Raw genomic sequence first — 115,343 nt, 5'->3', positions numbered from 1 at the left:
CGGTGGCGGTCTCGAGGCCGGTGGCGCCGACTACGAGACGATCATGTACGAGGGCTACGGGCCGAACGGTGTCGCGGTGCTCATCGAGTGCCTCACCGACAACCGCAACCGCGCCGCCTCCGACGTCCGCGTCGCCATGACCCGCAACGGCGGCTCGATGGCCGACCCGGGCTCCGTCTCGTACCTCTTCAACCGCAAGGGCGTCGTGATCGTCCCCAAGGGCGAGCTGACCGAGGACGACGTCCTGGAGGTCGTGCTCGACGCGGGCGCCGAGGAGGTCAACGACCTGGGTGAGTCCTTCGAGGTGCTCAGCGAGGCCACCGACCTGGTCGCGGTCCGCAGCTCCCTCCAGGAGGCCGGCATCGACTACGACTCCGCCGAGGCCAACTTCGTCCCGACCATGCAGGTCGAGCTGGACGAGGAGGGCGCCAAGAAGATCTTCAAGCTGATCGACGCCCTCGAGGACAGCGACGACGTCCAGAACGTCTTCGCCAACTTCGACGTCAGCGACGACGTGATGGCCAAGGTCGACGCGTAGCGCTCCGCGGGCACAGTGGTTTCGGCGGGCCGGTGGGACACGCGTCCCACCGGCCCGCCGCTGTTGTCAGTGGCTGCGGATAGCCTGGCGGCAGTCAGTGATCACCGTCCACGGACCGCAACCATCAATTGAGGAACCCCGACGGTGCTCAGCCAGGTCGGCGAGAGCGGCGGCGGTTTGGCCGCAAAAAGGGGAGAGGCGCGTGCGCGTACTGGGGGTGGACCCGGGGCTGACGCGGTGCGGTGTCGGTGTGGTCGAGGGGGTCGCGGGCCGACCGCTCACCATGCTCGGCGTCGGAGTCGTCCGTACGCCCACGGACGCCGAGTTGGGCCACCGCCTCGTCGCCGTCGAGCAGGGCATCGAGCAGTGGCTCGACGCATACCGCCCCGAATACGTCGCTGTGGAGCGGGTGTTCAGCCAGCACAACGTCCGGACGGTCATGGGCACCGCCCAGGCCAGCGCCGTCGCCATGCTGTGCGCCGCCCGCCGCGGCATCCCGGTCGCCCTGCACACCCCCAGCGAGGTCAAGGCCGCCGTCACCGGCAGCGGTCGCGCCGACAAGGCCCAGGTCGGCGCCATGGTCACCCGGCTGCTGCGGCTCGACGCACCCCCGAAGCCGGCAGACGCGGCCGACGCCCTCGCGCTCGCCATCTGCCACATCTGGCGCGCCCCCGCCCAGAACCGCCTCCAACAGGCCGTCGCCCTGCACACAGCCAAAGCAACGAAAGGCCGTACGGCATGATCGCCTTCGTCAGCGGCACGGTCGCCGCACTCGCTCCCGACGCCGCCGTCGTCGAGGTGGGCGGGGTCGGCATGGCCGTCCAGTGCACGCCGAACACGCTGTCCACCCTCCGGATCGGCCAGCCCGCCAAACTCGCCACCTCCCTCGTCGTACGGGAGGACTCGCTCACCCTGTACGGCTTCGTGGACGACGACGAACGCCAGGTCTTCGAACTGCTTCAGACCGCCAGCGGCGTGGGCCCCCGGCTGGCCCAGGCGATGCTTGCCGTACACACACCGGACGCGCTGCGCCGCGCGGTCGCCACCGGAGACGAGAAAGCCCTGATCGCCGTCCCCGGCATCGGCAAGAAGGGCGCCCAGAAGCTGCTCCTGGAACTGAAGGACCGGCTGGGCGAACCCATTGGCGCGCCCGCCGTGGGTACGGCGATCACCAGCGGCTGGCGCGACCAGCTCCACGCTGCCCTGATCGGCCTCGGCTACGCGACCCGAGAGGCCGACGAGGCCGTGTCCGCCGTAGCCCCGCAGGCCGAGGCCGCCGAAGGCACGCCCCAGGTGGGTCAGTTGCTGAAGGCCGCCCTCCAGACCCTCAACAGAGCCCGCTGACCCACCTGTTGAAGCACGCCGTACGAACCCACCCACACCGACCGAGACCCGCGAGGCACAGCAGTGCTGTGTCCATCCGGGGGACAACCCCCGGACCCCCGGCCGAGTCAGGCGAACCCGGCACCCCGCCCACAAGGAGAGTTTCAGTGAACTGGGACGACACGACCGACGACACCGCCCCCGAGCGGCTGGTGGGTTCTGTCGCCGACCGTGAGGACCAGGCCGTCGAGGCGGCCCTGCGCCCCAAGGACCTGGACGAGTTCATCGGTCAGGAGAAGGTCCGCGAGCAACTCGACCTGGTTCTGCGGGCGGCACGCGCGCGTGGGGCGACAGCCGACCACGTCCTGCTCTCGGGCGCCCCGGGCCTCGGCAAGACAACCCTGTCGATGATCATCGCGGCCGAGATGGACGCCCCGATCCGCATCACCTCCGGCCCGGCCATCCAGCACGCCGGGGACCTGGCCGCGATCCTCTCCTCCCTCCAGGAGGGAGAGGTCCTCTTCCTCGACGAGATCCACCGCATGTCCCGGCCCGCCGAGGAGATGCTCTACATGGCCATGGAGGATTTCCGGGTCGACGTCATCGTCGGCAAGGGCCCGGGCGCCACCGCCATCCCGCTCGAACTGCCGCCGTTCACGCTGGTCGGCGCCACCACCCGGGCGGGTCTGCTGCCGCCCCCGCTGCGCGACCGCTTCGGCTTCACCGCGCACATGGAGTTCTACGAGCCCGCCGAACTGGAGCGCGTCATCCACCGCTCGGCGAACCTGCTCGACGTCGAGATCAACCCGGACGGCGCCGCCGAGATCGCCGGTCGCTCCCGGGGCACCCCCCGCATCGCCAACCGCCTCCTGCGCCGCGTACGGGACTACGCGCAGGTCAAGGCCGACGGGATCATCACGCGCGACATCGCCTCGGCCGCCCTCGCCGTCTACGAGGTCGACGCCCGCGGGCTCGACCGCCTCGACCGCGGTGTCCTCGAAGCCCTGCTCAAGCTCTTCGGCGGCGGCCCGGTCGGTCTCTCCACACTCGCCGTCGCCGTGGGGGAGGAGCGCGAGACCGTCGAAGAGGTCGCCGAGCCCTTCCTCGTCCGCGAGGGACTGCTCGCCCGCACCCCCCGTGGCCGTGTGGCGACCCCCGCCGCCTGGGCGCACCTCGGCCTCACCCCGCCACGCGGCACGACCGGCGGAAACGGACAACAGGACCTGTTCGGGGCGTGACCCTCTCGTGACGGTGCGGGACTCGCCTGGTGAGGAACCACGGTGACATGCTGTGCGTTGTTCCATCATGGTGGACTCGCTTAGACTCCGCCGATGCCGCCCTTGTCGGCGGCGTATAAAACCCCACCACCCATCAGGCCGCTCGCCATCGCGGTCGTGTGAAGGAAGTTCCGACCCGTGAGTCTCGCAGCCCTCCTCCCGTTCATCGTGCTCATCGGGGCGATGATCCTCATGACCCGATCGGCCAAGAAGAAGCAGCAGCAGGCCGCCGACATGCGGAACCAGATGCAACCCGGTTCCGGCGTCCGCACGATCGGGGGCATGTACGCCACGGTCAAGGAGGTCAACGACGACACGGTCCTTCTCGACGCCGGACCGGGCGTCGAGCTGCTGTTCGCGAAGAACGCCATCGGTGCCGTCCTGACCGACGACGAGTACAACCGCATCGTCCACGGCATCGAGCACGACCTGAAGTCCGACGTCGTCCCGGACGACGCCTCCTCCCTCACCGAGACCGACGAGCCCTCCGACGACGCTTCCGCCGCTTCCGACGACAAGCCCCTCGACCTCGGCAAGAAGGACGCGGCGGACGACGCGACCGACGAGCCGGCCAAGGTGAAGGCCGACGAAGCAGAGCCGAAGAAGACCGACGGCGAGTCCGACGCGAAGTAGTCACGTCCCCGGATGCGCGGCGAGAACCGTCCGCGCCCCGGGCACGTGCCGTTTTCGCCCGGATTCCCGACCACGTCATGGCCGCCTGCGCGCTGACCCCGCGCGCGGCGGCCCGAGAGGGAGTACGAGAAGGTGGCAGCACCGAAGAAGGGCCGGAGCGCGGGCGCCCAGAGCAAGCCTGGGCGCGCGCTGGCCCTCATCCTGATCGCCATCGTGGCGCTCACCGGGGGAATGTTTGCCTCCGGACACACCACTCCGCGTCTCGGCATCGACCTCGCCGGTGGTACGAGCATCACGCTCGAGGCGAGGAGCGGCCAGGAGTCGGCGATCAACAAGGCCAACATGGACACCGCGGTCGAGATCATGAACCGCCGTGTCAACGGTCTTGGTGTCTCCGAAGCCGAGGTTCAGACCCAGGGCCGGGAAAACATCATCGTCAACATTCCCAAGGGCACGAACTCCGAGGAGGCCCGGGACCAGGTCGGCACCACCGCGAAGCTGTACTTCCGTCCGGTCCTGCAGAGCCAGGCCGGATCCGGTGCGACGGCCACTCCGAGTGCCACCCCGAGCGGCAGCGCCTCGCCGAGCCCGACGAGCTCCGCCTCGGCCTCCGACTCCGGCGACAAGGACAAGGCGACCTCGTCCGGCTCCCCCAGCCCCTCGACCTCCGCCACCTCCCAGGGCCGTGCGGTGACCGACGCGCTCAAGGCCGACCCCACGCCTTCCACGAGCGGCTCCGAGTCGCCCAAGGTCACCGACAGCGCCTCACCGTCGGCGAGCGCCAGTGCGGACGCCGACACTCAGGCGCTCCAGCAGAAGTTCGTCGCCCTCGACTGCGCCGACGAGAAGCAGCGCGCCGCCGCCGGCAAGGGCAAGAGCACCGAGCCGGTCGTCGCCTGTGGTCAGGAGAGCGACAAGAGGTGGACCAAGTTCGTGCTCGGCCCGGTTGGGGTCGACGGCACCGACGTGACGAAGGCCCAGGCCATCCTCGACCAGCGGACGGCCCAGTGGAAGGTCGTCATGGACTTCAACTCCGGCGGTGGCGACAAGTTCGCGAAGATCACCGGTCAGCTGGCGGGCCAGTCGTCCCCGATGAACGAGTTCGCGATCGTCCTCGACGACGCGGTCGTCTCGCACCCGTACGTCACCAGCGCGGTGACCGGCGGCAAGGCCGAGATCTCCGGCAGCTTCACCCAGGAAGAGGCCGAGAACCTCTCCAACATGCTGTCGTACGGCGCGCTCCCGCTGACCTTCAGGGAGGCGAGCGTCACCACCGTCAGCCCCGCGCTCGGCGATGAGCAGCTGGAGGCCGGTCTGATCGCCGGTGCGATCGGTCTGGCCCTGGTCGTGATCTACCTGCTCGCCTACTACCGCGGTCTGTCGCTCATCGCCATCGCCTCGCTGCTGGTCTCCGCGGCCCTGACCTACCTGATCATGTCGCTGCTCGGCCCGGCTATCGGCTTCGCCCTGAACCTGCCGGCCGTCTGCGGTGCGATCGTCGCGATCGGCATCACGGCGGACTCGTTCATCGTGTACTTCGAACGCGTGCGGGACGAGATCCGTGAGGGCCGCACCCTGCGCCCCGCGGTCGAGCGTGCCTGGCCGCGTGCCCGGCGCACCATCCTGGTCTCCGACTTCGTGTCGTTCCTCGCCGCCGCTGTGCTGTTCATCGTCACCGTGGGCAAGGTGCAGGGCTTCGCGTTCACGCTGGGCCTCACCACCCTGCTTGACGTGGTGGTCGTCTTCCTCTTCACGAAGCCACTGCTGACGCTCCTCGCCCGCACGAAGTTCTTCGGAAGCGGCCACAGCTGGTCCGGCCTCGACCCGAAGCGTCTGGGTGCCCGGCCCCCGCTGCGCCGCACCCGCCGTCCCGCCGCCCCTGCCGACCCGAAGGAGGCCTGAGATGTCGAAGCTCGGCGACCTCGGAGCCCGACTCCACCGCGGCGAGGTCGGTTACGACTTCGTCGGCAACCGCAAGATCTGGTACGGCGTCTCCATCCTGATCACCATCATCGCCATCGTCGGCCTCGCGGTCCGCGGCCTGAACATGGGCATCGAATTCCAGGGCGGTGCCGTCTTCACGACGCCGAAGACGAGCGTCTCGGTCTCCCAGGCGGAGGAGTACGCCAGGGAGGCATCCGGCCACCAGGCGGTCGTCCAGAAGCTCGGCAACGACACCTTGCGCATCCAGATCTCCGGCGTCGACACCGGCAAGTCCGACGAGATCAAGCAGTCGCTCGCCGAAGAGCTCAAGATGGACCCGGAGCGGATCAACGCCGACCTGGTCGGCCCCAGCTGGGGTGATCAGATCGCCAATAAGGCCTGGCAGGGCCTTGGGATCTTCATGGTCCTCGTGGTGATCTATCTGGCGATCGCCTTCGAGTGGCGCATGGCGGTCGCCGCGTTCGTCGCCCTCGTCCACGACATCACCATCACGGTCGGTATCTACGCCCTCGTCGGTTTCGAGGTGACGCCGGGTACCGTGATCGGTCTGCTCACGATCCTCGGTTACTCGCTCTACGACACGGTCGTCGTCTTCGACAGCCTCAAGGAGCAGACGAAGGACATCACCAAGCAGAACCGCTGGACGTACAGCGACATCGCCAACCGCTCGATCAACAGCACCCTGGTGCGTTCCATCAACACCACGGTGGTCGCGCTGCTCCCGGTCGCCGGTCTGCTGTTCATCGGTGGCGGTGTCCTCGGCGCGGGCATGCTCAACGACATCTCGCTGTCGCTGTTCGTCGGCCTCGCGGCCGGTGCGTACTCCTCGATCTTCATCGCCACGCCGCTCGTCGCCGACCTCAAGGAGCGCGAGCCGCAGCTGAAGGCACTCAAGAAGCGCGTACTGGCCAAGCGTGCCCAGACCGAGCACGTAGAGCTGGCCGCCGACGGGCCTTTGGACGACGAGGCCGAGGACGCCACCCCCGCGGTGGTCGGCCCGCGTGCCCAGTCCGGGGCACGCAGCCGTGGCCGGGGTGGTAAGCGGCGATGACGGAGCTCGCGGAAATCACGACGCTGCTGCTCAGCCGCATCCGTGACGTCGCGGACTACCCGGAACCGGGCGTGATGTTCAAGGACATCACCCCGTTGCTGGCCGACCCGGTGGCGTTCACCGCGCTGACGGACGCGCTGGCGGAGGTGACCGTCCGGCACGGCGCCACGAAGATCGTCGGCCTGGAGGCCCGCGGGTTCATCCTGGGCGCCCCGGTCGCCGTCCGGGCCGGCGTCGGCTTCATCCCCGTACGCAAGGCGGGCAAGCTCCCCGGAGCCACGCTCAGCCAGGCGTACGACCTGGAGTACGGCTCCGCCGAGATCGAGGTGCACGCCGAGGACCTGGTCGCGGGCGACCGCGTCATGGTCATCGACGACGTCCTCGCGACTGGCGGCACGGCCGAGGCGTCGCTGCAGCTCATCCGGCGGGCGGGAGCCGAGGTCGCCGGTGTGGCGGTCCTCATGGAGCTGGGCTTCCTCGCGGGCCGGGCGCGACTGGAGCCCGCGTTGGCCGGCGCTCCGCTGGAGTCGCTGATCCTGGTCTGAGCTGATCCTGGTCTGAACAGTCTTCAGGGCACGTATCGGTGCCTCTGCGGTGCACATTCCGTGGAGGCACCGTTCTTTTTTCGTTGACATGCGCGGAACACTCGGCTTGGATGATCAAGCGCCGTTTCGACCAACTGACCACTGGTCCGGGCGCGGGGGAGATCCGCGAACTCGACGTACACCTCCATGAGGTGTCCTTTCGCGATGCCCCAAGGACTGTGGTGAACGATTCCAAGGGGGAATTCGACATGCGTCTGAGAGCGCTTCCGGTTGTCACGGCCATCGCCGCCGCAACCTTCCTCGGTGTGGCCGCGAGCCCCGCACAGGCGGGCACGGGTCTGCTCCTCGGGGTGCACCCCACCGGCTCCGACGACTGGGGCAACTTCAACCAGGACCCGGTGGACCACCCTGGCAACAACCAGGACGTGCCCGGGGACGCCATCCGGGCCTGTGACGTCACGGGGGACACGTGGGCAGTCACGGCCTGGCTGGACGTCAACCGCAACGGAACCTGGGACCGCACCGTCACGACCAGCGGTCACGTCTCGGACTACTGCAGCCCCTGGAAGACCGGTAACCTCGCGGAGAACACCAAGGTGACCCTCAAGGTCTGCCACACGAAGGCCGGTCACCGGCCGAAGAACTGCGAGGAGGGCGACAGCGTCGCCTGACCAGGGCGGTTCCTGAAGTGACACCCCTGGAGGCGGGCCCGGAGGAATCCGGCGCCCGCCTCTGGCGTTTCATGGGTAGACGGCCTTCACATTGGCCTGAAGGCGATCCCGGGGCGATGGATCGCTACCATGGGGTCTCCGGAGCCTGACCGGGGGACCCGGATCGCGCACGAGGAGCCCTCTTGGCAGACGAGGCCCAGCACCTGACCGCCGCCAAGCCCGAATCCGCCTCGGGCCCCGCGGCCAAGCCCGCGCAAGCCGCGCCGAAGGCGATGAACCCCGCGTCCGCCGCCGCGACCGCGAACTCCGCGAAGGGCTCGGTGGAGCACGCCCAGTCCGCGCCCGCTGACAGGGCCGCCGAGCAGCCTCGCCCCAAGCCCGCCCCTCCCGAGCGCCCCGCCCCCGCTGCTCCGGCGCCGACGCCTCCGGCACGCCCCGCGGCCACGGGCCAGCCCGCCCGCTCCGGCTCCTCCAACCGCGTCCGCGCCCGCCTCGCCCGGCTCGGCGTGCAGCGCTCCAACCCGTACAACCCGGTCCTGGAGCCGCTGCTGCGGATCGTGCGCAGCAACGACGCGAAGATCGAGACGTCGACGCTCCGCCAGATCGAGAAGGCCTACCAGGTCGCCGAGCGCTGGCACCGGGGCCAGAAGCGCAAGAGCGGCGACCCCTACATCACCCACCCCCTCGCGGTGACCACCATCCTCGCCGAGCTGGGCATGGATCCGGCCACCTTGATGGCGGGCCTGCTGCACGACACGGTCGAGGACACCGAGTACGGCCTCGACCAGCTCCGCCGTGACTTCGGTGACTCCGTCGCCCTCCTCGTCGACGGCGTCACCAAGCTGGACAAGGTCAAGTTCGGCGAGGCCGCCCAGGCCGAGACCGTACGCAAGATGGTCGTCGCCATGGCCAAGGACCCCCGTGTCCTGGTCATCAAGCTCGCCGACCGCCTGCACAACATGCGCACCATGCGCTACCTCAAGCGTGAGAAGCAGGAGAAGAAGGCGCGCGAGACCCTGGAGATCTACGCGCCCCTCGCCCATCGCCTGGGCATGAACACGATCAAGTGGGAGTTGGAGGACCTCGCCTTCGCGATTCTCTACCCCAAGATGTACGACGAGATCGTCCGGCTGGTGGCCGAGAGGGCACCGAAGCGTGACGAGTATCTGGCCATAGTGACCGACGAGGTCCAGCAGGACCTGCGCGCCGCCCGCATCAAGGCGACCGTCACCGGCCGCCCGAAGCACTACTACAGCGTCTACCAGAAGATGATCGTCCGCGGCCGTGACTTCGCGGAGATCTACGACCTGGTCGGCATCCGCGTCCTGGTGGACACCGTCCGTGACTGCTACGCGGCCCTGGGCACCGTCCACGCCCGCTGGAACCCGGTTCCGGGGCGGTTCAAGGACTACATCGCGATGCCCAAGTTCAACATGTACCAGTCGCTGCACACGACGGTCATCGGACCCAACGGCAAGCCGGTCGAACTCCAGATCCGTACGTTCGACATGCACCGCCGCGCCGAGTACGGCATCGCCGCGCACTGGAAGTACAAGCAGGAGGCCGTCGCCGGCGCCTCCAAGGTCCGCACCGACGCTCCCCGGAGCACCGGCAAGGACGACCACCTCAACGACATGGCCTGGCTGCGGCAGCTGCTGGACTGGCAGAAGGAGACCGAGGACCCCGGCGAGTTCCTGGAGTCCCTGCGCTTCGACCTGTCCCGCAACGAGGTCTTCGTCTTCACGCCCAAGGGCGATGTGATAGCGCTGCCGGCCAGCGCGACCCCCGTCGACTTCGCGTACGCGGTCCACACCGAGGTCGGCCACCGCACCATAGGCGCGAGGGTCAATGGCCGCCTGGTGCCCCTCGAATCCACCCTGGACAACGGCGACCTGGTGGAGGTCTTCACCTCCAAGGCCGCCGGCGCGGGCCCCTCCCGCGACTGGCTCGGCTTCGTGAAGTCCCCCCGGGCCCGCAACAAGATCCGTGCCTGGTTCTCCAAGGAGCGGCGAGACGAGGCCATCGAGCAGGGCAAGGACGCCATCGTCCGTGCGATGCGCAAGCAGAACCTGCCGATCCAGCGCATCCTCACCGGCGACTCCCTGGTCACCCTCGCCCACGAGATGCGCTACCCGGACATCTCCGCGCTGTACGCGGCCATAGGCGAAGGCCATGTCTCCGCGCAGAGCGTGGTGCAGAAACTCGTCCAGGCCCTCGGCGGCGAGGAGGCCGCCACCGAGGAGATCGACGAGTCCGTACCGCCCACCCGCAGCCGGAGCCGCAAGCGGCGCGGCAGCAACGACCCCGGTGTCGTGGTCAAGGGCGTCGAGGATGTGTGGGTCAAGCTGGCCCGCTGTTGTACGCCCGTCCCCGGCGACCCGATCATCGGCTTCGTCACCCGCGGCAGTGGCGTATCGGTTCACCGCAACGACTGCGTCAACGTCGAGTCGCTGTCCCGCGAGCCCGAGCGCATCCTCGACGTCGAGTGGGCCCCCACCCAGTCCTCGGTCTTCCTCGTCGCCATACAGGTCGAGGCCCTGGACCGCTCCCGCCTGCTCTCGGACGTCACCCGCGTCCTGTCCGACCAGCACGTCAACATCCTGTCGGCCGCCGTCCAGACCTCCCGCGACCGCGTCGCGACCTCCCGCTTCACCTTCGAGATGGGCGACCCGAAACACCTGGGCCACGTCCTGAAGGCCGTACGGGGCGTGGAGGGCGTGTACGACGTGTACCGCGTGACGTCGGCGCGCAGGCCGTAGCAGGGGCCGACGGAGAACCGGCAGAAGGCCGGCTGAACGAGTGAGGGGCTCCCGTACGAACCGTACGGGAGCCCCTCACTCGTGAGCAGGTGGCAGCGTCAGCCGCCGAACTCCTGCAGACCCTTCAGCGCCTGGTCGAGCAGGGCCTGGCGGCCGTCGAGCTCCTTCTGGAGCTTGTCGGCCTTGGCGTTGTTGCCCTGGGCGCGGGCCTGCTCGATCTGGCCCTTGAGCTTGTCCACGGCGGCCTGGAGCTGGCCCGTGAGGCCGGCCGCGCGGGCGCGGGCCTCCGGGTTGGTGCGGCGCCACTCCGCTTCCTCGGCCTCCTGGATCGCGCGCTCGACCGCGTGCATCCGGCCCTCGACCTTCGGGCGGGCGTCGCGCGGCACGTGGCCGATGGCCTCCCAGCGCTCGTTGACCGAGCGGAAGGCCGCGCGGGCCGCCTTGAGGTCCGTGACCGGAAGGATCTTCTCCGCCTCCTCGGCCAGCTCCTCCTTGAGTTTGAGGTTCTCCGTCTGCTCCGCGTCGCGCTCGGCGAACACCGAGCTACGGGCGGCGAAGAACACGTCCTGGGCGCCGCGGAAACGGTTCCACAGGTCGTCCTCGTGCTCCCGCTGGGCGCGGCCCGCGGCCTTCCAGTCGGCCATCAGCTCGCGGTAGCGCGCCGCCGTGGGACCCCAGTCCGTGGAGCCCGACAGCGCCTCGGCCTCCGCGACCAGCTTCTCCTTGGTCTTGCGGGCCTCCTCACGCTGCGCGTCGAGCTGCGCGAAGTGGGCCTTGCGACGCTTGGAGAACGCCGAGCGGGCGTGCGAGAAGCGGTGCCACAACTCGTCGTCGGACTTCCGGTCGAGCCGCGGCAGACCCTTCCAGGTGTCCACCAGGGCACGCAGCCGCTCACCGGCGGCCCGCCACTGGTCGGACTGGGCCAGCTCCTCCGCCTCGGCGACCAGCGCCTCCTTGGCGTGCCGGGCCTCGTCGGACTGCTTCGCCCGCTGCTGCTTGCGCTCCTCACGGCGCGCCTCGACGGTCTCGACGAGCTTGTCCAGCCGCACCTTGAGCGCTTCCAGGTCACCGACCGCATGATGCGCGTCGACCTGCTCCCGAATGTGGTCGATCGCGGCCTGGGCGTCCTTCGCCGACAGGTCGGTGGTCTTCACACGCTTCTCGAGGAGGCCGATCTCGACAACCAGGCCCTCGTACTTGCGCTCGAAGTAGGCCAACGCCTCCTCGGGGGAGCCGGCCTGCCAGGAACCGACGACCTGCTCGCCGTCGGCCGTACGCACGTACACGGTCCCCGTCTCGTCGACGCGGCCCCACGGGTCGCTGCTCACAGCGCCTCCTCCACATGATGCCTGCGGGGGGCCTCAGCTCCCCCGGGCATCGTCCACAGTTTCGTCACGGCCAACATAGGCGACCGGCGGGTTGCCTGTCCGCATCCCGCGCGACCGAAATTTCGCTGTTCGCGGTCAGGACTTCTTGACAGTCGCCTTGTTGATCACCACGGTCGCGTTGGGCGTCCCATCACCCATGCCCGTGTTCTCACCCGCGTCGGCGATCTTCTTCAGGACCTTCATGCCGTCCTCGGAGACCGTGCCGAACGGGGTGTAGTTGGCCGGCAACTGGCTGTCCTGGAAGACCAGGAAGAACTGGCTGCCGCCGCTGTTCTTGCCCTGGCCGGTCTGCGCGTTGAACTGGTTCGCCATCGCGACCGTGCCCGCCGGGTACACATTGCCCTTCAGGCGCGAGTCCTTCAGGTTCTCATCCGGGATGGTGTAGCCCGGACCGCCCGTGCCGGTGCCCTGCGGGTCACCGCACTGGAGCACGTAGATGCCCTGCGTGGTGAGCCGGTGGCACTTGGTGTGGTCCAAGTACCCCTTGTTCACAAGGAAGTTGAACGAGTTCACGGTGTGCGGGGCCTTTGCCGCGTCCATCGTTATACCGATGTCACCGCAGGTCGTCCGCAGATCCATCATGTACTTCGCGGTCTTGTCGATGGTGATCGCGGGCTCCTTCTTGAAGGTGAGCTTCTTGACCTTGCCCGCGGCCGCCTTCTCGCACGGGTCCGGCGCCTTGCTCGGCGAGGCGCTCGGCGTCACCTCCGCGCTCGCGTTGTCCTTCTTGTCGTCGCCCTTGAGGATGTCCGTCGTGTACAGCGCGACGCTGCCCACCAGGATCACGCCGAGAACCGAGGCGATCACGGCGTTGCGGACATGTGCCTTGCGCCTGGCCTGGGTGCGCCGCTGCTGCTGCCGCAAGAACTTCTCCCGGGCGAGCTGACGCCGCCGCTGCTCCTGGCTGACCACCGGTTCTCTCCTCATACGTCTCATACGTCGACGGGTGCGTCGCACGTCTCGTGAGTCGACTGCTTGTGTGTGACCCGTACCGTATATGGGTTCGCTGAGGAAACGGCAGCGCCGGTAGGCTCTGATCCACAGCAACCCACCCTCGTACGACGAATCGAAGGACGATCGTGCTCATTGCCGGGTTCCCCGCCGGGGCCTGGGGGACCAACTGTTATCTGGTCGCCCCCGCCGCCGGTGAGGAGTGCGTGATCATCGACCCGGGCCATCAGGCCACCCAGGGAGTCGAGGAGACGCTCAGGAAGCATCGGCTCAAGCCCGTCGCCGTCGTCCTCACCCACGGCCACCTCGACCACGTGGCCTCGGTCGTCCCCGTGTGCGGCGCGCACGACGTACCGGCGTGGATCCACCCCGAGGACCGGTACATGATGAGCGACCCCGAGAAGGCGCTCGGCCGTTCCATCGGCATGCCGCTGCTCGGCGAGCTGACCATCGGGGAGCCCGGTGACGTCAAGGAGCTCACCGACGGTGCCAAGCTGGAGCTGGCCGGTCTGGAGCTGTCCGTGGCGCACGCGCCCGGCCATACCAAGGGGTCGGTGACCTTCCGGATGCCCGAGACGACCGAGATCCCCTCGGTCTTCTTCTCCGGGGATCTGCTCTTCGCCGGCTCCATCGGACGCACCGACCTGCCCGGCGGTGACATGGCCGAGATGCTCGACTCGCTGGCCCGCGTGTGCCTGCCGCTCGACGACTCGACCGTGGTGCTGTCCGGCCACGGCCCCCAGACGACCATCGGCCAGGAGCGCGCCACCAACCCGTACCTGCGGGAAGTGGCGGCGGGCCGCCAAGAACACGGCGCCCCCGGGGCTCCCCGACGAGGAATGTGACGAGAGACCTTCCGTGAGCACCTTTCAGGCCCCCAAGGGCACGTACGACCTGCTGCCGCCCAGCTCGGCGAGGTTCCTCGCGGTGCGTGAGGCGATCGCCGCGCCGCTCAGGAACTCCGGCTACGGCTATATCGAGACGCCCGGCTTCGAGAACGTGGAGCTCTTCGCGCGCGGTGTGGGCGAGTCGACCGACATCGTGACCAAGGAGATGTACGCCTTCGAGACCAAGGGCGGCGACAGGCTGGCCCTGCGCCCCGAGGGCACCGCCTCCGTGCTGCGCGCCACCCTGGAGGCGAACCTGCACAGGCAGGGCAACCTCCCCGTCAAGCTCTGGTACTCGGGCTCGTACTACCGGTACGAGCAGCCGCAGGCGGGCCGCTACCGCCACTTCTCCCAGGTCGGCGCCGAGGCCATCGGTGCCGAGGACCCGGCCCTGGACGCCGAGTTGATCATCCTGGCCGACCAGGCGTACCGCTCGCTGGGGCTGCGGAACTTCCGGATCCTCCTCAACAGCCTGGGCGACAAGGAGTGCCGCCCCGTCTACCGGGCCGCCCTGCAGGACTTCCTGCGCGGCCTGGACCTGGACGAGGACACCCTCCGCCGCGCCGAGATCAACCCCCTGCGCGTCCTGGACGACAAGCGGGAGTCGGTCCAGAAGCAACTGTCGGGAGCCCCCCTTCTGCGTGACTACCTCTGCGACGCCTGCAAGGCGTACCACGAGGAGGTACGCGAGCTGATCACGGCGGCGGGCGTCTCCTTCGAGGACGACCCGAAGCTGGTCCGTGGCCTGGACTACTACACCCGTACGACCTTCGAGTTCGTGCACGACGGTCTCGGTTCCCAGTCCGCGGTGGGCGGCGGCGGTCGCTACGACGGCCTCTCCGAGATGATCGGCGGCCCGGCGTTGCCGTCGGTCGGATGGGCGTTGGGCGTCGACCGTACGGTCCTGGCCCTGGAAGCGGAGGGCGTCGAGCTCGAACTCCCCGCCTCCACCAGTGTCTTCGCCGTCCCGCTCGGCGAAGAGGCCCGCCGAGTCCTCTTCGCCAAGGTCACGGAGCTGCGCAAGGTGGGCATCGCGGCCGACTTCTCGTACGGTGGGAAGGGCCTCAAGGGCGCGATGAAGAACGCCAACCGGAGCGGCGCGCGCTACGCGATCGTCGCCGGGGAGCGGGACCTCGCCGAGGGTGTCGTCCAGCTCAAGGACATGGAGTCCGGCGAGCAGGTGGCCATCGGCGTGAACGAGATCGTGGCCGAGCTGGAGGCCCGACTGGGCTGAGTCAAGCCGTTGCCGCCCCTACCGCCCTTTACGGGTGGTAGGGGCGACTTTTATGCCCAGCGAACGGTGCCCGCGCGAGGGTGTACGGCACAATGACCGTGCCCCAGAGTCCCCTTCGAAGCTGGAAACGACGTGATGAGCAAGACGACAGTCAAGGACGTCTCCTCCACGGAGCGGGCACACACCGAGGCCCCTCGCACGGTGGGCGGCAGTCGCGCCTTCGCGATCCTGCTGCTGATCACCGGCGCGGCAGGACTGCTCGCCTCCTGGGTCATCACGCTCGACAAGTTCAAGCTGCTCGAAGACCCGAACTTCACACCGGGTTGCAGCCTCAACCCGGTGGTCTCCTGCGGCAACATCATGAAGAGCGACCAGGCCTCCGTCTTCGGGTTCCCCAACCCGATGCTCGGCCTCGTCGCCTACGGCATCGTCATCGGCGTCGGCATGAGCCTGCTGGCCCGGGCGACCTTCCCCCGCTGGTACTGGCTGACCTTCAACGCAGGCACCCTCTTCGGCGTCGGCTTCGTGACCTGGCTGCAGTACCAGTCGCTGTACACCATCAACTCGCTCTGCCTGTGGTGCTGCCTCGCCTGGGTCGCCACGATCCTGATGTTCTGGTACGTGACGTCGTTCAACATCCGCAACGGCCTCCTGCCCGCGCCCGCCTGGGTGAAGGGATTCTTCGGCGAGTTCACCTGGGTCCTGCCCGTCATGCACATCGGCATCATCGGCATGCTGATCCTGACCCGCTGGTGGGACTTCTGGACCAGCTGACGGCCCGCCCTCCGACCCGGCAGGCGGTCCCGACCGGACTGTCAGTGGCGTGACATAGGGTTTTCAGCGTGGAGCCCGATCTGTTCACCGCCGCAGCAGAAGAACGCCAGGGGAAGGACCCGGCCGCCAGCCCTCTGGCCGTGCGGATGCGCCCGCGCACCCTCGACGAGGTCGTGGGCCAGCAGCACCTGCTCAAGCCCGGTTCGCCACTGCGCAGACTGGTCGGTGAATCGGGGGGCGGCCCGGCCGGCCCCTCCTCCGTCATCCTGTGGGGACCGCCCGGCACCGGCAAGACCACCCTCGCGTACGTCGTCTCCAAGGCCACCAACAAGCGCTTCGTGGAGCTTTCCGCGATCACCGCCGGCGTCAAGGAGGTCCGCGCGGTCATCGACGGTGCCCGCCGAGCCACCGGCGGCTTCGGCAAGGAGACCGTCCTCTTCCTGGACGAGATCCACCGCTTCAGCAAGGCCCAGCAGGACTCGCTGCTCCCGGCCGTCGAGAACCGCTGGGTCACCCTGATCGCGGCGACGACGGAGAACCCGTACTTCTCGGTGATCTCCCCCCTGCTGTCCCGCTCTCTGCTCCTCACCCTCGAACCGCTCACCGATGACGACCTGCGCGGCCTCCTCAAGCGCGCGCTGACCGACGAGCGCGGCCTCAAGGGCGCCGTCACCCTCCCCGAGGACACCGAGGCCCACCTCCTGCGCATCGCCGGCGGCGACGCCCGCCGCGCCCTGACCGCCCTGGAGGCCGCCGCCGGAGCCGCCCTCGACAAGGGTGAGCGGGAGATCGGCCTGACGACCCTCGAAGAAACCGTCGACCGGGCCGCCGTGAAGTACGACCGCGACGGCGACCAGCACTACGACGTGGCCAGCGCCCTCATCAAGTCCATCCGCGGCTCCGACGTCGACGCCGCGCTGCACTATCTGGCCCGCATGATCGAGGCCGGCGAGGACCCCCGCTTCATCGCCCGCCGACTGATGATCTCCGCCAGCGAGGACATCGGCCTCGCCGATCCGAACGCGCTGCCGATAGCCGTCGCCGCCGCCCAGGCCGTCGCCATGATCGGCTTCCCCGAGGCCGCCCTCACCCTCAGCCACGCCACCATCGCCCTGGCCCTCGCCCCCAAGTCGAACGCCGCGACGACGGCCATCGGCGCCGCCATGGAGGACGTACGGAAAGGCCTGGCCGGGCCCGTGCCGCCGCATCTGCGGGACGGCCACTACAAGGGCGCGGCCAAACTCGGGCACGCCCAGGGATACGTCTACCCGCACGACCTGCCGGAGGGCATCGCCACCCAGCAGTACGCCCCGGACGCCCTGAAGGACCGCGCGTACTACACCCCCACCAGGCACGGCGCCGAGGCGCGCTACGCGGACGCTGTCGAGTGGACCCGGAAGCACCTCGGGCGCAAGCAGTCCTGAACCCCCTGTAGACTTCTTCACAGCGCTGCGTCCCGTGTCCGGCTCCGGTCGGCGCCTCAGGCGGGACATCCAGCCGGATCTTTTGATCCAGGAGCGTCGCGCACCGTCGTAGGTGTCGCGGGCAGCCCACTACCACCCGGATCCCGGGAGCGGTCGGTGGGCCGTTCGTGTGCTGCATGTATGTGCCCAGACCAGGGGAGCGGCTACCCGACACGTCCCTCGTGGACCTGACGGGATTCCCCGGCTGCGGATGCGACCTCCCGTAACCCTGAGGCAGCCGAATCAAGGAAAAGAAGGAAAAAGTGGCGAACCAGTCCCGCCCCAAGGTCAAGAAGTCGCGTGCCCTCGGCATCGCGCTGACCCCGAAGGCCGTCAAGTACTTCGAGGCCCGCCCCTACCCGCCGGGTGAGCACGGCCGTGGCCGCAAGCAGAACTCGGACTACAAGGTCCGTCTGCTCGAGAAGCAGCGTCTGCGTGCGCAGTACGACGTGTCCGAGCGTCAGCTCGTCCGCGCCTACGAGCGTGCCTCCAAGGTTCAGGGCAAGACCGGTGAGGCCCTGATCATCGAGCTCGAGCGTCGTCTCGACGCCCTGGTCCTGCGTTCGGGCATCGCCCGCACCATCTACCAGGCCCGTCAGATGGTCGTTCACGGCCACATCGAGGTCAACGGCCACAAGGTCGACAGGCCGTCCTTCCGCGTCAAGCCGGACGACGTCGTCATGGTCCGTGAGCGCAGCCGTCAGAAGCCGCTGTTCGAGATCGCCCGCGAGGGTGGCTTCGCGGCCGACGGTGAGACCCCGCGCTACCTCCAGGTGAACCTCAAGGCCCTGGCGTTCCGCCTCGACCGCGAGCCGAACCGCAAGGAAGTCCCGGTCATCTGCGACGAGCAGCTCGTCGTCGAGTACTACGCCCGTTGATCCTTTTTCGACGGACGTAGTACGCACGCAGCAAGCGTCAGCCCGTCGTCTCCCCGCCTTCCGAGGCGGGCGGGACGGCGGGCTCTCGCCTTGCTGCGGTACGCCTTAATGCGGTACGGAGTGGCAGTCGTGGCGCGATAGGCTCGGGACACGACTTTCGACGTTCAGGAATGTTCCAGGGAGCGGGTGGCACACAGTGTCCGGTGGAGAGGTGGCCGGGATCCTGGTGGCCGTCTTCTGGGCGATCCTGGTCTCCTTCCTCGCCGTCGCGCTGGCGAGGCTGGCCCAGACGCTCAAGGCGACCACCAAACTCGTCGCGGACGTGACCGACCAGGCCGTCCCCCTCCTCGCCGACGCGTCCAGTGCCGTCCGCTCCGCGCAGACGCAGATCGACCGGGTCGACGCCATCGCGTCCGACGTCCAGGAGGTCACGTCGAACGCCTCGGCGCTCTCCACGACCGTCGCGTCCACCTTCGGCGGCCCCCTCGTCAAGGTCGCCGCCTTCGGCTACGGCGTACGCCGGGCCATGGGCGGCCGCCGCGAGGGCGAGCCGGCCAAGGAGCAGCGGCGTACCGTGATCGTGGGCCGAACGGTTCCGGGCGCGCGCCGGAGCAGGCGAAACACCCGTGGAAAGAAGGACTGACCGAGCGATGTTCCGCCGTACGTTCTGGTTCACCACAGGTGTTGCCGCCGGAGTGTGGGCCACCACCAAGGTCAACCGCAAGCTCAAGCAGCTCACCCCCGAGCACCTCGCCACCCAGGCTGCGAACAAGGCGATCGAGGCGGGCAGCAGGCTCAAGGACCGGGCGGTCGGGTTCGCGCTCGACGTCCGCGACAACATGGCCCAGCGGGAGGCCGAACTGGGCGAGGCACTCGGCATCGAGGCCAACCCCGACCAGCTGCCGGAGCTTCCGGCCCCCCGGCGCGTCATCGCCATCGAGAACAGCAACACCCCGAAGTACAGCAGGAATCCGAGGTACGTCGAGAGCTCGTCGTACCCGTACAACCGGAATGAGGACCACTGATGGAGTCGGCTGAAATCCGCCGCCGCTGGTTGAGCTTCTTCGAGGAGCGCGGTCACACCGTCGTCCCTTCGGCGTCGCTCATCGCGGACGACCCGACTCTGCTCCTGGTCAACGCGGGCATGGTCCCGTTCAAGCCGTACTTCCTGGGCGAGGTCAAGCCCTCCTTCACCCGCGCCACCAGCGTCCAGAAGTGCGTCCGCACGCCGGACATCGAAGAGGTCGGCAAGACCACCCGGCACGGCACGTTCTTCCAGATGTGCGGCAACTTCTCCTTCGGCGACTACTTCAAGGAAGGCGCCATCAAGCACGCCTGGGAGCTGCTCACCAGCCCCCAGGACAAGGGTGGTTACGGCCTGGAGCCGGAGAAGCTCTGGATCACCGTCTACAAGGACGACGACGAGGCCGAGCGCATCTGGCACGAGCAGATCGGCGTGCCCAAGGAGCGCATCCAGCGCCTCGGCATGAAGGACAACTACTGGTCCATGGGCGTCCCCGGACCGTGCGGCCCGTGCTCCGAGATCAACTACGACCGCGGCCCCGAGTTCGGCGTCGAGGGCGGTCCGGCCGTCAACGACGAGCGGTACGTGGAGATCTGGAACCTGGTCTTCATGCAGTACGAGCGCGGCGAGGGCACCTCGAAGGAGGACTTCGAGATCCTCGGCGAGCTGCCCAGCAAGAACATCGACACGGGCCTCGGCCTGGAGCGCCTCGCCATGATTCTGCAGGGCGTGCAGAACATGTACGAGATCGACACCTCCATGGCCGTCATCAACAAGGCCACCGAGCTGACTGGTGTCCGGTACGGCGATGCCAAGGTCTCCGACGTCTCCCTGCGCGTGGTCACCGACCACATCCGCACCGCCGTGATGCTCATCGGCGACGGCGTCACCCCCGGCAACGAGGGCCGTGGCTATGTCCTGCGCCGCATCATGCGCCGCGCCATCCGCAACATGCGGCTCCTCGGCGCCACCGGCCCGGTCGTCAAGGACCTCATCGACGTCGTCATCGGCATGATGGGCCAGCAGTACCCGGAGCTGATCACCGACCGCGAGCGCATCGAGAAGGTCGCCCTCGCCGAGGAGAACGCCTTCCTCAAGACGCTGAAGGCCGGCACGAACATCCTCGACACGGCCATCACCGATACCAAGGCCGCCGGTGGCAAGCAGCTGCCCGGCGACAAGGCGTTCCTGCTCCACGACACCTGGGGCTTCCCGATCGACCTCACCCTGGAGATGGCCGCCGAGCAGGGCCTCTCCGTGGACGAGGACGGCTTCCGCCGTCTGATGAAGGAGCAGCGGGACAAGGCCAAGGCCGACGCCCGCGCCAAGAAGACCGGCCACGCCGACCTCGGCGCCTACCGTGAGATCGCCGACACCGCCGGCGAGACCGAGTTCATCGGCTACTCGGACACCGAGGGCGAGTCGACGGTCGTCGGTATCCTCGTCGACGGTCTCTCCTCGCCCGCCGCCACCGAGGGCGACGAGGTCGAGATCGTCCTCGACCGCACACCGTTCTACGCCGAGGGCGGCGGCCAGATCGGCGACACCGGCCGGATCAAGGTCGACTCCGGTGCCGTCATCGAGATCCGCGACTGCCAGAAGCCGGTCCCGGGCGTGTACGTCCACAAGGGCACCGTCCAGGTCGGCGAGGTCACCGTCGGCGCCAAGGCCCACGCCTCGATCGACGGCCGTCGCCGCACCGCCATCGCCCGCGCCCACTCGGCCACGCACCTGACCCACCAGGCCCTGCGTGACGCCCTCGGCCCGACGGCCGCCCAGGCTGGTTCCGAGAACCAGCCCGGCCGTTTCCGCTTCGACTTCGGTTCCCCGTCCGCCGTTCCGACGGCAGTGATGACCGACGTCGAGCAGAAGATCAACGAGGTACTCGCCCGCGAACTCGATGTCCGCGCCGACATCATGGGCATCGACGAGGCCAGGAAGCAGGGCGCCATCGCCGAGTTCGGCGAGAAGTACGGCGAGCGCGTCCGCGTTGTCACCATCGGCGACTTCTCCAAGGAGCTGTGTGGCGGTACGCATGTCCACAACACCGCCCAGCTGGGTCTGGTGAAGCTCCTCGGTGAGTCCTCGATCGGCTCGGGTGTGCGCCGTATCGAGGCCCTGGTCGGTGTCGACGCCTACAACTTCCTCGCCCGTGAGCACACGGTCGTCGCCCAGCTCCAGGAGTTGATCAAGGGCCGCCCGGAGGAGCTCCCGGAGAAGGTCTCCGCCATGCTCGGCAAGCTGAAGGACGCCGAGAAGGAGATCGAGAAGTTCCGCGCGGAGAAGGTTCTGCAGGCAGCCGCCGGTCTCGCCGAGTCCGCCAAGGACGTCCGCGGCGTTGCTCTCGTGACCGGTCAGGTCCCGGACGGCACGACCGCCGACGACCTGCGCAAGCTGGTCCTCGACGTGCGCGGACGCATCCAGGGCGGCCGGGCCGCCGTGGTCGCCCTGTTCACCACGGCGAACGGCAAGCCGCTGACGGTCATCGCCACCAACGAGGCCGCCCGCGAGCGCGGTCTGAAGGCCGGCGACCTGGTCCGTACGGCCGCCAAGACCCTCGGCGGTGGCGGTGGCGGCAAGCCCGACGTCGCCCAGGGCGGTGGCCAGAACCCGGCCGCCATCGGCGAAGCCGTGGACGCGGTCGAGCGCCTGGTCGCCGAGACGGCCAAGTGAGCACGACCCCTCACACGAGCGAAGACGACGGCCCGGTCATGCGCCGCGGCCGTCGGCTCGCGATCGACGTCGGGGACGCCCGTATCGGGGTCGCCTCGTGCGACCCCGACGGGATCCTCGCCACCCCGGTCGAGACGGTCCCCGGACGCGATGTTCCGGCAGCTCAACGCCGGTTGAAGCAACTTGTCGAGGAGTACGAACCGATCGAGGTCGTGGTCGGACTCCCTCGCTCGCTCAAAGGGGGCGAGGGCCCGGCCGCGGTCAAGGTCCGTGGTTTCGCCCAGGAGCTGGCCCGCCTGATCGTGCCTGTTCCGGTGAGACTCATCGACGAGAGGATGACCACAGTGACGGCCGGCCAAGGCCTCCGCGCCTCAGGGGTGAAATCGAAAAAGGGCAGGTCGGTCATTGACCAGGCAGCAGCCGTGATCATCCTGCAACAGGCGCTGGAATCCGAACGGGTGTCAGGTAAAGCTCCCGGCGAAGGCGTCGAAGTAGCCAACTGATCGCGATACGGTAACGTTCCGCGCGATGTGGGGGCCTTCGAACAGCCTCCGCACCAAAAGAGGCGGGGACGATAGCCGAGCCACAAGCCCCGCGTGACCGCCGCCTCGCGGCTCTAGGGGATCGATGACTGAGTATGGCCGGGGCCCAGGCTCCGAACCGTGGCATCCGGACGACCCGTTGTATGGGGACGGCGGATGGGGCGGACAGCAGGCCCAGGCGGGCCAGCAGTCCCCCTACGGCGGCCAGCCGCAGCAGTACCCGGAGCAGCAGCACCAGCAGTCGTACGACCAGGGCAACGGTGGCTGGGGCACCGGTCATCAGGATGTCTACGCGCATCAGCAGTACCAGCAGGAATACGGCGACCCCGGGCAGCAGCAGTACCCAGGCCACCACCAGCAGCACCAGCAGTACGCCGGTCATGACCAGCAGCAGTACGGCCATGGCAACGGCGGCTGGGGCGACGGGACGCACCAGCACACCGCCCAGGGTCCCTACGGCGTTGATCCGGCCGACCCCTACGGGCAGCAGCAGGCCATGGCGTACGGCGGTGGGCAGCCCGACTTCTACGGCACGCCCGACGCGTATCCGCCACCGGAGCCGCCCTCGCGCCGTCGCGCCGAGCCCGAGCCGGATCCGGAGCCGACCCCCGAGCCTCAGCCCGCCGCCGAGCGGACCGACTGGGATCCCGGTCCGGATCAGGGCGAGATCGCGTTCTTCGCGGGCGGCGCCGATGACGACGATGACGACGAGGCGGGGGAACGCGGCGGCCGCGGCGACCGGAAGGGACGGGGCGGTAAGTCGGGCAAGCCGCCCAAGGACGGCAGGAAGCGCCGTAACGGTGCGGCCTGCCTGGTGGTCGTGCTCGTTTTCGGTGGCGGTATCGGTGGTGCCGGATATTTCGGCTACCAGTTTTATCAGAGCCGTTTCGGTGAGGCCCCTGATTATGTGGGGGATGGTACGAACGAGACCGTTACGGTCACCATTTCAAAGGGTGACTTCGGTTCTGTGATCGGTCAGAAGCTGAAAGCGGCAGGGGTCGTCAAGAGCGTTGATGCCTTTACGGCTGCGCAGGCGAAACAGCCTGAAAAGCTGGTTCAAGCGGGCGTCTATCTACTCAAGAAGGAGATGTCCGCTGAAAGCGCTCTCGCCCTGATGCTCGATCCGAAGAGCCAGAACAACTTCACTGTCGTGGAGGGCGAGCGGAACAATGCGGTCTACGCCAAGATCGACAAGGAGCTCGGGCTCAAGGCGGGCACGACCAAGGGCGTTGCCAAAAAGGAATGGCCGACCCTGGGCCTTCCCGACTGGGCGAACGACAACGAGGACATCAAGGATCCATTGGAAGGATTCCTCTACCCCTCCACCTATCCGGTCGCCAAGGGGATGAAGCCCAAGGACGTCCTGAAGGAAATGGTCGCCCTCGCCAAGGCGAATTACGAGGAATTCGACCTGGAGAGCAAGGCGGAGGATCTGAAGCTGGAGAATCCGCTTCAGGTGCTCACCGTGGCGAGTCTGGTCCAGGCAGAGGGAAACAACAAGAAGGACTTCAAGAAGATGGCGCGGGTCGTCTACAACCGGCTTGAGCCCAACAATCGGGAAACAGCCGGCCTGCTCGACTTCGACTCCACGGTGAATTACCTGCGTGGTGAGTCCAAGTTGGCGACCGGTTCGGTCGACTCGCTGCGGCAGATCGACGATCCGTACAACACTTACAAGGTTTACGGTCTGCCGCCCGGACCGATCGACAACCCGGGTGCGGTCGCGATCGAGGCCGCTCTCAACCCGGCCAAGGGCGACTGGTACTACTTCGTGTCGATCAGCGAGGACGAGACCCTCTTCGCCGTGACCAACGAGGAGCACAACCGGAACCGCGAGAAGTACCAGGAAGCGCAGAACGGATCATGAGCCGCACCGTGAGCAAGAACCGGGCCGCCGTACTCGGTTCCCCGATCGCCCACTCACTCTCTCCTGTCCTCCACAGGGCCGCATATGAGGAGTTGGGGCTCGTCGACTGGTCGTACGACCGGTTCGAGATCGACGAGGAGGCGTTGCCGGGGTTCGTCGAGAAACTCGGGCCGGAGTGGGCGGGGTTGTCGCTGACGATGCCGCTCAAGCGGGCCGTCATTCCGCTGCTGGACGAGATCAGTGAGACGGCGGCCTCGGTCGAGGCGGTCAACACGCTGGTGTTCACTGAGGACGGGCGGCGGGTCGGCGACAACACCGACATCCCCGGGATGGTCGCCGCGCTGTGGGAGCGGGGCGTTGAGCAGGTGGATTCCGCCGCGATCCTCGGCGCCGGTGCCACCGCGTCGTCCGCGCTGGCCGCGCTCGCCCGGATCTGCACCGGTGAGGTCGTGGCGTACGTGCGGAGTGAGAGCCGGGCGGCCGAGATGCGGCAGTGGGGCGAGCGGCTGAGTGTCGAGGTGCGTACGGAGGACTGGGCGGAGGCGGAGCGAGGGCTGAGGGCTCCCCTCGTCATCGCGACGACGCCGTCCGGGGCCACGGACGCGCTGTCCTCCGCCGTACCGGAGCGGCCGGCGACCCTGTTCGATGTGCTGTACGAGCCGTGGCCGACGGAGCTGGCGGCGCGCTGGTCGGCGTATGGCGGGGCGGTGGTGAGCGGGCTCGATCTGCTGGTGCACCAGGCGGTGTTGCAGGTCGAGCAGATGACCGGGTGCAAGCCGGCGCCTGTGGGGGCGATGCGGCGGGCGGGAGAGCGGGCGTTGGCCGGGCGAGGCTAGTTGCTCGGGCGCCGGGCGGTTGCTGCTGGGCGGGGGTGGGTTTCGCTCACCGGCGCTTGCCGGCCGGAGCACCTCGCGGCGCTGTTCGATGTAGCGATCTCGTGAAGACGCTGTACCGCGCGGTAACCGGGGTCGATCATCACGGGACGGCTCGGCGGCGTAGGCGGGTCGTCGAACGGAGTCCCCATGTCACGTCACTCCCGGCGAAGGTTTCTCACCTATCTGGTGGCGGCGCCGACCCTCGCGGTCGCGACCAAGATCGGTCTGGACGCCTATGCCCCCGGTAGCGCCGACGCGGCGATACCCACGCCGCCCGCCCCGGCGGATCTGGTCGACCTCGGTGATCTGCTGATCCTGGCGGGGGCGCCCACCGCGAACATGCTGGTGCTGAACGTCGACGAGGAAGGCATCGTCCACTTCCGGCTGCCTCGGGAGGAGGTCGGCCAGGGGCTGACCACGGCGGTGGCGATGCTCGTCGCGGAGGAGTTGGACACACCGCTCGACCGCGTTCGGGTTCAACTGGACGACGCCCGGCCAGAGTTGCTGTTCAACCAGCTCACCGGCAGCTCGAACTCCGTCCGCTCCCTGTACGACCCGGTGCGTCACACCGCCGCAGCGGCGCGGGCACGGATGGTCGGGGCCGCGGCGAAGCAATGGCGGCTTGCCGCCGACGACTTGACGGTGCGCCAAGGCATCGTGGTGGCGCCCGACGGCCGTACCGCCTCCTACGGTTCGCTGTCGGCGGCCGCCGCCTCCCTCGACCTGGGATCACTGGTCGTCACGCCCAAGAAGGCGGCGCAGCACACCCTCGTCGGCACTCCCACCTCGCGCATCGACGCCCGTGCCCTGGTCACCGGCAAGCAGGCCTACACCCTCGACCTGGACGTGCCCGGTGCCAAGCCGTGCATGGTGCGGCGGCCTCCGACGATCAACGGCACCGTGAAGGCGGTGAACAACGAGGCCGTCGTGAGAGCCATGCCGGGTGTGCTGGACGTGGTCACCCTCGACACGGGTGTCGCCGTGGTCGCCGAAACGTTCGGGCAGGCGCTGGACGGCAAGGAAGCGCTCGACGTCACCTGGGGCCCCGGGACCGTCGACGCACTGTCGGACGACGGTATCAAGGCGAGGCTGAAGGCGGCGACGCCGTCGCTCGACGTGCTCGGGCTGCTGGTCAAGAAGGTGGAGGGCGAGTTCGACTTCGCGTTCGCGAGCCATGCGCCGCTGGAGACCAACTCCGCTGTGGCAGATGTGAGGAGCGACGGCGCCGAGGTCTGGTCGGGGCTCAAGTCGCCGATCATCGCTCAGGCCGCCATCGCCAAGGCCGTCGGCGTGCCGGTGTCCAAGGTGAAGGTGCACGTCGTGCAGTCGGGCGGGTCCTTCGGACGCCGGCTGTTCTACGACGCGGCGCTGGAGGCCGCCGTCGTGTCCAAGAAGAGCGGGCGGCCCATCCGGCTGATGTGGTCCCGCATCGACGACATGCGGCACGGGCGAATGCGGCCCGCCACGCACCACCGGGTCCGCGCCACCTACGCGGCCGGGCAGGTGCTCACCTTCCAGCACCGGGTGGCCGCCGTGGAGACCGACTTCCGGCACGGGCTCGGCGACGCGATCACCGCGGCGGCCGCCAGTCTGCCCAGCGGTATCGGCAACGCGACCTTCGCGCAGACGCTGTTCCTGACCACGGTGAAGTCCCCGTACAACTTCGGTCTCACCACACAGACGCTCACCGAGGTGCCGCTCACGATGCACACCGGGTCGTGGCGCTCGGTGTACTCGGCCAACACACGGGGGGCCGAGGAGATCATCGTCGACGAACTGGCGGCGAAGCTCGGCAAGGACCCCGTCACCTTCCGGCGGGAGTTCCTCAAGACGGCTCGGCAGCGGGCCGTTCTCGCCAAGGTCGCGGAGGAGGGCGACTGGGGGAGGGAGCTGCCCGCGGGCTGGGCCCAGGGCGTCGGTTTCCACGACGAGTACAAGTCGTGCACGGCCTGCCTGGTCGAGATCGACGCCACCGATCCGAAGAAGCCGCGGGTGACGAAGGCGGTCATCGCGGCCGACGTGGGCCGGGTGATCAACCCGCGCGGTCTCGAGGCCCAGTTGCTCGGCGGGCTCACGGACGCCATCTCCACCACCCTGCACGCCGGGCTGCACATCGACGAGGGGCTCCCGCTGGAGGGCAGCTACTCGCAGTTCCACTACGCCCGTCAGAAGGACTCCCCGAAGGACGTGAAGATCTACGTCATCGAGGGCGCCGACGAACCCGGCGGCGCGGGCGAACTCGGTGTCCCCGCGGCCGTCGGCGCCGTCGCCAACGCCTACGCGCGGGCCACCGGCACCAGACCGCGCAGCTTCCCGATCAACTTCGACGTGGACTTCACGCCGTTCCCGCGCTGATTCACACCAGGCTCCAGGAGCACAGCCATGCCCTCCCACACCTTCACCGTCAACGGGGAGACCGTCACCGTCGAAGCCCCCGACGACCTGCCCCTGCTGTGGGTGCTGCGCGACCTGCTCGGCATCCGCGGCCCCAAGTACGGCTGCGGCATCGACGTCTGCAAGGCCTGCACCAGCCACCTCGACGGCGAGGCGGTCCGGCCGTGTGTGGTGCCGGTGTCCGAGGCCGCGGGCCGCGAGGTCACCACCATCGAAGGGCTCGCGGACGGCGATGAACTGCACCCCGTCCAGGAGGCCTGGCTGGAGCAGGACGTCGCCCAGTGCGGCTACTGCCAGCCCGGCCAGATCATGGCCGCCGTCGCCCTGCTCAAGCGCACCGACAACCCCACCGACGCCGACATCGACGAGATCGCGAACGTCTGCCGCTGCGGGACGTACTTCCGCATACGCCAGGCGATCAAGAGCGCGGCGGCGAAGACGGGGTGACACACACGGGCCCGCGTTCTGTTCCGCCCCGTCCGTCTGATGGACCTGCGACCGGCCGACGGGCCCGGACGTGGGAGGATCAGAGGTGGCGGGCCGGGGCCGCGCACCCGGCAGCCGTCGCCGTACGCGAGGACGCGCGTACACCAAGGCAGGACGCAGTACCAGGGCGCGAGCACTGAGGAGCACCGTTGAGCAGGTTGCGCTGGCTGACCGCGGGGGAGTCCCACGGTCCCGCACTTGTCGCGACGCTGGAGGGCCTTCCCGCCGGCGTGCCGATCACCACGGAGATGGTGGCGGACCACCTGGCCCGGCGCCGGCTCGGCTATGGCCGCGGTGCGCGGATGAAGTTCGAGCGTGACGAGGTCACCTTCATCGGCGGTGTCCGGCACGGCCTGACCATGGGCTCCCCGGTCGCGATCATGGTCGGCAACACCGAGTGGCCGAAGTGGGAACAGGTCATGGCCGCCGACCCGGTCGACCCGGAGATCCTGGCCGGGCTGGCACGTAATGCCCCGCTGACCCGCCCCCGGCCCGGCCACGCCGACCTGGCCGGGATGCAGAAGTACGGCTTCGACGAGGCCCGGCCCGTCCTGGAGCGCGCCTCCGCCCGCGAGACCGCGGCCCGTGTCGCCCTCGGTGCTGTCGCCCGGTCGTACCTGAAGGAGACGACCGGGATCGAGATCGTCTCGCACGTCGTCGAACTGGCGGCCGCGAAGGCCCCGCAGGGTGTGTACCCGACGCCCGCCGATGTGGAGAAGCTGGACGCGGACCCGGTGCGCTGTCTGGACGCGGACGCCTCGAAGGCGATGGTCGCGGAGATCGACCAGGCCCACAAGGACGGTGACACGCTCGGCGGAGTCGTCGAGATCCTGGCGTACGGCGTCCCGGTGGGCCTCGGCTCGCATGTGCACTGGGACCGCAAGCTGGACGCCCGCCTCGCCGGGGCGCTGATGGGCATCCAGGCGATCAAGGGCGTCGAGATCGGCGACGGCTTCGAGCTGGCGCGGGTGCCCGGTTCCCAGGCGCACGACGAGATCGTGAAGACGGACGAGGGCATCCGGCGTACCTCGGGTCGCTCCGGCGGCACCGAGGGCGGGCTGTCCACGGGCGAACTGCTGCGCGTGCGGGCGGCGATGAAGCCGATCGCGACCGTGCCGCGCGCGCTGCAGACCGTCGACGTGACCACGGGCGAGGCCGCGCAGGCACACCATCAGCGCTCCGACGTCTCCGCGGTGCCGGCGGCAGGCATCGTCGCCGAGGCCATGGTCGCGCTGGTGCTCGCGGACGCCGTGGCGGAGAAGTTCGGCGGCGACAGCGTCACCGAGACCCGCCGCAACGTCCGGTCCTACCTCGACAACCTCGCGATCCGGTGAGCCCCGTGCCTGTGGTCGTTCTGGTCGGCCCCATGGGTGTCGGCAAGTCCACCGTGGGGCGGATGCTCGCCGAGCGGCTCGGGGTCGGCTACCGGGACACCGATGACGACATCGTGGCGGAGCAGGGCCGGGCCATCGCCGAGATCTTCGTCGACGAGGGCGAGGCCGCCTTCCGCGCGATCGAGAAGCGGGCCGTGCGCACCGCGCTGACCGGCCACGACGGCGTCCTCGCCCTCGGCGGCGGCGCGATCCTCGACGCGGACACGCGCGGCCTGCTCGCCGGGCAGCGTGTCGCCTACCTCTCGATGGACGTCGAGGAAGCGGTCAAGCGCACCGGCCTGAACGCCGCCCGCCCGCTGCTGGCCGTCAACCCCCGCAAGCAGTGGCGGGAGCTGATGGAGGCCAGGCGACACCTGTACGAGGAGGTCGCCACGGCCGTCGTGCCCACGGACGGCCGTACGCCTGAAGAAGTCACCCAAGCGGCCTTGGATGCACTGGAGTTGAAGGAAGCATGAGCGAGACAGTGACTCGTATCCAGGTCGGCGGTTCGGCGGGCACCGAGCCGTACGAGGTCCTGGTGGGGCGTCAACTCCTCGGCGAGCTGGGCGGATTGGTCGGCAGCAGGGCCAAGCGGGTGGCGGTGATCCATCCCGAGGCGCTGGACGGCACCGGAGAGGCGCTCCGCGCCGATCTGGCCGAGCAGGGCTACGAGGCCGTCGCCATCCAGGTGCCGAACGCGGAGGAGGCGAAGACCGCGGAGGTCGCCGCGTACTGCTGGAAGGCGTTGGGGCAGTCCGGGTTCACCCGCAGCGATGTCATCGTCGGCGTGGGTGGCGGTGCCACCACGGACCTGGCGGGGTTCGTGGCGGCGACGTGGCTGCGCGGCGTGCGCTGGATCGCGATCCCCACCACCGTGCTGGCGATGGTGGACGCGGCGGTGGGTGGCAAGACCGGCATCAACACCGCCGAGGGCAAGAACCTGGTGGGTTCCTTCCATCCGCCGGCGGGTGTGCTGTGTGACCTGGCGGCGCTGGAGTCGCTGCCGGTCAACGACTACGTCTCCGGCCTGGCGGAGATCATCAAGGCCGGTTTCATCGCCGATCCGGTGATCCTGGACCTGATCGAGGCCGACCCGCAGGCCGCCCGCACCCCCGCCGGGCCGCACACCGCGGAACTGATCGAGCGGTCTATCCGGGTCAAGGCCGAGGTGGTCTCGGGGGACCTGAAGGAGTCCGGGCGCCGGGAGATCCTCAACTACGGCCACACCCTGGCCCACGCGATCGAGAAGAACGAGCGCTATAAGTGGCGTCACGGCGCGGCGGTGTCGGTGGGTATGCACTTCGCGGCCGAACTGGGCCGTCTGGCGGGCCGGTTGGACGACGCGACGGCCGACCGGCACCGTACGGTGCTGGAGTCGGTGGGGCTGCCGTTGTACTACCGCTACGACCAGTGGCCCAAGCTGCTGGAGACGATGAAGGTCGACAAGAAGTCCCGCGGTGATCTGCTGCGCTTCATCGTCCTCGACGGTCTGGCAAAGCCCACTGTCCTGGAGGGCCCCGACCCGGCCGTACTCCTCGCGGCTTACGGCGAAGTGGGCCAGTAACACCCACTCGGGCACGGCTTGCCTGATTCGCCTTGTGTTCATGGCCACTTGGGCACTTCGGGCTGCCCCCGGCCGTTCACCAAACGGCGGCCGGGGACGGTACCGTTCGGTAAGGGCGGGGTCGAAAGGCCCTGCCTGCCAGTGTCGATGTGACTGTACGAGACGGAGTGGCACCGGATGCAGCACGCAGTGGGAGCTCCGCTGCCGCCGCCCCATCGGCCGGGGCAGGACCCGGCGACCCCGTGGTCGCCGACCGCGAACCACCAGGGACACCCGGCCTCCGTCCCTCCGGGCGCGCACCCGGGCCCCGCGCCGGCGAACCCGCCCGTGCCCGTGGCTCCGCCGACTCCGCCCGCGCCTCCCGGCTCGGTGCCCCCGCCCACCTCGGGTTTCGTCGGCGCCCCCGGGCATCCGCACCCTTCGACCCCGCAGCACGCCGGCATGCCGAGGGACACGACCGGGCACATCCAGCTGCCGCCGGGCGGCCCGGTCACCATGCCGAGCCCGCCGCCCGCTGTGGGCGCGCCGGACGTCACGACCACCACGCTCGCGGTCCTGCTCATCGGGCCCGCCGGGGCGGGCAAGACGAGCGTCGCCAAGTACTGGGCGGACCACCGCCGGGTGCCCACCGCGCACATCAGCCTGGACGACGTACGTGAGTGGGTGCGTTCCGGTTTCGCGGACCCCCAGTCCGGATGGAACGACAACTCCGAGGCGCAGTATCGTCTCGCCCGCCGCACTTGCGGCTTCGCGGCACGGAACTTCCTCGCCAACGGCATCTCCTGCATCCTCGACGACGCCGTCTTCCCCGACCGCCCCGTTGTCGGCCTCGGCGGCTGGAAACGCCACGTCGGCCCCGGGCTGCTGCCCGTGGTCCTCCTCCCGGGCCTCGAGATCGTTCTCGAACGAAACGCCGAGCGCACAGGCAACCGCCGCCTCACCGACGAAGAGGTCGCCCGCATCCACGGCCGAATGGCAGGCTGGTACGGCTCCGGCCTCCCCATCATCGACAACTCCCAGCTGGATGTCCCGGCCACGGCACGGGTCCTGGACGAGGTCCTGGCAAGGTCGATAGCAAGCCCGCCGAAGTGGTGAACGCGGGGGAGCGGGCGGCCGACACAAGCGGGCCCTACCCCTAAATGCGGCGCACTGCGTCAACCCAATAGGGGGCGCGGGGCTGTATCGATATGCGGCTCCGCCGCGTGGGCGCGACAAGCCCCCATCGGCGCGCACACGGCACACAACCCATGCCCGCACCCCCGTACCCCGCACGGCGACCCCCCACTCGGCCCCACTGAACCGGCGCCCAACCTGCGGAGCTCATACGCTCGGCTCATGTCAGAGGTCTACGCCGCCCGCCGAGAGCGGCTGAGGGAGCGCTGCCATGCGAGCGGCAGCGCGACGGCGCTCGTGACGCGCCCGGCCAATGTGCGGTACCTCGCGGGCACCGCACCCCACGACGCCGTTCTGCTGCTCGGCCGGGGCGAGGACGTACTCGTCTGCGGTGCCCAGCCGAGTGGCGAGGCCGCCCAGGGCCGCCCCGACGAGGCGGTACGCGTACAGGTGCTGCCGGGCCCCGGCGGTGACCCGGCGGTCGCCGCCGCCGACCTCGTCACGGCTCACGGAGCCGAAACCCTCGCCGTCGAGGAACACCACCTCACCGTGGCCCGGCACCGCGCGATCCGCTCGATCGCGCCCCGACTGCGCCTGGCCGACCTCGGCGGCGCGGTCGAGCAACTGCGCGTGGTCAAGGACGAGGAGGAGATCTCCTGTCTGCGGATCGGCGCCGAGATCGCCGACCAGGCCCTGGGCGAGCTGCTCGAATCGATCCTCGTCGGCCGCACCGAACGCCACCTCGCCCTGGAACTGGAGCGCCGCCTCGTCGACCACGGCGCCGACGGCCCGGCCTTCCCCACCTCCGTCGCCACCGGCCCGAACTCCGGCCGTCCCGGTCACCTCCCCACCGACCGGCGGGTCGAGGAGGGCGACTTCCTCTCCGTGTGCCTGGGCGCGACCTACCGCGGCTACCGCTGCGAGATCGGCCGTACCTTCGTCATCGGGACCTCGCCCGCCGACTGGCAGATCGAGCTGTACGACCTCGTCTTCGCAGCCCAGCGCACCGGACGGGAGGCCCTGGCACCCGGCGTCGTGTACCGCGCCGTCTACCGCGCGGCCCGCCAGGTGCTGGACTCCGCGGGGTACGGTGAGGGCCTTCCGCCGCTGATGGGGCACGGTGTCGGACTCGAAATCGACGAGGACCCGCAGTTGGCCCCCGCGGCCATGGGTAAACTGGACGCTTGCGTGCCGGTCACCGTCGAACCGGGGGTCCACCTCCCGGGCCGGGGCGGCGTCCGGATCGATGACACGCTCGTCGTACGCCCCGAGGCGGACGGCGGACCCGAGCTACTCACCATCACGACCAAGGAGCTGCTCGCGCTCTAGCCTTCGAGCTGTGCGCGTGCGCCGGGGTCGTCCACGTCAGTCCAGGAGATTCCGCAACCGTGGCTTCCACGAACGACCTCAAGAACGGCATGGTGCTCAAGCTCGATGGCGGCCAGCTGTGGTCCGTCGTCGAGTTCCAGCACGTCAAGCCCGGCAAGGGCCCGGCCTTCGTGCGCACCAAGCTCAAGAACGTGCTCTCCGGGAAGGTCGTCGACAAGACCTTCAACGCCGGTGTCAAGGTCGAGACGGCCACTGTCGACAAGCGCGACATGCAGTTCTCCTACATGGACGGCGAGTACTTCGTCTTCATGGACATGGAGACCTACGACCAGCTCATGGTCGACCGCAAGGCCGTCGGCGACGCCGCCAACTTCCTGATCGAGGGCTTCACCGCCACCGTCGCGCAGCACGAGGGCGAGGTGCTCTTCGTCGAGCTGCCGGCCGCCGTCGAGCTCGTCGTCCAGGAGACCGAGCCGGGCGTCCAGGGCGACCGCTCCACCGGTGGCACCAAGCCCGCCACCCTGGAGACCGGCCACCAGATCCAGGTCCCGCTCTTCATCACCACCGGCGAGAAGATCAAGGTCGACACCCGCACGAGCGACTACCTCGGCCGGGTGAACAGCTAACCGTGGCTGCCCGTAACACGGCCCGCAAGCGCGCCTTCCAGATCCTCTTCGAGGGCGACCAGCGCGGGGTCGACGTCCTGACCGTGCTCGCGGACTGGATCCGGCACTCCCGGAGCGACACGCGACAGCCACCGGTCAGCGAGTACACGATGCAGCTGGTCGAGGGCTACGCGGTGCACGCGGTGCGGATCGACGAGTTGATCGCGCAGTACTCGGTGGGCTGGACCCTGGACCGGATGCCGGTGGTCGACCGGAACATCCTGCGGCTCGGTGCGTACGAGCTGATCTGGGTGGATGAGACGCCCGATGCGGTTGTGCTGGACGAGATGGTGCAGCTGGCGAAGGAGTTCTCCACGGATGACTCGCCGTCGTTCGTGAATGGGCTTCTGGGGCGGCTCAAGGACTTGAAGCCTTCGCTGCGTCGGGAAGCGCAGTAGGGGCGCCCGACACGGCCCCGCGCCCCTTAAGGCGAACCCGCGCCCCTTAAGGCGAAAACGTCGGTGGGCCCGCAGCTGCAACGCTGCGGGCCCACCGACGTTCCGTACAAAAACCGCCGGGGTGTCCGAACCGTCAGGTTCCGGCCACCCCGGCGGCACGTTTCTGCTGGGCCCCGTCCGAGGCGTCAGGCCTCCTCGTGGCTGACCGCGCGGCGGGCGTCCGCGTCGAGGACACCCCAGCTGATCAGCTGCTCGGTGAGAACCGAAGGGGACTGGTCGTAGATGACGGCGAGTGTGCGCAGGTCGTCCTGGCGAATCGAGAGCACCTTGCCGTTGTAGTCACCACGCTGGGACTGGATCGTCGCCGCGTAACGCTGCAACGGACCCGCCTTCTCGGCCGGCACATGGGCCAGGCGCTCAAGGTCGAGCACGAGCTTCGGCGGCGGCTCGGCGGCGCCACCAGGGGTCGTACCGGGAAGCAGCTCCTGCACCGGAACCCCGTAGAAGTCCGCCAGCTCCGCGAGGCGCTGCACGGTGACGGCGCGGTCGCCGCGCTCGTACGAACCGACCACGACCGCCTTCCAGCGTCCCTGGGACTTCTCCTCGACACCGTGGAGGGAAAGGCCCTGCTGGGTGCGGATGGCCCGGAGCTTGGCCCCGAGCTGTTTGGCGTATTCGCTGGACATATAGCTCCCCGGACGAAGGCTGGTGACTCACTGTGAGGTTACGCAGCGTGACTCTGCCCCGTCAAGCCGAATGGTCCGGACCGACTCTTCCGTGGTAACCGTTGTCGGTTGCGCCGGACGGGTGATCAGGGGTGTTGCGGGGGCCTGCTAACGTTGATGGCGCAAATCCGACGTCCTTTAAGGTCCGTCCCGTGAGGCGGAGAAGGAGGTCCGTTTCGTATGGACACGCAGGAAAATCCGCAACCGGATCAGCCGTCGTCCGATGCGAGGCCCGTTCTCGAAGGCCCCGACATCGCGCGCGTACTGACCCGCATCGCCCACGAGATCGTCGAACGCGCCAAGGGCGCCGACGACGTGGTGCTCCTCGGCATTCCGACCCGAGGCGTCTTCCTCGCCCAGCGGCTCGCCGCCAAGCTGGCGGAGATCACCGACCGCAAGATCCCGGTCGGCTCGCTCGACATCACCATGTACCGCGACGACCTGCGCATGCACCCGCCGCGTGCGCTGGCCCGCACGGAGATCCCCGGTGACGGCATCGACGGCCGCCTCGTCGTCCTCGTCGACGACGTGCTCTTCTCCGGCCGTACGATCCGCGCCGCGCTCGACGCGCTGAACGACATCGGCCGCCCGCGCGCCGTACAGCTCGCGGTCCTCGTCGACCGCGGCCACCGCGAACTGCCCATCCGCGCCGACTACGTCGGCAAGAACCTCCCCACGTCGCTGCGGGAGACGGTCAAGGTCCAGCTCGCCGAGGAGGACGGTCGGGACACCGTGCTGCTCGGTGCGAAGCGGACCGCCCGGGGCGCGAAGCACTAGCGATCGCCCGGCGTACGGCGCTGCCGTGTGCCCCAGGATCGCCCCAGCGCGCCCGCCTGCCCGGCTGAGCCCGCCGGTCGGGTCCTCGCCTCCCACTCTGAATCGCCTTACGGAGCCTGAAAGATGCAGCGCCATCTCATCTCGGCCGCCGACCTCACCCGTGACGACGCCGTCCTGATCCTCGACACCGCAGAGGAGATGGCCCGGGTCGCCGACCGGCCGATCAAGAAACTGCCTACCCTGCGCGGCCGTACCGTCGTCAACCTCTTCTTCGAGGACTCCACCCGCACCCGGATCTCCTTCGAGGCCGCCGAGAAGCGCCTGTCCGCGGACGTCATCAACTTCTCCGCCAAAGGCTCGTCGGTGTCGAAGGGCGAGTCCCTCAAGGACACCGCCCAGACCCTCGAAGCCATGGGTGTCGACGCCGTCGTCATCCGGCACGGCGCCTCCGGAGCCCCGTACCGGCTGGCGACCTCCGGCTGGATCGACGCCGCCGTGATCAACGCCGGTGACGGCACCCACCAGCACCCCACCCAGGCCCTGCTCGACGCCTTCACCATGCGCCGCCGCCTTGTCGGCCGGGACGCCGGGCTCGGCCAGGACCTGTCCGGCAGGCGCATCACGATCGTCGGCGACGTCCTGCACAGCCGCGTCGCCCGCTCCAACGTCGACCTGCTGCACACCCTCGGCGCCGAGGTCACCCTCGTCGCCCCGCCCACCCTGGTCCCCGTCGGCGTCGAGACCTGGCCCTGCGAGGTCTCGTACGACCTCGACAGCACGCTCGCCAAGTCCGACGCGGTGATGATGCTGCGGGTACAGCGCGAGCGGATGAACGCCGCGTTCTTCCCGACCGAGCGCGAGTACTCGCGGCGCTACGGCCTCGACGGCGACCGCATGGCGCGGATGCCCGAGCACGCCATCGTGATGCACCCCGGTCCGATGGTCCGCGGTATGGAGATCACCGCCGAGGTCGCCGACTCCGACCGCTGCACCGTCGTCGAGCAGGTCGCGAACGGCGTCTCCATCCGTATGGCCGTGCTGTACCTGCTCCTGGGCGGCAACGAACCCGCCGTCGCCCACCCGTCGCCCACCACCACCCTTGCATCGAGGCGCTTCGCGCCCACCTCTGAATTCCGCGCCACCGAGGAGAAGTAAGACGATGAGCAAGACCCTGATCCGTGGTGCGAAGGTGCTCGGCGGCGAGCCGCAGGACGTGCTGATCGACGGTGCGGTGATCGAGGCGGTGGGCAGCGGGCTCTCCGACGAGGGCGCCGAGGTGGTCGAGGCCGGCGGCAAGGTGCTCCTGCCCGGCCTCGTCGACCTGCACACCCATCTGCGCGAGCCCGGCCGTGAGGACTCCGAGACCGTACTCACGGGTACGCGCGCGGCGGCCTCCGGTGGCTACACGGCCGTCTTCGCCATGGCCAACACCTTCCCCGTCGCCGACACCGCCGGTGTGGTCGAGCAGGTCTACCGGCTCGGCCAGGAGCACGGCTACTGCGACGTCCAGCCCATCGGCGCCGTCACCGTCGGCCTGGAGGGCAAGAAGCTCGCCGAGCTGGGCGCGATGCACGAGTCGGCCGCCGGGGTCACCGTCTTCTCCGACGACGGCAAGTGCGTCGACGACGCCGTGATCATGCGCCGGGCCCTGGAGTACGTGAAGGCCTTCGGCGGTGTCGTCGCCCAGCATGCGCAGGAGCCGCGGCTGACCGAGGGCGCCCAGATGAACGAGGGCGTCGTCTCCGCCGAGCTGGGCCTCGGCGGCTGGCCCGCGGTGGCCGAGGAGTCGATCATCGCCCGGGACGTCCTGCTCGCCGAGCACGTGGGGTCCCGCGTGCACATCTGCCACCTCTCGACCGCGGGCTCGGTGGAGATCGTCCGCTGGGCCAAGTCGCGCGGCATCGACGTCACCGCCGAGGTCACGCCGCACCACCTGCTCCTCACCGACGAGCTCGTGCGGACGTACAACCCGGTCTACAAGGTCAACCCGCCGCTGCGCACCGAGCGCGATGTGCTGGCCCTGCGCGAGGCGCTCGCCGACGGCACGATCGACATCGTCGCCACCGACCACGCCCCGCACCCGCACGAGGACAAGGACTGCGAGTGGGCCGCGGCCGCCATGGGCATGGTGGGACTGGAGACCGCGTTGTCCGTGGTCCAGGAGACGATGGTCGACACCGGGCTGCTCGACTGGGCGGGTGTCGCGGACCGGATGTCCTTCAAGCCGGCCAGGATCGGGCAGGCGAAGGGCCACGGCCGCCCCGTCTCGGCAGGTGAGCCCGCCAACCTCACGCTCGTCGACACGGCATACCGTGGGTCGGTGGATCCCGCGGGCTTCGCCTCGCGCAGCCGCAACACCCCCTACGAGGGCCGCGAGCTGCCGGGCCGTGTCACGCACACGTGGCTGCGGGGCAGGGCCACGCTCGTCGACGGGAAGCTCACGTGACACCTGTAATGCTGCTGGCCGCCGAGAAGGAATCGGCCGAGGTCACCGACTGGGCCGCGCGTATCGGCTGGCTCGTCGGACTCGCGCTCTTCGTGGCGCTCGTCTACTGGCTGATGCGCGAGGGCTGGAAATGGCGCGGCACGCTCCAGAGCGACCTGCCCGCCCTCCCCGACGCGCCGGATGAGCCCGGTCCCGTGAGACTGAGCATGAGCGGCCGCTACCACGGCTCCACCACCGCCGGGCAGTGGCTCGACCGCATCGTGGCGCATGGCCTGGGCACTCGCAGCCGGGTCGAGCTCACGCTGACGGACGCGGGCCTGGACGTCGTACGCCCGGGAGCGACGGACTTCTTCGTCCCGGCCCCGGCCCTGCGCGAGGCCCGGCTCGACAAGGGCATCGCCGGCAAGGTCCTCACCGAGGGCGGGCTGCTGGTCGTCACCTGGGAGCACGGCGACAGGCTGCTCGACTCAGGCTTCCGCTCCGACCGCGCGGCCGAGCACAACGAGTGGGTCGAGGCACTGAACAACATGATCAACAAGACGGAAACGGAAGGCGCACGATGACGACCTCCACCCGGGGAGCCACCAAGGCTCCCGCCGTACTCGTCCTGGAGGACGGCCGGGTCTTCCGCGGCCGCGCCTACGGGGCCGTGGGGGTGACCTTCGGCGAGGCCGTGTTCTCCACCGGGATGACCGGCTACCAGGAGACCCTCACCGACCCGTCGTACCACCGCCAGGTCGTCGTGATGACCGCCCCGCACGTCGGCAACACCGGCGTCAACGACGAGGACCCCGAGTCGAAGCGGATCTGGGTCGCGGGCTATGTCGTACGCGACCCCGCGCGCGTGCCCTCCAACTGGCGCTCCCGGCGCTCGCTGGACGAGGAACTGGCCGAGCAGGGCGTCGTCGGCATCAGCGGCATCGACACCCGGGCGCTCACCCGCCACCTGCGCGAGCGCGGCGCCATGCGCGTCGGCATCTTCTCCGGTAACGCGCTGCCCGACGAGGGCACCATGCTCACCGAGGTGCGCCAGGCCCCGGAGATGAAGGGCGCCGACCTCTCCGCCGAGGTCGCCACCCAGGAGCCATACGTCGTCCCCGCGATCGGCGAGAAGAAGTTCACCGTCGCTGCCGTCGACCTCGGCATCAAGGGCATGACCCCGCACCGCATGGCCGAGCGCGGCATCGAGGTGCACGTGCTGCCCGCCACGGCGACGGTCGAGGACGTGTACGCGGTCCGGCCCGACGGAGTCTTCTTCTCCAACGGTCCCGGTGACCCGGCCACCGCCGACCACCCGGTCTCCGTCATGCAGGCGGTCCTGGAGCGCGGCACCCCGCTCTTCGGTATCTGCTTCGGCAACCAGATCCTCGGGCGCGCGCTCGGCTTCGGCACGTACAAGCTGAAGTACGGCCACCGCGGCATCAACCAGCCGGTGCAGGACCGTACGACCGGCAAGGTCGAGGTCACCGCGCACAACCACGGCTTCGCCGTCGACGCCCCGCTCGACAAGGTCTCGGAGACCCCCTACGGCCGCGTCGAGGTCTCCCACGTCTGCCTCAACGACAACGTGGTGGAGGGGCTCCGGCTCCTCGACCGGCCGGCCTTCAGCGTCCAGTACCACCCCGAAGCGGCAGCGGGCCCGCACGACGCCGCCTACCTGTTCGACCGCTTCACGTCTTTGATGAACACAGTCCTGATGGAGGGCCAGCGTGCCTAAGCGCACCGATATCCAGTCCGTCCTGGTCATCGGCTCCGGCCCGATCGTCATCGGCCAGGCCGCCGAGTTCGACTACTCCGGCACCCAGGCGTGCCGTGTCCTGCGCGCCGAGGGCCTGCGGGTCATCCTGGTCAACTCCAACCCGGCGACGATCATGACCGACCCGGAGATCGCCGACGCCACGTACGTCGAGCCGATCACCCCCGAGTTCGTCGAGAAGATCATCGCCAAGGAGCGGCCGGACGCCCTGCTGCCGACCCTCGGCGGGCAGACGGCGCTCAACACGGCCATCTCGCTGCACGAGGCGGGAACCCTGGAGAAGTACGGCGTCGAGCTGATCGGCGCCAACGTCGAGGCCATCAACAAGGGCGAGGACCGCGACCTCTTCAAGGAGGTCGTCGAGGCCGTCCGTGCGAAGATCGGGCACGGCGAGTCCGCCCGCTCGGTCATCTGCCACTCCATGGACGACGTCCTCCAGGGCGTCGAGACCCTCGGCGGTTACCCGGTCGTCGTCCGCCCGTCCTTCACCATGGGCGGCGCCGGCTCCGGCTTCGCGCACGACGAGGAGGAACTGCGCCGCATCGCCGGCCAGGGACTCACGCTCTCCCCTACCACCGAGGTGCTCCTGGAGGAGTCCATCCTCGGCTGGAAGGAGTACGAGCTGGAGTTGATGCGCGACAAGCACGACAACGTCGTGGTCGTCTGCTCCATCGAGAACTTCGACCCCATGGGTGTGCACACGGGTGACTCGATCACGGTCGCGCCCGCGATGACGCTCACGGACCGCGAGTACCAGATCCTCCGTGACATCGGCATCGCCGTCATCCGCGAGGTCGGCGTGGACACCGGCGGCTGCAACATCCAGTTCGCTGTGAACCCCGTTGACGGCCGTGTCATCGTCATCGAGATGAACCCGCGTGTATCGCGGTCGTCCGCGCTCGCCTCCAAGGCGACCGGCTTCCCGATCGCCAAGATCGCCGCCAAGCTGGCCGTCGGCTACACGCTGGACGAGATCCCGAACGACATCACCGAGCAGACCCCGGCCTCCTTCGAGCCGACGCTCGACTATGTGGTCGTCAAGGCCCCGCGTTTCGCCTTCGAGAAGTTCCCGTCCGCCGACTCCTCGCTCACCACGACCATGAAGTCGGTGGGCGAGGCCATGGCGATCGGCCGCAACTTCACCGAGGCCCTCCAGAAGGCGCTGCGGTCGCTGGAGAAGAAGGGCAGCCAGTTCACGTTCGTCGGCGAGCCCGGTGAAAAGGGTCACCTTCTGGCGGAGGCGGTGCGGCCCACCGACGGCCGCATCAACACCGTCATGCAGGCCATCCGCGCGGGCGCTACGCCCGAGGAGGTCTTCGAGGCCACGAAGATCGACCCGTGGTTCGTCGACCAGCTCTTCCTCATCAAGGAGATCGCGGACGAGCTGGCCGCCGCCGACAAGCTGGATCCCGACCTGCTCGCCGAGGCCAAGCGGCACGGCTTCTCCGACCAGCAGATCGGTGAGATCCGCGGTCTGCGCGAGGACGTCGTGCGCGAGGTCCGACACGCGCTGGGCGTGCGCCCGGTGTACAAGACGGTCGACACCTGCGCCGCCGAGTTCGCCGCGAAGACGCCGTACTTCTACTCGTCCTACGACGAGGAGACGGAGGTCGCGCCGCGCGAGAAGCCGGCCGTGATCATCCTCGGCTCCGGCCCTAACCGCATCGGCCAGGGCATCGAGTTCGACTACTCGTGCGTCCACGCCTCCTTCGCGCTCAGCGACGCGGGCTACGAGACCGTGATGGTCAACTGCAACCCGGAGACCGTCTCCACGGACTACGACACCTCCGACCGCCTGTACTTCGAGCCGCTGACGCTGGAAGACGTGCTGGAGATCGTCCACGCCGAGTCGCTGGCCGGCCCGATCGCAGGCGTCGTCGTCCAGCTCGGCGGCCAGACCCCGCTGGGCCTGTCGCAGGCGCTCAAGGACAACGGCGTACCGGTCGTCGGCACCTCCCCGGAGGCCATCCACGCCGCCGAGGACCGCGGCGCCTTCGGCCGGGTGCTCGCCGAGGCCGGTCTCCCGGCGCCCAAGCACGGTACGGCGACCACCTTCGCCGGCGCCAAGGCCATCGCCGACGAGATCGGCTACCCGGTACTCGTCCGCCCGTCGTACGTCCTCGGCGGACGCGGCATGGAGATCGTCTACGACGAGGCCCGGCTGGAGGCGTACATCGCCGAATCGACCGAGATCAGCCCCTCCCGGCCCGTCCTCGTCGACCGCTTCCTCGACGACGCGATCGAGATCGACGTCGACGCGCTCTACGACGGCGAGGAGCTGTACCTCGGCGGCGTCATGGAGCACATCGAGGAGGCCGGCATCCACTCCGGCGACTCGGCGTGCGCCCTGCCCCCGATCACCCTCGGCGGCTTCGACATCAAGCGCCTGCGGGCCTCGACGGAGGCCATCGCCAAGGGCGTGGGCGTGCGCGGCCTGATCAACATCCAGTTCGCGATGGCCGGTGACATCCTCTACGTCCTCGAAGCCAACCCGCGTGCCTCGCGCACCGTCCCCTTCACCTCGAAGGCGACCGCGGTGCCGCTGGCCAAGGCCGCCGCCCGGATCTCGCTCGGCGCGACCATCGCCGAACTGCGCGCGGAGGGCCTGCTTCCGGCGAACGGCGACGGCGGCGAACTGCCGCTCGACGCGCCGATCTCCGTCAAGGAAGCCGTCATGCCGTGGTCGCGCTTCCGCGACATCCACGGGCGCGGCGTCGACACGGTCCTTGGCCCGGAGATGCGCTCCACCGGCGAGGTCATGGGCATCGACTCGGTCTTCGGCACGGCGTACGCCAAGTCGCAGGCCGGCGCGTACGGGCCGCTGCCCACCAAGGGCCGCGCGTTCATCTCGGTCGCCAACCGCGACAAGCGCTCGATGATCTTCCCGGCGCGTGAGCTCGTCGCCCACGGCTTCGAACTGCTCGCCACATCCGGCACGGCCGAGGTGCTCAAGCGCAACGGCATCAACGCCACCGTCGTCCGCAAGCAGTCGGAGGGCACCGGCCCGAACGGCGAGAAGACCATCGTCCAGCTCATCCACGACGGCGAGGTCGACCTGATCGTCAACACCCCGTACGGCACTGGCGGCCGCCTCGACGGTTACGACATCCGTACGGCCGCCGTGGCGCGGTCCGTGCCGTGCCTGACGACGGTTCAGGCGCTCGCCGCCGCCGTCCAGGGCATCGACGCGCTCAACCACGGTGACGTGGGCGTCCGTTCGCTCCAGGAACACGCGGAACACCTGACCGCGGCCCGCGACTAGCAGCCCTGAGGGGGACACCGGAAACGGTGTCCCCCTCTTCGTGAGGCTCATGAGGCTTCAAGAGGACACTGACTATGTACAAGCTTTTCTTCCGTCTGGTTTTCAAACGGATGGACCCTGAAGAGGCCCACTACCTGGCCTTCCGCTGGATCCGACTCGCTGCCCGCATTCCCGTACTGCGCACCTTCGTCGCGGCCGCGCTGGCGCCCCGCTACGAGGAACTGCGCACCGAGGCCTTCGGGCTGCGCATGCACGGCCCGTTCGGGCTGGCCGCCGGCTTCGACAAGAACGCCGTCGCGATCGACGGGATGTCGATGCTCGGCTTCGACCACGTCGAGATCGGCACGGTGACGGGCGAGGCACAGCCCGGCAATCCCAAGAAGCGGCTGTTCCGTCTGGTCGCCGACCGGGCGCTGATCAACCGCATGGGCTTCAACAACGAGGGCTCGCTGGCCGTCGCCGCGCGTCTGGCCTCGCGGACGCCCGTCTTCAAGACGGTGGTGGGCGTCAACATCGGCAAGACCAAGGTCGTCCCGGAGGATGAAGCCGCCGGGGACTACGTGAAGTCGACCGAGCGTCTCGCCCCGTACGCCGACTACCTGGTCGTGAACGTCTCCTCGCCCAACACGCCCGGTCTGCGCAACCTCCAGGCCACCGAGGCGCTGCGTCCGCTGCTGACCGCCGTGCGCGAGGCCGCCGACCGCACGGTGCGCACGCGCCGCGTCCCGCTGCTGGTCAAGATCGCGCCGGACCTCGCCGACGAGGACATCGACGCCGTCGCCGACCTCGCCGTGGAACTGGGCCTGGACGGGATCATCGCCACGAACACCACCATCGCGCGCGAGGGCCTCGGTCTGACATCCGAACCGTTCCTCGTGAAGGAGACGGGTGGTCTCTCCGGCGCCCCCGTCAAGGCCCGCTCCCTCGCGGTCCTGCGCCGCCTCTACGCGCGCGTGGGCGACCGGATCACCCTGGTGGGCGTCGGCGGCATCGAGAACGCCGACGACGCCTGGCAGCGCATCCTCGCCGGTGCCACCCTGGTCCAGGGCTACAGCGCCTTCGTCTACGAGGGTCCCTTCTGGGCGTGCGCCATCCACAAGGGCCTCGCCGCACGCCTTCGGACCAGCCCGTACGCCACTCTCGCCGACGCGGTCGGCGCCGACGTAAGGAAGAAGACGGCATGACTGAGCCCTTCGGTGCGCGACTGCGCCATGCCATGGACGAGCGTGGCCCGCTGTGCGTCGGTATCGACCCGCACTCCTCCCTGCTCGCCGGCTGGGGCCTGAACGACGATGTCGCCGGCCTGGAGCGCTTCAGCCGAACGGTCGTCGAGGCGCTGGCGGACCGGGTCGCCGTCTTCAAGCCGCAGAGCGCGTTCTTCGAGCGGTTCGGGTCGCGCGGCATCGCCGTCCTGGAGAAGTCGGTCCAGGAGGCGCGGGCGGCCGGCGCGCTGGTCGTCATGGACGCCAAGCGCGGCGACATCGGCTCCACCATGGCGGCGTACGCCGAGACCTTCCTGCGCAAGGACGCGCCCCTGTTCTCGGACGCGCTGACCGTCTCGCCCTACCTGGGTTACGGCTCCCTGAAGCCCGCGGTGGACCTCGCGCGCGAGAGCGGGGCCGGGCTGTTCGTGCTGGCGCTGACCTCCAACCCGGAGGGCGGTGAGGTACAGCACGCGGTCCGTGACGACGGGCGGACCGTCGGGGCGACGATGCTGGCGCACCTGGCGGCCGAGAACGCGGGGGAGGAGCCCATGGGTTCCTTCGGTGCCGTCGTCGGTGCCACGCTGGGCGACCTGTCGTCGTACGACCTGGACATCAACGGACCTCTCCTCGCGCCCGGAATCGGCGCCCAGGGAGCCACACCGTCCGACCTTCCGGGGGTCTTCGGGGCAGCCGTGCGCAATGTGGTCCCGAACGTCAGCCGGGGTGTTCTTCGTCACGGTCCCGACGTCGTTGCGCTGCGTGACGCGTCGGATCGTTTCGCGGACGAGATCCGGGCCGCGGTGGCCACCGCCTGAGACCTCCGATGAGTGCCTCTCGGACGACTTGAGTCTGAATACATTCTCAAATCCGGGGCATTATGCCGGTTATGTCCGGCTCCAGGGAGGCTGACCAGGACTTTTCCGCTGTTCTCGCTGACTCCGGCGGAGTTGGCCGCTAGTCTCCGAGCAGTGGGGCACCCCCCCACACCCTCAAGGTAGTGGGGGAGAACGGGCAAGCGTGTTGCTCGTAGCTCCCCAGGTGTGGGGCGACTAGGTTCCTCACCGGTCCGTATCCGACAGTTCGACATCCGAGGTGACGTAGGCGTGGCTCTTCCGCCCCTTACCCCTGAACAGCGCGCAGCCGCGCTCGAAAAGGCCGCCGCGGCTCGCCGGGAGCGGGCCGAGGTCAAGAATCGACTCAAGCACTCCGGCGCCTCCCTGCACGAGGTCATCAAGCAGGGCCAGGAGAACGACGTCATCGGCAAGATGAAGGTCTCCGCCCTGCTCGAGTCCCTGCCGGGCGTGGGCAAGGTCCGCGCCAAGCAGATCATGGAGCGACTCGGCATCTCCGAGAGCCGCCGTGTACGCGGCCTCGGTTCCAACCAGATCGCTTCCCTGGAGCGTGAGTTCGGCAGCACCGGTTCCTGATCCCGGGTACTGACGGGAAGGAGTCCCGGGCACTCCGGGATTGCTGGAATAATCGCTGCATGGCTGCAACATTCCGGGGGACGTCCCCCGAGCCCCCGGACGTACGTCCGCGGCTGACCGTGCTCTCCGGCCCCTCCGGGGTCGGCAAGAGCACGGTCGTCGCCCATATGCGCAAGGCACACCCCGAGGTCTGGCTCTCGGTGTCGGCGACGACCCGCAAGCCGCGCCCCGGTGAGCAGCACGGAGTCCACTACTTCTTCGTCACCGACGACGAGATGGACAAGCTGATCGCCAACGGCGAGCTGCTGGAGTGGGCCGAGTTCGCCGGCAACCGCTACGGCACTCCGCGGGCCGCCGTGATCGAGCGCCTGGAGCGGGGCGAGCCGGTTTTGCTGGAGATCGACCTCCAGGGCGCACGGCAGGTCCGCGAGACCATGCCCGACGCCCAGCTGGTGTTCCTGGCGCCTCCCTCCTGGGAGGAGCTGGTGCGCAGACTCATCGGGCGGGGCACCGAGGCGCCCGAGGTGATCGAACGCCGCCTGGACGCGGCGAAGGTCGAGCTGGCGGCTGAGCCGGAGTTCGACGTGACCTTGGTCAACACCTCCGTCGAGGATGTGGCGCGCGAGCTGCTAGCCTTGATGGATGTTGTGTGATCGCGGGTTCTCCGGGATCTCCGGGATCTCCAGGAACTCCGGGACCCTGACGGGTTCAGTGATCACGACCGATCTTTTCCCATCCATCGGAAGGTAGAGCGTGTCCTCTTCCATCTCCGCGCCCGAGGGCATCATCAACCCGCCGATCGACGAGCTCCTCGAGGCCACCGACTCGAAGTACAGCCTCGTGATCTACGCGGCCAAGCGTGCCCGCCAGATCAACGCGTACTACTCGCAGCTCGGCGAGGGCCTCCTCGAGTACGTCGGTCCCCTCGTCGACACGCACGTCCACGAGAAGCCGCTCTCGATCGCCCTGCGTGAGATCAACGCGGGTCTGCTGACGTCCGAGGCCGTCGAGGGCCCCGCGTAAGTCGTATTTGTAGACCGCAGTAGGTTTTTCCACAGGCCCGGCAGTGCGACTGTCGGGCCTGTGGTGTGGGATGGACGCGTACGCCGATGAGCCGCGATGTGCGGACATCAGGGCGGACATCAGGTTCGGGTTCGAGTGCGGGGAGGCCCGGTGGGCAAGCCGAAGGTCGTTCTGGGGGTCAGCGGTGGGATCGCCGCTTACAAGGCGTGCGAGCTGCTGCGCCGGCTGACCGAGTCCGGACATGACGTGCGGGTCGTACCGACCGAGTCCGCGCTGCATTTCGTCGGCGCCGCCACCTGGTCCGCGCTCTCGGGCCACCCGGTCTCGACCGAGGTGTGGGACGGCGTCCACGAGGTGCCGCACGTCCGCATCGGTCAGGAGGCCGACCTGGTCGTCGTGGCCCCGGCGACCGCCGACATGCTGGCCAAGGCGGCCCACGGCCTGGCCGACGACCTCCTCACGAACACCCTGCTCACCGCCCGCTGCCCGGTCGTCTTCGCCCCCGCCATGCACACCGAGATGTGGGAGCACCCGGCCACCCAGGAGAACGTGGCGACGCTGCGCCGCCGTGGCGCCCTCGTCATCGACCCCGCCGTGGGCCGGCTGACCGGCGTCGACACCGGCAAGGGGCGCCTGCCCGACCCCGTGGAGATCTTCGAGATCTGTCGCCGGGTGCTGGCCAGGGGCGTCACGCAACCGGACCTCGTCGGCCGTCACGTCGTCGTGAGCGCCGGCGGCACCCGCGAGCCCCTCGACCCGGTCCGCTTCCTCGGCAACCGCTCCTCGGGCAAGCAGGGATACGCCCTGGCGCGTACGGCCGCCGCGCGGGGCGCCCGGGTCACGCTGATCGAGGCGAACACCGGGCTGCCGGACCCGGCCGGTGTGGACATCGTCCGAGTCGGCACGGCGGTGCAGTTGCGCGAGGCGGTGCTCAAGGCCGCCCCGGACGCCGACGTCGTGGTGATGGCGGCCGCGGTGGCCGACTTCCGCCCGGAGAACTACGCCACCGGAAAGATCAAGAAGAGGGACGGCCAAGAACCCGAGCCGATCGTCCTGGTGCGAAATCCGGACATCCTCGCGGAGATATCGACCGACCGTTCCCACCCCGGCCAGGTGATCGTCGGCTTCGCCGCCGAGACCGACGACGTCCTCGCCAACGGCCGCGCCAAACTGCGACGCAAGGGCTGCGATCTTCTCGTGGTGAACGAGGTGGGGGAGCGCAAAACCTTCGGCTCCGAGGAGAACGAGGCCGTGGTGCTGGGAGCCGACGGGAGCGAGACCCTCGTACCGTACGGACCCAAGGAGGCGCTGGCCGAAACGGTGTGGGACCTGGTCGCGAGCCGACTCGGCTGACTGATCCAATCGCGCCACCGTTCCCTGGAACCGCGCACATTGAGGCGTGGCGACCCTGGCGAACACGGACGGCCATTGGGCAGAATGCACGTGCCGCAGGTCACAGTGCTCCCGAGAGGCGAGACAGGTGGGCCGGTGGCCGAGCCCGACCGATAAACTGTTCTCGGACGACGCCGGGCGCAGCCCCCGGTCCCGTCCGCCAATGATCAGCCAGCAGCCGCTGCAACCACAGGGAGCGTTGTGTCCCGTCGCCTGTTCACCTCGGAGTCCGTGACCGAGGGTCACCCCGACAAGATCGCTGATCAGATCAGCGATGCCATTCTCGATGCGCTGCTGCGCGAGGACCCCACGTCCCGTGTCGCGGTGGAGACGCTCATCACGACCGGCCTGGTGCATGTGGCCGGCGAGGTCACGACCAAGGCGTACGCGCCGATCGCCCAGCTGGTCCGGGACACGATCCTGGCGATCGGCTACGACTCCTCGAAGAAGGGCTTCGACGGCGCTTCCTGCGGTGTGTCGGTGTCGATCGGCGCGCAGTCCCCGGACATCGCGCAGGGCGTCGACACGGCGTACGAGACCCGGGTCGAGGGCGACGAGGACGAGCTGGACCGGCAGGGCGCCGGTGACCAGGGTCTGATGTTCGGTTACGCGACGGACGAGACGCCGACGCTGATGCCGCTGCCGATCTTCCTGGCGCACCGTCTGTCGAGCCGTCTGTCCGAGGTCCGCAAGAACGGCACCATCCCCTACCTGCGCCCCGACGGCAAGACCCAGGTCACCATCGAGTACGACGGTGACAAGGCGGTCCGCCTGGACACGGTGGTGGTCTCCTCGCAGCACGCCAGCGACATCGACCTGGAGTCCCTCCTCGCCCCGGACATCCGCGAGTTCGTGGTGGAGCCGGAGCTGAAGGCGCTGCTGGACGACGGCATCAAGCTGGACACCGAGGGCTACCGGCTGCTGGTCAACCCGACCGGGCGCTTCGAGATCGGCGGCCCGATGGGCGACGCCGGTCTGACCGGCCGCAAGATCATCATCGACACCTACGGCGGCATGGCCCGCCACGGCGGCGGCGCCTTCTCCGGCAAGGACCCGTCCAAGGTGGACCGTTCCGCCGCGTACGCGATGCGGTGGGTGGCGAAGAACGTGGTCGCGGCGGGTCTGGCCTCCCGCTGCGAGGTCCAGGTCGCCTACGCCATCGGCAAGGCCGAGCCCGTCGGCCTGTTCGTCGAGACCTTCGGTACCGCCAAGGTCGACGCCGAGCGCATCGAGAAGGCGATCGAAGAGGTCTTCGACCTCCGCCCGGCCGCGATCATCCGCGACCTCGACCTCCTCCGCCCCATCTACGGCCAGACCGCCGCGTACGGCCACTTCGGCCGCGAACTCCCCGACTTCACCTGGGAGCGCACGGACCGCGTGGACGCCCTGCGCGAGGCTGCGGGGCTGTAGAGCCAGCGGTTTCCGGTTCTTTTCACGAGGCCCGGTGTCCCTTTCGGGACGCCGGGCCTCGGCGCGTTTGGCGCGGGTCCGCATGCGCCGGTGGGGAACTCGGGCGGCGTCGGTTGTCAGTGGGGTTTGGTAAGAATGCAGGCGTGAGCAGCGAGGATGGGAAGAGGGGCGGCGGCGCGGAGGGCGCGGTGCCGGAGCAGCTCGCGCTCATTCGGGATGCCGTACGGAAGAACAAGGCGCCGAAGGCGAAGCCGCGGACCTGGCGGGGGGCCGCGCTGGCGAAGGAGTTGCCGGTCGCGCGGGTCGTGGTCGACAAGGGGGTGCTGCATCTTGACCGGTACTTCGACTATGCCGTGCCGGAGGAGTTGGATGCCGTCGCTCAGCCGGGGGTTCGGGTGCGGGTGCGGTTCGGGGCCGGGGGGCGGAATGTCAGGGAAGGGCGGCGGGAAGGGGGCTCGCTGATCGACGGGTTTCTCGTCGAGCGGGTCGCCGAGTCCGACTATGCGGGGCCGTTGGCCGCGCTCGCGCAGGTCGTGTCGCCGGAGCCGGTGCTGGGGCCTGAGCTGCTGGGGCTGGCGCGGGCGGTGGCGGATCGGTATGCCGGGAGTCTCGCGGATGTGCTGCAGTTGGCCGTTCCACCTCGGCATGGCAAGGCTGAGGCCGTGGAGATGGGTGGGCCGCCGGCTCCTCCGGTTCCGCCCGACCCCGGGTCCTGGCGGCGGTACGGGCGGGGGGAGGAGTTTCTGCGGGCGCTGGCCGACGGGGGGTCCCCTCGGGCCGTGTGGACCGCGTTGCCCGGGCCGGACTGGGCCGAGGAGATCGGGCGGGCCGTGCAGGCGACACTCGCGTCGGGGCGTGGGGCGCTGGTCGTCGTACCGGCCGGGCGGCCCGCCGCGCGGGTGGACGATGCGCTCAGGAGATTGCTGGGGGAGGGGCAGCACGCGCTGCTGACCGCCGAGGCGGGGCAGGAGCGGCGGTATCGGGAGTGGCTGGCCGTGCGGCGAGGGGCCGTGCGGGCTGTCGTCGGGACGCGGGCGGCCATGTTCGCGCCTGTGCGGAATCTCGGGCTCGTTGTCGTCTGGGACGACGGCGATGCCAGCCACAGCGATGACAACGCTCCCTTTCCGCATGTGCGGGAGGTGCTGGAGCTGCGGGCCTCACGGGACAAGTGCGGGTTTCTGCTGGGGAGTTGGAGCTGTACGGTCGAGGCCGCTCAGCTCGTCGAGAGCGGGTGGGCCGCGCCGCTCGTCGCCGGGCGGGAGCAGGTGCGGGCCGCCGCGCCGGTGGTGCGGACCGTGGGGGACGGGGAGCTGGCGCGCGACGAGGCGGCTCGGGCCGCGCGGTTGCCGAGCCTTGCCTGGCAGGTCGCCAGGGACGGGTTGCGCAGCGGGCCCGTACTCGTACAGGTGCCTCGCCGGGGGTACGTCCCGCGCATGGCCTGTGCGCGGTGCCGGGAGCCCGCGCGATGTCGGCACTGTGCGGGGCCGTTGGAGGCGCAGGAGAGCGCCGGTGCCCTGACCTGCGGATGGTGCGGGCGTGCGGAGGCGGGCTGGCACTGCCCCGAGTGCGGGGGCCACCGGCTGCGGGCGCAGGTCGTGGGGGCGCGACGGACCGCCGAGGAGCTGGGGCGGGCCTTTCCCGCAGTGCCCGTGCGGACCTCCGGGCGGGAGCAGGTGTTGGACACCGTGCCGGGGACGCCGGCGCTCGTGGTGAGCACGCCGGGAGCCGAACCGGTCGCCGAGGGCGGGTACGCGGCTGCCCTGCTGCTCGACGGGTGGGCCATGCTCGGGCGGCCCGATCTGCGGGCCGGGGAGGAAGCGCTGCGGCGTTGGATCGGTGCCGCCGCGCTGGTACGAGACCAGGGAGCCGGCGGCACGGTCGTCGTGGTCGCCGAGCCCACGCTGCGACCCGTGCAGGCGCTTGTGCGGTGGGACCCGGTGGGACACGCGGTGCGGGAGCTCGCCGAGCGGGCCGAGCTGGGGTTTCCACCCGTGTCACGCATGGCTGCCGTGTCCGGGACGGCTCAAGCCGTGGTCGATTTTCTGGGTGCGGTCGAACTGCCCTCGGAAGCCGAGGTGTTGGGGCCTGTACCGGTGCCCGTCATGGAGGCGGGGAGGGCACGGCGGGTGGGGGCACCGCCGCCGGGCGAGGTGTGGGAGCGGGCGCTGATCCGGGTGCCGCCCGGGAGGGGCGCGGCGCTGGCCGCCGCGTTGAAGAGTGCGCAGGCGGCGCGGATGGCACGCGGGGGGAGTGAGGGGGTGCGGATTCGGGTTGATCCCCTCGACATTGGGTGAGGGGCACTGGGCGAGTGGGCCGCGGGATATGAGACTGCCTCCCGGTCGGGGACCGGGAGGCAGTCAGGGAGGGATCAGCCGTTGCGCGGGCCGGGGAAGGCCGTGGGCCTTGCCTCGTCGCGGAGGGTGGGGCTACCGGCTGTCGGCTGGGTCGGCATTTGCGTGGGCATCGGGGCCGGCACGCTGCGGGCCGCTGGCACCGTGGGCAGGCCCGAGCCGACATTGACCGTGCGGGTGCCCTGGGGTTCTCCCGTGCGCTCGGCCTCCGCGGCGGCCTGGGCGGCGGCGCGGCGGGCGCCGTAACGGCGGTGTACCGCTTGTTTGGTCACCCCGAGGGCCGAGCCCACCGCGTCCCACGAGAAGCCGAGTGAGCGGTCGAAGTCCACGGCGGCCGTGACCAGGGTCTCGACACTGTCCCTCAACTCCTGGGCGAGGCGGACGGTCGGGGCGGGGGCGCGTCCGTAGACGACGAAGCCCGTGGAGGGGCCGGAGCGGCGCGGGCGGTAGACGTTGCCCAACTGGGCGGTGAGGGTGCGCAGTGCGTCCACCTGCCGGCGGACCCGCTCGATGTCCCGCACCAGCAAGTGCAGGCTGGCCCGAGCCTGGGCGTCGTGGGTTGCGTGGTCGGCCATGAACAAGCCTCTCGAACCGGCGTTGAAAAAGGATGTGCCGCTGATTGCGGCCGGTATTGGTCAACTCTTTCTTGACCAACGCGGATTCGCTCCGCTGGTAACGGGGTGGGGGCGTGGGGGCATATGTGCGGGGCGCGTGGGGGAAGGTGCGCGCCCGCTGCCGCTGGGCTTTTGCAGGGTCTCCCACCCACGCACCGCCCGTTACTCCCAGGTGGAGAAGTACGGGTCTGCCGTGAGGGCCTGTCGCCATTGGCGGCTGCGGGCTGCGGGCTGCGGGGTCATAGACTGGTGTGCTGTCCCGCGTCGTGTGCGTGGGGGTGTGCGAACTTCCGTGCGAGAGGCCGATAGTCACCCATGAAGCTTGTCTTCGCTGGTACCCCAGAGGTCGCCGTTCCCGCTCTGGACGCTCTGCTCGCGTCGGGGCGGCATGAGGTGGCCGCTGTCGTCACGCGCCCGGACGCGCCGGCGGGGCGGGGGCGGCGGCTCGTCGCGAGTCCTGTGGCGCAGCGGGCGGAGGAGGCGGGCATCGAGGTGCTGAAGCCCAACAGGCCGCGGGACGAGGAGTTTCTGGCGCGGTTGAGGGAGATCGGGCCCGACTGCTGTCCGGTGGTGGCCTACGGGGCGTTGTTGCCGCGGGTCGCGCTCGATGTGCCCGTCCATGGGTGGGTCAATCTGCACTTCTCGTTGCTGCCGGCCTGGCGGGGTGCCGCGCCCGTGCAGCACTCGATCATGGCGGGGGACGAGATCACGGGGGCGTCGACGTTCCTGATCGAGGAGGGGCTCGACTCCGGGCCGGTGTACGGGACCGTCACCGAGGAGATTCGGCCGACCGACACGAGCGGGGATCTGTTGACCCGGCTGGCCTTCGCCGGGGCCGGCCTGCTCGCCGCCACCATGGACGGGATCGAGGACGGGACGCTGAAGGCGGTGCCGCAGCCCACCGAGGGGATCACCCTGGCGCCGAAGATCACGGTCGAGGACGCGCAGATCGACTGGGCGACGCCCGCCCTGCGGGTCGACCGGGTCGTGCGGGGATGCACGCCCGCACCGGGCGCGTGGACGACGTTCCGGGGGGAGCGGCTGAAGCTCATCCAGGTCGTGCCGGTACCCGAGCGGACCGACCTCGCACCGGGCGCCCTGGACGTCGGCAAGAACAACGTGTACGTCGGGACCGGCTCGTACGCCGTGGAGCTGCACTGGGTGCAGGCGCAGGGAAAGAAGCCGATGCGTGCCGCCGACTGGGCTCGTGGGGTGCGGATCACGTCCGGCGAGTCCGTCGGAAGCTAGCCGGCCACAGGGGCTGGGGTCCGCTTCTCGGATCAGGTCCGGGCGCGGTCCCGGGCGGCCCGAACCGGCGGCGTACGCTGGTCATGGCATCGCATCCCCCTATCCGGAGCACCTTTTTCGTGAGTGAGCAGTCCCGCCGTCCGCGTAAGCCGGGCACGTCGTATCGCCGTCCCCAGAAGGACCCCGTCCGTATGCTCGCCTTCGAGGCGTTGCGGGCCGTGGACGAACGGGACGCGTACGCGAACCTTGTCCTGCCGCCGCTGCTGCGCCGGGCGCGGGAGAAGGCGGGGCCCGACAAGTTCGACGGGCGGGACGCGGCGCTGGCGACCGAGCTGGTGTACGGGACGCTGCGGTGGCAGGGGACCTACGACGCCGTGATCGCCGAGTGCGTGGACCGGCCGTTGCGCGAGGTCGATCCGCCGGTGCTCGATGTGCTGAGCCTCGGGGTGCACCAGCTGCTGGGGACGCGTATCCCGACGCACGCGGCCGTGTCCGCCTCTGTCGATCTCGCCCGGGTCGTGCTCGGCGACGGGCGGGCCAAGTTTGTGAACGCCGTGCTGCGGAAGGTCGCGCAGGACGATCTGGACGGCTGGCTGCGGCGGGTCGCGCCCCCCTACGACGACGATCCGGAGGAGCATCTCGCCGTCGTGCACTCGCATCCCCGATGGGTCGTCTCGGCGCTCTGGGATTCGCTCGGCGGCGGGCGGGCCGGGATCGAGGACCTGCTCGAAGCCGACAACGAGCGGCCCGAGGTGACGCTGGTAGCCCGGCCCGGGCGGGCCACCACCGAGGAACTCCTCCGGGAGGAGTCCGCGGTGCCGGGGCGCTGGTCGCCGTACGCCGTGCGGCTCGCCGAGGGCGGGGAGCCGGGTGCCGTGGACGCCGTACGGGAAAACCGTGCGGGTGTGCAGGACGAGGGCAGTCAGCTCGTGGCGCTCGCCCTCGCGAACGCGCCGCTCGACGGGCCCGACAAGGCGTGGCTGGACGGTTGCGCCGGGCCCGGCGGCAAGGCCGCGCTGCTCGCCGCGCTCGCCGCCGAGCGGGGGGCCGTACTGCTCGCCTCCGAGAAGCAGCCGCACCGGGCGGGGCTGGTCGCCAAGGCGCTCGCCGGAAACCCCGGGCCGTATCAGGTGATCGCGGCCGACGGGACGCGTCCGCCGTGGCGGCCGGGTTCCTTCGACCGGGTGCTGATGGATGTGCCCTGCACCGGGCTGGGGGCGCTGCGGCGGCGACCGGAGGCCCGTTGGCGGCGGCGGCCCGAGGACCTGGAGGGCTTCGCTCCGCTGCAACGGGCGCTGCTGCGGACCGCGTTGGAGTCCGTGCGGGTCGGGGGAGTCGTCGGGTACGCGACCTGTTCCCCGCATCTCGCCGAGACCCGCGCGGTCGTCCAGGACGTGCTCAAGCAGTACGGCGACGCGGTCGACGTCGTCGACGCCAGGCCGTTGCTCGCTGGCGTGACCGAGTTGGGCGAGGGGCCCGATGTTCAGTTGTGGCCGCATCTGCATGGGACGGACGCGATGTATCTGGCGCTGATCCGCCGTACTGCTTGAGCCTCGCTCCGGGCTGGTCCGGACAGCGTCTACTCCTGTTCCGTGGTCTCCTCGGAGGTCTTGTGCGTCGATGCCTTCTCGGGGGCCTCGTTCTCCAGCGGATAGTCCTCGGCGAGTTCACGTACGTCGACGTCCGGTGAGGCGCTGACCGCCCGGCGCCACTCGTCCAGGAGGGCGGTGTCGCCGATGTCGTCCAGGAGCATGCCCAGGCCGTTCATCGAGAAGACGTCCTCCACCTCGTCCTCGTCGCTCAGGGTCTCCCTGACCAACGGGGCGAGTTCGTCGTGGAAGTCGGTCGTCCGGCTGAGGGTGCGCAGGATCTCGCGGCCCCAGATGTTGCCCTTGCTGACGCCCAGGCAGCAGTCGTAGAGCTCCGGGAGGAGGGCGAGGACCAGGCGTGGGTGGTCCGTGCCGACGTCGCGCAGGAGGTTCAGCACGCTCAGGACGTTCCTGTTCCTGCGGAACTCCTTCCGGAGCACCGGCGCCAGATCCGCCGCCAGGGCCCGGTCCTTGATGGCCGTACGTCTCTCCTGCGCCTCCTGGAGTGCCTCTTCGGCGAGGGATACCTCGTGGCTCGCCACCCGGTAGTGGGCCCACAGCCGGTCCGGATCGCCCTTCTCCAGGAGCTCTTCAAATGTGTCCACGATGTCGTCCAGCCAGCTCACCAGGCCTCCCCCTGTCGACGTCTCAGACCGTTGAGCCGACGTGATGGTTGTCCTCCTCGCGCGCCAACCGGTGCGGCCACCACACGTTCGGGCCCACGTCCAGGAACAGGGCCGTGACCAGGACGGACCGTACGACGAAGGTGTCAAGGAGGACGCCCAGGGCGACCGCGAAGCCGATCTCGGCGAAGGCGACCATGGGAAGGGTGCCGAGGGCGGCGAAGGTGCCGGCGAGGACGAGTCCCGCCGAAGTGATCACCGCACCCGTCGCCGCGAGGCCCGTCACCACGCCCTTGCGGGTGCCCTGATGGGCGGCCTCCTCGCGGATGCGGGTGGTCAGGAAGATGTTGTAGTCGATGCCCAGCGCCACCAGGAACACGAAGACGAAGAGCGGGAAGTCCGTCGACTCGCCCGCGTAGTCGAAGAGGTACCGGAAGGCGAGCGCGCTGATGCCCAGCGCGGCGGTGAACGACAGGATCACCGTCCCGATCAGCAGCAGAGGGGCGATCAGGGCGCGGAGCAGGACACAGAGGATCAGCAGGACCACGACCAGCACCAGCGGGATGATCAGTACGTTGTCGTGGGTCGTCGCCTCGTCCATGTCCAGCAGGGCCGCCGTACCGCCGCCGACCTGCGCGTCGGCCTCCGGCACCGCGTGGACGGCGTCCCGGACCCGCTCGACGGTGTCCTTCGCGGCCTCGCTGTCGGCGGGGTCGGACATGGTGGCCTCGAAGAGGACCTGGCCTTCGTGGGCGGGCTTGGTGCCCGGTGGCAGGCCCAGGGAGTCCGGTACGACCCCGGGGGTGTCGGCGACCACCTGGCCCACCTCGCGGGCCTGTGCCTGGTTGCTGATGATCACGAGGGGGTCGCCGCTGCCCGCCGGGAAGTAGCGCTCGGAGACCTCCTGGCCCACGATCGAGTCCGGTTTGCCGGTGAAGGCGTCCGCGTTGCTGATGCCCTCGGCGCGCAGTTGGATCAGGCCCAGCGAGCACAGGACCAGCGCGGCCGCCGTCGCGACCCAGACCATGCGCGGGCGATGGGTGATACGTCGGCCCATACGGGCCCACAGGCCGAGCTCGGTCGGGTCGGCCGTGCCGAAGTGCGGGATCACCGGCCAGAAGACCCAGCGGCCGAAGATCACCAGCAGGGCGGGGAAGAGCGTCATCATCGCGAGCAGGGCGACCGCGACGCCGATCGCCGCGACCGGGCCCAGGCCGCGCGTCGAGTTCATCTCGGCGACCAGCAGCACCAGCATGCTCAGGACGACGGTGGCACCCGAGGCCAGCACCGCCGGGCCCGCCCGGTGCAGGGCGAGGGCCATCGCCTCGTGGCGGTCCTCGTGGCGGCGCAACTCCTCGCGGTAGCGGGCGACCAGCAGGAGGGCGTAGTCGGTGCCCGCGCCGAAGACGAGGACGGTGAGGATGCCCGCGCTCTGGCCGTTGACGGTCAGTCCGGCGTGCTCGGCGAGCAGGTAGATCAGGGCCTGGGCCGTGAACAGGGCGGCGATCACCGAGAGCAGGGGGACCAGCAGGAGGGACGGACTGCGATAGGTGAGCAGGAGCATGACGATGACGACAGCCATCGCCGACATCAGCAGCGTGGAGTCGATGCCCTCGAAGGCCTCGGAGAAGTCGGCGCTCGTACCGCCCGGACCCGTGATGTGCACGGCGAGCCCGCCGCCCCCCTCAGCGCTGCTTCTCCCACCCTCCTCCCCGATGTCCTCCCGGATCGAGTCGACCGCGGGCGCGATCCGCTCCCAGCCCTTCTCGTCCATCGTGATCGGCACGTAGATCTGCGCGGCCCTGGGGCCGGTCTCGCGGTCGTAGACCGGTCCTCGGGTCCGGTCGCCGATGATCCCGTGATCGCGCAGCTGTTTGAGCTCGCGTACGTCCTCCTCGATCCGCGACCGGTCCCCGGCGGTGAGGCCGCTCTCGCGGGCGTAGACGACGACCGCGGGGATCTGCTGGGGCCGGAAGTCCTCGGAGAGCTCCAGGACCTGGGTGGACTCGGCCGAGCCGGGCAGCCAGGACGTCGCCTCGTTGTCCTGGGCGTCGGTGAGCTTCGACGCGAACGGTGCCACGATGAACAGCACCACCAGCCACAGCACCAGCACGACCCACTTGGCGCGCCGCCCGCAGACCAGATGCCCGATGCCCCGGCCGCCCGTCCCGAGCTCCGTCATGGCCGCCCCAGCAGCCGTGGGTATGGCCACCCCCGCGGCCGTAGGTACGGACCGGTGCCCGCGAACACCCGCTGCCATGGGAGGCTTGGTGTATGGCCGCGCAGATCAACCCAAGCATCCTGTCCGCCGACTTCGCCCGTCTCGCCGACGAGGCGAAGGCGGTCGAAGGGGCCGACTGGCTCCATGTAGACGTGATGGACAACCATTTCGTCCCGAACCTCACGCTCGGTGTGCCGGTCGTGGAGTCCCTGGCCCGTGCGACCGAAACGCCGCTGGACTGCCATCTGATGATCGAGGCCCCCGATCGGTGGGCGCCCCAGTACGTGGAGGCGGGTGCCGGTTCCGTCACCTTCCATGTCGAGGCGGCCGCCGCACCGGTGCGGCTCGCCCGCGAGATCCGGGCCAAGGGAGCCAGGGCCTCCATGGCGCTCAGGCCGGCGACGCCGATCGAGCCGTTCGAGGACCTGCTGCCCGAGCTCGACATGGTGCTGATCATGACGGTCGAGCCGGGCTTCGGAGGCCAGGCCTTCCTCGACATCATGCTGCCCAAGATCCGCCGGACCCGCGAGTTGATCAGCAAGCACGGCCTCGACCTGTGGCTCCAGGTCGACGGAGGTGTCTCCACCTCCACCATCGAGCGCTGCGCCGAGGCGGGCGCCGACGTCTTCGTCGCCGGTTCCGCGGTGTACGGGGCCGACGACCCGGCCGAGGCGGTCCGCGCACTGCGTGCCCAGGCGGATGCCACGACGGCCACCGCCGCCTGGGCCTGCGGACACTGAGAACAGCGAGAAAAAGAGGCACGACCGTGCGACTGCTGAGCCCAAGGGGCAGGTCATGCGACCAGCGAGCCAAGGGAACGTGAACGGCGCTCTTTCGGGCTGATCGAAAATGCCGGATCTGCAAGGATGAACGGCGTATCCATGTGTGAAGAGCAGTGAGGAGATGGCCGTGTCGGGTATGTCGGCGGGCCGGTCAGCCATGCGGATGGGACCCGCTGAGCTGGTTCAGGCGGCAGCCATGGCGCGCCGCTTCTACCTCGAGGGCAAGTCCAAGATCCAGATCGCCGAGGAGTTCGGCGTGAGCCGCTTCAAGGTGGCCCGTGTCCTGGAGACCGCCCTCGAACGGGATCTCGTACGCATCGAGATCCGCGTCCCCGCCGAGCTGGACGCCGAGCGCTCCGACGCCCTGCGCGCCCGCTACGGCCTCAGGCACGCCGTGGTCGTCGAATCCCCGGCCGAGGCCGAGGAGTCACCCGACCCCGAGAACCTCGGCGAGGTCGCCGCGGACCTGCTCGGCGAACTCGTCAACGAGGGTGATGTCCTGGGCCTCGCCTGGGGACGCTCCACCATCCACATGGCGGCCGCCCTGGACCGGCTGCCGCCCTGCACGGTGGTGCAGCTGACGGGCGTGTACGACGCCGGGACCGCCGAGCGCGGCTCGGTGGAGGCGGTACGGCGGGCCGCGCAGGTGTCGGGGGGCGACGCTCACCCCATCTACGCGCCGATGCTGCTGCCGGACGCGGCCACCGCGGCCGCGCTGCGCAACCAGACCGGGATCGCCCGAGCCTTCGAGTACTTCGACAAGGTCACGGTCGCCTGCGTCTCCATCGGCTCCTGGGAGCCCGGCATCTCCACGGTGCACGACATGCTCAGCGACGAGGAGCGGGGCCACTACGCCTCTCTCGGTGTCGCCGCCGAGATGTCCGCACACCTCTTCGACGCCGACGGCCGCAGGATCGGGCGCGACCTCGGTGAGCGGTGCATCACGGTCAAGGCCGACCAGCTTCGCAGGATCCCTGAGGTCGTCGCGATCGCCGGCGGACAGCGCAAGGGCACCGCCATCGACGCGGTACTGCGCTCGGGCCTGGTCACCAGCCTCGTCACCGACACCTCGGCGGCGGACTACCTGCTGACGGCCGGTCAGGCCCCGCGCCCCGCGCTCAACCGGGCCGATCCGGACGGGCCCTGACGGAAGGTGCGCAGCACGGCACCGACGATCACCACGACCTGTTCAGCGCGGTCCTGACACGAAGGCGGTTTTGAGATGAGCGACGGCACGCTCGCCGAGGTACTGGGCGAGGGCGGCTGGGTCCACATCGAGCTGGATCTGAGCGGAGTTGTGGCCAAGCCCGGTTTCATGGACCGCTGCGCCCGTGCCCTGACCCTGCCCGACTACTTCGGCCGCAACTGGGACGCCCTCGCCGACTGCCTCACCGACCTGTCCTGGGCGCCGCCCGTGCGGGGACGGCTGGTCGTGATCACCGGCTGGCAGGAGTTCGCGCGGTCGGTGCCGCACGACTGGGGCATGGCACAGGACGTGTTCGCGGAGGCCGTCGACCATTGGCGCGGCACCGAGACGGAGTTCCAGGTGGTGCTCGCACTCGGAGGATCCTCCTAGGCCACCGACCGGCCCTCTGGATGATCCGTCGGGGCCGCTCGTACCCGCCGACATGGGACAATGAAGTACGTGCTCTTCCCCCTGGCGGTCCTGTCAGGGGGTCACCTCTGAACGACTGGGATGTGCGGCACGTGCGTTTCCTCAATGACATCCAGCCCGCGTACGACCTGACGTACGACGACGTCTTCATGGTCCCGAGCCGTAGCGCGGTCGGATCGCGGCAGGGCGTCGACCTGGCCTCCCCGGACGGCACGGGCACCACCATCCCGCTCGTCGTCGCCAACATGACCGCCATCGCCGGCCGCCGTATGGCGGAGACGGTCGCCCGGCGCGGTGGCCTCGTGGTCATCCCGCAGGACATCCCGATCGAGGTCGTCACCGAGGTCATCTCCTGGGTGAAGAGCCGCCACCTCGTCCTCGACACCCCGATCGTGCTGAACCCGCACCAGACGGTCGCCGACGCGTTGTCCCTGCTGCCGAAGCGGGCGCACAACGCGGGCGTCGTCGTCGACGAGGAGCTCCGGCCGGTCGGTGTCGTCACGGACCGGGACCTCACGGGTGTCGACCGCTTCACCCAGCTCGAAGTGGTCATGTCCAAGGACCTGTTGCTCCTCGACGCGGACATCGACCCCCGCGAGGCCTTCAACCGCCTCGACCACGCGAACCGTCGCTACGCGCCCGCGGTCGACAAGGACGGCCGCCTCGCCGGCATCCTCACCCGCAAGGGCGCCCTGCGCGCCACGCTCTACACCCCGGCCGTCGACGCGAACGGCAAGCTGCGCATCGCCGCCGCCGTCGGCATCAACGGCGACTTCGCGGGCAAGGCCGAGCAACTGCTCGACGCGGGCGTCGACACGCTCGTCATCGACACCGCGCACGGTCACCAGGAGTCGATGATCAACGCGATCAAGCTGGTGCGCGACCTCGGTCCCCAGGTGCCGATCGCCGCGGGCAACATCGTCGCCGCGGAGGGTGTGCGCGACCTCGTCGAGGCGGGCGCCGACATCGTCAAGGTCGGGGTCGGACCCGGTGCCATGTGCACGACCCGGATGATGACCGGGGTCGGGCGGCCGCAGTTCTCGGCGGTGCTGGAGTGTGCGGCCGAGGCGAAGAAGTACGGCAAGCATGTGTGGGCCGATGGTGGCGTGCGGCACCCGCGTGATGTCGCCATGGCGCTGGCCGCGGGTGCGTCGAACGTCATGATCGGGTCGTGGTTCGCCGGGACGTACGAGTCGCCGGGGGACCTTCAGCAGGACGCCAGTGGGCGGCTGTACAAGGAATCGTTCGGGATGGCGTCGGCGCGGGCGGTTCGTAACCGCACGAGCGAGGAGTCCGCGTACGACCGGGCGCGCAAGGCGCTGTTCGAGGAGGGCATCTCCACGTCGCGGATGTTCCTGGATCCGGCTCGGCCGGGGGTCGAGGATCTGATCGACTCGGTGATCGCGGGGGTTCGGTCGTCCTGCACGTATGCGGGCGCCGGGTCTCTCGAGGAGTTCGCGGAGCGGGCCGTGGTGGGGATTCAGAGTGCGGCGGGGTATGCGGAGGGTAAGCCTCTGCACGCCAGCTGGAGTTAGGGGCGCCTGGATGGCCCTCGGGCTCGTGTTCTACTTCGGTTGCGGCTATCGCCGTTCCCGTCTCGCAGACCCCCTTCCCCACTCCGTCGCGACTCCAGAGAAGTGATCCACCCGCAGTGCTGAACGAGCTCGACGAACGCATCGTGCACGCCCTCGCCGAGGACGCCCGCCGCTCTTTCTCCGACATCGGCCAACTCGTCGGCCTGTCCGCGCCGGCGGTGAAGCGCCGCGTGGACCGGCTGCGGGCGTCCGGGGCCATCAGGGGATTCACCGTTCGTGTGGACCCCGTCGCGCTCGGGTGGGAGACCGAGGGGTTCGTCGAGATCTACTGCCGGCGGAACACGTCGCCGGAGACCATTCAGCGGGGGCTGGAGCGGTATCAGGAGGTTGTCGCCGCGTCGACCGTCACCGGGGAGGCCGACGCGGTGGTGCAGGTTTTCGCCTCCGACATGCGGCACTTCGAGCGGGTGCTCGAGCGGATCGCCGGGGAGCCGTTCGTCGAGCGGACGAAGTCGGTTCTTGTGCTGTCGCCTTTGCTGCGGCGGTTTTCTTCTGGATCGCCCGCGTGAGAGCTCGGGGTCGGACGCCTCGGTCGGACGCTTCATCCCACACCTAATACGTAGCGGCGGTTGAAGAGTTGCTCCTACCATCGGGTCTATGACCTGGCGACATTGATCCACCAGTCGTGCCTCCCGAGGGCCGCCTGGGACGTCGTGCATCCGACGTCCTCATCGCCCCTTCGGGAAGGCCTCATGACACTCTCACCTGCGCGTTTGTCCGGCGCCGAGAACACCGGGACCAGCGGTGTCCGGCGGCTGACGGTCACGCTGTACGGTTACGCGTTCCTCGACGACTTCGTGCTGCTCTACCCGGTGTACGCGCTGCTGTTCAGCGACGCCGGTCTGTCGATCTGGGAGATCTCCTCCCTGTTCGCCCTGTGGTCGATCACGGGGATTCTGCTGGAGGTTCCCTCCGGTGCCTGGGCCGACGCCGTGTCCCGGCGGATGTTGCTCTGGCTGGGGCCATTGCTCACCGGCGTCGGCTTCGCGCTCTGGGTGATCGTGCCGTCGTACTGGGCCTTCGCTCTCGGCTTCGTGCTCTGGGGAGTGCGTGGAGCGCTCGGTTCCGGTGCGTTGGAGGCACTGGTGTACGACGAGCTGGACCGGCTCGGCGCGGCCGATCGGTACGCGCGTGTCATCGGTCGGGCCCAGGCGGCCGGGATGGTCGCCGTGATGGCGGCGATGGGACTGGCCGGCCCGGTGCTCGACCTCGGCGGCTATCCGGCCGTGGGCGCGGCGAGCGTGCTGGTCTCTGTGCTGACCTCGGTGGTCGCCACCAGGTTCCCCGAGCACAGGGAAGCGGTGTCGCCCGGCGGCGACCCGGTCTCCACCCTCGCCACCCTGCGGACCGGGCTCTCCGAAGCCCGCCGGGATCGTTCCGTACGCGGGGCCCTGCTGCTCGTTCCGGCCGTCGGGGCGGTCTGGGGTGCCCTCGACGAGTACACGCCTCTGCTGGTCCGGGACACCTCAGTGGCCGTGCAGACGGTTCCGTATCTGCTTCTGCTGATCTGGGTCGGCCCCACGATCGGGAGCCTCCTGACCGGCGTGGGTGAGCGGCTCGGCACGACCGGGCTCGCGGGGGTGCTCACGGGCTCGGCGGTCGCGTTGTCGGTGGGCGCGTTGATGGGCACACCGGCGGGCATCGGTCTCGTGGCCGTCGCCTTCGGCGGTTTCCAACTGGTCAACGTCCTGGCCGACGCCCGGCTGCAGAGCCGTATCGAGGGCGCCCGCCGGGCCACCCTCACCTCGGTGGCGAGCATGGGCACCGAGCTCGCCACGGTCGCGGTGTTCGCCGCGTACGCCACGATCGGCCGGTCCCACGCGCACAGCACCGCCTTCGCCGTGCTCGCGGTGCCCTATCTGGTGACGGCGCTGGTGTTGCGGGCCGTCTCCGGAAGACGGGCCTGACCCGTGCCCTCGGCCGGGGGCTCCCGTTCCCGACCGAGGGCACGCAACGAATCGCCGTCGGCCCCGTCGTGGACGCAACGAACCGCTCACCGGCGCGCAACGGCTCCTTCTTGTCCGCCCCGCCGTGCCGCCCGTACCGTCTACGTGGCCCCAGAATCCCCCTCCGCCCCCGGTGAGGAACACGCATGCGCATCGCCCTGCTCCAGAGCTCCGGCCGCCCCGGCTCGGTCGCCGAGAACCTCAAGGTGCTCGACGAGGCCGCGGGCCGTGCCGCGGCCGCGGGGGCCGGGCTGTTGGTCGCGCCGGAGATGTTCCTGACCGGGTACGCGATCGGCGACGACATCGGGCGGCTCGCCGAGCCCGCCGACGGGGACTCGGCCGACGCGATCGCCGAGACCGCCGGACGGCACGGGCTCGCCATCGCGTACGGCTACCCCGAGCGCGCCGGCGAGGCGGTCTTCAACTCGGTGCAGCTCATCTCGGCCGACGGCACCCGTCTCGCCGGTTACCGCAAGACCCACCTCTTCGGCTGCTTCGAGCGCGACCACTTCACCCCGGGCGAGCAGCCCGTCGTCCAGGCCGAACTGGGCGGCCTCCGCGTCGGGATCATGATCTGCTACGACGTCGAGTTCCCGGAGAACGTCCGCGCCCACGCCCTCGCCGGCACCGACCTGCTGATCGTGCCCACGGCCCAGATGCACCCGTTCCAGTTCGTCGCCGAGTCGATGATCCCGGTGCGCGCCTTCGAGAACCAGCTGTACGTCGCCTACGTCAACCGGGTCGGCCAGGAAGGGGAGTTCGACTTCGTCGGGCTCTCCACGCTCGCCGGTCCCGACGGGGTCGCGCGTACCCGCGCCGGACGGGGCGAGGACCTCGTCCTCGCCGACGTCGACCCCGCCTTCCTCGCGGCCTCGCGCGCGACGAACCCCTATCTGCAGGACCGTCGCCCCGGCCTCTACGGGGCCCTCGTCTGATCCTCCCCCTCCAGCCCCACCTCATTAGCTTTCGTGCAAGGAGTCCGTACCCCATGACGTCCACCGTGCCCAACGCCATCGAGCACGCAGACGAGCAGCAGCCGCCGATCACCATGTTCGGCCCGGACTTCCCGTACGCGTACGACGATTTCCTCGCCCACCCGGCGGGCCTCGGCCAGATACCGGCGACCGAGCACGGCACCGAGGTCGCGGTCGTCGGCGGCGGACTCTCCGGCATCGTGGCGGCGTACGAACTGATGAAGATGGGGCTCAAGCCGGTCGTGTACGAGGCCGGCCGGATCGGCGGGCGGCTGCGGACAGTGGGCTTCGAGGGCCCCGACACCGAGGGCCTCACCGCCGAGATGGGCGCGATGCGCTTCCCGCCGTCCTCCACGGCGCTCCAGCACTACATCGACCTGGTGGGCTTGGAGACCCGGCCCTTCCCCAACCCCCTGTCGGAGGCGACGCCCTCGACCGTCGTCGACCTCAAGGGCGAGTCGCACTACGCCGAGACGATCGCGGATCTGCCGCAGGTCTACCGTGACGTCGCCGCCGCCTGGAACGCCTGCCTCGAAGAGGGCGCCGACTTCTCCGACATGAACCGGGCCATGCGCGAGCGTGACGTCCCGCGCATCCGCGAGATCTGGTCGAGGCTCGTCGAGAAACTCGACAACCAGACCTTCTACGGCTTCCTCTGCGACTCCGAGGCCTTCAGGTCCTTCCGCCACCGCGAGATCTTCGGTCAGGTCGGCTTCGGCACGGGCGGCTGGGACACCGACTTCCCGAACTCCATCCTGGAGATCCTGCGGGTCGTCTACACCGAGGCCGACGACCACCACCGCGGCATCGTCGGCGGCAGCCAGCAGCTCCCGCTCCGGCTCTGGGAGCGCGAGCCGGAGAAGATCGTCCACTGGGCGCACGGGACCTCGCTCGCGAAGCTGCACGAGAACGGCGAGCCCCGCCCGGCGGTGACCCGGCTGCACCGCACCGCGGGCAACCGGATCACCGTGACCGACGCGAACGGCGACATCCGTACGTACGCGGCGGCCGTCTTCACCGCCCAGTCCTGGATGCTGCTGTCGAAGATCGCCTGCGACGACTCGCTCTTCCCGATCGACCACTGGACCGCCATCGAGCGCACTCACTACATGGAGTCCAGCAAGCTCTTCGTGCCCGTCGACCGGCCCTTCTGGCTCGACAAGGACGAGCGGACCGGCCGGGACGTCATGTCGATGACGCTCACCGACCGTATGACGCGCGGGACTTATCTCCTCGACGACGGACCGGACAGGCCCGCCGTCATCTGCCTCTCCTACACCTGGTGCGACGACAGTCTGAAGTGGCTGCCGCTGTCCTCGAACGAGCGGATGGAGGTCATGCTGAAGTCACTCGGCGAGATCTACCCCAAGGTCGACATCCGGGGGCACATCATCGGCAACCCGGTGACCGTGTCCTGGGAGAACGAGCCCTACTTCATGGGCGCGTTCAAGGCCAACCTTCCCGGCCACTACCGCTACCAGCGGCGCCTGTTCACCCACTTCATGCAGGACCGGCTGCCCGAGGACAAGCGGGGCATCTTCCTCGCCGGCGACGACATCTCCTGGACGGCCGGCTGGGCCGAGGGCGCCGTCCAGACCGCCCTCAACGCGGTCTGGGGCGTCATGCACCACTTCGGCGGAGCGACCGACGCGACCAACCCCGGCCCCGGCGACGTCTACGACGCGATCGCGCCCATCGAACTCCCGGAGGACTGAACGGCGGCTGAGCTCCGCGGTCAGACCCCGGCCGCGCGTGCCGACTCGTACACCTCCGCGGCCACGTCCTTGAGTTCCTCGGCGTCGCGCAGGTCGCCCTGGAGGTCGAGGAAGATCTCGTCGAGGCCGATCTCGGCGTGCGCCGCCAGGTCCTCGGCGAGTTGGTCGGCGTTGCCCTGGAACGGCTGGCGGTCGGTGCCCTCGTAGGCCTTGGTCTGGTACGCCACGTTGATGCGCAGCACCGAGCGGAGCGGTCGGATACGGCGGCGCTCGGCGGCCAGGTCGCGCAACTGGCGCCACTGGGTGGCCAGTTCCTCGACACCCAGGCCGACCGGCAGCCAGCCGTCGGCGTGGTCGACGAGTCTGCGCTGCGCTCGTCTGGTGCCGGCGGGGAGCAGTATGGGTATCGGCCGGGCGGGCTTGGGGCCGACCACGGCGGAGGCGATCTTCGTGAGCCTGCCGTCGTACGACACCGGATCGGGGCCCCAGACGGCCCGGCAGACCTCGATCAGCTCCTCCAGCACCTGGCCGCGCTCCTCGAAGGGGCGGACGGCCGCCGCCGCGTACTCGTCGTACGACCAGCCGGTACCGAGGCCCGCGACCACCCGGCCGCCGCTCGCCGCGTCCAGCGAGGCGAGGGACTTGGCGAGCTGGAAGGGCACGTGCAGCGGGGCGATGAGGCTCGTGCCCAGCCGTGCCCGCCGGGTGGCCGCCGCGGCCAGGGTGAGGGTGACCAGCGGCTCGGCCACATGCCGGTACTGGTCCGGCCAGGGCAGGCCCTCCAGGCCGTACAGGCCCTGCGAGGGCCGTTCGGGAAACAGGGCCCGTTCGAAGACCCACAGACTGTCGTAGCCGATGGATTCGGCCGTCCGCGCCACGTCGGGCACGTCCTTTCCGATGTCGTACTGCCGCATCTGGGGAAGGGCGAGCCCGAGTCGTAACGCCATGCCGTGCTCCTCTACGAAGGATCTTCTCAAGCTGAACGTATAACCTTCACAAGGGAGTTCTACGCGCGGCACACGCGTCTGGGCGGTACCGCCTCAGCTCGGCAGTGGCGTCAGCAGCATCCGTCCCGCCAGACCCACGGCCGCGTCCAGCCGGTCGCCGAACTCCTCGGCGAGTTCGGGGAGTCCACGCAGCGCCCACAGTGCCCGGGCGGCCGACCAGCTCGCCTCACGGGCCCGTTCAAGGCTCCATGAGCCGAGCAGATGGGTGAGCGGATCGGCGATCTGGAGCAGATCGGGGCCCGGCATCAACTCCTCGCGGATGCGCTCCTCCAGCGAGACGAGGACATCGCCCACATGATCGAACTCGTCCTCCAGATCGACGGGTTCGCAGCCGAGCGTACGACAGGTGTCCACGACGGCCAGCGCGAGATCGTGCCCGATATGCGCATTGATGCCCGCCAGGGCGAACTGCAGCGGCCGTACCCCCGGATGGCGCCGGAACTGCAGCAGCGGGCGCCAGCACGCGGGCGGGCACCCGCCCTCCGCGACCCTCAGATACCGCTCGGCGAAGCGCACGTCGAGCACGATCGCGGCCTCGGCGTCCGGGAACAGGCCCGCGTCCAGACGTCGGTCGATGGCCTCCGTGACGGTGAGGTAGACGCGGTTGAAGACCGCGAGCCCGTCCCGCTCGGGCAGGGCGGCGTCAAGGGCGCGCATACGGGAGACGACTGTGTCCACTGAGTCCACGGAATTGGTGAAATGTTCCAACTGCGCCATAGGGGGCAGGGTCCCAGCCCTAGGCTGACACCGGTGCCGCCGTGCCCGGCGCGTCCCCGGAACGGGGTAACGGGGGCGCGACGGGGAGTACCGGGAAGTGTCGTGAGGCAGGGGAAGCCTCAGTCCGGGAGCAGGGGGGAGCACCACGTGTCAGGCTTACGTGCCCAGCGTCTGGCCGCACGCCGAGCCGAGCGCAGGCGGACGGCGAGGCGCCGCGCCATGGTCGTGGCCGCGGCGGTCGTGACCGTCGTCGGCACCGTCACCGGAGTGGTGACCGCGATGAACGGCGACACAGGCTCCGACGAGGCCCGCCCCCTGACGAGCCGCTCACCGAGCCTCCCATCCGAGCCGGCCGACCCGACCCCGGCGACCCCGTCCCCGTCGCGGAGCTCGCTCACGCCCTCGAAGTCGCCCGAACCCTCGAGGAAGGCCGGCGTGCAGCCCTCGGCGGAGCGGACCGAACAGCGGACGGAGCCCCTGACCGAACCCGGTGAGCTCTACCGTCACCCCGACTCCCAGGTCCTCGACTGGGTCCGTGACAACCCCGGTGACCCGCGCAGCGCCGTCATCGAGTCCGGCATCGCCGACCACCCGGCCGCCATCTGGTTCACGGACCCCGACCCGGCCACCGTCACGTCCCAGGTCGCGGCGGTCGCCTCCGGTGGGGCCGCGCAGGGCCGGGTGCCGGTCCTCGTGGCGTACGCGATCCCCGACCGCGACTGCGGCGGGGCCTCGCAGGGCGGGGCGTCGAGCCTGGACGCGTACGACGCCTGGATCGATGCCTTCGCCGCCGGGCTCGGCTCGGACGAGGTCATCGTGATCCTGGAGCCGGACGCGATCGCCCAGTCGGACTGTCTCTCCGCCGGCGCGCGGGCCGACCGCTTCGCGTCCCTCGCCCGCGCCGGTCGCGTCCTGAAGGCGGCCAACCCCGGCGCCCGGGTCTACTACGACGCCGGGCACTCCGGATGGAACGCGCCGGACAAGCAGGCCGCACTGCTCCGCCAGGCGGGCGCCGCCTCGCCCGACGCCTCCGACGGCGTCTTCAGCAACGTGTCGAACTTCAACCGCACGGACGCCGAGGTCGCCTACACCCGCCATGTGCTGGCCGCCCTCGGCGGCCCCGCGAGCCTCGGCGCCGTCATCGACACCAGCCGCAACGGCAACGGAGCCCCCACCGACGGCGCATGGTGCGACCCCTCCGGCCGCAGCCTCGGACAGCCGCCGACCCTCGGCACCGGCGAGGCCCGCATCGACGCCTATCTGTGGGTGAAACTGCCGGGCGAGTCCGACGGCTGCCGGGGGAGGGCGGGGGCGTTCTCACCGGAGTACGCGTACGAGCTGGCGCGGGGCTGAGGAGGCATGCCGGTCAGGGCCTCGGGTCGGGAACCGCCGCCTCCGGTCGGCCGACCTCGGGGCGCTCCCGCTCAGCGGTGCGCAGCACGCCCGCGAAGACGGCGAGCCCGCACGCCAGCACGGTCACCAGGCCGAACGACACCACCAGGCTCGTCATCTGGGCCAGCCCGCCGATCGCGCTCGGCGCGATCAGGCCCGAGGTGTACGTGATGGTCGCGACGCCCGCGATGGCCAGGCTGGGGTTCGGCCCGCTGCGACCGGCGGCGGCGAAGCAGAGCGGTACGACCACGGCGATGCCCAGGCCCATCAGCGCGAAGCCGCCCATCGCCATCACCGGGTGGTTCGCGACGACGATCAGCAGACCGCCGAGCGCGGCGAGGACACCGCCCGCCCGTACGGTTCGGACCGCACCGAAACGGTTGACCACCGCGTCGCCCACGAGCCGGGCCAGTGCCATGGTCAGCATGAAACCGGTGGTGCACGCGGCCGCGAGCCCCGCCGAGGTCTCCAACTGGTCCCGCAGATAGACCGCCGACCAGTCCAGGGCGGCCCCCTCCGCGAACACCGCGCAGAACCCGATCGCGCCGATCAGCAGCGCCGACCTCGGCGGCAGCGCGAACCGGGGCGGCGGCTCCTCGTCCTCGGTGGGCCTCAGGTCCAGCACCCACTGGCAGGCGACCAGACCCAGGACGGTGAGCGCGGCCGCCGCCAGCGCGTGGTGCAGCCGGGCGTCCGAGCCCAGATGGGCGGCGAGCGTGCCGGCCGCCGAGCCGATCAGGGCGCCCACGCTCCACATGCCGTGCAGCCCCGACATGATCGACTTCCCGAGGCGGGTCTCGACCTCGACGCCGAGCGCGTTCATGGCGACGTCCGCCATGCCCGAGGTCGCGCCGTACACGAAGAGGGCGAGGCACAGCGTCCACAGGTTCGGCGCGAGGGAGGGCAGGACAAGGGCGAGCGTCCACAGGGAGATCAGCCCGCGCAGCGCCGTACGGGCCCCGAACCGGTGGCTGATCCGGCCCGCGAGCGGCATCGCCACGGACGCGCCGATCGCCGGGAAGGCGAGCGCGAGCCCCAACTGGCCCGCGCCGACTCCCGCATGGTCCTGGATCCACGGCACACGGGTCGCGAACGAGCCGGTGACGGCGCCGTGCACGGCGAACACGGCGGCCACGGCGTACCGGGCGCGCCTCACGTGGCGTTGCTCGTGGACCACCGCACTCATGCTCGGCTCTCCCTCGATGTCGTGGTGCCCCTGGGCACTCGCGCCGACGTAAACTATCAGGAACCCTGCCTGATAGATAGACGCCAGGGGAGGGCGCGGGCCGACGGCCGTACGCCCCCGCCGATCTGGGAGGATCCCGGCATGCCCGCATCACCCAGCACTGCCCGGGCCATCAACGACCGGCTCGCCCTGCGGCTGCTGCAGGAGGAAGGGCCGTTGACGGCAGGGCAGTTGAAGCAGCTCACCGGTCTGTCCCGGCCCACGGTCGCGGACCTCGTGGAGCGCCTGACCGCCGCCGGGCTGATCGCGGTCGTGGGGGAGTCCGGGGAGCAGCGGCGCGGCCCCAACGCCAGGTTGTACGGCATCGTCGCCGACCGCGCCCACCTGGCCGCCCTCGATGTGCGCACCGAGGGCGTCACGGTCGTCGTCGCCGACCTGCTCGGCACGGAGCTGGCGCGGGCGTCCGTCCCGATCGCGGACGACGCCGGTACGGGACCCGCGGTGGAGCAGGCGGTCACGCTGGTGGAGCGCGCCGCGAAGGAGGTCGGCGCCGACCGGCTGCACACGGTGGCGATCGGCGCCCCCGGCCTGATCGACCCGGCCACCGGCGAACTCCGTAACTCCATCGGCCTGCCCGAATGGCACCGCCGGCTGGCCTCGGCCCTCGGCGAACGCCTCCAGGCTCGCGTCCTGGTCGAGAACGAGACCAACCTCGCCGCTCTCGCCGAACAGCGCGACGGCGCCGCTCACGACCGCGACACCTTCGTCCTCCTCTGGCTCGGCCTCGGCATCGGCGCCGCCGTCGTCCTCGACGGCACCCTCCGCCGCGGCGCCTCCGGCGGCACCGGCGAGATCGGCTTCCTCCCGGTCCCGGGCACCACCACCCTCCCCTCCGCGACCGGCTGCGAGGGCGGCTTCCACTCCCTCGCGGGCGCGGCAGCGGTCGCCGCGCTGGCGACGGCTCACGGGGTCGAGGCCGAGGCCATGGGACACGAGTCGCATGCGGCGACATTGGTGCGGGCGGCTGTGACGGGTTTGGTGAGGGGCGACGTGGCCGGGGCTGCGGCGGACGGTCGGAGCGGATCGGGCGCCTCGGCGGAGCGTGACACCCGCTTCCTGGACGTCCTCGCCGATCGGCTCGCCATGGGCGCCGCCTCGGTCGTGGCTGTCCTCGACCCCGGGTGCGTAGTCCTCGGTGGTGAGCTCGGGCAGGCCGGTGGGGACGTACTCGCCGCCCGCGTGGAGGCACGGCTGACGGTCCTGTCGCCGCTGCCGACGGAGGTCCGGCCGAGCGCACTCGGGGGGAGCGCCGTGCTGCGTGGCGCGCTCCTCATGGCCCGGGAGGCGGCTCAGGACGAGTTGTTCGCACCGCCCACGCGGTAGCGCGTGCGGGTGGGCGTCGTCCCAACGGCACACAAGCCGTGCCTGCCATCACCTTCGCGGCGACCCAGCGGCCCCGAACCGCGCCGCCAAGTGCTCCCCGAACGTCGCCTTCCCCACGGCCCGCTCCGGCGTGAGATGGCCTCCGGCCCGGAACCCCCGGTAGGCCTTGCCGAACAGCGGCACGTTCACCAGCGGTCGGCGTCGGCCCGTGGCCCTCAGGTAGGCGCGGGCCAGCTCAGGGAAGGTGAGGACCTCGGGGCCGCCCATGTCGTCGACGCGGCCGGCGGGGGCGCCCACGGCCAGGTCGGCCAGACGGTCGGCGACCTCGGCGACGGCGACGGGCTGGTCGCTCACGCCGGCCGGTACAAGCATGACCGGTGGCTTGGACAGGATCTGGAAGAGCATCACGAGGAGGTCGTGGAACTGGGTCGCGCGCAGGACGGTCCAGCCCAGCCCCGACTCCTCGACCAGCCGCTCGACGGCCAGCTTGGTCCGGTAGTAACCGAACGGCACCCGGTCCACGCCGACGATCGAGATGTAGACGAGGTGCCCCACCCCGGCCCGCCGCGCCGCCGCGATCAGGTTCGCCGCCGCCTGCTCGTCGCCTCCGCGCGGCGAGGTCGCGCAGTGCACGATCGTGTCCACCCCCGCCACGGCCGCGTCCAGCCCGCTCCCGCCCGCGACGAGATCGACGGCGTACGGCTGCGCGTGCCGACTGAGCACCCGTACCTCGTGCCCGTCCGCCCGCAGCCGCTCGGTGAGAGGCCGCCCGAGGACACCGGTTCCTCCGGTCACCAGGATCGTTGTCATGTCTCCAGCGTCGCAGAGACCCGCCGCCGGCACTCGGCGACCGACGCGGGACCCGGCGACGGGGCAAGGGCCGTCGTCACCGCCGCCGGGCCGTTCAGGGCGGGTACCGTGACGGCAGACTTTAAAAGGACTAGACCAAGCCGGTCAATGGGTCGGGGCCGGTTCGAATGAGGCCGGTGGGGCGGAAGTTGACTCAGGGTCAGCCCCCATCGAGCCCCGGCTGCGCCTGCCGCGGAAGTCCAGCGACACCGCCTGTGAGCCACCCCACAGCCTTCACCCGCATGGGCGTCGATCAGGCGTGGCACACTGGCCATGTACCAGAAGCAGCGCACTCCGGGGTCGGTGAAAGTCCGAACCGGCGGTTACAGTCCGCGACCCGGTCGCTTCCAGCGGCCGGTTGACCAGGTGAAATTCCTGGACCGACGGTTAAAGTCCGGATGGGAGGCAGTGCGCGGCGGGCGGGCATTCATGCGCGCCGCCGTCTGTTTTCGGTCCACCTCGTCAGGGGTGGGTCCGCAGCACACGGCGACGCTCTCTGTGCCGTCGTCCGCTCATGTCTGTCGTCTTCGACAGCCCCGGAGTCCGTGCCCAACGAGGCAGGAGGACCCGGGAAGTGTTCACCGGAATCATCGAAGAGCTTGGTGAGGTCACCGCCGTCGAGAACCTCGGCGACTCCTCCCGCTTCTGTCTGCGTGGCCCGGTCGTCACGCAGGGCGCGCGCCACGGCGACTCCATCGCCGTCAACGGCGTCTGTCTCACGGTCGTCGAGCACGAGGACGACTGGTTCACCGCCGACGTCATGGCCGAGACCCTCGAGCGCTCCAGCCTCGGCGCCCTGACCGTCGGCTCCTGCGTCAACCTCGAACGCCCCATGGCCGTCGGTGAGCGCCTCGGCGGCCACATCGTGCAGGGCCACGTCGACGGCACGGGCCGGGTCATCGAGCGCAAGCCGTCCGAGAACTGGGAGATCGTCAAGGTCTCGCTCCCCGCGGACCTGACCCGGTACGTCGTCGAGAAGGGCTCCATCACCGTCGACGGCATCAGCCTCACCGTCGTCGACGCCGGCCCCGACTACTTCACCGTCAGCCTCATCCCCACCACCCTCTACCTGACCACGCTCGGCCGCAAGCAGCCCGGCGACCCGGTCAACCTCGAGGTCGACGTCATCGCCAAGTACGTCGAGCGGCTGCTGGGCACCCAGGGTGCGGCCGGCGCTCCGGGGGCGGCGAAGTGAACTCGCTGAACTCCGTCGCTTTCACGGCGTTCGGCCAGCAGATCCTCTGGTCGGACATGATCGGAAACATCCTCGGCCTGATCGCCCTCGCCCTCGGCGCCCTACGGTCCCTGTGGAACTGGCCGGTGCAGTTCCTCTCCGGACTCATCCTCTTCGGCGCCTTCGTCGGGCACCTGACCGGCAGCGCGGGCAAGCAGGTCATCGTCATGGCCGTCGCCGCGTACGGCTGGTGGCAGTGGAACCGCACCAAGGGGCAGACGGCGGACGGCGCCATCGCCCCGCGCTTCGCCACCTGGCGCGAACGCGGCTACCTCATCGCCGGTGCCGTACTCGGCACCCTCGCCGTCGGCGGCCTCTTCACCGCGTACCCCACCCTGTCCTGGGACCCCTGGCCGGACGCGTACATCTTCACCGGCACCATCGTCGCCATGTACGCCCAGGCGCGCGGCATGGTCGAGTTCTGGTTCGCCTGGCTGCTGGTCGACCTCGTGGGCGTCCCGCTCAACTTCGCCAACGGCTACGCCTTCTCCGGTTTCGTCTACATCATCTACGGCGCGCTCGTCCTGTGGGGCATGCGCGACTGGTGGCTGCGCTCGCGCAAGCCCGCCCTGGAAGGAGCCCCGGCATGACCACGGCGTCGATCCTTTACAGCACCGACTGCGCCGAAGACACGGCGAACTTCGGGCTCGACCCCATCGAGCAGGCCATCGCCGACATCGCGGCCGGCCGCCCGGTCGTGGTCGTCGACGACGAGGACCGCGAGAACGAGGGCGACCTCGTCGTCGCCGCCGAGAAGGCCACCCCCGAGATCGTCGCCTTCATGATGAGCGAGTGCCGGGGCATGATCTGCGCCCCCATGGAGGGCGACGAGCTGGACCGGCTCGAACTGCCCCAGATGGTGCAGCAGAACACCGAGTCGATGCGCACCGCGTTCACCGTCACCGTCGACGCCGCGCCCCAGCACGGCGTCACCACCGGCATCTCCGCCTCCGACCGCGCCACCACCCTCCAACTGCTGGCGAGCGGCACGGCTCAGGCGGACGACTTCGTCCGCCCCGGCCACATCTTCCCGCTGCGCGCCCGACCCGGCGGCGTCCTCGCGCGCAACGGCCACACCGAGGCCGCCGTCGACCTCGCCCGCCTCGCGGGCCTGCGCCCGGCCGGCGCGATCGTCGAGATCGCCGGCGAGGACGGCCGCATGCTGCGCCTGCCCGAGCTGATCCCCTTCGCCCGCAAGCACGGCCTGACGATCATCTCCATCGAGGACCTGATCGCCTACCGCCGCTCCTCCGAGCCCACCGTCAAGCGCGAGGCGAAGACCCAACTGCCCACCACCTTCGGTGACTTCACGGCCTATGGCTACCGCTCCACCGTCGACGGCGTCGAGCACGTCGCCCTCGTCCACGGCGAGCTCGGCGACGGCGAGGACGTCCTCGTCCGCGTCCACTCCGAATGCCTCACCGGCGACATCTTCCACTCCCTGCGCTGCGACTGCGGCCCCCAGCTGGAGACCTCCCTGGAACGCATCGCCGCCGAGGGCCGGGGCGTCGTCGTCTATCTGCGCGGCCACGAGGGCCGCGGCATCGGACTGCTGTCCAAGCTGCGCGCGTACGAACTCCAGGAGCTCGGCCGCGACACCCTCGACGCCAACCTGGAGCTGGGCCTGCCCGCCGACGCCCGGGACTACGGCGCCGGCGCGCAGATCCTCAAGGACCTCGGCGTCCGCAGCCTCCGGCTCATGACGAACAACCCCGAGAAGACCGACGCCCTCGTCCAGCACGGCCTTAACGTCAACGACCGCGAGCCGATGCCCGTCCGCGCGGGCGAGCACAACCTCCGCTATCTGCGCACCAAGCGGGACCGGATGGGACACGACCTGCCCTGGCTGGACGCGACCACGGCGTCCACCTGCGGTAATCAGTAGCAACGACAGCAAGACCAGCTCGTACGAGATTCAGGAACCAAGGAGCAACGTGAGCGGCAAGGGCGCACCCGAACTGTCCGTCAGCAACGTCGGCGACCTGCGCGTCGCGGTCATCGCGGCCCAGTGGCACGAGAAGGTGATGGACGGCCTCGTCGAGGGCGCCCTGCGTGCCCTGCGCGACCTCGGTATCGACGAGCCCACCCTGCTCCGGGTCCCCGGCAGCTGGGAGCTCCCCGTTGTCGCCAAGGTCCTCGCGGGCCGCGGCTACGACGCGATCGTCGCCCTCGGCGTCGTCATCCGCGGCGGCACCCCCCACTTCGAGTACGTGTGCCAGGGCGTCACGCAGGGCCTCACCCAGGTCTCCGTCGACACCGGAGTCCCGATCGGCTTCGGCGTGCTGACCTGCGACACCGAGGAGCAGGCCCTGGACCGCGCGGGCATCGAGGGCTCCAACGAGGACAAGGGGCACGAGGCGGTGACGGCAGCCGTGGCGACGGCGGCCACCCTGCGCTCAGTATCTGAACCCTGGCGCTGACGAACCCAGTATTTGGTCTAGCCTGAGCACACCATGTCCAAGAAGACGTTCGAGGAGCTCTTCACCGAGCTCCAGCAGAAGGCCGCCCACGGCGACCCCGCCACTTCCCGTACCGCGGAGCTGGTCGAGAAGGGCGTCCATGCCATCGGCAAGAAGGTCGTCGAAGAGGCCGCCGAGGTCTGGATGGCCGCCGAGTACGAGGGCAAGGAAGCGGCCGCCGAGGAGATCTCGCAGCTGCTGTACCACGTCCAGGTGATGATGGTCGCCCGCGGCATCTCCCTGGACGACGTGTACGCCCACCTCTGAGCCGTACCCCCGCACCCACAACCCGCACATACGAACGAAGGAAGCCGCCTCATGCTGCGCATCGCCGTCCCCAACAAGGGTTCCCTGTCCGGCCCTGCGGGGGAGATGCTGCATGAGGCCGGCTACCAGCAGCGCCGGGAGTCCAAGGAGCTGCGGATCGTCGACCCCGAGAACGAGGTGGAGTTCTTCTACCTCCGCCCCCGCGACATCGCGATCTACGTCTCCTCCGGCCGCCTGGACATCGGCATCACCGGCCGCGACCTCCTTATCGACTCCGGCGCCAACGCCGAGGAGATCCTGCCGCTCGGCTTTGCTCGCTCCACCTTCCGCTACGCCACCAAGCCCGGCACGGCGAACGGCGTCGAGGACCTGAACGGCATGACGGTCGCCACCTCCTACGAGGGCATCGTCGCCAAGCACCTCGCCGACAACGGCATCGACGCCTCCGTCGTCCACCTCGACGGCGCCGTCGAGACCGCCATCGAGCTGGGCGTCGCGGAAGTCATCGCCGATGTCGTCGAGACCGGTACCTCGCTGCGCAACGCGGGCCTGGAGGTCATCGGCGAGCCCATCATGAAGTCCGAGGCCGTCGTGATCCGCCGGGTCGACGCGGACACCACCTCGGAGAACGAGCCCAAGGTGCAGCAGTTCCTGCGCCGCCTCCAGGGCGTCCTCGTGGCCCGCACGTACGTGATGATGGACTACGACTGCCGCGTCGAGCAGCTGGAGAAGGCCGTCGCGCTCACCCCGGGCCTGGAGTCCCCGACCGTCTCGCCGCTGCACAACGAGGGCTGGGTCGCCGTGCGCGCCATGGTCCCGGCCAAGGAGGCCCAGCGGATCATGGACGACCTGTATGACATCGGCGCCCGTGCCATCCTGACCACGGCCATCCACGCCTGCCGCCTCTGAGCACCGGGGAGTCGTACGCCATGTCGGACGAGCTGCCTGCCCTGCCCGTCACTTTTCGGCCGGGCCGTACCCGGGCCGTGCTGCTGACCGCCGCCGGCGCGATCTTCGTGGTCATCACGGCGGTCGCGCTGCTGCTGCCGACGCTCGGCCCGGGGGAGCGGCTCAGCTTCGTGTTCACCGCGGCCATGCTCGCCGGCGTGCTGGGCCTGCTGTCCCGGCCCAAGGTGGTCGCCGACGAGTCCGGGGTCACCGTCGTCAACATCGCCGGCAAGCGGCACTTGGACTGGGCGGAGATCGTCCAGGTGAACCTGCGTGCCGGTGACCCGTGGGTCTTCCTCGACCTCACCGACGGAACCAGCCTGCCGGCGCTCGGCATCCAGCCGGGCATCGCCAAGCAGCGCGCGATCGAGGACGCCCATACCCTCCGTATGCTGGTCGAGTCCCGTTCGGTGGCCGAGCCGGAGCAGCGTCAGGGCTGACTCCGTACGGCGTCGGGGGGTGTCCCCGAGCAAGATCAGGGCCGACTCGGGGCTGTCTCAGGGCCGTCGCCCCTGCCGCATCGGCCCATGTCTTGATTAATCTGTTGGCGGAGGTGCTTTCGTCGCGCCTCCGCCGCTGTTGTGCCACGCGGTACTTCAGAGGCCCCCTGCTATTCGAGGAGTGACTCCTTCCAGCGATGGACGGATCGTCCTGTAGTACCTGCGCCGCCCCCTCCCGAGATACCGAGGCGGCGGCATGACCATCCCCCTTCTGCTCCTCGCCGCGGCGTTCCTCCTGATTCTCGCCAACGGCTTCTTCGTGGCGGCCGAGTTCGGCCTGGTGACGGTCGAGCGGCCGGAGGCCGAGAAGGCCGCGGCCGAGGGCGACCGACGGGCCCACAAGGTGGTGGGCGCGCTCAAGGAGCTGTCCTTCCAGCTCTCCGGCACCCAGCTCGGCATCACCATCACCTCCCTCGTCGTCGGCATGCTCGCCGAACCGGCGCTCGCGGAGATACTCCACGGCCCCTTCACCGCCCTCGGCATACCCGAAGGCGCTGTGTCCGGTGTCTCCGTGGTCGTCGGCATGCTGCTGGCCTCCGCCGTACAGATGGTGATCGGCGAACTGGTGCCCAAGAACTGGGCGGTGTCGAAGCCGATGCAGGTCGCCCGCTTCGTCGCGGGCCCCCAGCACGTCTTCTCCCGCCTGTTCCGCCCGGTGATCGCCGGCCTCAACGCGGTCGCCAACCGCCTGGTCCGCGCCTTCGGCGTCGAGCCCACCGACGAGCTGGCCTCCGCCCGCACCCCCGGCGAACTGGTCTCCCTGGCCCGCCACTCGGCCCAGGCCGGCGCCCTGGAACAGGACACGGCCGACCTCTTCGTCCGCACCCTCTCCCTGGGAGAGCTGACCGCGGAGAACGTGATGACGCCCCGAGTGAAGGTCAGCGCCCTGCAGTCGTCGGCCACCGCCGAGGATGTGGTCAACCTGACCCGCGCCACGGGCCTGTCCCGCTTCCCCGTCTACCGGGAGCGCATCGACGAGATCGTCGGCATGGTCCACCTCAAGGACGCCCTCGCGATCCCCTCCCAGGACCGGCTGCACACCCCGCTCGGCCATATCGCCAAGGCCCCGCTGCTGGTGCCGGAGACGCTGCCCGTGCAGCCGCTCCTGGCCCGGCTGCGCAGCGAACAGCCCATCGCGGTCGTCGTCGACGAATACGGCGGTACGGCGGGCGTCGTCACCCTGGAGGACATCGTCGAGGAACTGGTCGGCGAGGTGCGCGACGAGCACGACGGGCACGACCTGCCCGAGCTCGCCGCCGCCCCGCCCGAGGACGGCTGCCCCGCCTGGGACGTCGACGGCAGCTGCCGCGTCGATGTGCTCCAGCGCATAGGCCTCGACGTCCCGGAGGGCCCGTACGAGACGGTCGCGGGCCTTGTCGCCGACCTGCTCGGCCGTATCCCCGCCCCCGGCGACCGGGCCGAGCTGCCCGGCTGGCGGCTGGCGGTGCGGCAGGTCGGGCACTATCGGGCAGAGCGCGTACGACTCGTACGGACGGCTCCCGCCACGGATTCCCTCGCCGTGGTGGAGGCGGCCCGATGAGCGTGCTCCAACTCCTGTTCGCCCTGCTCCTCGTGCTCGCCAACGGCTTCTTCGTCGGCGCCGAGTTCGCCCTGGTCTCCGTCCGCCGCAGCCAGATCGAACCCTTGGGGACGGCCCGGGCCAGACAGGTCCTCTACGGTCTGGAGAATCTGCCCCAGATGATGGCGGCGGCCCAGTTCGGCATCACCGTCTGCTCGCTGACGCTCGGCGCGGTGGCCGAGCCGACGGTGGCGAAGCTGCTGGAGCCGGTGTTCGAGGCCATCCATCTGCCGCATGGCATGATCCACCCCCTGGGCTATGTGATCGCGCTGGCCGTGGTCGTGTTCCTCCACCTCGTCATCGGCGAGATGCTGCCGAAGAACCTGGCGATGGCCGCGCCGGAGAAGACGGCGCTCTGGCTGAGCCCCGCACTGGTGGCTTTCGCGAGGCTCTGCAAGCCGGTCACGATCGGCCTCGGCGCCTGCGCCCGCGTCGTGCTGAAGCTCTTCCGTGTCGAGCCCAAGGACGAGGTGGAGGCCGTCTTCACCAGTGTCCAACTGGGCCGGCTGGTCGAGGACTCCGGACAGGCCGGGCTCCTCGACCCCGAGGAACAGGAACGCTTGGAGGACGCCCTCGAACTGGGCTCGCGCCCGGTGACGGACGTCCTGCTGAAGCGCGACTCCCTGGTGACGGTGGGGCCCTCGGTGACCCCGGCCCAGGTGGTGGCGCTGACGGCCCGCACGGGTTACTCCCGCTTCCCGGTGGTGGCGGAGACCGGCGCCTTCATGGGCCGCTACCTCCACGTCAAGGACGTCCTCGACCTGGAGGACTCCGACCGTGCGGTCCCCCAACAGATATGGCGCCCCATGACCACCCTCAGGGCGGAGCTTCCTCTCGACGACGCCCTCACGGTCATGCGCCGCGCCGCCACCCACCTCGCCCAGGTCGCCGACGCCTCCGGCAAGGTGCTGGGTCTGGTCGCCCTGGAGGACGTCCTGGAACTCCTGGTCGGCGAGGTCCGAGACCCGGCCCACCGCGAGACTCCACCGGTCCGCCTGACGGAGCCGCGGGGCAGCGAAACCCCGAAGGAGGCGCTGGCCGGCTGACCGACCCCGGGGGCGGCCGGGGCCTTTCCTCGCCCCCGCGTCCCATCCCCCAGGGGCTGCGCCCCTTCGACCCGCTGGGGCAACCCCCGGCTTTTAAGGGGCGCCGGGGAACTGCGCGAGCAACCACACACAACCCGCAGCCGCCCACGATCCCGCAACGCCCGAGCTCTCAGGCGTGCGGGGTCGAAGGGGCAGCCGCCCCTGGGGATGGGACGGGTAGGGGCGGCGGGGGCGAAGACCCCCCTGGAGGAGCCGCCCGCGCTCAGATCGCCGAAGGGTCCTGCGGCCCTCGCCCCGACAGGACCTCCCCGTACGCCTGCATCAGATCCGGCAGTCGAAGAGTCGACAAATCGTCACGCGTCGGAATGCTCGGATACCCTGACAGCCGCAGATCCCGATACGCGCAGCTCTTCTCGTACAGCGTCCGCAGGAACCGCCCGTTGCCGAGTTCGTCGATCCATCCCTGGTCGACGACATGCCCGGAGATGGAGCGCAGCTCGTCGAGGGCCTCCTCGTCCCACACGTCCCCGTTCTCGGCGGCGAGCACCTCCCCGATGGAGGTGAGCTCCAGAGGCCGATAGGAAGGGAAGTCGACGCGCGTCGTGAAGCGGGACGACAGGCCGGGATTCGCGGCCAGCAGCCGGTCCATGCCCTCCGGATACCCGGCGAGGATCACGACAAGGTGGTCCCGGTTGTCCTCGGCACGCTTCAGCAACACCTGCAGCGCTTCGTCGCCGTACGCGTCGCCCTTCCCGTACCCGGAGTTGGACAGCGAGTACGCCTCGTCCACGAACAGCACGCCACCGATCGCCGAGTCGATCAACTCGTTGGCCTTCACGGCGGTCTGGCCGAGATACTCGCCCACCAGGTCCGCCCGCTGGGCCTCGACGAGATGATCGCCGCCCAGCAACCCGAGCGCGTAGAACACCCGGCCCAGTATTCGGGCCACCGTCGTCTTCCCCGTCCCGGACGGGCCGGAGAAGACGAAGTGCCGCTTGGGCGGCTGGACGGGTAACCCCTGCCCCGCCCGCAACCGCGCCATGTTCAGCTGCGCGGACAACGCCTTGACCTGCCGTTTCACCGGCTCGAGCCCGACCATCCGCTCCAGCTCCGCGAGCGCCTCCTCCAGCAGCTCGGGATCGGTCGGCCCGGGCGGCAGCGGATCCACCGGCGCCACGGACTTCTCCCGGACGAATGTGTCGCCGGCCTCGGGCGGCAGCCCGCCCGGCGGTGGCAGTCCGGGATCGGAGAGCTTCAGGTCCCGCCCCTCGGGGTCGAAGAGCGGATCCAGCCCGTCGGCCCCGTCGAGCATGTCCTGCCCGGACCCGCCGAGCGCGATCGCCGCGAAGTCGGCCGGGTCGTCGTACCCGTCCCCCTCGGCGATGGCCGCGAGCCGCGCGGAGGTGTCCATGAAGGCGGGGTCGACCCGGTGCACGGCACGGTAGAGCGGCAGCGCGGCGGCGCTGCGTCCCGTGCCCTCGTGGGCGCGGGCCAGCCAGTACCGCAGCTCCTTGCGCTGTGGCTGCTCGCTGCGACAGCGCATCAGCGCGGCGGACAACAGCGGCTCGGCCTGGCCGTACGTCTCCAGGCGGACCCGGGCCATTCCCCCGAACAGGCCGGCCTCTATGCCCAGCAGCGGGTCGTCGAGCAGCGGATCGGTGTGCCGGACGAGCTGCTCCCAGTCCTTGACGAGGTACGCGCGGCAGGCGTGCAGGAAGCGGACGTGGTGGTCGGTGTCGACCGGCGGTAGCCCCGCGAGCGCGCGGTCCAGCTCGGGGACATGGCGGCCGTCCAGCCAGTGCGAGGCGTGCGCGAGGAGCAGGTCGCGCGGGCTTTCGAGCACCGGCTGGACCCACCAGCCCAGCCAGTACCAGGAGTTGAGGGGGCGCCCATGGCGGCCGCGCTGCTCCCCGAAGCGCTCCCGGTGCCGGAACATCCGGAGCAGCGCGGTCGTCGTGTCCACCCGCAGCGCGTGCAGCCCGAGCCAGCCGTCGGCCATCCCTGGATCCATCCGCACCGCGGCGCGGAACTCCTCCTCTGCCTGCGGATACGCGCCCATGGTGTAGGCGTCCACGCCTCGCAGCCAGGCGAGGTCGGCCGGGGCCTCGGGGCCCCGCGAGCCGAAGTCCATCACGTCCCCCACAAACCGTGCCCCCGTTGGAAACCGAACGGGCCGGTGCCCGACGGCAGCCTTCGTCGAACCGCTGTGCCGCGGACGGGAGTTGCGCCGGTGCGTTTTCCGCAACCGTCCGAATGTCGCACCGAGGGCATCGTACCCGCGGGTCGGTCGCCCATCGAAGGGTGCCGCAGTGCTCGAATTACGAGGTGGGAGCAGACGGGGCGCATAGCGCACGGTGACCGAGGGTGAAGGAATCGTGCACCGGGTCGGGCCGAAAAGGCGCCAGAAGGCAGAACGAAGCCCCCGATCACGGGGGAACAACCGGGGGCTTCGCGTATCTGGGCGGCTCGGAATGGCCGCACATTGAGAACGTAAGTCCTGTAAGGCCCCGAGGTCAAGCCGAGTTGAAGCACTCGGGAAACTTGCCGGACAAGATCCTTCACAAGTTCAGCACATTGCGGATGGGTCGTCACCCTGAGTGAGGTGCAGCCCGGATTCGGGTGTCGTCACCGGCCCCGTGAGCACCTCGTACCCCGTGAGTCCCGGCCGAATCAGCACATCGGCGAACGGTCGTGAGGGGTCCTCGGTGAAGTGCCGCTGTTCCGCCCGGACCCAACCGGCCCAGAACTCGCTCTGCTCCGCCCCGTCCCGTGAGCGCCCGCGCGCCCAGGCCTCCTCGTCCGGCAACTCCATCCACACCAGCCGTGCCAGATGCGGACGCAACGCGCGGCGGCCCGCGCCGACCCCCTCGACGATGATCACGGGCGCGGGCGGCAGGGCGCGCACGGGACCGAAGGCGCGCTCGCGCCAGTCGTACGGGGCATAGCGCGCGGTCTCGCCGTGCCGCAGCGGCTCGATCACCTGGCTCAGCAGCCGTCCGGTCCACGCGAACAGTTCCTCGTGCGTGGCGATGTCGTCGAGGTGCAGCACGGGGGCGCCCTCGAGCGCGTCGGCCAGCCGCTCGGCGAAGGTGCTCTTCCCGGAGCCCGCGTGCCCGTCGACCCCGACCAGCCGGACCGGCCCGCAGGAGGGCGGCAGCAGCCGCAACCGGTCGGCGAGGGCACTGACGGCGGGATCTTCGGGGGTGGGTGAGGCGTGCACAGACGAATTGAACACCGGGGTGCGCCGTATCGGGGCATGCCAGTGGTGTGGACCAATATTGGCGGGCGTGGCGAGGCCCGAGGTGCTGGCAGAAGTCCGCTTCCGGCGTCCATAGTTGGCGAACAGCCGTGCGTTTGAACTGTTCCTTCCGGACCACTGGGGGTCACCCGCACATGTCGAGACTTTCCGAGCCGTCCCGCAGGACCGTCCTCGCCGCAGCCGTCGCCACCGTCACCGCCACGGCGGCCGCAGGAGCCGTGAGCCAGGCCGCCGCCGACACCCCGAGCGGCCCGGTCGAAGCCGCCGCCGGTCCCGCGAAAGCACCGGAACGCCTCGTGGATCACCGCGCCTGGACCTCGTACACCGACTGGCGCGCCGGCGGCGCGAAGGGCACCCGGGCGACGGCGGGGGAGCGGCCGGGGCTGGTGATCGCTACGCCGGTCGGCACCACCGACTACACCGACCCGCACACCGGCCGGACGGCCACCTGGGAGTACGCGACCTGGACCTCTCCGGTCCACCGGCTCTCGGTCCCCGCCACCGAGGTCATCGCGTCCTGGAACGCGCACACCCCCGACGGCACCTGGGTCCAGATCGAGCTGAAGGGTACATACTCCGACGGCACGGACACGCCCTGGTACGTGCTGGGCCTGTGGGCGGCCGGCGACCAGGACATCCGGCGGACGTCCGTCGACGGCCAGAAGGACGGCAAGAGCAGCGTCTGGACCGACACCCTCGCGATCGACGACCCGGCCACGGGCCTGCGCCTCGTCTCGTACCGGCTGCGCCTGACCCTCCACCGCACACCGCGTACCGGCGTCACTCCCAAGGTGTGGCGACTCGGCGCCATGGGCTCCGACATCCCCGACCGTTTCACCGTCCCGGCCTCCACCCCCGGGCTCGCGCGGGAGCTGAGCGTCCCGCGCTATTCGCAGGAGACCCACAAGGGCCAGTACCCGGAGTACGACAACGGCGGTGAGGCCTGGTGCAGCCCCACCTCCTCGCAGATGATCATCGAGTACTGGGGGCGCCGGGCCACCGCCGAGGACCTGGCCTGGGTCAACCCGGACTACGCCGACCCGCAGGTGTGCCACGCCGCCCGGTTCACCTACGACTACCAGTACGAGGGCTGCGGCAACTGGCCCTTCAACGCCGCGTACGCCGCCACGTACCGGGACCTCCAGGGCGTGGTGACCCGGCTGGGCTCGCTCACCGACCTGGAGACGCTGATCGCGGCGGGCATCCCGGTGATCACCTCCCAGTCGTTCCTCGCCGAGGAGCTGACGGGGGCGGGCTACGGTACGGCCGGCCATCTGATGACGGTGATCGGCTTCACCGCCGACGGCGACGTCATCGCCAACGACCCGAACTCGCCGTCGAACGAGGCGGTGCGCCGGGTCTACCGGCGGCGCGAGTGGGAGAACATCTGGCTGCGGACCAAGCGGTACAACGCCTCCGGCAAGGTCGTCTCCGGCACCGGCGGCGTCTGCTACCTGTATTTCCCGGCCCGCCCCACGCCCCGCCAGCGCACCGCCCTCGCGGCGGTGGGAGTGCGTGTGTGACCAACCTCTCGGCCGCGACTGCCCAGGCCGGTGGCAAGGTGGACGGAATGGTGGGGGGATTCCGCCGCACACCGACCACACCAGCGAGCTGACATGACCGCGACCTCCGCCACCGCCGCCCGCGTCCGTGCCCGAACCGGCGGCCCCAAGGACGACGGCCCGAAGATCGTCGAACACGTCACGGGCTGGACCCTTGTCGCGGTCCTCGCGATGCTCGTGACCCAGTTGGGTCTGCTGTGACCTGATTCCGCCCGCCGATTCCGTCGATCAGAGTCGAACAGGCTGGTGGCGAGGTCTGCCATACTGCGGATGTCCCGCCGGGCAGTTGGAGACCAGGACCGAAATTGAATAGTAGTCAACAGCGTGAGGTCGAGCCACCGCGGGCACGCGGCACCGACCGCTCCCTAGCGCGCCGCGCCGAACTCATCTCCATCGGGCGGAAGCTGTTCGCCGACACCTCGTACGACACATTGTCGATGGACGACATCGCGCGGCAGGCACACGTGGCCAAGGGGCTGATCTACTACTACTTCAAGTCCAAGCGCGGCTACTACCTCGCGATCGTCGAGGACTCGGTGGCCGACCTGATCACGGCTGCCTCGAGCGGCCTCCAACTGCCGTCCGTGGAGCGGGTGCACCGCACCATGGACTGCTATCTCCGCTACGCCGAGGACAATCAGGCCGCGTACCGCACGATCGTCAGCGGCGGCGTCGGCTTCGACACCCAGGTGCACGCCATCCGGGACGGCGTCCGCGAGGCGATCGTCGCCACCATCGCCGAAGGTGCGTACGGCAGCAGCGACATCACGCCGGTGGTCCGCATGGGCCTCTTCGGCTGGGTGTGTGCGGTGGAGGGCGCCACCCTCGACTGGATCGACCGCCCCGACCTGTCCCGCGACACCCTGCGCGAACTGCTGGTCAAGATGCTGGGCGGCGCACTGCGCGCCATCGAGGAGATCGAACCGGCCTACGTCGCCCCGGGGCCCGCCCGCCGCGACGGCTGAGCCGGGGGCGGAGGCCGGCCTCGGCCTCCGCCCCAAGTTCCCTGCGCGGGACGTCAGTCGATCGCCTTGATCAGCTCGCCGTTCGCGGTGTCGCCGCTCAGCTCCCAGAAGAAGGTGCCGCCGAGCCCCTGCGCGTTCTTGTAGGCCATCTTTCCCTCGATGGTCTGCGGGGTGTCGTAACTCCACCAGTCGGCACCGCACTTGGCGTACGCGGTCCCGCCGACCACCCCGTTGGCCGGGCATATGGTCTTGAGCACCTTGTAGTCCTCGTAGCCCGCCTCGTACGTGCCTGCCGCCGGGCCGGTCGCCGTGCCACCCGGCGCCGACTGTGTGACGCCGGTCCAGCCGCGTCCGTAGAAGCCGATGCCGAGCAGCAGCTTCGAGGACGGGATGCCGAGGCTCTTCAGCTTCTTGATGGTCGCGGCGGTGTTGAACGCCTTGTTCGCGATGCCGGGGTACGGGAACAGTGGCGAGTGCGGGGCGGTGGTCGCGTCCCAGGCGCCGAAGTAGTCGTACGTCATCGGGTTGTACCAGTCGACGTACTGGGCGGCGCCCGCGTAGTCCGCCGCGTCGATCTTGCCGCCGTTCGTTGCGTCGGCGGTGATCGCCGCGGTGACCAGTTCGTTCTGGCCGAATCGGGAGCGCAGCGCGGCCATCAGGTCCTCGAAGGCCTCACTCCCGCTGGTGTCACAGGTGAGGCCGCAGGCGTTGGGATACTCCCAGTCGATGTCGATGCCGTCGAAGACGTCGGCCCACTTCGAGTTCTCGACGAGGTCGTAGCAGGAGTTCGCGAAGGCCTCCGGGTCCTTCGCCGCCTCGCCGAATCCGCCGGACCAGGTCCAGCCGCCGAACGACCAGACGATCTTGAGGTTCGGGTGCAGCTTCTTGAGCTTGCGCAGCTGGTTGAAGTTGCCGTGCAGGGGCTGATCGGCGGTGTCGGCGACGCCGTCCACGGACTCCTCGGCGGTGAAGGGCTTGTCGGTGTCCGCCCAGGCGTCGCCGATCGTGCACTTGCCGTCGACGACGTTGCCGAAGGCGTAGTTGATGTGCGTGAGCTTCTTCGCCGAGCCGGACGTCTCGATGTTCTTGACGTAGTACTGGCGGCCGTAGATGCCCCAGTCGATGAAGTAGCCGACAACCTTCGAGCCGCTCGCGCCGGCCGCCTGGGTCGCGGGGCGCGGCTTCGCGGGCGTGGCGGTCGCGGTGCCCGCTCCGGCGAGAAGCCCGGCGCCGAGGGCGGCGCAACAGGTGGCGGAGACAAGCGTTCTGACGGGGACGCTGGAGCTGTGCGGTCTGAGCATCGGGACTCCGGGAGAGGGGAGCATGGCGGGGAAGGTGCTGCCAGGACCTGCTGTGCTGATTGGCATGAACGCGGTGACGCCGCGTTGGGGAGACCGTAGAGGACTAGACCACTTCGGTCAATGGTCCGGACCAATTTCGGCCAGGCGTGGCCTGTTGGTGAATGTGTCCTAATGAACGGTCGTTAACTGGTGACTGGCTGCTCCGGATCGGGCATACTCCAAGCGCCACCGCCGCTGATCAGCGGCTTCCGTGATCCGGAGGAGGACCATCGGCTGTGGCACGTGAGACCCGGCGGCACCACTTCATCCCCGGTGCGTGTCCGTCGCTGTGCCCGACAGGGAGGAGAGCGTCGCCATGTCAGACCGCGCGCCGCAGCCAGTGGACCGTCAACTGCCCACGGAAGAGGCCCGGGATCTGATCTCGCTCGTCCGTGAGATCGCGCAGCGGGAGATCGCCCCGTCCGCGGCCGAGGAGGAGGACGCCGGACGTTTCCCGCGCGAACTTTTCGGCCTGCTCTCGGAGTCGGGACTGCTCGGCCTGCCGTACGACTCGGAATACGGTGGTGGCGACCAGCCGTACGAGGTCTACCTCCAGGCGCTGGAGGAGCTCGCCATGGCCCGGCTCACCGTCGGCCTCGGCGTGAGCGTCCACACCCTCGCCTGCCATGCGCTCGCCAACTACGGCACCAAGGAGCAGCAGGTCGAACATCTGCCCGCGATGCTCGGCGGCGGCCTGCTCGGCGCGTACTGCCTCTCCGAGCCGTCCTCCGGATCGGACGCCGCGTCCCTGCGGACGAAGGCGGTGCGGGACGGCGACGACTGGGTGATCACCGGCACCAAGGCCTGGATCACGCATGGCGGGATCGCCGACTTCTACACGGTCATGGCGCGTACGGGCGCAGAGGGCTCCCGGGGTATCACGGCCTTCCTGGTGCCCGGGGACGCAGAGGGGCTGAGCGCCGCGGCGCCCGAGAAGAAAATGGGCATGAAGGGTTCGCCCACCGCGCAACTCCACTTCGACGGGGTACGGGTCTCCGACCGGCGGCGCATCGGCGAGGAAGGCCAGGGCTTCGCGATCGCCCTGTCCGCGCTCGACTCCGGGCGGCTCGGCATCGCGGCCTGCGCGATCGGTGTGGCCCAGGCGGCGCTGGACGAGGCGGTCGCGTACGCCGCGGGACGGCAGCAGTTCGGGCGGCCGATCTCGGACTTCCAGGGGCTGCGCTTCATGCTCGCGGACATGGCGACCCAGATGGAGGCGGGCCGGGCGCTCTACCTCTCCGCCGCCCGGCTCCGCGACGCGGGCAGGCCGTTCTCCAAGCAGGCCGCCATGGCGAAGCTGCTGTGCACCGACGCCGCGATGAAGGTCACCACGGACGCGGTCCAGATCCTCGGCGGGTACGGCTACACGGCGGACTTCCCCGCCGAGCGGTACATGCGCGAGGCCAAGGTGCTCCAGATCGTCGAGGGCACCAATCAGATCCAGCGGATGGTCATCGCTCGTCACCTCGCGGGCCCCGAGTCTCGCTGAAGGAGCAGCCGGGAGAACCGCCGAAGGTGATGTTGGTGGCCAATGGGCCCATGGCGGGGCCGAATTGACCGAGGCCGGCCGGGAACGCCGCGAGCCGGACCCACTCCGGGTCGTGCCGCCCCGGCAGGGTGCGGCCCCGGTCGGCCCAGGTCCGCATCAGGGCCCGGTAGATCGGCGGGTCCTGCGGCTGGGCCGGCCGGGGCGGAAGCGATTCTGCCGACGCCGGAACGAAGATGTGACGCCGACGCCCGGTCACCGAGTAAGAAGGGGTCATACCGGGCAAACGCCTGCGAGGGCCGACCGGTCACCGCTCCGCAGAATCGTGCCTGCGTTCGCGACAGGCCCGAACGGGACCGGGTGAGCCCTGTCCCGGCGGACGCAGGCCGATCCTGCACCATGGCAGCCTGCCCGACGCCATGGTGCGGTGTGACCTGCGAGGTGGTGACCTGCGGGGTGCGGATTCTCCGGTCGGCCACGTCGGCGAGGCGTCGCGGACGTCGTGGACCTCGTGGGCCGAACCGGTGGTCAGGACAGAACAGGCCCTGGAATCAGGCCGCCTGACGGCGCATCATCGGCACGCGCATCGGGCGCGAGCCCGGGCCGCCGACGTGCGAGAAGGGCTGGGTCCGCCAGTTGAGTCCCTGAGGGAGCGTCAACAGAAGGGCGGTGTCCTGCTCCTGCGGCTCGATGGACTCGTCCGCGGGCCGGGCGTCACTAGCCGAACGGCCCGTACCGGCGCAGACCGTGAGCCCGAACGGGTTCCACGGCGACACGACCAGCGCGTGCTCCGGCAGGGTGTCCTCGTCGGACAGCAGGGCGATGGGCTGGGCGCAGTCCGGGCAGATCACCCGGAACATTTCGAAGGTGTCGTACGCGTCGAACTCGTCGTCGGGTTCGACGCCCTCCGGCTCGGGCTCGATGACCGCCTGGAGACGCTTGGGTGCGGTACGACCAGGGCGCTTAAGACTCTGCATGGGATTCTCCCCCTCGGGCTGGGCCGTGAAGGCACTGCGGCCTCGACCACAGCAAGCACTTCCCGTCCCGTCTCGGCGGTAATCACGAGATCATCACGAAGCCTGTTCGGGTGATGTGGTCTTCGTCACATGCCGCTCGCAGATGCCCAGCGGGGCGAGGCTGTCACCCGGACGGTTCACGACGAACTCTCAGCAACATCACGAACCGGGCATGACCTGCGTCGCTCAGGTATCGGAGGAGATCAACCGCCCTGTAGGTTCTTGCGCCATGGAGGAGCTGGACCGACAGATCGTGCAGCTGCTCGTCGCGGACGGGCGGATGAGCTACACCGACCTGGGCAAGGCCACGGGCCTGTCCACGTCGGCCGTGCATCAGCGCGTGCGCCGACTCGAGCAGCGTGGCGTCATCCGGGGCTATGCCGCGGTCGTCGACCCGGAGGCCGTCGGGCTGCCGCTGACCGCGTTCATCTCGGTGAAACCCTTCGATCCCAGCGCCCCCGACGACATCGCCGACCGCCTCGCCGGCGTCCCCGAGATCGAGGCCTGCCACAGCGTCGCCGGCGACGAGAACTACATCCTCAAGGTCCGCGTGGCGACCCCCCACGAGCTGGAGGAGCTCCTGGCCCGCCTGCGCACCCTCGCAGGCGTCTCGACACGCACGACGGTCGTCCTGTCGACACCGTACGAGGCCCGGCCGCCGAGGATCTGACGACTACCGCGCTACTGGCGCACTGTTCGCGGCCTCGTCAGCCGTAGCCCGCTGCTCGCGACCGTCGGCCACCGCTCTGAAAGCGTGGCCCTGGTGCGGCGCGGCAGCCGGCACGCGCGAAACTGTCCTCATGAGTGAACGCACCCCGTCGACCACCGTTCTGCTGCGCGGCGGAGAAGTCCACAGCCCCGCCGACCCGTTCGCCACCGCGATGGTCGCGGAACACGGCCAGGTCGCCTGGGTCGGCTCCGAGGGCGCTGCCGACGCCTTCGCGGACGGCGTCGACGAGGTGATCGACCTTGAAGGCGCGCTGGTCACCCCGGCGTTCACGGACGCCCATGTGCATACCACGTCCACCGGCCTCGCACTCACCGGCCTCGACCTCTCCGCCGCCCCCTCCCTGGAGGCCGCCCTCGTTCTCGTACGGGAATTCGCGGCCGCCCGCCCGGCCGACCGCGTCCTCCTCGGCCATGGCTGGGACGCCGCCCGCTGGCCCGGCGGCCGCCCCCCGACCCGCGCCGAACTCGACGAGGCCACCGGCGGACGCCCGCTCTACCTGAGCCGCATCGACGTCCACTCGGCGGTCGCCACCACCGCCCTGCTCGACCTCGTCCCGGGCGCCGACGGCTTCGCGGACGGCCCGCTGACCCGGGACGCCCATCACGCCGTACGTGCCACCGCCCTCGGCGCCATCACCGAGGCCCAGCGCACCGAGGCCCAGCGCGCCGCCCTCGCCCACGCCGCCTCGCTCGGTATCGGCTCGGTGCACGAGTGCGCGGGCCCGGAGATCTCCTCCGAGGACGACTTCACCGGGCTGCTGCGGCTCGCCGCCGAGGAAGCCGGCCCCCGTGTCGTCGGCTACTGGGCCGAACGTGATGTGGAGAAGGCACGCTCCCTCGGGGCCGTCGGCGCCGCGGGCGACCTTTTCGTCGACGGCGCCCTCGGCTCGCACACGGCATGTCTGCACGAGCCGTACGCCGACGCCGAGCACACCGGCACCGCGTACCTGGACGCGGCGGCCGTCGCCGCCCATGTGGTGGCCTGCACCGAGGTGGGGCTCCAGGCGGGCTTCCATGCCATCGGGGACGCCGCGGTGACCTCGGTGGTCGAGGGTGTGCGCGCGGCCGCCGAGAAGATCGGCCTGGCCCGGGTGCGGGCCGCCCGGCACCGTGTCGAGCACGCCGAGATGCTCATTCCCGACACCGTCGCAGCCCTCGCCGAGCTAGGCCTCACCGCCTCCGTCCAGCCCGCCTTCGACGCGCTGTGGGGCGGAGAGGAGGGCATGTACGCCACGCGGCTGGGTGCCGATCGGGCCCGCACCCTCAACCCGTTCGCGGCCCTGCTGCGGGCCGGCGTGCCCCTGGCCTTCGGCTCCGACAGCCCCGTCACGCCCCTCGACCCGTGGGGCACCGTCCGCGCGGCGGCCTTCCATCGCACGCCGGAGCACCGGGTGTCCGTGCGCGCGGCGTTCACGGCGCACACGCGGGGCGGCTGGCGGGCGATCGGACGCGACGACGCGGGTGTCCTGGTCCCCGGGGCCCCCGCGGACTACGCGGTGTGGCGCACCGGCGACCTCGTCGTCCAGGCCCCCGACGACCGGGTCGCCCGTTGGTCCACGGACCCCCGTTCCGGCACCCCCGGCCTGCCCGATCTGAGCCCCGGCACCGACCTCCCCGTCTGCCTGCGCACCGTGGTCGGCGGACGCACGGTTTTCGTACGGCCGGGGGAGTGATCTCCGGGGCCGGCGCGGAGCCGATCATGGCCCGCCGCTTTCCCGCGCTACCTGGGAATCCTCCGCGCCGACCAGGCAACCGGGGGGAAACTCCGCAGGCCGAACGGCAGTTGACAGTCGACGGGAGGGGGCGGGTAGGTTCTGCCCGGTCCACCACCGGACGTCCGACCGGGGAGCGCACCACCACTGGGAGCCAGGCCCAGCGTCAGCGCCACGACGAGGGAACGTTCCGGCCCGGTCGGGTAGGTGTGACCCGGGTGGGGCCCGGACGCTCAGTAGACAACGGCTCTCGGTCGGCCCGCAGCCAGCGGGCCCCAGGTCGGCCCGAAGGGTGCCGGGCCCCCTCCGTAGCGTGTACGACATCCGTCTCCCGCACGCCCCTTGTCGAATCGAGACTCCTCTGGACATTGAGCCGACACTTCCTCGCAGGCCGTGGCCACTATGGTGGACGCCTGCGTACGGACTTGAAGGGGCAGTAGTGAACGACGGCGACGGGACCCTCGCGGCAGAAGGCCAGGAGAGGCGGTTCGGCCCGCTCGGCACGGCCTTGGTGATCATCCCGACCTACAACGAGGCCGAGAACATCAAGAAGATCGTCGGCCGGGTGCGGAAGGCTGTCCCCGAGGCGCACGTCCTGGTGGCTGATGACAACAGCCCCGACGGCACCGGCAAGCTCGCCGACGAGCTGGCCGCCGAGGACGACCACGTCCAGGTGCTGCACCGCAAGGGCAAGGAAGGGCTCGGCGCCGCCTACCTCGCGGGCTTCCGCTGGGGCATGGAGCACGGCTACGGCGTCCTGATCGAGATGGACGCCGACGGTTCCCACCAGCCCGAGGAACTGCCCCGGCTGCTGACCGCCCTCAAAGGCGCCGACCTCGTTCTCGGCTCCCGCTGGGTGCCGGGCGGACGCGTGGTGAACTGGCCCAAGTCCCGTGAGTTCATCTCCCGCGGCGGCAGCCTCTACTCCCGCGTCCTGCTCGACGTTCCCGTCCGCGACGTCACGGGTGGCTACCGGGCCTTCCGGCGCGAGACCCTCGAAGGCCTCGGCCTCGACGAGGTCGCCTCCCAGGGGTACTGCTTCCAGGTCGATCTCGCCCGCCGCGCCATCAAGGCCGGCTATCACGTCGTCGAGGTGCCCATCACCTTCGTCGAGCGGGAGCTGGGCGACTCCAAGATGAGCCGGGACATCCTCGTCGAGGCGCTGTGGCGGGTGACCGCGTGGGGTGTGGGGGAGCGGGTCGGCAAGGTCCTCGGGCGGGACAAGCAGGACTGACCTCCACTTCACGCCTCATGCACACCTGATCATGCCCTTATCCCGTACTGAGCCGGGGCCAGGCACACTGGGAGCATGACGACTGGCGCTCCGACCCCGACGTACCCCGTCCGGCCCCGGCGCTCACGGCTGCGTACGTTCCTGCCGCTGGGTGTCGCCGCGTGGCTGGTGCTGGAGATCTGGCTGCTCACCGTGGTGGCGAGCGCCGCCAGTGGTCTCGCGGTCTTCCTGCTGCTGCTCGCCGGTTTCCTCATCGGCTCCGCTGTGGTCAAACGGGCCGGGCGGCGGGCCTTCCGGGCGCTCACCGAGACGCTGCAACAGCAGCAGGGCGGTGTGGCGGCGATGCCTGCCGGGGGCAAGAGCGAGGGTAACGGCTTCCTGATGCTGGGTGGGCTGCTGCTGATGCTGCCGGGCCTGATCTCCGACGTGGTGGGGCTTGTCCTTCTGGTTCCGCCGGTTCAGAAGGGGCTGGGGCGGTATGCCGAGCGGACCTTCGAGCGGAAGATTCGGGAGGCTGGTGCGGGGTCCTTCGGGGATGCCTTTCAGCAGGCGCGCATCCATCGACCTGACGGCAAGGTCGTTCAGGGTGAGGTGATTCGGGACGACGCCGGAACCAGGGGTGCTTCGGAGGATCCTCGGCCGCCGCTGAGTCGTTGAGGGGTTTTCTCGCCCCCGCCGCCCCTACCCGTCCCCATCCCCAGGGGCGCTGCCCCTTCGACCCCGTTCCGCCTGAGAGCTCGGGTGGGCCTGAGAGCTCGGGTGGGTGGGGCTGGTCGCGCTCACGCGGCGGAGCCGCAAATCGACACAGCCCCGCGCCGCTTCAGGGGCGCGGGGAACTGCGCGAGCAGCCACATACAACCCGGAGCGGACAAGCGCACCGCTGCCCAAAGACCGCGGGCGCCGTACACCAGGTGTACGGCGCCCGCGGTCTTGGTCGCGCTGTGCGGCCCGCCCAACCCCCGGAGGGGCTACGCGGACTTGCGGCTGTCTCGCGGATGGACCGCGATGTTCATCGCGCCGGAGCGGAGAACCGCCAGACGCTCCTCGAGGACCTCTTCGAGTTCCTCACGGGTGCGCCGCTCCATCAGCATGTCCCAATGCGTACGCGCGGGCTTGGCCTTCTTCTCCTCAGGGCCGTCGCCATCCACGAGGAGTGCCTGGGCCCCGCAGACCTTGCACTCCCACTCCGGCGGGATCTCCGCCTCGACCGAGAAGGGCATCTCGAAGCGGTGCCCCTTCTCGCATGCGTACTCCACGGCCTGGCGCGGAGCCAAGTCGATGCCGCGGTCCGTCTCGTAGCTGGTCACCACGAGGCGCGTGCCGCGAAGAGCTCGCTCACTCATGAATCGTGCCTCCCGGGCTTGTCGCCCACAGGACAGGTGTCGCTGTCGTCGTCATCCGGTCAACGTCCGGTCGGCGGTAAAGATTCCCGTTCCGTGTCCCGTTCCGGGTCATGCGTCGCCGTCGTAGCCGCCCTTGTTGTACCCACCGGCGCCCGGTTTGTCACATCTGACAGCAGATGTCACCCAGCGTTTCGGCATCTTTGACGCGCAGTAACGGTACGCCTGGCAGGCCAAACGCGTACACTACAGCCCTTTCGCTCCGGGTGCTAAATCCTGTCGGGTACGGGATTGCCCGCGTCGCTGATCGCCCGGCGCACCGGAACCCTCGCGAGCAGGGCGAATCCCAGCACGAAGAAGGCGACCAGGGAGATGATCGCGTCCCGATAACTTCCCGTCAGCTGGTAGGTCAGACCGAACAGCAGCGGGCCCAGCCAGCTCATGCCGCGGTCGCTCATCTCGTACGCCGAGAAGTACTCGGCCTCCTTGCCGCGCGGGACGAGGTGGGAGAAGAGGGAGCGGGACAGGGCCTGGCTGCCGCCGAGGACCAGGCCGATGCCCGAGGCGAGGACGAAGAACCAGAGCGGGGCCCCGGCCGGGAGGAAGTAGCCGACGCCGAGGATCAGGGTCCAGGCGATCAGGGAACCGAGGATGGTGCGCTTCGCGCCGTACCGGCGGGACAGTCGGCCCATGCCCAGGGCGCCGCCCACCGCCAGTATCTGCACCAGCAGTACGGCCACGATGAGCGTCGACTGCTCCAGGTCCAGCTCCTCGGAGCCGTACACCGAGGCCTGGGAGATCACCGTCTGGATGCCGTCGTTGTAGACGAGGTAGGCGAGGAGGAAGCCGAGGGTCAGGGGGTGGCGGCGCATGTCGCGGACGGTCGCCGCGAGCTGACGCAGGCCGGGGGCCGTCGCCTCCTCGGTCGCGTCCGCCGGGCTCCGGCGGTCGCGGAGGCGTCGTAGCGGAATGAGGGTGAAGGCGCCCCACCACAGTCCGGCGGAGGCGAGGCAGATGCGGACCGCCATGCCTTCGGAGACGCCGAAGGTGTCGTGGGCGGTGAACAGGACCAGGTTCGCGACGAGGACCAGGGCGCCCGCCGCGTAGCCGAAGGCCCAGCCCCGGGAGGAGACCGCGTCGCGTTCCTCGGGGGGTGCGATCTGCGGGAGGTAGGAGTTGTAGAGCATCATCGCGATGGACTGGGACGCGTTCGCGACGATCAGGAGGAGGCCGCCGAGCAGGTAGCGGTCGCCGTTCAGGAAGAACATGCCGGCGGTCGCGGCGGCCCCCAGATAGGCGGCGGCGCCGAGGAGGGGCTTCTTGCGGCCGGTGCGGTCGGCGGCCGCGCCCACCAGAGGCATGATCACGACGGCGAGGATCACCGACAGGGAGACCGAGTACGCGAAGAACGAGCCGGCGCGGACCGGGATCCCCAGGGGATGGACGTAACCGTCCGTGTCGGCGGCGGACTTGGCGACCTCGGTCAGATAGGGGCCGAGGAACACGGTCAGGACGCTGGTCGAGTAGACCGAGCAGGCCCAGTCGTAGAAGTACCAGCCACGCTGTTCGTGTCGCCTGCCCGCGGCCTCGTCGGCGTCGTCCGTCCGCACGGTGTCGGTGCCCACCCGTGCCCCTCGCTTCCCCGTGAACGGCCGCGCGAGGGTGTCAGACCCAGGTCCCCCGGTCCTCAAGCACCTTGCGCAGCGTGTCGATGTGATCGGTCATGATGCCATCGACTCCCAAGTCCAGGAGGCGGTGCATACGTTGCGGTTCGTTCACGGTCCACACATGGATGTGCAGCCCGCGTGCGTGGGCGGCGCGCACGAACCGGTGGTCCACCACCGGCACCCCCGACTGCGACTCGGGCACCTGTGCGGCGACCGCCGAGCGGCGCAGCGCGGAGGGGATGCCCCAGGAGCGCAGCCGCAGGCCCAGGACGCCGCCGGTGCCGTACGAGGTGGCCAGGCGCGGGCCGGCGAGGCGCTGGGCGCGGGCGACCCGGGGCTCGGAGAAGGAGCCGACGCAGACGCGGTCCCAGGAGTCGGTGCGGGCGATCAGATTGAGGAGCGGGTGCAGTGCCGGCTCGGCCTTGATGTCGACGTTCCAGCGGACCTCGGGGAAGGTTTCGAGGAGTTCCTCGAAGAGGGGGACCGGTTCGACGCCCGCCACGCGCGCCTGCTGTACGTCCTTCCACGGCAGGTCCGCTATCCGGCCCGCCCCGTCGGTGACCCGGTCCAGGGTCGCGTCGTGGAAGGCGACGAGCTTGCCGTCGCGCGTGGCGTGCACGTCGGTCTCGATGTACCGGTAGCCCATCTCGGCCGCGCGCCGGAACTGGGACACGGTGTTCTCCAGGCCGTCCGCCGCCCCGCCCCGGTGGGCGAAGGCGATCGGGCCCGGGTGGTCTAGGTACGGGTGGCGTATGAGGGCGGTCACCGGGGCAGTATGACCCGCTTCGATGGACCGGTGGCAACGACCGTGCTGCCCGATGCCGAGGGGACGGCGAACACACGCAGGAAGAGCTGAGCCAGCGGGCCGATGGCGAGGGCGTAGAGGAGGGTGCCCACGCCGACCGTGCCGCCGAGGAGGAATCCCGTTGCGACGACCGTCAGTTCGATGGCCGTGCGCACCAGGCGGATCGACAGCCCGGTGACCCGGTTCAGGCCTGTCATCAGTCCGTCGCGCGGGCCGGGGCCGAAGCGGGCCGCGATGTAGAGGCCCGTCGCCGCGCCGTTCAGGACGATGCCGATCACCATCAGGGAGACGCGGGCCGCCATCGTCCGTGCGTCGGGCGTCACGGCCAGTGTCGCGTCCATGGCGGCGCCGATCACCAGGACGTTGGAGATCGTGCCGAGGCCGGGGCGCTGGCGCAGGGGGATCCAGAGGAGCAGGATCGTGGCGCCGACGATGGTCAGGACGACGCCCATCGACAGACCCGTCCGCTCGGCGAGGCCCTGGTGGAGCACGTTCCACGGTTCCAGGCCGAGGCCGGACCTGACGAGAAGCGCCGAACTCACGCCGTAGAGCGTGAGGCCGACATAGAGCTGCGACAACCGCCGCGCGAGATGCCCGTGTGCGGACAAGAGATTACCCCCCTGTGGTGACAGTGGCCTGACTCATGTCACCCTGTGGCTTGAGGGGTGGCTCCATCCATGGCCAATCCGGGGAAGGTGGACTGGAAATCGTGTCTCAGTGGACTTCGGCGGTGGGGGCCGCGCAGCTCGCCCGCATGCTCAACTCCCAGCAGGACCGCCCCAATGGGCCCGGCAGCAAGCGTCCGCCCGCCTATCGCGCCCTCGCCGACGGTGTACGGCTGCTGGTCCTGGAGGGTCGTGTGCCCGTGGCCGCCCGACTGCCCGCCGAGCGCGAACTGGCCCTGTCCCTGTCCGTCAGCCGTACGACCGTCGCGGCGGCGTACGAGGCCCTGCGCACGGAGGGGTTCCTGGAGTCCCGCCGGGGAGCGGGCAGCTGGACCGCCGTGCCGGCGGGCAAGCCGCTTCCCTCGCGGGGGCTGGAACCGCTGCCGCCCGAGGCGCTCGGCTCGATGATCGACCTGGGCTGCGCGGCCCTGCCCGCGCCCGAACCCTGGCTGACCCGGGCCGTGCAGGGCGCGTTGGAGGAACTGCCGCCGTACGCCCACACACACGGCGACTACCCGGCCGGGCTGCCCGCGCTCCGCTCGATGCTCGCCGAGCGCTACACCGCGCGCGGGATCCCGACCATGCCCGAGCAGATCATGGTGACCACCGGGGCCATGGGTGCCATGGACGCCATCTGTCACCTCTTCGCGGGACGTGGTGAGCGGATCGCCGTGGAGTCGCCGTCGTACGCCAACATCCTTCAGCTGATGCGGGAGGCCGGGGCCCGACTGGTGCCGGTCGCCATGGCGGAGGGGCTCGCCGGGTGGGACATGGACCGCTGGCGGCAGGTCCTGCGGGACGCGGCGCCGCGGCTCGCCTACGTCGTCGCCGACTTCCACAACCCGACCGGCGCGCTCGCCGACGAGGACCGGCGACGGGGGCTCGTCGACGCGGCCCGGGCCGCCGGGACCGTGCTCGTCACCGACGAGACCATGAGCGAGCTGCATCTGGACCCGGAGGTGGAGATGCCCCGGCCGGTCTGTGCGTTCGATCCGGCGGGGTCCACGGTCATCACGGTCGGGTCGGCCAGCAAGGCGTTCTGGGCGGGGATGCGGATCGGATGGGTGCGGGCCGCGCCCGAGGTGATCCGGAGTCTGGTCGCGGCGCGGGCGTACGCCGATCTGGGGACGCCGGTGCTGGAGCAGTTGGCCGTGAACTGGCTGATGAGTACGGGGGGTTGGGAGCAGGCCGTCGGGATTCGGCGGGAGCAGGCGCGGGAGAACCGGGACGCGTTGGTCGCCGCCGTGCGTCGGGAGCTGCCGGACTGGGAGTTCTCCGAGCCTCGGGGTGGGCTGACGTTGTGGGCCCGGACCGGGGGGCTGTCGGGGTCGCGGCTCGCGGAAATGGGCGAGCGGGTCGGTATCCGGGTGCCGTCGGGGCCTCGGTTCGGGGTGGACGGGGCGTTCGAGGGGTATGTGCGGCTGCCGTTCACTGTGGGGGGTGCGGTCGCGGACGAGGCGGCACTGCGGTTGGCGGCGGCGGCGCGGCTGGTGCGGAACGGGGGAGCGGGCGGGAACGAGACGCCGAGGACGTTCGTGGCGTGACGTGCCGCTTGCCGTGTTCGGCACCGGGGTGGGGTGTGCCTCGTAAGAGGCGCGGGGAACTGCGCGATCAGCCATGTACTGGCCGCAGTCGCGCTATGACGTGAACCCCCGAGCTGTCAGGCGCCCGGCTGTTCCGCTACCGCTGTCTTCGCCATGGTCGAGTCCGCCGGAGTCGTGTGCGGTGGGAAGAGGGACAGGACCGCTTGGCGGTGGGCTTCGTCGGTGTCGTCGTCGTAGGGGTCCGGCGTGGCCGGTACCTGGACGCGGAGGACGGGACCGGTGCCCAGGCGGGCATAGCCGCGTCCGGGTGGGGCGTCAGGGGTGGGGGTCGTGGGAGGCGGGGCGCCCAGGAACGCGGTGAGTTGGTCTGGAGTGGCGGGGCCGAGGACCACTCGGGCCCGGGTGTGCTGGCGTACCGCGTCCGTGAGGGTGTCCAGGTGGTCGAACTGTTCGGCCACGGCGACCGTGACGTTGGCGGCGCGGCCGTGGCGGAGGGGGACCTGGAGGAGGGACTGCGGGTCGGGGCGGCCGTCGGCGGCGGCGAGGTCGGCCAGCGCGCTCGGGCGGTCCAGCAGGAGCCAGAGCGGGCGTTTGATGTCGTCCGGTGGTGGGTCGCCGGCCTGGCGGGCCCGGTTCGTGGCGATGAGGCGGCGCTCGGTCTCCTGAGACGCCCACTCCAGGCCCGCCAGGGCCCCGGAGAGGCCGCACTCCACGGCCAGGACCCCGTCCCGGCCGCTCAGACAGGCGTAGTCACCGCTGCCCCCGCCGTCGACGATGACGACGTCGCCGTCCCGCAGAGCCTGGAGGGCGATGGAGCGCAACAGGGTCGTCGTACCGCTGCCCGGCTGGCCCACGGCCAGCAGATGGGGCTCGGTGGAGCGGACGCCGGTGCGCCAGACGACCGGCGGTACGTCGCGTGTCCCCTCTTCGAAGGAGAGAGGGAGGGTGCGCTGTACGTGGGCCGCGTCGGTGAAGCCGATGACCGTCTCGCCCGGTGCCGTCACGAAGTGCTGGGCGGCGATGTCGGTGGCGAGCGGGGCGAGGACGGTGACGGTGAGTTCGTTGTCCTCCTCGTCCCAGGTGAAGCGGTACTCCCGGCCGCGACCCGCCTTGGTGTGCAGCAGGTGTTCGATGCGGGCGCGGGCCTCGGGCTCGCCGTCGGTGAAGTACGCCGGGTAGCGGATCAGCAGGTGTGAGACGCGGCCGGTGCCGTCGAAGGCGTAGGTGGGGAAGGCCTTGTCCCAGGCGCCGCCGTGTGAGAAGAGCGGGTCGGGGTCCTCGGCGGCCGAGAAGTACGGCACCAAGGCCTCGTAGAGGGAGCGAAGACGCTGGGTCTGGGATTCGTCCGGGCCGGCCTCCTGGGCGCCGCGCTCACGGCCCGACCAGGCTGCCGCCGCCATCAGCGCGATGACGGCGAGCAGTGGTCCGTACGGCACCAGGGTCACGACCAGGAGCATCGAGGCCGCCAGGAACAGCAGTGACCCGCGCCGGTCCTTCGGGGTCTCGGCCCACCTGCGCCGCCCGGCCGCGGCCAGCCGGCGCAGTCCACGGGCGATCGTGATCAGCGGATGGAGGACGTCGGTGGCGCCGTCGGCCGCCGTCCGGGCCAGCTCCCGGCTCCTGGTGAGGTGCGTGCTGCCGCTGCTCAGAATGCGGGGGAGAGTGACCCGGGCCACGGCTGTCTCCTGGAGGTGCGTACGGATGGGTACGGGGTCAGAACTTGATCCCGCCGAGGAGGCTCGCGAGGCTCTCGCCGCCCGCCGTGATGCTCGGGGCGATGCCCGTACTGGCGAGGTAGAAGCCGAACAGCGTGACGACGATGCAGTGCGAGGCCTTGAGGCCGTCCTTGCGGAAGAACAGGAAGACGATGACGCCGAGCAGGACGACGCCGGAGATATTGAGGATCATGCGGGCTCTCCTGGTTGGTGGGGACAGTCACCATGAGTTCTTCCAGGGTCACCGCATGTATCCATATGATTAAAGGTGCAATTGGGTGAAATTCGGCTTGTTTCACCTGAGTGGCTGAGTCCTTGTTGCGCCGTACGGGCTGGGCTGTTGCGTCCGGCCCGGCTCGATGTGATCTTTGCCTCGGCCGTCACCGCTCAAGTGCGCGAGGAGCCAGTACTCTGGCGATTGCTTCTGGAGCGTACGGCGCGTAGTGAGAGGTGGTCCCGGCGATGAGCGAAGCCCCCGACTCCGAGGTCGTGGAGCTGGCGACCAAGATCTTCGATCTGGCCCGGCGGGGCGAGACCGAGGCGCTCGTGGCATATGTGGACGCGGGTGTTCCGGCCAACCTCACCAACGACCGCGGCGACTCGCTCGTGATGCTCGCCGCCTACCACGGTCACGCCGACGCCGTCCAGGAACTCCTGGCGCGTGGCGGCGAGGCCGACCGCGTCAACGACCGAGGCCAGACTCCCCTCGCCGGGGCGGTTTTCAAGGGCGAGGAAGGGGTCATCCGGGTTCTCCTGGCGGGCGGGGCCGACCCGCTCGCGGGCACGCCGAACGCGGTCGACACCGCCCGGATGTTCGGCAAGACCGAACTGCTCGAACTGTTCGGCGCACACTGATCCACATGTTCTGACCAGGAAAAACAACAGATACGGGGGAGGCGGTACAGGGCCGCCGGAAATTTCGGTCGCGGCAGGAAGAACCGCCGGGTCATCATGACGTCGTGATTCACGGACGCGATGGCTGGGCAGGTGTTGCCGCACCACGTGGACCGTGATGCGGTCCGCATGGGCCACTGACGAGAGGCAGAGGAAAATGGTCTACAGCAAGCAGGAAACGGCGGGCGCCCCGACGTGTTGTCACGCGGCCAGGTAAAGCAAGATCCCGGTTGCGTCGACGCTTGATGTGAGGCTGTTTCCCATGTTCGAACCGGTCATAGCGCCCAGCGGTACGCTGCTCGGCCTGCTGCAGCGAGGCCGCGGCGACGGCACGCTGCACGCGCTCACCGCCCCGCGGGCCGAGGCGCTCGCGGCGCTGAACCACTGTGTGCTGAGCGACCCCCGCCACGACTGGCAGGTGGAGAACCGCTCCCTGTACTACGCCCGGCTCTACCTCGACCTGAGTGGCGAGCTCGACGAGATTGAGCGGCACCTCTTCGACGCCGAGGACGTGCTCGACACCTGCGAGTCACGCACCGGACTCGCCCTCGCGGTCCTCGGGCACCTCGCCTCATACGGCAGGCGGGACGCGCTCGAACTATTGCGCAGGTACGCCGCCGTGGGCACCAGCTGGGCCTGGGCTCTGGACGAGCTGGCCCTCAGGGACGACGACGAAGGGCTACGGGCCCTCGCCGAACCCGTCCTGGCCCGCTTCACCACCGATCCCGAGGGCGAGGCCGAACTCGCCGCCGTCGTCCGGGACGCCTTCGAGCCCCGGCCCTGGCGGCTGTGGGCCGAGGACCCCCGCGAAGCGATCGCCACACGCGTGCGTGCTGCGCAGGAGGCCGGGTCCTTCGACCGCTGGCAGCGGCAGATGCGACCGAGCGGGCCCCGGCCGGGGTGGAGCGTCAGCGCCGTGTTCGAGTGGGCCCAACAGGGCATCGAACGGGGAGCCGTGCTCCATGTGCCGGCCGCCCGGTGTCTCGCGGCCGTCGCGGCACCCGAGGACCGGCCGGAGATCCTGGAGGCCGCCCGGTCCGGCGACGACGGCGCCCGCTGTACCGCCCTGCGCTACCTCGCCGACGGCAACGATCCCGAAGCCCTCGACCTGATCGAGGGCGCGGTGACCGATGGCACGACAATGGTCGTGGACGCCGCCGTGGACGCGTTCGAACGGATGCGCAGTATGGCCGCCGTCGACCGAGCCCGCGGCTGGGTGCACCGGCCGGACGCGCTGGGCGCGGCCGCCGGGCGCATGCTCGCCTGTCGGGGCGGCACCAAGGACAGCGATCTGGTGCTGGGCGCATTGCGGGAGGCCGTACGGGGCGAAGGCCCCGACGCGCCGACCCTGTGGACCCTCGTCGACGGCACCGGACGGCTCGGCATCGTCTGTGCCGCCCCCGTGCTGCGCCACATCTACCGCGAGACCGCCTCCTCCCACCTACGTGGCCGCGCCGCCCGTGCGCTCGCCGCGACCGACCCCTCCTTCCCGGCCGGCTTCGCCGTCGAGTGCCTCTGGGACTGCGAGGAGACCACCCGCGAGATCGCCGCCCGGCACGCCGAGACAGGTGACGCCCGCGTCGTCGACCAGCTCCGCCGCCTGGCCGCGGACCCCGCCGAGGAGGCCGAGGTCCAGACAGCCGTACGCAGCCGTATCGGACCTGACATGCCCGCAATGTGAACACCAGGCGACTCGGAGGTCAGGAGGGCATGGACGCGGGCTGACCCGGACAGGTGTGCAGCGCAACGCTCATGGGACGTTCCCCGCCCGGAAAGATCCACGTTGACGCGGCCACGTCCAGCACGACGACAACACCCGTATGCGTGTCGTCATAGTGACCGAGTCCTTTCCCCCCGATGTGAACGGCGTGGCCCACTGCGCCCTGCAGACCGCGCGGCACCTTGTCGCACGCGGTCACGCCCCGCTCGTCGTGGCCCCGACCACCGCCTCCGGCGTCGGAGCCGCAGCCGATCTTCAGGCGCCGTGCCCCGTCGTCCGCGTGCCCTCCCTTCCGCTCCCGGGCTACCCCCAGGTCCGCGTCGCCCTGCCCAGCCGCAGAGTCGCCGCGGCGATCGTCGAACACCGGGCCGACATCGTCCACCTGGCCAGCCCCTTCGTCCTCGGTGTGCGCGGCATGGCGGCCGCCGCGCGCCTCGGCATCCCCGCCGTCGCCATCTACCAGACCGACCTCGCCGGCTACGCCCGCACCTACGTGCACGCCGGTGAGGCGGCGGCCTGGCGGCGCATCCGCTCCGTGCACGCCGCCGCCGACCGCACCCTCGCCCCCTCCACCGTGGCCCTGCGCGACCTGGAGGCCCACGGCGTGCCCCGGGTCAGCCTGTGGCCACGCGGCGTCGACACCGTCCGCTTCCGCCCCGACCTGCGCGACGAGGCACTGCGCCGCGAGCTGGCCCCGGATGGCGAGCTGATCGTCGGCTACGTCGGCCGCCTCGCCCCGGAGAAGCAGGTCGAACTGCTGGCCGGGGTGTGCGGTCTGGACGGTGTGCGCGTCGTCGTCGTGGGCGACGGGCCCAGCGAACCCGGGTTGCGCGAGACCCTGCCGGGCGCCGTCTTCCTGGGCCGCCGCACCGGCGACGATCTCGCCCGCATCTTCGCCTCGCTGGACGTCTTCGCCCACACCGGCCCGTTCGAGACCTTCTGCCAGACCGTCCAGGAGGCCATGGCGAGCGGCGTGCCCGTCGTCGCCCCCGCCGCCGGCGGCCCGCTGGACCTTGTGGCCCACGGCCGTACCGGGCTTCTGGTGCCGCCGCGCGACGCTGCCGCCGTACGGGACGCCGTGTGTTCGCTGGCCGCCGATCCGGCGCTGCGGGCCGCGTACGGGGCCGCCGGCCGGGCCATGGTCGAGGGCCGCACCTGGGCGGCCGTCGGCGATCAGCTCATCGGGCACTACGCCGATGTGCTGGCCGCGCGGACGGTGGTGGCGGCATGAGTCGGCGGACCGACGGCCTGCGGATCGTGCGCCTCGCCAACTTCGTGGCGCCCGCCTCGGGCGGGCTGCGCACCGCGCTGCGCGAGCTGGGCAAGGGGTTCAAGGCGGCCGGGCACGAGCCGGTGCTGGTCGTCCCCGGTGAGCGCCACACCGACCGCGAGACCGAGCAGGGGCGGATCATCACCCTGCCCGGCCCGCTGCTGCCCGGCACCGGCGGCTACCGGGTCCTCGTGGACAAGCGGCGGGTGGCCAGGCTCCTGGAGTCGCTGGAGCCCGACCGCCTGGAGGTCTCCGACCGCACCACGCTGCGCTGGACCGGGGCCTGGGCGCGCCGGGCCAGGGTGCCAGCCGTGATGGTCTCGCACGAGACCGCCGACGGTGTGCTGCGCACCTGGGGGCTGTCCGAGGCGATGGCCCGGCGGACCGCCGACGCCCTCAACGTCCGTACGGCCCACACCTATTCACGGGTGGTGTGCACCACGGAGTTCGCGGAACGGGAGTTCGTGCGGATCGGCGCCCGGAACGTCGTACGGGCCCCGCTGGGCGTCGACCTGGAGGGGCGGGACCCCGCGTTGCGGGATCCGGCGCTGCGGGAGCGGCACGCGCGCGTGGACGAGGTTCTGCTGGTGATGTGCTCCCGGCTGTCGGTGGAGAAGCGGCCCGGTACGGCGATCGACGCGCTGGAGGCGCTGCTGCGGCGCGGACAGCGGGCCGTGCTGGTGGTGGCCGGGGACGGGCCGCTGCGGGGCCGGCTCGAACAGCGGGCCAAGGGGCTGCCGGTGACCTTCCTGGGGCATGTGGCCGACCGCGACATGCTCGGCGGCCTGCAGGCCTCCGCCGATGTGTGCCTGGCGCCCGGCCCCGCCGAGACGTTCGGGCTCGCCGCGCTGGAGGCGATGGCCTGCGGCACGCCGGTGGTGGCGAGCTCCTCGTCCGCGCTGCCCGAGGTCGTCGGCTCGGCCGGGGCGACGGCCGCGGACACCGGCGAGTCCTTCGCAGACGCCGTCGAACTCCTGCTGGACCGCCCGGAGCGGGAGCGCAGGGAAGCGGCACGCGCGCGTGCCGAGTGCTTCGGCTGGCAGACCGCGGTGGACGCGTTCCTCACCGCGCACGACGCGAGCGTCGGGCGCCCGGCCCGCTCGATATGGGAGGGCGTCGGATGAGACCCCTCCGTTTCGTGGCCCTCGGCGACTCCCTCACCGAAGGCGTCGGCGACCCGGTCGGAGGAGGCTGGCGGGGCTGGGCCGCCCTGCTCGCCGAGGGGCTCGGCCCCGCCGTGGACTTCACCAACCTCGCCCTCAGCGGGTCCCAGACCCGCGACGTGCTGGAACGGCAGCTGCCCGCCGCGCTCGAACTCCGCCCGGACATCGCCTCCGTCGTCATCGGCGTCAACGACACCCTGCGCTGCACCTTCGACATCCACGCCGTCGCCGCCCGCCTGGACGGGGTGTACCGGACCTTCCGGGAGCGGGAGACCCTGCTGCTCACGGCCTGTCTGCCCGACCCCGGGGCCATGCTCGGCCTGCCCGGAGCGCTCGCCAGGCCGCTCGCCCGGCGGCAGCGGGCCGTCAACACCGTGGTCCACGCGCTGTCCGAGCGCTACGGGGCGGTCCATCTGCACGCCTCGGAGGGCGCCTGGCTGACGGACCGCGCGATGTGGAGCGCCGACCGGCTGCACCCCGGCGAGCGGGGGCATCGGCAGCTCGCCGTCCGCTTCCACGCCCTGCTCGCGCAGACGGGGATCGCGACGGGGCCCGGCCCTTCCCCCGAGCCCGAGTTCCCCGTGCCCACCCGCGGTGCCAGCCTGTGGTGGCTGGCCACGGCGGGTACGGGCTGGGTCGCCCGGCGGTGCACCGACCTGCTTCCGCAGCTCCTCACGCTGGCCGCCGCCGAGGTACGCCACAAGGCCCGCGGCACCAGCGCCCGGCTGGACCTGTCCGCCTCCCATGCGGTGGCGTCGGCGCTGGCGGCGCTGTCGGTGTCCGGGCCGGAACACCGGCCGGAGGTGGCGTGAGGCGGGCCCCGGAACGAAGCTCGGCGGCGGTCCCCGGAACGATGCTCAGCGGCGGTCCCCGGAACGATGCTCAGCGGCGGTGCCGGAACGATGCTCAGCGGCGGTGCCGGAACGATGCTCAGCGGCGGTGCCGGAACGATGCTCAGCGGCGGTGCCGTACGGCGACGAACCGCACCGGTGTGCCCGGGGTGGCCTGGGCCGCGCCGGGCAGGTCCGCCGGGTGGACGACCGCGATCACCGGGTAGCCGCCGGTGGTCGGGTGGTCGGCGAGGAAGACGACCGGGCGGCCGTCCGGCGGCACCTGGACGGCGCCCAGCACCATTCCCTCACTGGGGAGTTCACCCGCCCGGGAACGCTCCAGGGCGGGTCCCTCCGTACGCAGGCCGATGCGGTTGCTCGCGGACGAGACGGCGTAGGGGCGCGTGGTGAGGATGCCCAGGGCCGCGTCCGTGAACCAGTCCTCGCGGGGGCCCAGCGTGACGCGCAGGACGAGTTCCGAGGGCGGCGCCGGATGCGGAACGACGTCCACGCGCGCGTGCGCCCCGCTGGGCCGTCCCAGGGGGAGCACGGTGCCGTCCGTCAGTGGTGGGGGACCGAGGCCCGACAGCAGGTCGGTCGAGCGGCTGCCCAGCACCGGCTCGACGGCCACACCGCCGGAGACGGCGAGATAGCTCCTTACGCCGGAGCGCGCGGCCCCGATGTCGAGCAGGGCGCCGCCGGGGACCCGTACGGGGGCTCCCCAGGGCGCCGGGCGGCCGTCCACGGTGACGGGGCAGGGGGCGCCCGCGACGGCCATGGTGACCGTCGAGCGGGGGCGTACGGAACAGCCGTTGAGGGTGGTCTCCAGGACGGCCGCCTCCGTGGGGTTGCCCACCAGGCGGTTCACCAGGGTGGCCGCGGGCGCGTCGAGGGCGCCCGAACGCGGCACTCCGAGGTGGGCATGGCCGGGCCGCCCCTGGTCCTGGACGGTGGTGAGCGCGCCGGCGCGGACGACGGCGAGGGCGCGGTCGGTCACGCCGCCGCCACCGGTGTGAAGCGGACGCGGGTGCCCGGCGCCAACAGGGCGGCCGGCACGCGCGCGTGGTCCCACAGGACCGTGTCCGTCGTACCGATCAGCTGCCAGCCGCCCGGGGAGGAGCGCGGGTAGACACCGGTGTACGGGCCGGCCAGGGCGACGGAACCCGCCGGGACGGCCGTGCGCGGCGTGGCCCGGCGCGGCACCTCGCGGGGCAGCCCGGTGAGATAGCCGAAGCCCGGTGCGAAACCGCAGAAGGCGACCCGGAACTCGGCCGCCGCGTGGATCCGGGCCACTTCGGCCTCGTCGACACCCCAGTGGGCGGCGACGTCCGGCAGATCGGGACCGTCGTACCGTACGGGGATCTCCACGACGTCCTCCGCGCGCCGGGGGACGGGCGGTATCTCCCAGGAGGCGAGGCGCTCGGCGAGGCGGGACGGGGCGTCGAGGCCGTCCAGAAGGACCGTACGGGCCGCGGGGACCATCTCGGCCACCGAGAGCTCACCCGTCGCGCGGCGGCGCAGGAGCTCGGCGTGCAGGGCCTCGGCCTCCTCGCCCGTGGCCACCTCGATCAGCAGCGCGCGGTCCCCGACCGGCAGCGCCCTCATGCGAACGCCTCCACGGGTACGCCCGAGGCCGCCAGCTCGGCCCGCACCCGACGGGCCAGCTCCACCGCGCCCGGTGTGTCGCCGTGCAGGCACAGGGAGCGCGCGCGGACGGGGATGCGCTCCCCGGAGTGGGAGACGACCGTGCCGGTGCGGGCCAGGTCGACGGACCGCTCGACCACCGCGTCGGCGTCGGTGATCACGGCACCGCCCTGACCGCGCGGAACCAGGGTGCCCTGGTCCGTGTACGCGCGGTCCGCGAACGCCTCCGTGACGGCAGGCAGCCCGGCCCGCTCGGCCACCTTGAGAAAGCGAGAGCCGGGCAGGCCGAGAACGGGCAGCGTGGCGTCGGCGAGGACCACTCCGTCGACCACCGCCGCCGCCTGCTCCTCGTCGTGCACGACACGGTTGTAGAGCGCACCGTGCGGCTTCACGTACGACACGCGCGTGCCCGCCGCGCGCGCGAAGACCTCCAGGGCGCCGATCTGGTACGCCACCTCGGCCGTCAGTTCGTCGGGAGGCACGTCCATCGCGCGCCGCCCGAACCCCGCCAGATCGCGGTACGACACCTGGGCACCGACCCGTACGCCGCGCTCGGCCGCCAACTCGCACACCTTCCGCATGGTGGCCGCGTCCCCGGCGTGGAAGCCGCAGGCCACGTTGGCGCTGGTGACGACGGACAGCAGTTGCTCGTCGTCGGTCAGCTGCCAGCGGCCGAAGCCCTCGCCGAGGTCGGCGTTGAGATCGATGGAGATCATGGTTCCCATTCTGCTGGTCATCCCCGGCGGGCTTTCCGCCGGTCAGGCCACGCGGTACTGCTCGTCACGGGCGTCGGTCACGAACATCTGGCCCGGTGCGTGGGTGATCGCGAACGGCGGGCGCGAGGCCATCACCGCGGCCTGTGGGGTGACCCCGCAGGCCCAGAACACCGGGATGTCGTCCGGCTCGGCCTCCACCGGGTCGCCGAAGTCCGGGCGGGACATGTCCGCGATGCCGAGGCCCGCCGCCTCGCCGCAGTGCACCGGGCCGCCGTGCACGGCGGGGAGCAGGCTGCTCTCCCGGATCGCGGCGGCCAGATGCGCGGGCGGCACCGGGCGCATCGACACCACCATGGGGCCGCGCAACCGCCCTGCGGGGCGGCACTGGCGGCCGGTGACGTACATGGGGACATTGCGGCCCTGCTCGATGTGGCGCATCGGGACACCCGCCTCGCTGAGCGCCCACTCGAAGGTGAAGCTGCAGCCGATCAGGAACGACACCAGGTCGTCCCGCCAGACATCGACCACGTCGGTGGGCTCGGCCACCAACTCGCCGTGCTCCCAGACGCGGTAGCGCGGCAGATCGGTGCGCAGGTCCGCGCCCTCCGCCAGCGGAGTCGTCCACGAACCGGCGTCCGTGACGTCGAGCACCGGGCACGGCTTCGGGTTGCGCTGGCAGAACAGCAGCATGTCGTAGGCCCAGTCGGCCGGTACCGAGATCAGGTTCGCCTGGGTGCGGCCGGCTGCGACCCCGGCGGTGGGACCCGACACCCCCGAGCGGAACCGGGCGCGAGCCTTGTCGGGGGTCCACGCGTGCGCGTGCGGGTCGACGAGGGTCAAGGGACGGTCATGGACGAGGGCAGAGGGACGGTCCTGGGTGGTGGTCACGTGGTTCACACGAGCTCCTTTCCGCGCGTCTCCGGAAGACCGAGCAGCGCCACCGCCGCGAGGCCGTAACCGATCGCGCCGAAGACCAGCGCGCCGCCCACGCCCCAGCTGTCCGCGAGGAAACCGACCGTCGTCGGGAAGACGGCGCCCACCGCGCGCCCGGTGTTGTATGTGAAGCCCTGCCCGGTGCCGCGTACGGCCGACGGATACAGCTCGCTCAGGAACGAGCCGAAGCCACTGAAGATCGCCGACATACAGAACCCGAGCGGGAAACCGAGCACCAGGAGAAGGGTGTTGGCGCCGCTGGGGATGTTCGCGTACGCCAGGATGCAGATCGCCGAGAGCATCGCGAAGAGCCAGATGTTGCGCCTGCGGCCCAGCCGGTCGGTGAGATAACCGCCGGTGAGGTAGCCGATGAAGGCACCGGAGATCAGGAACGTGAGGTAGCCGCCGGTGCCGACGACGGACAGGTCGCGCTCGGTCTTCAGGTACGTCGGCACCCAGGTCGCCAGCGTGTAGTAGCCGCCCTGGACGCCGGTGGAGAGCAGCACGGCGAACACGGTCGTGCGCAGCAGACCGGGAGCGGTGGCCGTGGCGGGCCGGAAGATCGCGGCGAAAGAGCCCTTCTCGGTGCTCTTCTCGCGGGCGGCGGCCGCCTCCGGGGCGTCCTTGACCTGACGGCGCACCCAGACGACGAGCAGCGCGGGCAGGGCGCCGGTCCAGAACATGATGCGCCAGGCGAGGTCCTCGTCGGCGAGGGAGAACACGACGGTGTAGACGATCGCGGCCAGCGCCCAGCCGACGGCCCAGGAACTCTGGATCGCGCCGAGCGTGCGCCCCCGGTGTTTGGCGCTCGCGTACTCGGCGACCAGGATCGCGCCGACCGCCCACTCACCGCCGAAGCCCAGACCCTGAAGGGCCCGGAACACCAGCAGCGTCTCGTAGTTGGGCGCGAAGCCGCAGGCCACCGTGAAGACCGCGTACGTGGCCACGGTGATCATCAGCGCCTTCACCCGCCCGATCCGGTCCGCGAGCACCCCCGCGGCGGCGCCACCGATCGCCGAGACGACCAGCGTGACCGTGGTGAACAGGCCCGTCTGGCCGCTGTCCAGGCCGAAGTAGGCCGCCAGCGCGACCATGCTCAACGGCAGCGTGAAGTAGTCGTACGAGTCGAGGGCATAGCCGCCGAACGCGCCGCCGAACGCGCGGCGGCCCTGCGGCCCGAGTGCGCGCAGCCAGCCGAACGCGCCGCCGTCCGGGGCCTGTTCGCCCGACTTGGGCAGGGCTGTGGTCGTCGTGGCGGGGGAGGGAGGGGTCGTGCTCATGGGCACCTCGCAGTGAGGGACGGAGGGTGCTTGAGGACTGAGCCGTGCCGTGCTGTCCAGCAAGGTAGAGGATTGTTGAACGATCCCTCAATACCCATGTTGTTTCGTTCTTGTGTCTGCGGTTGAATTCCGGGCATGGCCGCCGAATTGACGGATCTTGCCGACGATCGAGCCCTCCTCGGGCGCACCAGCACCGCCGAGCGGGTTTCGGACATCCTCCGGAGCCGGATCGCCGAGGGCTTCTTCCCGCCCGGCACACGGCTGTCCGAGGACAGCATCGGTGGCGCCCTCGGTGTCTCCCGCAACACCCTCCGCGAGGCGTTCCGCCTGCTCACCCACGAACGCCTGCTCGTGCACGAGCTCAACCGCGGGGTCTTCGTACGCGTGCTCACCGTCGAGGACGTCGAGGACATCTACCGCACCCGCCGCCTCGTCGAGTGCGCCGTCGTGCGTGGGCTCGGATCGCCGCCGTACGGTCTCGACGGGCTCGCCGAAGCCGTCCAGGAGGGGCAGCGGGCGGCGCACGAGAATGACTGGAAAGGCGTCTCCACCGCCAACATCCACTTCCACCGCGAACTCGTCGCCCTGGCCGGCAGCGCCCGTACCGACGAACTGATGCGCAGCGTCTTCGCCGAACTCCGGCTGGCGTTCCATGTGGTGGACAATCCGCGCAAACTGTACGAGCCGTATCTGGCGCGAAATCTACTGATCCTCCAGAGGCTGCAGAAGGGTGAGCGCGACGAGGCCGAGGAGATGCTGGCGGCCTATCTCGACGACTCGCTGAAGGGGTTGGTGGAGGTGTACGGGCGCCGGGTCGCCGACGTCCCCTGAGACGGAGGCCCTGGCCTCGCGCGGTCCCCGCCTGGCGCGGCGGCACGATTTGGGTCGTTGTCAGACCCAGCACCTAATCTGTGCACCGTGACTTCACCCGAATCGACGGACAGTGTTCCGCCCCAGTTCAGCGCGGGGCCGCGCCCCGCGTTGGGCCCGGCCGCCGACGAGGGACTGGCGCGGCGGCTGCGCGCGCTCGCCTGCACCGCGCCGCTGCACGACCTGGACGCCCGCAAGGCGAACCTCGCGGGTGAGTACTCGGTGTACGGGATGGCCGAGGTCGCCCTCGCCGCCATCGACCTGGTCACACTGAACATGGACTTCGACACGGGCGCCGACCACGACCAGATCGTCGCCCGGCTCATCCCGCGCATCGCCGCCCAGGCCCCGCGGCGGCCCCTCGAGGAGCACGAGCGGGTGGCCCGCTGGGTCCTGGAGAACCTGATCAACGTCGGCAGCGTCGACCGCGGCTTCCGGGCCGTGTACGGGACGTTCGCGCCGGACGGCACCTATGTGCGCCGCGACTACGACTTCAAGCTGATCGAAGAGGTCCCCGGATACGGGGGCGGCGTCTACCTCCGTACGACCGACGAGGCCGTCAACGTCCTCGTGGGCGCCCTCGACACCGATGTCACCAGCGCCCAGATCGCCGCCGAGGTCAAGCTGGAGGTGCTGATCAGCCGGGGTCGGCTCGCCGACGCCCAGCTCGCCGCCGAGCAGGCGCGATACCGGACCGTGCAGTACTCGGAGACGCTGCGCAAGGCGCTGGACGCCACCCGGCGCAATGTCCGCGCGGTGGACTGGCTCCAGGCCGTGCCCGACATGATCGCCGAGGCACTCGACCATGTCGCCGACCGGTATCGCCACGAGAACGCGATCCTCACGAATATTCGTAGGGCCCGGGACGAGTCCGAGGACCCGGAGCAGAAGCGGCGCGCCGCCGAGCTGGTGGACATCGTCAAGGACTGCATCCGGCGCCACACGCAGTTGCAGTCGCGGCTGCTGGAGGCGGGGCCGCTGTTCCGCGCCGAGCAGGATCGGCAGGCCTTCGCCACGCCGATGACGACGTCGGGGATAGATCTCTACGGGCATCTGATCGCGCCGCTGCTGCCGTTGCCGGTGGAGCAGGCTCGGCGGGTGA

The 115,343-nt window shown here is 70.3% G+C and carries 106 protein-coding genes and 1 riboswitch (2 of these 107 cut by a window edge); of the genes, 81 read left to right on the top strand and 25 right to left on the bottom strand.

Annotation, left to right across the window (positions count from 1 at the left end):
• From CES90_RS14580 to CES90_RS14535, 10 genes are all read left to right on the top strand, one after another.
• On the top strand, positions 1-538 hold the 3' portion of the coding sequence (locus tag CES90_RS14580) for a YebC/PmpR family DNA-binding transcriptional regulator (RefSeq protein WP_189785210.1). The gene continues 215 nt to the left of window position 1, outside the view; 538 of the gene's 753 nt are visible here — the last part of the coding sequence; its start codon lies off the left edge, out of view; the stop codon is at positions 536-538.
• Positions 539-740: 202 nt separating this feature from the next.
• Positions 741-1,280 carry a crossover junction endodeoxyribonuclease RuvC gene (ruvC, locus tag CES90_RS14575; protein ID WP_189785209.1) on the top strand — a complete coding sequence of 180 codons (540 nt, stop codon included), beginning with the start codon at positions 741-743 and terminating at the stop codon, positions 1,278-1,280.
• The gene (ruvA, locus tag CES90_RS14570; RefSeq protein ID WP_189785208.1) at positions 1,277-1,882 is read left to right on the top strand and encodes a Holliday junction branch migration protein RuvA; all 606 of its coding nucleotides are present in this window, start codon (positions 1,277-1,279) and stop codon (positions 1,880-1,882) included. The genes ruvC and ruvA overlap by 4 nt, the downstream gene beginning before the upstream one ends.
• 146 nt (positions 1,883-2,028) lie before the next feature.
• Positions 2,029-3,099 (top strand): Holliday junction branch migration DNA helicase RuvB, encoded by a 1,071-nt coding sequence (gene ruvB / locus CES90_RS14565; protein ID WP_189785207.1) that lies wholly within the window; start codon positions 2,029-2,031, stop codon positions 3,097-3,099.
• A 177-nt stretch (positions 3,100-3,276) separates the two neighbouring features.
• Entirely contained in the window at positions 3,277-3,771 is a 495-nt protein-coding gene (gene yajC / locus CES90_RS14560) for a preprotein translocase subunit YajC (RefSeq protein ID WP_189785206.1), read from the top strand.
• Positions 3,772-3,903: 132 nt separating this feature from the next.
• Complete coding sequence (gene secD / locus CES90_RS14555; protein ID WP_189785205.1) at positions 3,904-5,673, top strand: protein translocase subunit SecD; 1,770 nt, start codon at positions 3,904-3,906, stop codon at positions 5,671-5,673.
• A 1-nt stretch (position 5,674) separates the two neighbouring features.
• Positions 5,675-6,766: a protein translocase subunit SecF gene (secF, locus tag CES90_RS14550; protein ID WP_189785204.1), complete on the top strand. Its 1,092-nt coding sequence runs from the start codon at positions 5,675-5,677 to the stop codon at positions 6,764-6,766.
• Entirely contained in the window at positions 6,763-7,311 is a 549-nt protein-coding gene (locus tag CES90_RS14545; protein ID WP_189785203.1) for an adenine phosphoribosyltransferase, read from the top strand. The genes secF and CES90_RS14545 overlap by 4 nt, the downstream gene beginning before the upstream one ends.
• Before the next feature lie 248 nt (positions 7,312-7,559).
• Positions 7,560-7,982 carry a hypothetical protein gene (locus CES90_RS14540; RefSeq protein WP_189785202.1) on the top strand — a complete coding sequence of 141 codons (423 nt, stop codon included), beginning with the start codon at positions 7,560-7,562 and terminating at the stop codon, positions 7,980-7,982.
• 182 nt (positions 7,983-8,164) lie between these two features.
• A complete protein-coding gene (locus CES90_RS14535; protein WP_189785201.1) occupies positions 8,165-10,741 on the top strand; it encodes a RelA/SpoT family protein in 2,577 nt (858 codons plus the stop codon).
• A 98-nt stretch (positions 10,742-10,839) separates the two neighbouring features.
• Here CES90_RS14535 and CES90_RS14530 read toward each other — a convergent pair whose 3' ends face one another.
• Positions 10,840-12,069, bottom strand: coding sequence for a DUF349 domain-containing protein (locus CES90_RS14530; protein ID WP_189785200.1), 1,230 nt, complete (start codon positions 12,067-12,069; stop codon positions 10,840-10,842).
• Between the two features lie 135 nt (positions 12,070-12,204).
• Positions 12,205-13,041, bottom strand: a complete 837-nt coding sequence (locus tag CES90_RS14525) for a peptidylprolyl isomerase (protein ID WP_189785199.1) — start codon at positions 13,039-13,041, stop codon at positions 12,205-12,207.
• 167 nt (positions 13,042-13,208) lie between these two features.
• Between CES90_RS14525 and CES90_RS14520 the strand changes: the two genes are divergently transcribed.
• The 20 genes from CES90_RS14520 (at position 13,209) to nusB (ending at position 34,619) form a co-directional block, all read left to right on the top strand.
• The gene (locus tag CES90_RS14520; protein ID WP_189785198.1) at positions 13,209-13,925 is read left to right on the top strand and encodes an MBL fold metallo-hydrolase; all 717 of its coding nucleotides are present in this window, start codon (positions 13,209-13,211) and stop codon (positions 13,923-13,925) included.
• Between the two features lie 13 nt (positions 13,926-13,938).
• A complete protein-coding gene (gene hisS, locus CES90_RS14515; protein ID WP_189785197.1) occupies positions 13,939-15,201 on the top strand; it encodes a histidine--tRNA ligase in 1,263 nt (420 codons plus the stop codon).
• A gap of 135 nt (positions 15,202-15,336) precedes the next feature.
• On the top strand, positions 15,337-15,975 hold the full coding sequence (locus CES90_RS14510; RefSeq protein WP_189785196.1) for a vitamin K epoxide reductase family protein: 639 nt from the start codon (positions 15,337-15,339) through the stop codon (positions 15,973-15,975).
• 68 nt (positions 15,976-16,043) lie between these two features.
• The gene (locus tag CES90_RS14505; protein ID WP_189785195.1) at positions 16,044-17,399 is read left to right on the top strand and encodes a replication-associated recombination protein A; all 1,356 of its coding nucleotides are present in this window, start codon (positions 16,044-16,046) and stop codon (positions 17,397-17,399) included.
• A gap of 302 nt (positions 17,400-17,701) precedes the next feature.
• Positions 17,702-18,316 carry a 30S ribosomal protein S4 gene (gene rpsD, locus CES90_RS14500; RefSeq protein ID WP_189785194.1) on the top strand — a complete coding sequence of 205 codons (615 nt, stop codon included), beginning with the start codon at positions 17,702-17,704 and terminating at the stop codon, positions 18,314-18,316.
• A gap of 196 nt (positions 18,317-18,512) precedes the next feature.
• The gene (locus CES90_RS14495) at positions 18,513-18,959 is read left to right on the top strand and encodes a DUF948 domain-containing protein (protein WP_189785193.1); all 447 of its coding nucleotides are present in this window, start codon (positions 18,513-18,515) and stop codon (positions 18,957-18,959) included.
• A 7-nt stretch (positions 18,960-18,966) separates the two neighbouring features.
• On the top strand, positions 18,967-19,341 hold the full coding sequence (locus tag CES90_RS14490; RefSeq protein WP_189785192.1) for a hypothetical protein: 375 nt from the start codon (positions 18,967-18,969) through the stop codon (positions 19,339-19,341).
• Entirely contained in the window at positions 19,341-22,013 is a 2,673-nt protein-coding gene (gene alaS / locus CES90_RS14485) for an alanine--tRNA ligase (RefSeq protein WP_189785191.1), read from the top strand. Before CES90_RS14490 ends, alaS begins: the two co-directional genes overlap by 1 nt.
• Before the next feature lie 38 nt (positions 22,014-22,051).
• Complete coding sequence (ruvX, locus tag CES90_RS14480; RefSeq protein WP_229914066.1) at positions 22,052-22,516, top strand: Holliday junction resolvase RuvX; 465 nt, start codon at positions 22,052-22,054, stop codon at positions 22,514-22,516.
• Between the two features lie 124 nt (positions 22,517-22,640).
• Entirely contained in the window at positions 22,641-24,422 is a 1,782-nt protein-coding gene (gene mltG / locus CES90_RS14475) for an endolytic transglycosylase MltG (protein WP_189785189.1), read from the top strand.
• On the top strand, positions 24,419-25,258 hold the full coding sequence (locus CES90_RS14470) for a shikimate dehydrogenase (protein ID WP_189785188.1): 840 nt from the start codon (positions 24,419-24,421) through the stop codon (positions 25,256-25,258). The genes mltG and CES90_RS14470 overlap by 4 nt, the downstream gene beginning before the upstream one ends.
• A gap of 186 nt (positions 25,259-25,444) precedes the next feature.
• Positions 25,445-27,652 (top strand): xanthine dehydrogenase family protein molybdopterin-binding subunit, encoded by a 2,208-nt coding sequence (locus CES90_RS14465; RefSeq protein ID WP_189785187.1) that lies wholly within the window; start codon positions 25,445-25,447, stop codon positions 27,650-27,652.
• Between the two features lie 27 nt (positions 27,653-27,679).
• On the top strand, positions 27,680-28,138 hold the full coding sequence (locus tag CES90_RS14460) for a (2Fe-2S)-binding protein (protein ID WP_189785186.1): 459 nt from the start codon (positions 27,680-27,682) through the stop codon (positions 28,136-28,138).
• 188 nt (positions 28,139-28,326) lie between these two features.
• Positions 28,327-29,511, top strand: coding sequence for a chorismate synthase (aroC, locus tag CES90_RS14455; RefSeq protein ID WP_189785185.1), 1,185 nt, complete (start codon positions 28,327-28,329; stop codon positions 29,509-29,511).
• Positions 29,512-29,543: 32 nt separating this feature from the next.
• A complete protein-coding gene (locus CES90_RS14450; RefSeq protein WP_189785228.1) occupies positions 29,544-30,026 on the top strand; it encodes a shikimate kinase in 483 nt (160 codons plus the stop codon).
• On the top strand, positions 30,023-31,114 hold the full coding sequence (gene aroB, locus CES90_RS14445; protein ID WP_189785184.1) for a 3-dehydroquinate synthase: 1,092 nt from the start codon (positions 30,023-30,025) through the stop codon (positions 31,112-31,114). Before CES90_RS14450 ends, aroB begins: the two co-directional genes overlap by 4 nt.
• Before the next feature lie 177 nt (positions 31,115-31,291).
• Positions 31,292-32,209 (top strand): Pro-rich N-terminal domain-containing protein, encoded by a 918-nt coding sequence (locus tag CES90_RS14440; RefSeq protein ID WP_189785183.1) that lies wholly within the window; start codon positions 31,292-31,294, stop codon positions 32,207-32,209.
• A 240-nt stretch (positions 32,210-32,449) separates the two neighbouring features.
• Positions 32,450-33,556, top strand: a complete 1,107-nt coding sequence (locus CES90_RS14435) for an aminopeptidase P family protein (RefSeq protein ID WP_189785182.1) — start codon at positions 32,450-32,452, stop codon at positions 33,554-33,556.
• 59 nt (positions 33,557-33,615) lie between these two features.
• The gene (gene efp, locus CES90_RS14430; protein ID WP_018549008.1) at positions 33,616-34,182 is read left to right on the top strand and encodes an elongation factor P; all 567 of its coding nucleotides are present in this window, start codon (positions 33,616-33,618) and stop codon (positions 34,180-34,182) included.
• 2 nt (positions 34,183-34,184) lie between these two features.
• Entirely contained in the window at positions 34,185-34,619 is a 435-nt protein-coding gene (gene nusB / locus CES90_RS14425; RefSeq protein ID WP_189785181.1) for a transcription antitermination factor NusB, read from the top strand.
• A gap of 185 nt (positions 34,620-34,804) precedes the next feature.
• Here the strand turns inward: nusB and bldD are convergent, their stop codons facing one another.
• Positions 34,805-35,305 carry a transcriptional regulator BldD gene (gene bldD, locus CES90_RS14420; RefSeq protein ID WP_015661809.1) on the bottom strand — a complete coding sequence of 167 codons (501 nt, stop codon included), beginning with the start codon at positions 35,303-35,305 and terminating at the stop codon, positions 34,805-34,807.
• Positions 35,306-35,524: 219 nt separating this feature from the next.
• Here bldD and pyrR point away from each other — a divergent pair, with 219 nt between their 5' ends.
• The 14 genes from pyrR (at position 35,525) to CES90_RS14350 (ending at position 52,336) form a co-directional block, all read left to right on the top strand.
• Positions 35,525-36,121, top strand: coding sequence for a bifunctional pyr operon transcriptional regulator/uracil phosphoribosyltransferase PyrR (pyrR, locus tag CES90_RS14415; RefSeq protein WP_189785180.1), 597 nt, complete (start codon positions 35,525-35,527; stop codon positions 36,119-36,121).
• Between the two features lie 123 nt (positions 36,122-36,244).
• Entirely contained in the window at positions 36,245-37,276 is a 1,032-nt protein-coding gene (locus CES90_RS14410) for an aspartate carbamoyltransferase catalytic subunit (RefSeq protein WP_229914063.1), read from the top strand.
• A 4-nt stretch (positions 37,277-37,280) separates the two neighbouring features.
• Positions 37,281-38,567, top strand: coding sequence for a dihydroorotase (locus tag CES90_RS14405; protein WP_189785179.1), 1,287 nt, complete (start codon positions 37,281-37,283; stop codon positions 38,565-38,567).
• On the top strand, positions 38,564-39,130 hold the full coding sequence (locus CES90_RS14400; protein WP_189785178.1) for a PH-like domain-containing protein: 567 nt from the start codon (positions 38,564-38,566) through the stop codon (positions 39,128-39,130). Before CES90_RS14405 ends, CES90_RS14400 begins: the two co-directional genes overlap by 4 nt.
• Positions 39,127-40,284 (top strand): glutamine-hydrolyzing carbamoyl-phosphate synthase small subunit, encoded by a 1,158-nt coding sequence (carA, locus tag CES90_RS14395; RefSeq protein ID WP_189785177.1) that lies wholly within the window; start codon positions 39,127-39,129, stop codon positions 40,282-40,284. Before CES90_RS14400 ends, carA begins: the two co-directional genes overlap by 4 nt.
• Positions 40,277-43,585 carry a carbamoyl-phosphate synthase large subunit gene (gene carB, locus CES90_RS14390; protein WP_189785176.1) on the top strand — a complete coding sequence of 1,103 codons (3,309 nt, stop codon included), beginning with the start codon at positions 40,277-40,279 and terminating at the stop codon, positions 43,583-43,585. Before carA ends, carB begins: the two co-directional genes overlap by 8 nt.
• Positions 43,586-43,659: 74 nt before the next feature.
• Complete coding sequence (locus CES90_RS14385; protein ID WP_189785175.1) at positions 43,660-44,769, top strand: quinone-dependent dihydroorotate dehydrogenase; 1,110 nt, start codon at positions 43,660-43,662, stop codon at positions 44,767-44,769.
• Positions 44,766-45,605, top strand: a complete 840-nt coding sequence (gene pyrF / locus CES90_RS14380; RefSeq protein WP_189785174.1) for an orotidine-5'-phosphate decarboxylase — start codon at positions 44,766-44,768, stop codon at positions 45,603-45,605. The genes CES90_RS14385 and pyrF overlap by 4 nt, the downstream gene beginning before the upstream one ends.
• Positions 45,606-45,893: 288 nt before the next feature.
• Positions 45,894-46,217 carry an integration host factor gene (locus tag CES90_RS14375; RefSeq protein ID WP_003977346.1) on the top strand — a complete coding sequence of 108 codons (324 nt, stop codon included), beginning with the start codon at positions 45,894-45,896 and terminating at the stop codon, positions 46,215-46,217.
• A 59-nt stretch (positions 46,218-46,276) separates the two neighbouring features.
• Positions 46,277-46,870, top strand: a complete 594-nt coding sequence (gene gmk / locus CES90_RS14370; RefSeq protein WP_189785173.1) for a guanylate kinase — start codon at positions 46,277-46,279, stop codon at positions 46,868-46,870.
• A gap of 100 nt (positions 46,871-46,970) precedes the next feature.
• A complete protein-coding gene (rpoZ, locus tag CES90_RS14365) occupies positions 46,971-47,240 on the top strand; it encodes a DNA-directed RNA polymerase subunit omega (protein ID WP_005485492.1) in 270 nt (89 codons plus the stop codon).
• A gap of 150 nt (positions 47,241-47,390) precedes the next feature.
• The gene (coaBC, locus tag CES90_RS14360; RefSeq protein WP_189785172.1) at positions 47,391-48,593 is read left to right on the top strand and encodes a bifunctional phosphopantothenoylcysteine decarboxylase/phosphopantothenate--cysteine ligase CoaBC; all 1,203 of its coding nucleotides are present in this window, start codon (positions 47,391-47,393) and stop codon (positions 48,591-48,593) included.
• Positions 48,594-48,833: 240 nt separating this feature from the next.
• Positions 48,834-50,042, top strand: a complete 1,209-nt coding sequence (gene metK, locus CES90_RS14355; RefSeq protein WP_189785171.1) for a methionine adenosyltransferase — start codon at positions 48,834-48,836, stop codon at positions 50,040-50,042.
• A 143-nt stretch (positions 50,043-50,185) separates the two neighbouring features.
• Positions 50,186-52,336 (top strand): primosomal protein N', encoded by a 2,151-nt coding sequence (locus tag CES90_RS14350; protein ID WP_189785170.1) that lies wholly within the window; start codon positions 50,186-50,188, stop codon positions 52,334-52,336.
• A 74-nt stretch (positions 52,337-52,410) separates the two neighbouring features.
• Here CES90_RS14350 and CES90_RS14345 read toward each other — a convergent pair whose 3' ends face one another.
• The gene (locus CES90_RS14345) at positions 52,411-52,968 is read right to left on the bottom strand and encodes a hypothetical protein (protein ID WP_189785169.1); all 558 of its coding nucleotides are present in this window, start codon (positions 52,966-52,968) and stop codon (positions 52,411-52,413) included.
• A 354-nt stretch (positions 52,969-53,322) separates the two neighbouring features.
• Here CES90_RS14345 and fmt point away from each other — a divergent pair, with 354 nt between their 5' ends.
• On the top strand, positions 53,323-54,255 hold the full coding sequence (gene fmt, locus CES90_RS14340; RefSeq protein WP_189785168.1) for a methionyl-tRNA formyltransferase: 933 nt from the start codon (positions 53,323-53,325) through the stop codon (positions 54,253-54,255).
• Between the two features lie 119 nt (positions 54,256-54,374).
• Positions 54,375-55,805, top strand: coding sequence for an RsmB/NOP family class I SAM-dependent RNA methyltransferase (locus tag CES90_RS14335; RefSeq protein WP_189785167.1), 1,431 nt, complete (start codon positions 54,375-54,377; stop codon positions 55,803-55,805).
• Positions 55,806-55,834: 29 nt separating this feature from the next.
• On the opposite strand, the gene CES90_RS14330 is transcribed toward CES90_RS14335, so the two are convergent.
• Both CES90_RS14330 and CES90_RS14325 read right to left on the bottom strand, forming a co-directional pair.
• Entirely contained in the window at positions 55,835-56,470 is a 636-nt protein-coding gene (locus CES90_RS14330) for a hypothetical protein (RefSeq protein ID WP_189785166.1), read from the bottom strand.
• A 22-nt stretch (positions 56,471-56,492) separates the two neighbouring features.
• Complete coding sequence (locus tag CES90_RS14325; protein WP_189785165.1) at positions 56,493-58,649, bottom strand: MMPL family transporter; 2,157 nt, start codon at positions 58,647-58,649, stop codon at positions 56,493-56,495.
• Between the two features lie 92 nt (positions 58,650-58,741).
• On the opposite strand from CES90_RS14325, the gene rpe reads away from it, so the two are divergent.
• The 8 genes from rpe to CES90_RS14285 all read left to right on the top strand — a co-directional run bounded on the left by rpe (position 58,742) and on the right by CES90_RS14285 (position 67,315).
• A complete protein-coding gene (rpe, locus tag CES90_RS14320) occupies positions 58,742-59,428 on the top strand; it encodes a ribulose-phosphate 3-epimerase (protein WP_149827987.1) in 687 nt (228 codons plus the stop codon).
• Between the two features lie 145 nt (positions 59,429-59,573).
• Positions 59,574-60,617 carry a sugar-binding transcriptional regulator gene (locus tag CES90_RS14315; protein ID WP_189785164.1) on the top strand — a complete coding sequence of 348 codons (1,044 nt, stop codon included), beginning with the start codon at positions 59,574-59,576 and terminating at the stop codon, positions 60,615-60,617.
• A gap of 75 nt (positions 60,618-60,692) precedes the next feature.
• Complete coding sequence (locus tag CES90_RS14310) at positions 60,693-61,046, top strand: barstar family protein (protein WP_189785163.1); 354 nt, start codon at positions 60,693-60,695, stop codon at positions 61,044-61,046.
• 131 nt (positions 61,047-61,177) lie between these two features.
• Positions 61,178-62,620 carry a GuaB1 family IMP dehydrogenase-related protein gene (locus tag CES90_RS14305; protein WP_189785162.1) on the top strand — a complete coding sequence of 481 codons (1,443 nt, stop codon included), beginning with the start codon at positions 61,178-61,180 and terminating at the stop codon, positions 62,618-62,620.
• 116 nt (positions 62,621-62,736) lie between these two features.
• A complete protein-coding gene (locus tag CES90_RS14300) occupies positions 62,737-63,189 on the top strand; it encodes an Lrp/AsnC family transcriptional regulator (protein WP_189785161.1) in 453 nt (150 codons plus the stop codon).
• 183 nt (positions 63,190-63,372) lie between these two features.
• Positions 63,373-64,587, top strand: coding sequence for an MFS transporter (locus tag CES90_RS14295; RefSeq protein WP_189785160.1), 1,215 nt, complete (start codon positions 63,373-63,375; stop codon positions 64,585-64,587).
• Between the two features lie 185 nt (positions 64,588-64,772).
• On the top strand, positions 64,773-65,561 hold the full coding sequence (locus CES90_RS14290; protein WP_189785159.1) for a carbon-nitrogen hydrolase family protein: 789 nt from the start codon (positions 64,773-64,775) through the stop codon (positions 65,559-65,561).
• Between the two features lie 53 nt (positions 65,562-65,614).
• Positions 65,615-67,315 carry a flavin monoamine oxidase family protein gene (locus tag CES90_RS14285; RefSeq protein ID WP_189785158.1) on the top strand — a complete coding sequence of 567 codons (1,701 nt, stop codon included), beginning with the start codon at positions 65,615-65,617 and terminating at the stop codon, positions 67,313-67,315.
• Between the two features lie 20 nt (positions 67,316-67,335).
• Here the strand turns inward: CES90_RS14285 and CES90_RS14280 are convergent, their stop codons facing one another.
• Entirely contained in the window at positions 67,336-68,262 is a 927-nt protein-coding gene (locus tag CES90_RS14280) for a TIGR03619 family F420-dependent LLM class oxidoreductase (protein WP_189785157.1), read from the bottom strand.
• A gap of 93 nt (positions 68,263-68,355) precedes the next feature.
• Positions 68,356-69,039, bottom strand: coding sequence for a DUF5995 family protein (locus CES90_RS14275; RefSeq protein ID WP_189785156.1), 684 nt, complete (start codon positions 69,037-69,039; stop codon positions 68,356-68,358).
• 219 nt (positions 69,040-69,258) lie between these two features.
• On the opposite strand from CES90_RS14275, the gene CES90_RS14270 reads away from it, so the two are divergent.
• Positions 69,259-70,392: a glycoside hydrolase family 6 protein gene (locus CES90_RS14270; RefSeq protein WP_189785227.1), complete on the top strand. Its 1,134-nt coding sequence runs from the start codon at positions 69,259-69,261 to the stop codon at positions 70,390-70,392.
• A gap of 13 nt (positions 70,393-70,405) precedes the next feature.
• Here CES90_RS14270 and CES90_RS14265 read toward each other — a convergent pair whose 3' ends face one another.
• On the bottom strand, positions 70,406-71,617 hold the full coding sequence (locus CES90_RS14265) for an MFS transporter (protein WP_189785155.1): 1,212 nt from the start codon (positions 71,615-71,617) through the stop codon (positions 70,406-70,408).
• Positions 71,618-71,758: 141 nt separating this feature from the next.
• Here CES90_RS14265 and CES90_RS14260 point away from each other — a divergent pair, with 141 nt between their 5' ends.
• Positions 71,759-73,000: an ROK family transcriptional regulator gene (locus tag CES90_RS14260; RefSeq protein ID WP_189785154.1), complete on the top strand. Its 1,242-nt coding sequence runs from the start codon at positions 71,759-71,761 to the stop codon at positions 72,998-73,000.
• 48 nt (positions 73,001-73,048) lie between these two features.
• Here the strand turns inward: CES90_RS14260 and CES90_RS14255 are convergent, their stop codons facing one another.
• Positions 73,049-73,810 (bottom strand): SDR family oxidoreductase, encoded by a 762-nt coding sequence (locus CES90_RS14255; RefSeq protein ID WP_189785153.1) that lies wholly within the window; start codon positions 73,808-73,810, stop codon positions 73,049-73,051.
• Positions 73,811-74,134: 324 nt separating this feature from the next.
• Positions 74,135-74,265, top strand: a riboswitch (FMN riboswitch).
• Between the two features lie 158 nt (positions 74,266-74,423).
• Here CES90_RS14255 and CES90_RS14250 point away from each other — a divergent pair.
• The 9 genes from CES90_RS14250 to CES90_RS14210 all read left to right on the top strand — a co-directional run bounded on the left by CES90_RS14250 (position 74,424) and on the right by CES90_RS14210 (position 81,882).
• Positions 74,424-75,044: a riboflavin synthase gene (locus CES90_RS14250; RefSeq protein ID WP_189785152.1), complete on the top strand. Its 621-nt coding sequence runs from the start codon at positions 74,424-74,426 to the stop codon at positions 75,042-75,044.
• The gene (locus CES90_RS14245; protein ID WP_189785151.1) at positions 75,041-75,673 is read left to right on the top strand and encodes a nicotinamide mononucleotide transporter family protein; all 633 of its coding nucleotides are present in this window, start codon (positions 75,041-75,043) and stop codon (positions 75,671-75,673) included. The genes CES90_RS14250 and CES90_RS14245 overlap by 4 nt, the downstream gene beginning before the upstream one ends.
• Entirely contained in the window at positions 75,670-76,968 is a 1,299-nt protein-coding gene (locus tag CES90_RS14240) for a bifunctional 3,4-dihydroxy-2-butanone-4-phosphate synthase/GTP cyclohydrolase II (RefSeq protein ID WP_189785150.1), read from the top strand. The genes CES90_RS14245 and CES90_RS14240 overlap by 4 nt, the downstream gene beginning before the upstream one ends.
• A 49-nt stretch (positions 76,969-77,017) precedes the next feature.
• On the top strand, positions 77,018-77,503 hold the full coding sequence (gene ribH, locus CES90_RS14235; RefSeq protein WP_189785149.1) for a 6,7-dimethyl-8-ribityllumazine synthase: 486 nt from the start codon (positions 77,018-77,020) through the stop codon (positions 77,501-77,503).
• 33 nt (positions 77,504-77,536) lie between these two features.
• The gene (locus CES90_RS14230) at positions 77,537-77,809 is read left to right on the top strand and encodes a phosphoribosyl-ATP diphosphatase (RefSeq protein WP_189785148.1); all 273 of its coding nucleotides are present in this window, start codon (positions 77,537-77,539) and stop codon (positions 77,807-77,809) included.
• A 51-nt stretch (positions 77,810-77,860) separates the two neighbouring features.
• The gene (gene hisG / locus CES90_RS14225; RefSeq protein ID WP_149828004.1) at positions 77,861-78,718 is read left to right on the top strand and encodes an ATP phosphoribosyltransferase; all 858 of its coding nucleotides are present in this window, start codon (positions 77,861-77,863) and stop codon (positions 78,716-78,718) included.
• 20 nt (positions 78,719-78,738) lie between these two features.
• Positions 78,739-79,197 carry a PH domain-containing protein gene (locus tag CES90_RS14220; protein ID WP_189785147.1) on the top strand — a complete coding sequence of 153 codons (459 nt, stop codon included), beginning with the start codon at positions 78,739-78,741 and terminating at the stop codon, positions 79,195-79,197.
• Between the two features lie 256 nt (positions 79,198-79,453).
• Entirely contained in the window at positions 79,454-80,797 is a 1,344-nt protein-coding gene (locus CES90_RS14215) for a hemolysin family protein (protein WP_189785146.1), read from the top strand.
• Positions 80,794-81,882, top strand: coding sequence for a hemolysin family protein (locus CES90_RS14210; protein WP_189785145.1), 1,089 nt, complete (start codon positions 80,794-80,796; stop codon positions 81,880-81,882). Before CES90_RS14215 ends, CES90_RS14210 begins: the two co-directional genes overlap by 4 nt.
• Before the next feature lie 262 nt (positions 81,883-82,144).
• Here CES90_RS14210 and CES90_RS14205 read toward each other — a convergent pair whose 3' ends face one another.
• Together CES90_RS14205 and CES90_RS14200 are read right to left on the bottom strand one after the other, a co-directional pair.
• The gene (locus CES90_RS14205) at positions 82,145-84,013 is read right to left on the bottom strand and encodes an AAA family ATPase (protein ID WP_189785144.1); all 1,869 of its coding nucleotides are present in this window, start codon (positions 84,011-84,013) and stop codon (positions 82,145-82,147) included.
• 435 nt (positions 84,014-84,448) lie between these two features.
• The gene (locus tag CES90_RS14200) at positions 84,449-85,102 is read right to left on the bottom strand and encodes a uridine kinase family protein (protein ID WP_189785143.1); all 654 of its coding nucleotides are present in this window, start codon (positions 85,100-85,102) and stop codon (positions 84,449-84,451) included.
• 173 nt (positions 85,103-85,275) lie between these two features.
• Between CES90_RS14200 and CES90_RS14195 the strand changes: the two genes are divergently transcribed.
• The 3 genes from CES90_RS14195 (at position 85,276) to CES90_RS14185 (ending at position 87,668) form a co-directional block, all read left to right on the top strand.
• Entirely contained in the window at positions 85,276-86,664 is a 1,389-nt protein-coding gene (locus CES90_RS14195) for a peptidase C39 family protein (protein WP_189785142.1), read from the top strand.
• Positions 86,665-86,757: 93 nt separating this feature from the next.
• Positions 86,758-86,904, top strand: coding sequence for an SCO1431 family membrane protein (locus CES90_RS14190; RefSeq protein ID WP_189785141.1), 147 nt, complete (start codon positions 86,758-86,760; stop codon positions 86,902-86,904).
• 104 nt (positions 86,905-87,008) lie between these two features.
• Positions 87,009-87,668 (top strand): TetR/AcrR family transcriptional regulator, encoded by a 660-nt coding sequence (locus CES90_RS14185; protein WP_189785140.1) that lies wholly within the window; start codon positions 87,009-87,011, stop codon positions 87,666-87,668.
• 53 nt (positions 87,669-87,721) lie between these two features.
• Here the strand turns inward: CES90_RS14185 and CES90_RS14180 are convergent, their stop codons facing one another.
• On the bottom strand, positions 87,722-88,969 hold the full coding sequence (locus CES90_RS14180) for a glycoside hydrolase family 18 protein (RefSeq protein ID WP_189785139.1): 1,248 nt from the start codon (positions 88,967-88,969) through the stop codon (positions 87,722-87,724).
• A 355-nt stretch (positions 88,970-89,324) separates the two neighbouring features.
• Between CES90_RS14180 and CES90_RS14175 the strand changes: the two genes are divergently transcribed.
• Entirely contained in the window at positions 89,325-90,497 is a 1,173-nt protein-coding gene (locus CES90_RS14175) for an acyl-CoA dehydrogenase family protein (RefSeq protein ID WP_189785138.1), read from the top strand.
• Positions 90,498-91,045: 548 nt separating this feature from the next.
• On the opposite strand, the gene CES90_RS14170 is transcribed toward CES90_RS14175, so the two are convergent.
• Positions 91,046-91,471, bottom strand: a complete 426-nt coding sequence (locus CES90_RS14170; RefSeq protein ID WP_189785137.1) for a hypothetical protein — start codon at positions 91,469-91,471, stop codon at positions 91,046-91,048.
• A 268-nt stretch (positions 91,472-91,739) separates the two neighbouring features.
• On the opposite strand from CES90_RS14170, the gene CES90_RS14165 reads away from it, so the two are divergent.
• The 4 genes from CES90_RS14165 (at position 91,740) to fxsA (ending at position 95,842) form a co-directional block, all read left to right on the top strand.
• On the top strand, positions 91,740-92,180 hold the full coding sequence (locus tag CES90_RS14165) for an Lrp/AsnC family transcriptional regulator (protein WP_149828016.1): 441 nt from the start codon (positions 91,740-91,742) through the stop codon (positions 92,178-92,180).
• A 130-nt stretch (positions 92,181-92,310) separates the two neighbouring features.
• Positions 92,311-93,912: an amidohydrolase gene (locus CES90_RS14160; protein ID WP_189785136.1), complete on the top strand. Its 1,602-nt coding sequence runs from the start codon at positions 92,311-92,313 to the stop codon at positions 93,910-93,912.
• Between the two features lie 478 nt (positions 93,913-94,390).
• Positions 94,391-95,185 carry a polyprenol monophosphomannose synthase gene (locus tag CES90_RS14155; protein ID WP_189785135.1) on the top strand — a complete coding sequence of 265 codons (795 nt, stop codon included), beginning with the start codon at positions 94,391-94,393 and terminating at the stop codon, positions 95,183-95,185.
• 75 nt (positions 95,186-95,260) lie between these two features.
• Positions 95,261-95,842 (top strand): FxsA family membrane protein, encoded by a 582-nt coding sequence (fxsA, locus tag CES90_RS14150; RefSeq protein WP_189785134.1) that lies wholly within the window; start codon positions 95,261-95,263, stop codon positions 95,840-95,842.
• Positions 95,843-96,153: 311 nt separating this feature from the next.
• On the opposite strand, the gene CES90_RS14145 is transcribed toward fxsA, so the two are convergent.
• The 4 genes from CES90_RS14145 to yczE form a co-directional block, all read right to left on the bottom strand.
• Positions 96,154-96,528 carry an RNA polymerase-binding protein RbpA gene (locus tag CES90_RS14145; RefSeq protein ID WP_003977404.1) on the bottom strand — a complete coding sequence of 125 codons (375 nt, stop codon included), beginning with the start codon at positions 96,526-96,528 and terminating at the stop codon, positions 96,154-96,156.
• Positions 96,529-96,794: 266 nt separating this feature from the next.
• Positions 96,795-98,150, bottom strand: a complete 1,356-nt coding sequence (locus CES90_RS14140) for an MFS transporter (protein WP_189785133.1) — start codon at positions 98,148-98,150, stop codon at positions 96,795-96,797.
• A gap of 40 nt (positions 98,151-98,190) precedes the next feature.
• The gene (locus tag CES90_RS14135; RefSeq protein WP_189785132.1) at positions 98,191-98,958 is read right to left on the bottom strand and encodes a glycerophosphodiester phosphodiesterase; all 768 of its coding nucleotides are present in this window, start codon (positions 98,956-98,958) and stop codon (positions 98,191-98,193) included.
• Positions 98,955-99,605, bottom strand: a complete 651-nt coding sequence (gene yczE, locus CES90_RS14130) for a membrane protein YczE (protein WP_189785131.1) — start codon at positions 99,603-99,605, stop codon at positions 98,955-98,957. Before yczE ends, CES90_RS14135 begins: the two co-directional genes overlap by 4 nt.
• Before the next feature lie 101 nt (positions 99,606-99,706).
• Here yczE and CES90_RS14125 point away from each other — a divergent pair, with 101 nt between their 5' ends.
• On the top strand, positions 99,707-101,206 hold the full coding sequence (locus tag CES90_RS14125; protein WP_189785130.1) for an SCO1417 family PLP biosynthesis transcription factor: 1,500 nt from the start codon (positions 99,707-99,709) through the stop codon (positions 101,204-101,206).
• A gap of 116 nt (positions 101,207-101,322) precedes the next feature.
• Here the strand turns inward: CES90_RS14125 and CES90_RS14120 are convergent, their stop codons facing one another.
• Together CES90_RS14120 and CES90_RS14115 are read right to left on the bottom strand one after the other, a co-directional pair.
• Entirely contained in the window at positions 101,323-102,882 is a 1,560-nt protein-coding gene (locus CES90_RS14120) for a hypothetical protein (RefSeq protein ID WP_189785129.1), read from the bottom strand.
• Between the two features lie 37 nt (positions 102,883-102,919).
• Complete coding sequence (locus CES90_RS14115) at positions 102,920-103,114, bottom strand: hypothetical protein (protein WP_005485586.1); 195 nt, start codon at positions 103,112-103,114, stop codon at positions 102,920-102,922.
• A 269-nt stretch (positions 103,115-103,383) separates the two neighbouring features.
• Here CES90_RS14115 and CES90_RS14110 point away from each other — a divergent pair, with 269 nt between their 5' ends.
• From CES90_RS14110 to CES90_RS14090, 5 genes are all read left to right on the top strand, one after another.
• The gene (locus tag CES90_RS14110) at positions 103,384-103,776 is read left to right on the top strand and encodes an ankyrin repeat domain-containing protein (protein WP_189785128.1); all 393 of its coding nucleotides are present in this window, start codon (positions 103,384-103,386) and stop codon (positions 103,774-103,776) included.
• Between the two features lie 301 nt (positions 103,777-104,077).
• The gene (locus CES90_RS14105; protein ID WP_189785127.1) at positions 104,078-105,496 is read left to right on the top strand and encodes a HEAT repeat domain-containing protein; all 1,419 of its coding nucleotides are present in this window, start codon (positions 104,078-104,080) and stop codon (positions 105,494-105,496) included.
• Positions 105,497-105,635: 139 nt separating this feature from the next.
• Positions 105,636-106,766: a glycosyltransferase family 4 protein gene (locus tag CES90_RS14100; protein WP_189785126.1), complete on the top strand. Its 1,131-nt coding sequence runs from the start codon at positions 105,636-105,638 to the stop codon at positions 106,764-106,766.
• Positions 106,763-107,929, top strand: coding sequence for a glycosyltransferase (locus CES90_RS14095; RefSeq protein ID WP_189785125.1), 1,167 nt, complete (start codon positions 106,763-106,765; stop codon positions 107,927-107,929). The genes CES90_RS14100 and CES90_RS14095 overlap by 4 nt, the downstream gene beginning before the upstream one ends.
• Positions 107,926-108,780 carry an SGNH/GDSL hydrolase family protein gene (locus CES90_RS14090; protein ID WP_189785124.1) on the top strand — a complete coding sequence of 285 codons (855 nt, stop codon included), beginning with the start codon at positions 107,926-107,928 and terminating at the stop codon, positions 108,778-108,780. Before CES90_RS14095 ends, CES90_RS14090 begins: the two co-directional genes overlap by 4 nt.
• A gap of 142 nt (positions 108,781-108,922) precedes the next feature.
• Here the strand turns inward: CES90_RS14090 and CES90_RS14080 are convergent, their stop codons facing one another.
• The 5 genes from CES90_RS14080 to CES90_RS14060 are packed head-to-tail and all read right to left on the bottom strand — an operon-like array spanning position 108,923 to position 113,371.
• A complete protein-coding gene (locus CES90_RS14080) occupies positions 108,923-109,795 on the bottom strand; it encodes a 5-oxoprolinase subunit C family protein (protein WP_189785123.1) in 873 nt (290 codons plus the stop codon).
• Entirely contained in the window at positions 109,792-110,403 is a 612-nt protein-coding gene (locus CES90_RS14075; protein WP_189785122.1) for a 5-oxoprolinase subunit B family protein, read from the bottom strand. Before CES90_RS14075 ends, CES90_RS14080 begins: the two co-directional genes overlap by 4 nt.
• The gene (locus tag CES90_RS14070) at positions 110,400-111,158 is read right to left on the bottom strand and encodes a LamB/YcsF family protein (RefSeq protein ID WP_189785121.1); all 759 of its coding nucleotides are present in this window, start codon (positions 111,156-111,158) and stop codon (positions 110,400-110,402) included. The genes CES90_RS14075 and CES90_RS14070 overlap by 4 nt, the downstream gene beginning before the upstream one ends.
• A 42-nt stretch (positions 111,159-111,200) precedes the next feature.
• Positions 111,201-112,055, bottom strand: coding sequence for a putative hydro-lyase (locus CES90_RS14065; RefSeq protein WP_373313470.1), 855 nt, complete (start codon positions 112,053-112,055; stop codon positions 111,201-111,203).
• Entirely contained in the window at positions 112,052-113,371 is a 1,320-nt protein-coding gene (locus CES90_RS14060) for an MFS transporter (RefSeq protein WP_189785120.1), read from the bottom strand. The genes CES90_RS14065 and CES90_RS14060 overlap by 4 nt, the downstream gene beginning before the upstream one ends.
• Before the next feature lie 135 nt (positions 113,372-113,506).
• On the opposite strand from CES90_RS14060, the gene CES90_RS14055 reads away from it, so the two are divergent.
• Together CES90_RS14055 and CES90_RS14050 are read left to right on the top strand one after the other, a co-directional pair.
• On the top strand, positions 113,507-114,202 hold the full coding sequence (locus tag CES90_RS14055) for a GntR family transcriptional regulator (RefSeq protein WP_189785119.1): 696 nt from the start codon (positions 113,507-113,509) through the stop codon (positions 114,200-114,202).
• Positions 114,203-114,289: 87 nt separating this feature from the next.
• Positions 114,290-115,343 carry the 5' portion of a hypothetical protein gene (locus CES90_RS14050; protein ID WP_189785118.1) on the top strand. Its footprint extends 473 nt past the window's final position, so the window shows 1,054 of its 1,527 coding nt (coding positions 1-1,054); the start codon lies at positions 114,290-114,292; its stop codon lies beyond the right edge, outside the window.

Source organism: Streptomyces capitiformicae, from assembly GCF_002214185.1.
Classification (GTDB): domain Bacteria; phylum Actinomycetota; class Actinomycetes; order Streptomycetales; family Streptomycetaceae; genus Streptomyces; species Streptomyces capitiformicae.
Note: the sequence above shows the minus strand (reverse complement) of the source record. Positions and strands in the feature narration are given on the sequence as shown.

Coding starts and splice junctions, on each gene's coding strand:
- ruvA (WP_189785208.1), top strand. CDS start 1,277: ATGATCGCCTTCGTCAGCGGCACGGTCGCCGCACTCGCTCCCGACGCC.
- secF (WP_189785204.1), top strand. CDS start 5,675: ATGTCGAAGCTCGGCGACCTCGGAGCCCGACTCCACCGCGGCGAGGTC.
- CES90_RS14545 (WP_189785203.1), top strand. CDS start 6,763: ATGACGGAGCTCGCGGAAATCACGACGCTGCTGCTCAGCCGCATCCGT.
- CES90_RS14540 (WP_189785202.1), top strand. CDS start 7,560: ATGCGTCTGAGAGCGCTTCCGGTTGTCACGGCCATCGCCGCCGCAACC.
- CES90_RS14510 (WP_189785196.1), top strand. CDS start 15,337: ATGAGCAAGACGACAGTCAAGGACGTCTCCTCCACGGAGCGGGCACAC.
- CES90_RS14490 (WP_189785192.1), top strand. CDS start 18,967: ATGTTCCGCCGTACGTTCTGGTTCACCACAGGTGTTGCCGCCGGAGTG.
- alaS (WP_189785191.1), top strand. CDS start 19,341: ATGGAGTCGGCTGAAATCCGCCGCCGCTGGTTGAGCTTCTTCGAGGAG.
- ruvX (WP_229914066.1), top strand. CDS start 22,052: ATGCGCCGCGGCCGTCGGCTCGCGATCGACGTCGGGGACGCCCGTATC.
- mltG (WP_189785189.1), top strand. CDS start 22,641: ATGACTGAGTATGGCCGGGGCCCAGGCTCCGAACCGTGGCATCCGGAC.
- CES90_RS14470 (WP_189785188.1), top strand. CDS start 24,419: ATGAGCCGCACCGTGAGCAAGAACCGGGCCGCCGTACTCGGTTCCCCG.
- CES90_RS14465 (WP_189785187.1), top strand. CDS start 25,445: ATGTCACGTCACTCCCGGCGAAGGTTTCTCACCTATCTGGTGGCGGCG.
- CES90_RS14460 (WP_189785186.1), top strand. CDS start 27,680: ATGCCCTCCCACACCTTCACCGTCAACGGGGAGACCGTCACCGTCGAA.
- CES90_RS14450 (WP_189785228.1), top strand. CDS start 29,544: ATGGGTGTCGGCAAGTCCACCGTGGGGCGGATGCTCGCCGAGCGGCTC.
- aroB (WP_189785184.1), top strand. CDS start 30,023: ATGAGCGAGACAGTGACTCGTATCCAGGTCGGCGGTTCGGCGGGCACC.
- CES90_RS14440 (WP_189785183.1), top strand. CDS start 31,292: ATGCAGCACGCAGTGGGAGCTCCGCTGCCGCCGCCCCATCGGCCGGGG.
- CES90_RS14435 (WP_189785182.1), top strand. CDS start 32,450: ATGTCAGAGGTCTACGCCGCCCGCCGAGAGCGGCTGAGGGAGCGCTGC.
- bldD (WP_015661809.1), bottom strand. CDS start 35,305: ATGTCCAGCGAATACGCCAAACAGCTCGGGGCCAAGCTCCGGGCCATC.
- pyrR (WP_189785180.1), top strand. CDS start 35,525: ATGGACACGCAGGAAAATCCGCAACCGGATCAGCCGTCGTCCGATGCG.
- CES90_RS14410 (WP_229914063.1), top strand. CDS start 36,245: ATGCAGCGCCATCTCATCTCGGCCGCCGACCTCACCCGTGACGACGCC.
- CES90_RS14405 (WP_189785179.1), top strand. CDS start 37,281: ATGAGCAAGACCCTGATCCGTGGTGCGAAGGTGCTCGGCGGCGAGCCG.
- carA (WP_189785177.1), top strand. CDS start 39,127: ATGACGACCTCCACCCGGGGAGCCACCAAGGCTCCCGCCGTACTCGTC.
- CES90_RS14385 (WP_189785175.1), top strand. CDS start 43,660: ATGTACAAGCTTTTCTTCCGTCTGGTTTTCAAACGGATGGACCCTGAA.
- pyrF (WP_189785174.1), top strand. CDS start 44,766: ATGACTGAGCCCTTCGGTGCGCGACTGCGCCATGCCATGGACGAGCGT.
- gmk (WP_189785173.1), top strand. CDS start 46,277: ATGGCTGCAACATTCCGGGGGACGTCCCCCGAGCCCCCGGACGTACGT.
- CES90_RS14345 (WP_189785169.1), bottom strand. CDS start 52,968: ATGGCCGACCACGCAACCCACGACGCCCAGGCTCGGGCCAGCCTGCAC.
- fmt (WP_189785168.1), top strand. CDS start 53,323: ATGAAGCTTGTCTTCGCTGGTACCCCAGAGGTCGCCGTTCCCGCTCTG.
- CES90_RS14325 (WP_189785165.1), bottom strand. CDS start 58,649: ATGACGGAGCTCGGGACGGGCGGCCGGGGCATCGGGCATCTGGTCTGC.
- rpe (WP_149827987.1), top strand. CDS start 58,742: ATGGCCGCGCAGATCAACCCAAGCATCCTGTCCGCCGACTTCGCCCGT.
- CES90_RS14310 (WP_189785163.1), top strand. CDS start 60,693: ATGAGCGACGGCACGCTCGCCGAGGTACTGGGCGAGGGCGGCTGGGTC.
- CES90_RS14295 (WP_189785160.1), top strand. CDS start 63,373: ATGACACTCTCACCTGCGCGTTTGTCCGGCGCCGAGAACACCGGGACC.
- CES90_RS14290 (WP_189785159.1), top strand. CDS start 64,773: ATGCGCATCGCCCTGCTCCAGAGCTCCGGCCGCCCCGGCTCGGTCGCC.
- CES90_RS14285 (WP_189785158.1), top strand. CDS start 65,615: ATGACGTCCACCGTGCCCAACGCCATCGAGCACGCAGACGAGCAGCAG.
- CES90_RS14280 (WP_189785157.1), bottom strand. CDS start 68,262: ATGGCGTTACGACTCGGGCTCGCCCTTCCCCAGATGCGGCAGTACGAC.
- CES90_RS14275 (WP_189785156.1), bottom strand. CDS start 69,039: ATGGCGCAGTTGGAACATTTCACCAATTCCGTGGACTCAGTGGACACA.
- CES90_RS14270 (WP_189785227.1), top strand. CDS start 69,259: ATGGTCGTGGCCGCGGCGGTCGTGACCGTCGTCGGCACCGTCACCGGA.
- CES90_RS14265 (WP_189785155.1), bottom strand. CDS start 71,617: ATGAGTGCGGTGGTCCACGAGCAACGCCACGTGAGGCGCGCCCGGTAC.
- CES90_RS14260 (WP_189785154.1), top strand. CDS start 71,759: ATGCCCGCATCACCCAGCACTGCCCGGGCCATCAACGACCGGCTCGCC.
- CES90_RS14255 (WP_189785153.1), bottom strand. CDS start 73,810: ATGACAACGATCCTGGTGACCGGAGGAACCGGTGTCCTCGGGCGGCCT.
- CES90_RS14240 (WP_189785150.1), top strand. CDS start 75,670: ATGACCACGGCGTCGATCCTTTACAGCACCGACTGCGCCGAAGACACG.
- CES90_RS14230 (WP_189785148.1), top strand. CDS start 77,537: ATGTCCAAGAAGACGTTCGAGGAGCTCTTCACCGAGCTCCAGCAGAAG.
- hisG (WP_149828004.1), top strand. CDS start 77,861: ATGCTGCGCATCGCCGTCCCCAACAAGGGTTCCCTGTCCGGCCCTGCG.
- CES90_RS14220 (WP_189785147.1), top strand. CDS start 78,739: ATGTCGGACGAGCTGCCTGCCCTGCCCGTCACTTTTCGGCCGGGCCGT.
- CES90_RS14215 (WP_189785146.1), top strand. CDS start 79,454: ATGACCATCCCCCTTCTGCTCCTCGCCGCGGCGTTCCTCCTGATTCTC.
- CES90_RS14210 (WP_189785145.1), top strand. CDS start 80,794: ATGAGCGTGCTCCAACTCCTGTTCGCCCTGCTCCTCGTGCTCGCCAAC.
- CES90_RS14205 (WP_189785144.1), bottom strand. CDS start 84,013: ATGGACTTCGGCTCGCGGGGCCCCGAGGCCCCGGCCGACCTCGCCTGG.
- CES90_RS14195 (WP_189785142.1), top strand. CDS start 85,276: ATGTCGAGACTTTCCGAGCCGTCCCGCAGGACCGTCCTCGCCGCAGCC.
- CES90_RS14190 (WP_189785141.1), top strand. CDS start 86,758: ATGACCGCGACCTCCGCCACCGCCGCCCGCGTCCGTGCCCGAACCGGC.
- CES90_RS14180 (WP_189785139.1), bottom strand. CDS start 88,969: ATGCTCAGACCGCACAGCTCCAGCGTCCCCGTCAGAACGCTTGTCTCC.
- CES90_RS14175 (WP_189785138.1), top strand. CDS start 89,325: ATGTCAGACCGCGCGCCGCAGCCAGTGGACCGTCAACTGCCCACGGAA.
- CES90_RS14170 (WP_189785137.1), bottom strand. CDS start 91,471: ATGCAGAGTCTTAAGCGCCCTGGTCGTACCGCACCCAAGCGTCTCCAG.
- CES90_RS14165 (WP_149828016.1), top strand. CDS start 91,740: ATGGAGGAGCTGGACCGACAGATCGTGCAGCTGCTCGTCGCGGACGGG.
- CES90_RS14160 (WP_189785136.1), top strand. CDS start 92,311: ATGAGTGAACGCACCCCGTCGACCACCGTTCTGCTGCGCGGCGGAGAA.
- fxsA (WP_189785134.1), top strand. CDS start 95,261: ATGACGACTGGCGCTCCGACCCCGACGTACCCCGTCCGGCCCCGGCGC.
- CES90_RS14145 (WP_003977404.1), bottom strand. CDS start 96,528: ATGAGTGAGCGAGCTCTTCGCGGCACGCGCCTCGTGGTGACCAGCTAC.
- CES90_RS14115 (WP_005485586.1), bottom strand. CDS start 103,114: ATGATCCTCAATATCTCCGGCGTCGTCCTGCTCGGCGTCATCGTCTTC.
- CES90_RS14110 (WP_189785128.1), top strand. CDS start 103,384: ATGAGCGAAGCCCCCGACTCCGAGGTCGTGGAGCTGGCGACCAAGATC.
- CES90_RS14105 (WP_189785127.1), top strand. CDS start 104,078: ATGTTCGAACCGGTCATAGCGCCCAGCGGTACGCTGCTCGGCCTGCTG.
- CES90_RS14100 (WP_189785126.1), top strand. CDS start 105,636: ATGCGTGTCGTCATAGTGACCGAGTCCTTTCCCCCCGATGTGAACGGC.
- CES90_RS14095 (WP_189785125.1), top strand. CDS start 106,763: ATGAGTCGGCGGACCGACGGCCTGCGGATCGTGCGCCTCGCCAACTTC.
- CES90_RS14090 (WP_189785124.1), top strand. CDS start 107,926: ATGAGACCCCTCCGTTTCGTGGCCCTCGGCGACTCCCTCACCGAAGGC.
- CES90_RS14075 (WP_189785122.1), bottom strand. CDS start 110,403: ATGAGGGCGCTGCCGGTCGGGGACCGCGCGCTGCTGATCGAGGTGGCC.
- CES90_RS14070 (WP_189785121.1), bottom strand. CDS start 111,158: ATGATCTCCATCGATCTCAACGCCGACCTCGGCGAGGGCTTCGGCCGC.
- CES90_RS14060 (WP_189785120.1), bottom strand. CDS start 113,371: ATGAGCACGACCCCTCCCTCCCCCGCCACGACGACCACAGCCCTGCCC.
- CES90_RS14055 (WP_189785119.1), top strand. CDS start 113,507: ATGGCCGCCGAATTGACGGATCTTGCCGACGATCGAGCCCTCCTCGGG.